Below are 112307 nucleotides of genomic sequence, written 5' to 3'. Positions count from 1 at the left end.
ATGTGGGGAATGTGCTGTCGAAGCTGGGCGCGCGGGACCGGACGCAGGCGGTGATCCGGGCTTACGAGTCGGGGTTCGTCAGGCCGAGCGGCTGATCGCGACGTCCCGGCCGATGCCGCGCAGCACTTCGACGCGGTCGCTGCCCGGGCGGCTGAGGACCCAGCTCGAACCGGGGACCGCTTTGGCGCGTTTCTTCAGCGGGGCGAGGAGGCGGGAAGCGTCCCGATAGGACGGGATCGAGCCGCTGCCGCACACCAGCGTGGCCAGGGAGACGGTGACCGGCAGGCCCTCGGCGGACCACTGCGTGTCCAGCAGAGCCGCGGCGACCGTGCCGATTTCGTCCACGTCGCACACGATCAGGAAGTCGTCGCCGCCGACGTGGCTCACGCGCATCCTCGGCAGCCGCCGGGCGAGGTCGGTGAGGGTTTCGCCCAGCGCGCGGATCAGGTCGTCGCCCGCGGCGAAACCGGCGTTGTCGTTGACCGACTTGAACGCGTCGACGTCCAGCCACGCCGCCACGAACTGCTCGCCGCTCGCGATCCGGCGTTCGACGTCGCGCGCCGCCGCTTCGCTGCCCGGCAACCGGGTGAGCGGGCTGAGCGTGACCGCCTCCTCGACCTTCGCCTCGGCGACCCCGCGCACGACCTCGGTCACCAGAACCACGCCGAGACAGCGGCCGGTCGAGTCGACCACCACGACGTCGTCGCCGGTGCGGCCCCAGTCGGCGTCGGTGACCAGTTCGAGGAATTCCAGCGCGCTCGCGCCCGCCTCGATCAGGTGCGGTTTGTCCGCCAGCCGCGCCGCGGGCCGCTTCGCGTGCAGGGCGTGGCCGTACGGGCCGGTGATGGTCACGAGGAACCGCGTGCGGTCGACCGACCACTGTGGACGGTTGTCCGCGTCGACGCCGACCACGCCGCTCGGCGCGTCGGCGGCGGCGAGCACCTCGCGGACGTCGTCGCAGGTCGCGTCGACCGGCAAGGTCGTGGCCGGGCGCAGGAAATCGCCGACGCGCGGGGCTTGCGGCGGCGCGGGCGTGCGCCGGTCCTCCGGGAGGACCGCGCCGGAGGCGGACGCGGACCGGTGCGCGGCGGGCGGCGCGAGCAGGTTGCCCTGCGCGATCCGGACGCCGAGGGCCTGCGCCGCGTCGAGCTGCGACTCGGTCTCGATCCCGGTCGCGACCAGCCGGATGTTCGTGCGCGTCGTGTAGTGCAGCAGTGCCTCGACGATCGCCGTCGACGCCGGGTCGCCGGGCAGGCCGCGCAGCACGCTGCGGTCGATTTTCACCAGGTCCACCGGCGACTGCGCGAGCAGCGCCAGCGGCAGGTCGCCGCGGCCGAGCCCGTCGAGCGCGAGCCGGAAGCCCTGTTCGGTGAGCGCGCGCATGCCGTCGAGCAGGCGGCCGGTGGGCAGGTGCGTGAACGGCGGCCCGACCTCCAGCACGACGTCGCGGGTGCGGCGGCCGGCCGCGCCGAGTTCGGCGATCAGCTCGGCGAAGGACTCCAGCGGCGACGCGAGCGTGCGCGCGGAGACGTTGAGGTGCAGCGGGAGCGCGCTGGGCCGCTCGGCTTCCTGGCGCACCGCGGCGGCGGCCAGCCCCAGGTCGACCTCGGTGAGCCGGCCCGCGCGCCGGGCCTCGGCGAGCAGTTCGTGCGCCGTGCCCCGGCCTGGCCGGGCCAGTGCTTCGTACGCGACGACTCCGCCGGTGTGCAAGCTGTACATCGGCTGGAAGGCGAATCGGACCGCACGCAGCGTCGTCACGGACGCGATACTGGCACCGTCGAAGGCGGCTGCGAAACCGTTGTCAGCTGATGTTCACCAGCGCGGCACTTTGGCCACCGGATCGGAGTAACAAAACGCTTTTCCCGTTCCCTCGATCGGGCACGGGAAAATTCCCGGCGCTCCCTCAGCCCAGCAGCCTCCGGCGGAGACCACCGGGCGCGGCGCGGAACAGGTTTGCCATGGTCGCGGCAGTGCCGGGCAGGTCGGCGCGGCCCGAGGTGAACGCTCGCTGCGCCGGGACCGGAAGAGCGAAGAACAGGTCGAAAAATTGCGCCGACTGAGCGGGTGACATTCCGCACAATGCACGGAGTCCGTGGCGGCGCAAGGCATGCACGGCACGGGCTTCGGGCGGCCACAATGCCTTCCGGGCCGCACTGGCGGCGGCCGGCGGACCCGCGTCGAACGAGTCCGCGAGAGCGTCCGCGACGCGAGGGGCGAGTTGCAGTGCGGTCGCGAGGCTGTAGCCGGTCGCCGGGTGCACGAGCGCGCCCGCGACCCCGAACGGCACCGCCTGTCCGCGCTTCGGCAGCGGCACGTCGAGCACGATCCGCACGCGTTCGACCCGGCCCGCGGGACGGATGCCCGCCGCTTTGAGCCGCGCGTGCAGCCGCTGGGCGAGTTCGGCCACCGGGAGCCCGGGCTTGCGGGCCAGGGAAGTCTCCTCGACCAGTACGGAGCCGTCGCCGAGCGGCAGCAGGTAGCGGAAGCTGCCGGTGCCGTCGCGCCAGTCCATGAACACCGCGGTGTCGGCCGGGGCCAGCCGTTCGGCCTGGTCCGCGGGAAGCACGAGCCCGTACGCGGTCTGCTCGGCGCGTGGGGCGCGCAGCTTGGGCGCGCCGGACGCGTCGACGAACACCGCCGCGGCCAGCCGTCGACCGTCGGCGAGCAGGACCGTCGAACCGTGCGGACCGTGTTCCGCGCCGGTCACCTTGCCTGGGACGACCTGGACCTTCGGTTCGGTGAGCCACTCGCGCAGCCCGGCGTTGTCGAGCACCCGATACGCCCGGTCGATGCGGTGCTCGCGGGTCCCGTAGGCCAGCGTCGTCGCCGGAGCCGCGGCGATCGCCTTGTCCGGCAGATCCGGCACTTCGTCCGCCCACAGTCCGTAAGTATTCGGCCACTTTCGGTGCGGATCCGGGTCGAGCACGGCCGTTTCCAGCCCTCGCCGGGCGCACGCGGCCGCCAGCGCCCGTCCGGCCGGGCCGCCGCCCGCCACCAGCACGTCGGTCATCCCGCAATCCTGCCGGACGGCCGGATACGGTGGGACACATGGACGAGACCGATCGCAGGGCAGCGCGCCGGGACCCGGCGAACGGGGCGGGCGGGTTCACCGACCTGGCGACCAGCCCGTTCCGCGTCGACCGCGACCGGATCACCGCGTCGCCGTTCTTCGCGCGGCTCGGCGGGGTCACCCAGGTGGTCAGCGCGGGTGGCGCCGGGCTGCTGCACAACCGGCTGACGCACAGCCTGAAGGTCGCGCAGGTCGCGCGCGGGATCGCGGAGCGGATCACCGGGTCGAGCGAGTCGGCCGAACTGGCCGCGAAACTCGGCGGCTGCGACCCGGACGCGTGCGAGGCCGCCGCGCTGGCGCACGACCTCGGGCATCCGCCGTTCGGGCATCTCGGCGAGCAGACCCTCGACCGGATCGCGCGGCACCGGTTCGGCCTCGCCGACGGGTTCGAGGGCAACGCGCAGTCGTTCCGGATCATCACGACGACGGACGTGCGCGGCCCGTCCTCGATCGGCCTGGACCTGACGACCGCGGTCCGTGCCGCGGTCCTGAAGTACCCGTGGGCCCGCCTGCACTACCCGCAGCCGCATCCGACCGAAATGCCGTTGCCTCCGCGAGGCGCCGCCGAACCCGAGGACGCTCCCGGCACCGGGGCGAGCAAGTTTTCCGCCTATGTCACGGAATTGGACGACTTCGCGCAGGCTCGGGCGCCGTTCGCCGGGCGGATCGAGCAGTGGCAGCAGACGGTGGAAGCGTCCGTTATGGACACTGCCGACGACATCGCGTACGCGATCCACGACCTGCAGGACTTCCACCGCATCGGCGTCCTGCAGCACGCGCCCGTCGCCGCCGAACTGGGGGAGTGGCTGGCGCACGCCGTCGAACTGGCCTCTTTGGACGACGCCCGGCTGACCGCGGAAATCCGCCGCCCAGGCCGTTCGCTGGAGCGGATGCGCCGCCGGATGCACCTGAAGGACAGCTGGATCGTGGACGACGACGCGTTCGCCGCGGCCGTCGCGCGCGTCCAGCGAGAACTGGTCGACGGCCTGCTCGCCGACGGTTTCGACGGTTCGACCGAAGCCGAGCAAGCGACCGCCGCGTTCTCGGCGAACTGGATGGCGCGGCTGGTGGACGGGGTTTTCGTGCTGCCGTCGCCGCCGATCCGGTCCGGCCACGTCTCGCTGCGGCCCGCGCAGTGGCACGAGGTGCAGGTCCTGAAGTTCGTCCACCGGCGGTTCGTGTTGCTGCGCCCCGATCTCGCCCTGCACCAGCGCGGTCAGGCCAGTCTGGTCACGACGTTGGTCGACGCGCTGGACGCGTGGCTCCTGGACCGCGACGAGGCCTCCCGCCTGCCGCGGCGGTTGCACGACCTGATGGAACTGGCGCGCAGCGAGTACTCGGACCTCGCCCGGACCGCGCCGGAGCTGCTGGTGGGCGCGACGGGCGAACGGATCGAGGGCGCGGACGCGGTGCGCGGGCTGGCCCGGGGCCGGGCGGTGGTGGACTTCGTGGCTTCGCTGACGGACAAACAGGCGGTGACCCTGCTGGAGGCGTTGTCCGGACGGTCGAGCCAGCCTTGGTCGGATTCCTTTGTGCTGTAAATAGGTTGCGCTCCCGGTGGTCCGCTGAGCACGGTAGGCGGATGTCGTTGACGATCCGGGAAGCCGGCGCCGGCGATTGGCCGGGGATCTGGCCGATCGTCCGGGACGTGGTGACCGAGCAGCAGACGTTCCCTTACGACCCGGCCATGACCGAATCCGAAGCCCGGCGGCAGTGGCTGGTCCCGGCCCCGGCGCGGGTGGTGGTCGCGGCCGACGGAGACCGGGTGCTGGGCACGGCGAACATGTACGCCAACCGGCCGGGTCCGGGCAGTCATGTCGCTTCGGGGAGCCTGATGGTGTCCCGTTCCGCACGCGGTTCGGGCGTCGGGCGGGCTTTGGCGGTGGACTTGATCGCCTGGGCGCGGCGGTCGGGGTTCGCGGCGATTCAGTTCAACGCGGTGGTCGAGACCAATGTGCACGCGATCCGGTTGTACGAGAGCCTGGGGTTCGTGACGCTGGGGGTCGCGCCGGGGGCGTTTCGGCATCCGATCGAGGGCCGGGTGGGGTTGCGCATCATGTGGCTGGAGCTGTGACTCGGTTCGGGAAGGCGCTCGGCTGCCAGGGCAGGCGATCGGCACGTATTGGCTCGGCCGCTTCGCACTGAGGCCGGCGCTGACTCGCGCAAGAGCGGAGGCAGGCTCCGCCGAACGGCCTACGACGTCCGGCGGGCTGCGGATATTGCCTGACCAACGTCACCCCAACGGCCGTTTTTCCCGGACAGAAGTGAGACTTAGCTGGATCCAGCCGGTGATCACCGGCGTTGGGCAGCGTGAGTCGGGGCACGCGGTGCGGGATCGGAGGCGCACGTGCGTCGTACTCGTTCACCCAGAGCCTCGGCCAGAAGACGGACGGGCGTGGTCGCCGCGGCGGTGCTTGCCGCCGGGCTGGCGGCCCCGCCCCTCGCGGATGCGCAGGAGTCCACTGTGGACTCAACGGCGAACAGGCAGATCGCCGCTTTGCAAGCGGTGAAAGCGGGACAGACCGCGGAAGAGTCCAAAATAGACAGCAAGCTGCTCGTCCAGGAGAAAATGCGCACGCGGAGCCTGAGTGCGGCCGCGTTGCCGGGAATCGCCAAAGTCGCCGACAAGGCGCTGGTGGACATCCGCGTCAAGAAGGTCAGCGACGGGCTCGTCAACGACTTGCGCGCGGCCGGGGCCGAGGTGCGGGCGGTGTCGAGTGCGGTGGCGAGCATTCGGGCCGAGGTGCCGTTGGCGGCGCTGCCGGAGATCGCGAAGCGCGGCGACGTGAAGCACGTCGAGACCGCGGACCAGGCGATGACTGCGCGGCAGCGGGAAAACAAAGACGGCACGGAAACGAAACAGCACAAGGCCGACCGCATTGATCGGCAGCTCAAGGAAGCGCTCGCAACCAAAACTCAGGTGGTCAGCGCGGGCGACCGGGCGCACAACGCGGACACCGCGCGCCAGCAGTTCGGCGTGACCGGCACCGGCGTGAAGGCGTGTGCGTTGTCCGACGGGGTCGATTCCCTGGAGGTTTCCCGCACCAAGGGCGAGCTTCCGGCGGTCGATGTCCTGACCGGGCAAGCGGGCAGCGGCGACGAGGGCACCGCGATGCTCGAGATCATCCACGACCTCGCCCCGAACGCGAAGCTCGGTTTCGCGACGGCCTTCACCTCGGACGCGAGTTTCGCCGACAACATCCGCAAGCTCCGGTTCGAAGCGCATTGCGACGTCATCGTCGACGACGTCATTTACTTCAAGGAATCCCCGTTCCAGGACTGGATCATCGCGCAAGCGGTGAACGACGTGACGGCCGACGGCGCGCTCTACTTTTCCTCCGCGGGCAACGAAGGCAACGTCGCGGACGGAACCGCGGCGCACTGGGAAGGCGATTTCGTCGATTCGGGCGTTCCGATCGGCAAATTCGCCGGCACCGCGCACAACTTCGCCGGTGCGGCCGGAAGACAGATCTTCGAGCCGGTCTCGGACGCGTCGTCGGCCAACATCCCGGTGACGCTGCACTGGTCGGACCCGATCGGCGCGGCCGCCGACGACTACGACCTCTACCTCCTCGACGCGCGCGGCAACGTCGTGAGCTTCAGCCAGGACGTCCAGAACGGCACCCAGGACCCGTACGAGCAGCTGGCCACCCCGTTCTTCGGCGGCACCGGGCTGCGGCTCGCCGTGGTGAAGTTCTCCGGGGCCAGCCGGTATCTCTCGCTGACCGCGTTCGGCAGCCGGTTCCGCGACTCCGCCGACGGGCTCAAGGCGTACTCCACGCCCGGCGCGGTGGTGGGCCACGCCGCGGCGCGCAAGGCGTTCGCGGTCGCCGCGGCGCCGGCCGAGGCTGCGTTCGGGCGGCCGCTCGAACCGGGCGACCCGGCGAACCCGGCCGGACCGTATCCGGCGGCGTATTCGGCTGCCAGCAAGGCGGAACGGTTCAGCTCGGACGGTCCGCGACGCGTGTTCTACGAGGCCAACGGCACGCCGATCACGCCGGGCGACGTGTCGTCGACCGGGGGAGAGGTCCGGCAGAAGCCGGAAATCACCGCGGCCGACGGCGTGCACACTTCGGTGAGCGGGTTCGACCCGTTCTTCGGCACCTCGGCTGCCGCACCGCACGCGGCCGCGATCGCGAGCCTCGTGCTGTCCGGCAACCCCGGACTGTCCTCTTCGGACATTCGCGAGGCATTCCTGAAGACCGCCGTGGACATCGAAGCGCCGGGCACGGACAACCTCACCGGTGCCGGCGTGTTGTTGGCGGACAAGGTTCTGGCCTACACCGGAGCCAGCCCGCAGCCGTACGCGGAAGCGGGGCAGCCGACGGTCCGCGGAGCCAACGGCGGCAGCACGCTCAACCCCGGCGACACCGCGACGGTCACGCTGCCGGTGAAAAACAACGGCGACGGCACTGCGGTGTCTACGAGCGTCGTGCTCACCTCGCCGACCCAGGGCGTCACGATCGAGCCGCGGGCGAAGTCGTACGGCACGATCAGTCCCGGGCAGACCGGAATCAACGACTTCACCGTCACGGTTCCGGCCAGCCAGCAGCTCGGCTCGCCGGTGGTGCTCACCGCGAAGGTGACTTTCGCGGGCTCGTACTCGCCGCGCACCAGCTCGTTCTCGCTGCCGGTCGGCACGCCGTCGCCGGTCTCGCAGGCGTTCGCCTACGCCGGTCCGGCGGTCGCGATCCCGGACAACTCGCCGCTCGGCGCGTCGGTTCCGCTCGTGGTGAGCGGCGTCGGTCCCGCGGCGAAGGTGTCGCTCTCGATTGACGGCACCGCCTGCACCACGGCGGAGAAGGCGACCACGGTCGGCATCGACCACACCTACGTCAACGACCTGGTCGGCACGCTGACCTCGCCGTCCGGCGCGACGGCGACGCTGTTCCAGCGGGGCGGCGGCAGCGGCAACAACCTGTGCCAGGTCGTGTTCGACGATTCCGCGACCAAGCTGTTCAGCTCGGCCGGATCCGCGGACGCGCCGTTCACCGGCGCCTACCGGCCGGTCACGCGGCAGAGCCAGCCGGGCGTCTCGGCGGACGGCACGTGGACGTTGAAGGTCGTCGACACCACCGGCGGCGACACCGGTTCGATCCGCAGCGTTTCGCTGCATGTCAACGGGTACGTGGCTGCCGGGCGTCCGGCGGACGTGCACAAGACGGTGACCGCGGGGCCGGTGCGGCCTCAGCTCGCCTGAGGGATACGGGGCCGTCGCAGCGCGCGGCGGCCCCGCATCGTTGTCCTGTTTGGACTGTTGTGCACTCGAGGCGAACGCCCCGGGCCGGCCGCAGCGACCCCCGCCGCGGAGCTGGCGGTGCGCGATCCGGCAGCGGGACCCGAGTGAATCCGGACACGGCCGGGAAAACCGTTCGACGCCGACCCGTACACTGGATACGTGGTCAACAGGGCATTGGTGCGGATCCAGAGAGAGTAGCCGCCCGCCCCGCATCGCACGCGGTGCCGGGGCGCTCCAGCACGTCCATCTGACCGCCCCCGTCTCCGGGAGTTCTCTTGATCACGGCCACTGGCCTTGAGCTGCGCGCCGGTTCGCGCATCCTGCTCAACGGCGCCACCCTCCGCATCCAGTCCGGCGACCGCATCGGCCTCGTCGGCCGCAACGGCGCGGGCAAGACCACCTCGCTGAAAGTCCTCGCGGGCGAGGGCGAGCCGCACGCCGGCGACGTCCGCCGCAGCGGCGAACTCGGCTATCTGCCGCAGGACCCGCGCGAGGGCGACCTGTCGGTCACCGCGAAGGACCGCGTGCTGTCCGCGCGCGGCCTCGACACCCTGCTGCGCGACATGGAAAAGGCGCAGACCGCGATGTCCGAGCTGGTCGACGACAAGCAGCGGGACAAGGCGATCAACCGCTACGCGCGGCTCGAGGAGCGGTTCTCCTCGCTCGGCGGGTACGCCGCGGAGAGCGAGGCGGCGCGGATCTGCTCGAACCTCGGCCTCGCCGACCGCATCCTCTCCCAGACGCTCAGCACGCTGTCCGGCGGCCAGCGCCGCCGCGTCGAGCTGGCCCGGATCCTGTTCGCCGCCGCCGAGGCGGGAGCCGGCGGCAAATCCGAGACGATCCTGCTGCTGGACGAGCCGACCAACCACCTCGACGCCGATTCGATCAACTGGCTGCGCGGCTTCCTCAAGCAGCACGACGGCGGGCTCGTGGTGATCAGCCACGACGTCGAACTGCTCGGCGACGTCGTGAACAAGGTGTGGTTCCTCGACGCCACGCGCGGCGAGATCGACATCTACAACATGAGCTGGCAGCGCTACCTCGACGCGCGCGCCACCGACGAGAAGCGCCGCCGCCGCGAGCGCGCGAACGCCGAGAAGAAGGCGTCCGCGCTGCAGGCGCAGGCCGCGAAGCTCGGCGCGAAGGCGACCAAGGCCGTCGCGGCCAAGAACATGGCCCGGCGCGCGGAGCAGATGCTGTCCTCGCTCGACGAGACGCGCCAGGCGGACAAGGTCGCCCGGATCAAGTTCCCGGACCCGGCCCCGTGCGGGCGCACGCCGCTGACCGCCGACGGATTGTCCAAGTCGTACGGTTCGCTCGAGATCTTCACCGGCGTCGATCTGGCCATCGACCGCGGCTCGAAGGTCGTGGTGCTCGGATTGAACGGAGCCGGAAAGACGACATTGCTCCGGCTGCTCGGCGGAATGGAAACCCCGGACACCGGATCCGTCGAACCGGGTCACGGATTGCGGTTGGGCTATTACGCACAGGAACACGAAACGCTCGACCACGAAGCGTCGGTGTGGGAAAACATCCGCCATCTCGCGCCGGACACCGGCGCGCAGGAGCTGCGGAACCTGCTCGGCTCGTTCCTCTTCACCGGCGAACAGCTCGACCAGCCCGCCGGAACGCTGTCCGGCGGCGAGAAGACCCGGCTCGCGCTCGCTGGACTCGTGTCCAGCCAAGCCAATGTGCTGCTGCTGGACGAGCCGACGAACAACCTGGACCCGGCCAGCCGCGCCCAGGTTCTCGACGCGCTGCGCAGCTTCGCCGGCGCGGTCGTGCTGGTGACGCACGACCCGGGCGCGGTCGAGGCGCTCGAACCCGAACGCGTGATCCTGCTTCCGGACGGAACCGAGGACCACTGGTCGGCGGATTATCTCGAGCTTGTCCAGCTTGCCTGACCGAGTGCGTCCGTTCGGGTGCTTACCGTGTCGGCGAAAGCACTGGAATGGCCCAATGTGATCGCGGTTTCGATCGTTTTACGGCTGTCGTCTGGCAATCCGGCGCGTAGTGTTCGATCATTGCCCCGGCAGGGGCCGCGAATGGCCCGGAACAACCACTCGGCGGGAAGGCGATCGACGTGGCTGATCTCAAGAAAGGCGCGCGGATCACCGGCAACACGCGCGACAAGCTGGCCGCTGACCTGAAGAAGAAATACGAGAAGGGCTCGAGCATCCGGGCGCTGGCGGAATCCACCGGACGGTCCTACGGGTTCGTCCACCGGGTTCTGTCGGAGTCCGGGGTCCAGCTGCGGGGGCGCGGCGGGGCCACGCGGGTCAAGAAGAAGTAGCGTCAGCGCGGCCGCTGCGCGGGGGGCGCACGGTCGGTCCGGAGGCCCGGAAGGTCAGCGCGGCTCCGAGGAGTACCAGCGGGTACACGAGGTAGCCGTACCGGGTGGCCGGGGTAAGCAGGATCAACGCGCCGAGTCCGACGGCGGTTCGCGTCAGTGCAGCGGATCCCGTCGCGGGGGGCCGGCGCGCCAGCCAGAGCAGCATCGCCGCCGCCGCGACGCCCACCAGCACCAGGGAAACCACGGTGCCTGCCGGTCCGGTCTGGGCGATCAGGTGCCCGGGAAGCGGGCTCGCCGCGGGGGAGCGGACCGCGCCCATGCCGAGCGGGAAGCGGATCACGTGCTCGGTGAACGCCGCCGGGTTCGCCAGGTACACCGGCAGATGCAGCGCGATCGTCGCCGCGGCCAGCGCGGCCGCGAAGCGACCTGTTGCCGCCCAAGGATTTTCGCCGCGAGCGCGCCGGTAAACGAATACCGCGAGCACCGCGGCCGCCGGCGCGACGATGAGTTTCGCGCTGATCACCAGCGCCAGCACGAACCCGGTCCATCCGGGACGCCCGGTCGCGGCGAGCGCGAACGTCAGCACGAGCAGGCCCACGATCGCGAGGTCCGGACCGGCCACCGCCCAGGTCAGCGCGGTGAGCGGGCACGCGATCGCGAGCTGTGCGGCGAAAACCGGAATGCGAGGCCGGTTCAGCAACCGCCAGGACGCGTACGCGCAGAGCACCGCGGCGAGCGCGAACATCCAGCGCGCGTCGGTCAGTGCATTGAGGACCGGAGTGCCGCCGAACACCGCGCGCGGCAGCCCGAAAACGGTCATCACCGGGCCGTACGGCGTGTAGTCGTTCACCTCCGGTGCGCGGCCGAGCGCGGCGAAGTCGACGTACGGGGTTCCGTTCCGCAGCAAGAGATCCGCGCTGCGTTCGATCACCCACACCTCGGGCTGCGCGGCCCAGGAGAACGGGGTGATCAGCCAGTCCGTTCCGGTCAGCCGGCGGATTACCAGCATCAGCAACGGCGCGCACATCGCGAGCACGACAACCGCGCCGATACCGATCCAGCGCGACCCGAATTTGCCGTTAGTTTGCATTCCGCGGCGCGCGGAAATCGTCAGCCAGGCGCTGTGCGCGGCCGCCAATCCGTATCCGGCGACCGCGAAATCGCCCCAGATCCGGTAGCCGTAGAACTCCGAAGCGAGCGCGGTGCCGAGCGCGAAGGCGAAGCAGCCGAGATAAAAGACGAGATCCCACGCGGCGACCCGCACCGGATGGGCCGCCTCGCCGCGCGCAGGGGCCATCAGCAGTTGCACCCGCGTTTCCTCCCCGGTTCGCCGACCCCGAAACGCCAGGCTACCGAGGCGGGCCGCGCCGCCCGTGCCCCGGCCCGGTCGCGGCGCCCCCGGGGAGAATCGGCCCCGGTTCCCGGGGTCGGGAAGAATGCCGCTCGCCCCGGTGTTGTGCTGGGCATCTCCGGAAAAAAGTTCAACTAAACTAGAGGTTTTTCACGAGCTGGGGGACACTCCAATGGACAACACCTGGGCGCTGCTGAGCTCCGCGATGCGGGCGGGCGACGCGCCGAAAGCGCTGACCAGGGGCACCGTCCGCCGGGTCGCGCGGTTCGCCCGGCCGCACTGGAAGCGGCTGCTGGCCTTCCTGGTGCTCACCGTGGTCTCGGCGGTGCTGGCGGTGACGACGCCGGTGCTCGCGGGCAAGGTGGTCGACGCGATCGTCGGCGGGCACGAGCTGGACGTGGTGATCTGGCTGTCGGTGGTGATCGCGGCGCTGGCGATCCTCGACGCCGGGTTCGGCCTCGCCGAACGCTGGCAGTCGGCGCGGATCGGCGAGGGCATCATCTACGACCTGCGCGTGGCGGTGTTCGAGCACGTGCAGAAGCTGCCCATCGCGTTCTTCACCCGCACCCGCACCGGTGCGCTGGTCAGCAGGCTCAACAACGACGTGATCGGCGCGCAGCGCACGTTCACCGCGACTTTGTCCGGTTTGGTCACCAACGTGATCCAGCTGGCGCTGTCGCTGGTGGTGATGATGTCGCTCTCCTGGCAGGTGACGCTCGTCGCGCTGGTCCTGCTGCCGATTTTCGTCCTGCCCGCCCGGCGGCTCGGCCGCCGCATGGCCGGGCTGCAGCGCGAGGCCGCGCAGCTCAACGCCGGGATGACCACGCAGATGACCGAACGCTTCTCCGCGCCGGGGGCCACGCTGGTGAAGCTCTTCGGCAGGCCGCGCCAGGAGGTCGCCGACTTCGGCCTCCGCGCCGGGCGGGTGCGCGACATCGGCGTGCGCACCGCGATGCTGACGCGCTGGTTCATGACCAGCCTGACGCTCGTGTCCGCGCTGGCGCAGGCGCTGGTCTACGGCCTCGGCGGCTACCTGGCGCTCACCGGGAAGCTCGAACCGGGCACTGTGGTGGCGCTGGCGCTGCTGCTGACCCGGCTGTACACGCCGCTGACCGCGCTCGCGAACGTGCGCGTGGACGTGATGACCGCACTGGTGTCGTTCGAGCGGGTCTTCGAGGTGCTCGACCTGGAGCCGATGATCAAGGAGCCGGCCGAGCCGAAGAAGCTGCCCGAGGGCGGGGTTTCGGTCGAGTTCTCGGACGTGAGGTTCGGGTACCCGGCGGCGGACAAGTTCTCGCTCGCCTCGCTGGAGGACGTGGCCACTTTGGACACCCGGGGCGGCGACGAGGTGCTGCACGGCATCAGCTTCCGCGCGGAAGCCGGGCACATGGTCGCGCTGGTCGGTTCGTCCGGGGCGGGCAAGTCGACGATCGCTTCGCTGCTGCCGCGGCTGTACGACGCGGACGCCGGTTCGGTCCGGCTGTCCGATGTGGACGTCAAGGACCTGAGTTTCGCCTCGCTGCGCGAAACCGTCGGCGTGGTGACCCAGGACGGGCACCTGTTCCACGACACGATCCGGGCCAACCTGAGCTACGCGCGTCCGGGCGTCACGGACGACGAGATCTGGGCCGCGCTGGAGAAGGCCCGGCTGGGCGATCTGGTGCACTCGCTGCCGGATGGACTGGACACGACCGTCGGCGAGCGCGGCTACCGGCTCTCCGGCGGTGAACGGCAGCGGCTCACCATCGCCCGGTTGCTGCTGGCGCAGCCGAAGGTCGTGGTGCTGGACGAGGCGACCGCCCACCTGGATTCGGAATCCGAGGCCGCGGTGGGCGAAGCGCTCACCGGCGCGCTGGAAGGCCGGACGTCGCTGGTGATCGCGCACCGGCTGTCGACCGTGCGGGCGGCGGATCTGATCCTCGTGGTGGAAAACGGGAACATCGTGGAACGCGGCACGCACGAGGAGCTGCTGGCGCTCGAGGGGCGGTACGCGGAGCTGTACCACACGCAGTTCTCGGAGGAGCCTGCGGCGGCGTAGGGGGCTCGTGAGTGTTGATCACGGTTCTAACCGTGATCAACACTCACGACGTCCTCAGCGCAGGGCAGGCACCCGAGGCTCGTACTTGGCCAGCAGCGCCGCGTTCGCCGCGTCGCCACCCTCCACATTGGAGCTGCGCCACAGCGGAACGTCGAGCCCCTCGGCGGTTCCCCGGTCGTAAACCTCGGCCAGAATCAGATTCCACAGGAACGCATTGACCACAGTGGACAGCGGCCCGGTGCGCGGCGCGGACGCCGGATAGCTGGCGTCGCCGGGAATCACCAGCGAATCCAGCACCACAGTGCCTTCTTCGACGAGCGTCGTGGCGGACCGCCGCGGCGCCGCGGCCACGCAAGCCCGCGAGGTCACGGCAATCACCGCGGCACCCCGCCGGCGCGCGCCGGCGGCCAGTTCGACCGGGTACGGATTCACGCCAGAGGTGGAAAACACGACCAGCACGTCGTCCGGTCCCGGCGCGCGTTCGGCCAGCACCTCCTCGGCGAGGCCGGAGCGGCGCTCGGTGCGCGTGCTCTTCTGCGCGCCGTGCAGCGGCAGCAGTTCCGGGTGGTACAGCGGATACACGCAGGCGAGCCCGCCCGCGCGGTAGAACGTCTCGGCGACCGCCGCGAGCGAATGCCCGGCGCCGGCGGTGAAGACCAGCGCGTCGGCCCGGATCACCCCCAGCAGCAGATCGGCGGCGGCGGACACCTGCGCGGCGTTGGCCTCCGCGGCCGCCGCAAGCTGGTCCGAAGTGCTCTTCACGAGATCCGTGGCGCTCACCACACCTGCCCTTCCTCGCGGGTCCGGGCACCGAATCTATCGGGTGGACACGCTTCGTGGTGGATTACCGTGGAGTTGATCGGAATGGGGGTGCCGGTGAACGGGAAACGGCAAGGCGGCCAGGCGGATCCGGCCGTGCGGGTGTGGCGGGCCCCCGGGCAGACCCGCGCGGTGGCGCTCGTGTTGCACGGCGGGGCCGAACGCAGCACGGCGGTCGTCCAGCCGTGGCGGCTGGCGTATCAGCGGATGGTGCCGCTGGCCCGCTCGCTGCACCGCGCCGGACGGCGGCACGGTCTCGAAGTCCAGCTGATGCGCAACCGGCTGTACGGCTGGAACGGGCGGATGGAAAGCCCGGTGCCGGACGCGCGCTGGGCCCTGGAACGAATTCGCGCCGACCATCCCGGGCTGCCGGTGGTCCTCGTCGGCCACTCGATGGGCGGCCGGGTCGCGCTGCGCGTCGCCGACGATCCGGCGGTGACCGGCGTGTGCGCGCTGGCCCCGTGGACGCCCCGTGGCGAGCCGGTGGACGCCGTGGCGGGCCGCGCGGTGCTGATCGCGCACGGCACTCGCGACCGGATGACCTCGCCCGCCGAGTCCTACGCGTTCGCCGCGCGCGCCCGCGAGGTCACCGACCTGGTGGCGCGGTTCGAGATCGCCGGGGAAGGCCATTCGATGCTGCGCCGTCCCGCGGTCTGGACCCGGCTGATGTGTGCTTTCACACTGGACCGGATCGGAGTGGGCGAGACGGACGAGACTCTTCGGCAGGCCTGGTCCCGCCCTTCCGGCGACCGGCTGCGCATCCCGGGGTAACCGGAGGACGCGGCCCGGTCGCGAAGGCACCCGGGACGAAGCGGGAATATCATGGGGAAGGGCTCGCAAGCCCGTTCGGAGGGAGTGTCTTGTCCACGTCACGAGTCGATCCGGCAGCGGTCTCAGCGGCCTCGCAGCCGGTGCCCGACGAATCCCGATGGCCCGGCCTCGCCACGCCGCCGCATTCGCCGCTGCGGGCTCGCGCGGCCGAGGCACTGTTCCGGCACGCGGTGAAGTCGCTGGCCGTGCGGGTCACGTTCCCGGACGGCACGGTGCTCGGCGCGGGCGGCCCAGACGCGCCGGAAATGCGCATCCACCGGCCGGCGGCGTTCTTCCACCGGCTCGGAGCCGACGCGAAGATCGGCTTCGGCGAGGCGTACCTGGTCGGCGACTGGACCGCGGAAGACCTGGCCGGCGTGCTGACGCCGTTCGCCGAGCGGCTGGCCACGCTCGTGCCGCCGTTCCTGCAGCGGTTCCGCCGGTTCGCCGAGCGGATGCAGCCGTCCGAGGAAGAGAACACGATCGAGGGCGCGCGGTCGAACATCCACCGGCACTACGACCTGTCGAACGACCTGTTCAGCGCGTTCCTGGACGAGTCGATGATGTACTCCTCGGCGCTGTTCGGACCGGGGGACACGCTCACCCAGGCGCAGCACCGAAAGCTCGACAGCGTGCTCGACTACGCGGGCGTGCGCGAAGGCAGCGAGGTGCTGGAAATCGGTACCGGATGGGGTGAACTGTCCATCCGGGCGGCCTCGCGCGGCGCGAAGGTCACGTCGCTGACCATCTCGCAGGAGCAGAAGGTGCTCGCCGACGCGCGGATCGCCGAGGCGGGCTTCTCCGACCGCGTCGACGTGCGGCTGTGCGACTACCGCGAGGCCACCGGCGAGTACGACTCGGTGGTCAGCGTGGAGATGATCGAGGCGGTCGGCGCGTCCTACTGGCCCACGTTCTTCTCCACGATCGGCAAGCGGCTGCGCCCGGGCGGGCGGTTCGGCCTGCAGGCGATCACCATGGACCACGACCGGATGCTGGCCTCGGCCAAGTCCTACACGTGGATCCACAAGTACGTCTTCCCCGGCGGCATCATCCCGTCGGTGCAGGCGATCGAGGACGGGATGCGCGAGAACACCCGGCTGAAGCTGGCCGGGATGCGCGAGTTCGGCCAGGACTACGCCCGCACCCTCAAGCTGTGGCGGGAGCGGTTCCAGCAGCGCTGGGACGACATCCGCGGCTTCGGGTTCGACGACGTGTTCCGCCGGATGTGGGAGTTCTACCTGGCCTACTCCGAGGCCGGGTTCCGGTCCGGGCATCTGAAGGTCCACCAGTTCGGGTTCGCCGACCCGCGCTGAGCCCGGCTCTCCCCGCCGGGACAACCCGCGTAGGGTCCCGCACGTCCACCGCAGGAGGACCGCGCGGGACCGCGCGGCCGCACACCGGATCGGGGAGACAGGCCCATGACGTACGGAGGCGACGACGGCAGGCGGCGGATGCCGCCCCGGCCACCGCAGCCCCCCGCACGCCCGCGCCAGCAGCAGCGGGCGCAGATGCTGCCGCTGCCGGGGAGAGGGCAGAGCCCGTATGACGCCCGCACCCGGCCGATGGGCGCCCGCGGCGAGGCCCCGGCCCCGCCGCCCGCGCCGCCGCGGCAGGACCCGCCGGAATACGGCGGCAGGCAGCCGCGCCCGCGCCGTCGCCGCCGGTGGAGCGTCGGCAAGGTCCTGATGACGCTGCTGATCGTGTTCGTGCTGTTCGTCGGCGCGATCTGGGCGTACCTGGAGTTCAGCATCAACCGGGTGGACGCGATCGGCGACTACTCCGGGCGCCCGGCCGCGGCGTCGGGCACGAACTGGCTGATCGTCGGGTCGGACAGCCGCCAGGGCCTGACCGCGGAGGACGAGGAGCGGCTGGCCACCGGCGACACCGGCGAAGCGGGCGGGCAGCGCACCGACACGATCATGATCGCGCACCTCCCGGACAATTCGACGAAGCCGACGCTGCTCAGCCTTCCGCGCGACTCGCAGGTGAAGATCCCCGGCCACGGCACGAGCAAAATCAACGCCGCGTTCGCGCTCGGCGGGCCGAAACTGCTGGTCCAGACGGTCGAACAGGCCACCGGCCTGCGCATGGACCACTACGCGGAGATCGGCTTCGGCGGCTTCGCGAAGATCGTCGACGCGATCGGCGGGGTCGACATGTGCATCGACAAGGACATGAACGACACGATGACCGGCATCGAGATCAAGGCGGGCTGCCAGCAGCTCGACGGCCGGCAGGCGCTCGGGTTCGTCCGGATGCGGCACAGCGACGCGACGCCGCGCTCGGACCTCGACCGGGTGGCGAACCAGCGCAAGTTCATCGGCGCGCTGGTGAGCCAGGTGGCGAGCCCCGGGACCCTGCTGAACCCGTTCGACTTCTTCCCGCTGCTGGGCTCCGCGCCGGACGCGCTGACCATGGACACCGGCGACCACGTGCACAACCTGGCCGGCCTGGCGATCGCGATGCGCGGAATCTCGTCCGACGGGGTCACGACCACGACGGTGCCGCTCACCGACGCTTCGGCGCAGCACTGGGACAAGAAGAAGTCGGGCCAGCTGTTCGACGCGCTGAAGAACGACACCGAGGTGCCTCCGGACGTCGTGGTGAACTGAGGTTTCTGTCGAGGGACGGCGGCGGCTCGCGGAAATTCGGGAGCCTGCCGCCGTTTCTGCTGTCAAGATGGCGCGCATGGAAACTCTCACCGACGGCGTGATCACCCTCGTCCGCTGGCGCCCGGAACACCGGGACGCACAGGTGGCGGCTGTGGTGGGATCCCTGGACCACCTGGCCGCCTGGATGCCCTGGGCGATCGACGGTTACGACCAGGCCAAGGGAGAGGAGTTCCTGGCGCGCGCGGTTTCGCAGTGGGAGAGCGGCGAGGAATACAACTACGCGATCTTCTCGCCGGACGGCGAACTGGCGGGCAGCTGCGGCCTGATGCTGCGCGGGGACGGCTGGGAGATCGGGTACTGGCTCGCTCAGAGCCAAACGGGCAAGGGGTATGTGACGCGGGCTAGCGCGTTGCTGGTGGAGCTGGCTTGGAAGCTGGACGCTCCGCATGTGGTGATCAAGCACGATTCGGAGAATGTGCGCAGCGGCGCGGTCCCGGCTCGGCTGGGGTTTTCGAAGGTGGGGGAGGAGAAGGCGGAAGGGGTGATTCCGTCGGCTTGCAGCGGGGTGAATGTGGTGTGGCGGCTCGACCGGCCCGCGTGAGGCTGATGGTGTCGGCGGGTTTGCGCGCCCCAATGGGGCATTGGGTGCGTCAGATGCGCCCAATGCAAAGCATCTTTTGGTTACCTACTTGTGACCTGCGACTTCACGAGCCAGGACCGGTTGACGCGGGAGCCATGCCTGCCGCCCGCCCAGGCCCGGCGTCCCGAACAGCCACACGTTCGGCCAGAGCATCCGACTCGGGGCCGCATCGGACCAGGTTGAGAGCTAAGGATCTACCGCAAAGTCGCGGTTGGCACGCTGGAAGCGGTGTTCGCGCCCGTGCAGAGGCTCTCAGGGCTTGGGCTCAGACGAGGGAGCACTTTGGGGCCATGCGCAAGGAGAGTCGACCCCGAGGTTCAGTCGCCCGTCCGGCGTCGCTTGCATTCCCATCAGGTAGCCATCACGTCGAGCATTGACAAATAGATCTTTTGGCCGATCGTCTGTTTCAAGGTTCCAGCCGTTACTGGTCCACCAACGCGCGAGCGCATCGAAATAGGCGTTATTCCGCGCATGATCGAGTCCTTCGACCCAAAAGCTTACGCTCGCATGAACTTGCCCAGTTGGCCGGTCGCTGGCGTCAGTGCAAGGAAGCTGCGGAACGTAATCATCCGCCAGCTTGTACCCAGCAGGAAAGACGGCCGCAGCGGCGGCATGAACCGAGTTCAGCGCGACCTCTCGCGCCTGATCGAAAGAAAGTGGTGATTCCACCTTGTCACCGTTTCCGCAGGAAGTAAGAGAGAACACAAGGCAGGCCATGAGCGCCATGACTGCTCGCTGATGTCGCGAACCGAATTTACGCGACCGGAGGGAGTAAATCATGGATGCCTTCCCGCGATAATGCTGCCCATCGACTTTAGTGATTCTGACCGAGGAAGCCAGTAGTCGCTGTGGGAGGTGGCCGGGTTTCCGGGGTCGGAGTCGAATCGTTGTCCACCGAACCATCCGGTGGTGGGGTCGGGGCCGAGGGGGTCGACGCCGTCGGCGATGGGGTTGTCGAAGTTGGTGAAGACGGGGACGGGTCCCGGCCGCCGTACCCGGGCGGCGATTCGCTCTCGGTCGCGTTGGCCGGGCCGGTCACCGCGCAGTGTCTTTCGGGATGTCCTTCGCGATGACGGTCATCGACCACCTGGCCCCGTCCGGCTCGTGCGACTGGACTTTGGCGTTCGCGCCCGCCCTCGCCGCTGTCGCCACCAGGCCGATCATGGTGTCGCCGCGGTGGCGGGCGCGCGCCGAGGCGATTCTGGCCCGCAACGCGGAGTCGGCGAGCCGGACGAGCCCGGGACGGCGGACCACCACCCATTCCTCGCCGGATCCTTGCTCCCCCTGCTTGGTCATCTCCGGTCTCCTTCGCGCTCGAACCTCACGACCTCTACATCGCTCGCGCCGGCGTCGCCGGGTCGCCGTCCGAGGGATTTTTCGAGACCGATTTCGCGGGAAGGAGTGCCGGTCAGGCGTCCGCGCGCTCCCGAAGCACCTTCAACGCCCGATCCGCGTGCGCCGTGAAGTTCAGCTCGCTCTTGATCACGTCCAGCACCCGCCGGTCCTTCCCGATCACGAATGTCTGCCGTTTCGTGTGCAGGGGCAGGATTTTGCGCCACACGCCGAACTGTTTCGCCACCGTACCGTCCACATCGGACAGCAGTGGGTAGTCGAACCCGTGCTTGGCGGAGAACTCGCGCTGCTTGCCGACGGAGTCCGGGCTGATGCCGACGCGCTGGGCGCCTGCCTCGGCGAATTCCGCGGCCAGGTCCCGGAAGTGGCAGCTTTCCGCGGTGCAGCCGGACGTCATCGCGGCGGGGTAGAAGAACAGCACGACCGGGCCGTCGGCGAGGAGGGCCGACAGGGTGCGTTCGACGCCTTGGTCGTCGGGGAGGGTGAAGTCGGGGGCGAGGTCGCCGGGCTGCATCGCGGAGGGGTCCTTCCAGAAAGGTCGTCGTGCCCGGGGAGTTCGGAGCCGGGCGGGCGAGCGGATGGGTCAGCTGGCGTGCCGGGCGATCATCTCGTCCACCTCGTCGCCCGTAGCGGACTCCGTCACGAACGAACCCCTCGCCGCCAGCACGCCCTGCTCTCGCAGCCGGGCCGCGTGCGCAGCGTCGCGTACGCCTTCCGCGCCGATCCGCAGGCCCAGTTCCTTCGCTCGGTTGACCAGTTGCGCCAGGTGCCGCACGTCGGTTTCGGCCGGGTCCGGGCCCGCCAGTGCGTCGACTACCGGGCCGCTCAGGATGACGTGTTTGATCGGGAGCTGGTGGCGCGGGATGAGTTCCAGGTCGGACGATCCGGAAATGGTCAGCACGAGTTGCGCGCCGAGGTCGGCGAGCACCGTGAACGAGTCCAGGACCTCGCCCTCGTCGTCGAACATCGACGTGCGGTCGGTGCACAGCCGCAGGGCTCGGGCGGGCAGGCGGTGGCGGTCGAGCTGGTTCTTGACCATCAGCACCAGGTCCGGGTCGATGGCCAGCCGCTTCGGGAGCCGGATGCAGACGTCCGGTGCGGCCGGGCCGTAGCGCTCGCGCCAGCGCGCGGTCGCGCCGAGCGATTCCTGCAGCAGCCATTTGCCCAGCGGCACGGTCATGCCGGTGGTCTGCGCGAGCGGGTAGAACTCCTCGGGGCCGAGTTCGCCGCGTTCCGGGTGGCTCCAGAGCAGCCCGGCGTTCACCGCGGCGATCTCGTCCGGCTTCGCGAGCTTGACCGTCGGCTGGTAGATCAGCGAGAACTCGCCGTTCTCGAGCGCACCGGCGATCACCGCGCCGAGCTGGTAGCGGTTGCGGTCCCGCTCGTCGCGCTGCGGGTCGAACAGCATCCACTGCGCCTTGCCCGCCTCCTTGGCGCGGTGCAGCGCCAGTTCGGCCGCGCGCAGCAGGTCGCCGTGGCTGCCTTCGTTCGCCGGGCGCACGACGATCCCGATGCTCGCGCTGACGCCGATGCCGTGCCCGTCGACGTACACCGGTTCGCTGAGTTCCTCCAGCACCCGGTCGGCCAGCTCGACCGTCTCTTGCGCGGTCAGGTCCGGGCCGCGCAGCAGCACCGCGAAGCCGTCGCCGGACAGCCGGGCGACGTAGCCCTCGTGCCGGTCGGCGAACACCGACTTCAGCTTCCGCGAGATCGCCTTCAGCACCAGGTCGCCCATGCCGGCGCCGAGTCCGTCGTTGATCACCTTGAAGCCGTCGATGTCCAGGTACAGCAAGGCGATCTCGTCCGAACCGCCCGAGCCGAGCGCGAGTTCCAGCTGGGCGTTGAACGCGGCGCTGTTGGGCAGTCCGGTGAGCGGATCGTGCAGGTTCTGGTGCCGCAGCCGCTCGCCGAGCAGGTGCAGGTCGTCGTCATCGGCGGCCATGAAGACCGGGAAGTACGTGCCGGGCCGGTCGCTGGGCAGCGCCGCGAGCGTGACGTTCGTGGTGAGCTCGCCGTCGCGGCTGTGGCCGAGCTGCACGCTCTGGACGGTCCGGCGGGCGTCGGCGGTCAGCGGCAGCCCGTCGAGCGCGGCGCGCAGCCGTTCGGCGTCCTGCGGACCGGCCGCCAGGTCCGCGATGTGCTTGTCCCGCAGCGCGGCCGGCGACGTGCCGAGCAGCCGGGCCAGCGCGGCGTTCGCCTCGACGACGAGGCCGGCGGAATCGGTGAGCGCGATGCCGAGCGGCGCGGAGGAGAACAGCGCGGTGAACCGCCGGGTCGCGCCGGCGTCCTCGGGGCGCGCGGCGACCTCGCCGGCGAAGTCGAGCAGCAGCCGCTCCACCTCGGCGGGAGGGAGCGTTACTCCGTTGGTGTCGGTCAGCGCCGCCGCGTACTTGCGCGCGACGTCGACCAACCCTGGCATGGCACCAGGCTCCGGCACACTCCACCTCTTCATACGCGGACAAAGACCAGCTCAGACCCGGTGTGGAGGATCCGAAGACCCACACTGGGTACGAGTTGGCCGCAAGTGATGCCACGGCATCACGGACCAAACAGGGTGTCTACCGGCTGAACGAGTGATGGGCACTACACAACTGGTGACATCAAGTCACCTTGAGTACACGAAGGTGGCCTGTACTGCGGTTTTGTCTCCAGCTGTCGACCATTCCGTCCCGCTCGGCGGCCGTCAACGATAGGCCAACCGGGCCGGGAGGCCGTCGGCGGGCACCGGAAGCGAGACGTAGTCCCACTTGGCGACGTAGTCCTCGGGCACCGACCAGCGGTGCGCCCGCAGCAGTTCGTGCATGAGCGCCTTCACCTCCAGGCCGCCGAACTGCAGCCCGATGCACTTGTGCGCGCCGCCGCCGAACGGCATCCACGCGAACCGGTGCGATTTGTCCTCGCGGCGGTCCGGGCCGAACCGCTCGGGGTCGAAGCGCAGCGGATCGGTCCAGTGCTCGGGGGAGTAGTGGTTCAGCGTCGGCGAGACCGCGACCATCGTGCCTTCCGGCAGGTAGTGGCCGAGGACGGAAGTGTCCTTTGTGGTCTTGCGGGCCAGTGACGGCACCGGCGCGCGCAGCCGCAGTGCCTCCTTCATCACGAGGTCCAGCGTTTCGAGGCTTTCCAGCGCTTCGAGGTCGGGCAGGTCGTCGCCGAGGCGCAGTGATTCTTCCCGGGCGCGGTCTTGCCATTCCGGGTGTTTCGCGAGGTAGTAGGCCATCGCGCTGGCGGTGATGGTGGTCGTGTCGTGCGCGGCCATCATCAGGAAGATCATGTGGTTGACGATGTCGGCGTCGCTGAACCGGTCGCCGTCCTCGGAAACCGCGTGGCAGAGCGCGGAGAACAGGTCGTCGCCGTCCGCGTCGCGCTTGGCCGCCAGGTTCTCGCCGAAATAGCGCTCCAACGTCCGCCTGCCGCGTAAACCCGCGGCCCAGCGACCGCCAGGCACCGGATAGCGCACCACGGCGGTACCGGCACGCACAGCGGCCACGAACGCGCGGTTGATCCGCTCCGCGTCGTCGGCCGAGCGCATGCCCATGAAAACCTGCGTCGCGACGTCCAGCGTCAGCTGTTTGAATGCCCAGTACAGCTGTGGGCGGCCGGCCGGCAGCGCGGCGACGCCTTCGCGCAGTGCCGGGCCCATCTGGGCGACGTAGCCGCGGAGCCGGTCGCGGGTGAACGCCTCCTGCATGATCCGGCGGTGCAGGTGGTGCTCGCCGAAATCGAGCAGCATGAGGCCGCGTTCGAAGAAGCGCTCGATGAAGAACTTCCAGCCTTCCTGAGAGAAGGCCTTGTCCTTGTTCACGAGGGCCGTCTGGGTGGCTTCGGGGCCCGACAGGGTCACGATGCGCTGGCCGAAGACGCCCATCCAGGAGACCGGGCCGAACTGGGCGAAGCGGCGGAGGCTGAAGTCCAGGCCGAATCGCATGCCGTCCAGGGTGTGGCCGATCAGCGGGGGACCGTCGTCGCCTAGGACTGGTTTGAGAGTGCTACCGGGTGGGGGAGCGGCGAGTTCGCGGATCGGCCAGCGGGCGCCGAGCCAGCGTTCGTCGAGCTTGCGGGGCAACGGGATCGCGGTTAGCGGCGGGATTCGGGTGCGGAGGTTTTCCGAGAGCCGGGTGATGTTGTCGCTCCCGGCGTGCGCGACTTTGCCGAGCGCGCTGCCTGCCGTTGGGGTTCCCGGTTTTCCGGTCACGTCCGTCATGGTGACCACCTCCCGGCCAGGGTATCGGTCGGGTCCACGGTCCCTTGTTATTGACGGGATGACAATACTTCGGGGGACTGCCGTTCGGGTGATTCTGGGGGTGTCGGGCGGCTGGGCGAGTCGCCCGGCACTGGTGGGGTTGGGGAGGATCGGTTCGCGGGTTGCGCGGACCGGGTGTGCTGCAGCGCTGGCTCGGCCTCGCCGTAGCGGTCCCCATCACGCCGACGATCGCCTGAACGAACCGCCGCCGGTAGCGCGCGGACTGCACATAAAGCAAGGATTAAATGAGGGCAGTGCATATCATTGCCAAGGCGAGCGTGATCACAACGGCCTCCTGCTACCTTTACGAAATATCTTCACGTGCGATTGATGCTGCCTGCCAAGATCCGCCAAATGGCGGTTCAAGGCAGCGGACCCGCCTCGTTTACTGGAGCACGGGACTTCGGATCATGCGGTCATTCCATGAGGCTGCCGAAGTCTGATTAAAAAAATTCCGGGGAGGGAATTTGAAAAAGCAATCCAAGCTGGGAGCGGTCATTGCCGCCCTTGGCGCATCGCTGGCGTTGTCGGCAATCGCCGTACCGGCGGCTCACGCGGAGGACGTCGCTGCTGGAGTTGCGGCGCAAGGCCGGCAACCTTCGACCTTGCTGCTCCTGTCCGAGGCGCAGTACCGGGCAAGATTCGGCAAACCACCCGCTGTGGACGCTCCGAAAAAAGAGCTTCCCCTGGGTGCCAGCCTGCCCGATCCGCCGCAGCCGTGGTACAAGATCGATTGGGCGCATCGGGATCTGAGCGGGAGGGATCTCCCGACCCGGCACGGCAACACGGCGTTTGGTTACGTGCATTACGCAGTCTCGCACAACATCCGTACGGAACGCGCCATCAAAGCCGCGTACGAAAACAACTTTCCGGACCCGGACAAGTCGAACGGCACCCACTTGGAATATCTGGCCTTCCTCGTGGACGCCCAGGGTGACATTTTCGTCATTGTTCGAGTGATCAACGAACAAGCTCCCCGCACGTCAGACGGCCAGTACACTACGCCGGATGGGAGACCGATCGGAACGATCACCGCATTCTGCGAAGGCGTCAACGTCTGCCCCGACGTCGTCAACTGAGCAAGCCAACGTGGCTGCTGCGTCGCCGGGTGGCTCTGGGGCAGCTCAGGGCCACCCGGCTCGGCACGTCCTCGACGGAGCGTACCGACAGATCCTCGACCGGGCGGTGCAGCTGACCGCGCCGCTCCAGTTCAAGCGCAGCCCGTCAGTCATCGGGATCGTCCGCTCGTCCGCCGACAGATTCCTCGCCGTTCTCTCGGTGCCATTGTCAGCACAAAGCCGTTCGACGCTGTCGGTCCGGTTTCAGCTCACGGGCAACGACGGATCGCCGATATCGTCAACGGATTTCGTAGTCGGATTGGACAACGCGCTCGCCGCCCTGGCGAACGACCCGTCCATTACTGATTTCGAAGCCCGGGGCGTCGGCTCCCCGGACGATCCGGCCAGCACATCGCTGTTCCTGAGCCTGGCAAGCTTAAACATCGACCCGGCCGCGAGCGTGCACGATGTTCAGAAGTTCCGGCAAGTCTTCCCGATTTTCCTGTCAGGATTCATGAAGACCGGCAACGGAAAACTACGTGCCTACCTGACGTACTACGAATCCGGCGACACTATCGCCGTCGACCTTCCTCTCGCCGAGGACGACGCAGCGTCCGTCAGCACCGCGAGCGCCTCGATTCTCGGCGAGGTCGCGGCACTCTTGCGGTCGGGCATACCCGAACACGTCGCCGACCATGAAGTGGAGGCAGACCCCTACTGCAACCGCGCCTTCGACCTTTTCGCGTGGTTCCTCGGGGAAGCCGGGTAACGCGATTACGGAGATCGCGGCGCACGACCCGTTATCCTGGCGCGTCGACTACGCAAAGGAAGGCGGCACTACCGTGGCGCAGGGCGAGGCTCTGGGGCGTACTTGGCGCGCTCTGGACCTGGAGAAACCACGGTTTCGTGAGCCAAATGGGGAAAGTGTGTCAGTTTCAGGGTTTGGGCAAGATGCCTTGGCAGCCACCCTCAGACCGCAGGGAGGCTTCGTATCGGGGTGGGGCTAGCTGTACGGGGCGGGCCAAGTTGTTCCCTGGGTAGATGAAATTCGGCCACGCCTTGGCAGGCGCGGCCGAATTTCAGCAGGGTCCTCGGTGTGGGATCAGTCCCAGTCCAGGGCACCGCCGGACTGGTATTCGATGACCCGGGTTTCGAAGAAGTTCTTTTCCTTCTTCAGGTCCATTGCTTCCGACATCCAGGGGAACGGGTTTTCGTTCTCGCCGTAGATCGGGGGCAGGCCGATCTGTTGCGCGCGGCGGTCGGTGATGAAGTGCATGTACTGCTCGCACAGGTCAGCCGACAGGCCGAGCATGCCGCGCGGCATGGTGTCGCGGGCGTAGGCGACTTCCAGTTCGCACGCTTCCTGCAGCATTCCGCGGACCTCGGCCTGGAATTCTTCGGTCCACAGATGCGGGTTCTCGATCTTGATCTGGTTGATGCAGTCGATGCCGAAGTTCAGGTGGATCGATTCGTCGCGCAGAATGTACTGGTACTGCTCGGCGATGCCGACCATCTTGTTCCGCCGGCCCAGCGACAGGATCTGCGCGAAACCGGTGTAGAACCACATGCCTTCGAAGATCACGTAGAATGCAACGAGGTCGCGCAGGAACGCCTGGTCGGCCTCCGGCGTGCCGGTTTCGAAGTCCGGGTTTTCCAGGTTCTGCGTGTACTTCAGCGCCCACGCGTCCTTGTCCGAAATGGACGGCACCTCGCGGTACATGTTGAACAGCTCGCCCTCGACCAGGCCGAGGCTTTCGCAGATGTACTGGAAGGTGTGCGTGTGCACGGCCTCCTCGAAGGCCTGGCGCAGCAGGTACTGGCGGCACTCCGGGTTGGTGATCTGCCGGTACACCGCGAGCACGATGTTGTTGGCCACCAACGACTCCGCCGTGGCGAAGAAGCCGAGGTTGCGCTTCAGCATCTGGCGCTCGTCCTCGGTCAGGCCGTCCGGCGACTTCCACAGCGCGATGTCGGCCTGCATCGCGACCTCGGTCGGCATCCAGTGGTTGTTGCACGCCGCGAGGTACTTGTCCCAGGCCCACTTGTACTTCATCGGGAGCAGCTGGTTGACGTCGGCGCGCGCGTTGATCATGCGCTTGTCGTCGACGTTGATCCGGGCCGCGCCGACCTCGATTTCGCCGAGGCCGGTCGCGTCCGTCGTTTCCACGTTCGTCATTCAGGTCACCTTGGGAGTCGGGGGGTCGTGAGTGGCGATCCCGGTAAGAACCGTGATCGCCACTCACGAGGCACTACTGGCAGGCTTCGCAGTCGGGGTCGTCGATCCGGCAGGCCGCGCCCTCGGTGGCGACGAAGTCGACGTCGGTCTTCGGCATCTCCTTCGGCTCCGCCGGGACGGCCGCGGCGGGCGACGGCGACGGCGCGGGGGCGGCGGCCGGGACCGCAGCGGACGGCGACGGGGCCGGAGAAGGCGCGGCGGCCGGGACCGCAGCGGAGGGCGACGGCGAGGGCGACGGCGCCGGGGAAGGCGCGGCCGCCGGGGAAGCGGCGGACGGAGCAGCCGGAGCCGGGGTGGCGGAGACGGCGTTCAGCTTGCCGTCGGTGCCGCGCAGGGTGCTCTTCTCCACGTGCGTCGCGGACTGCGCCCGCAGGTAGTACGTGGTCTTGAGACCCTTGTGCCAGGCGTAGCGGTACAGCTCGTCGAGCTTGCGCCCGCTCGGAGCCGCGATGTACAGGTTCAGCGACTGCGCCTGGTCGATCCACTTCTGCCGCACCGAACCGGCGTCCACGATCCACTTCGACTCGATCTCGAAGGCGGTCGCGTACAGCGCCTTGAGGTCGTCCGGCACCCGGTCGATCTGGCCGAGGCTGCCGTCGAAGTACTTCAGGTCGCTGACCATCACCTCGTCCCACAGGCCGCGCGCCTTGAGGCTCTTGACCAGGTGCGGGTTCACGACGGTGAAGTCGCCGGACATGTTCGACTTGACGTACAGGTTCTGGAACAGCGGCTCGATCGACTGGCCGACGCCGGAGATGTTGGAGATCGTCGCGGTCGGCGCGATCGCCATCACGTTCGAGTTGCGCATGCCGACGGTCTTGACGCGCTCGCGCAGCGGGGCCCAGTCCAGCGTCGTCGAGGTGTCGACGTCGAGGCCGTCGCCCTGGCGGGCGTCGATGAGCAGCTGCATCGAGTCGATCGGCAGGATTCCCTTGCTCCACAGGGAACCCTCGAACGTCTGGTACTGCCCGCGCTCCTCGGCGAGGTCGGTCGAGGCCGAGATCGCGTAGTAGGAGAGGTGCTCCATCGAGACGTCGGCGAACTTCACCGCTTCTTCCGACGCGAACGGCACGCCCAGCTCGAACAGCGCGTCCTGGAAGCCCATGATGCCGAGGCCGACCGGACGGTGGCGCAGGTTGGAACGGCGCGCCTCCGGGATCGTGTAGAAGTTGATGTCGATCACGTTGTCGAGCATGCGGACCGCGGTGCGCACGGTCTTCTCGAGCCGCTTGGTGTCCAGCCCGGAAGGGGTGACGTGCTTGAGCAGGTTCACCGAGCCCAGGTTGCAGACCGCGACCTCTTCGGTGTTCGTGTTCAGCGTGATCTCGGTGCACAGGTTGGACGAGTGCACGACGCCGACGTGCTGCTGCGGCGAACGCAGGTTGCACGGGTCCTTGAAGGTGATCCACGGGTGGCCGGTCTCGAACAGCATGGTCAGCATCCGCCGCCACAGTTCGACCGCGCGGACCTTGCGGAACACCTTGATCTCGCCGCGCGCGGCGGCCGCCTCGTACTCGCGGTAGCGCTGCGCGAACGCGTTGCCGTAGAGGTCGTGCAGGTCCGGCGTCTCGTTCGGCGAGAACAGCGTCCACTCGGCGTTCGCCTCGACGCGGCGCAGGAACTCGTCCGGGACCCAGTTGGCGGTGTTCATGTCGTGCGTGCGCCGCCGGTCGTCGCCGGTGTTCTTGCGCAGGTCGAGGAATTCCTCGATGTCGACGTGCCAGGTCTCCAGGTACGCGCAGGCCGCGCCCTTGCGCTTGCCGCCCTGGTTGACCGCGACCGCGGTGTCGTTGGCGATCTTCAGGAACGGCACGACGCCCTGGGACTGGCCGTTGGTGCCCTTGATGTGCGCGCCGAGGCCGCGGACCGGGGTCCAGTCGTTGCCGAGGCCGCCGGAGTACTTGGCCAGCAGCGCGTTGTTCTTGTACGCCTGGAAGATCGAGTCCAGGTCGTCGTCCACCGTGGTCAGGAAGCAGGACGACAGCTGGGCGCGGTTGGTGCCGCTGTTGAACAGCGTCGGGGTGGACGCCATGAAGTGGAACGTCGAGAGCAGTTCGTAGAACTCGATCGCGCGGGCTTCGCGGTCGTCCTCGCGGATCGCCAGGCCCATCGCCACGCGCATGAAGAACGCCTGCGGCAGCTCGAACCGCACGCCGTTGTGGTGCTGGAAGTACCGGTCGTACAGGGTCTGCAGGCCGAGGAAGCCGAAGTCGAGGTCGCGCTCGGGGCGGATCGCGGCGGTGATCTTGTCCAGGTCGAAGCGCAGCAGCTCGCCGTCGACCAGTTCCAGTTCGACCGCGCGGCGCAGGTAGGCGCGGAAGTATGCCGGGTATTCGGTCGCCATCTCGTCCTGGCTGGCCTGGCGCGGCTTCCGCGCGAGGTAGCTCAGCGCCTCGCCGCGCAGCTTGTCCAGCAGCAGCCGGGCGGACACGAACGAGTAGTTCGGCTCCTGCTCGACGAGCACGCGCGCGGCCATGATCTGCGCGAGCGCCAGTTCGTCGGCGGTGATGCCGTCGTAGAGGTTGCGCTTGGCCTCGGCCAGCACCGGCTCGGCGGACACGTCCTCGAGCCCGGCGACGGCCTCGCCGACGACGTGCGAAACGCGCGCCCAGTCGAGCGGGCGCAGCGTGCCGTCGGCGCCCTTGACGTTCAGCGAGACCTCGGCCGACGCCGGCGCGGCGGCCTCGCGGGCCTTCGTGCGCTCTTCGCGGTACAGCACGTAGGCGCGGGCGACCTTGTGGTGCTCGCCGCGCATCAGGGCGAGTTCGACCTGGTCCTGGATCTGCTCGATGTGCAGCGCGGTCTCCGGGCCGGTGTGGCGCAGCAGAGCCGCCTCGACCTGCTCGGTCAGCTCCGCGACCACGTGGTGCACGCGGGAGGACGCGGCGGCGTCGCCGCCCTCGACCGCGAGGAAGGCCTTGGTCAGCGCCACCGAGATCTTGCCCGCGTCGAAGGGCGAGACGCTTCCGTCCCGCCGGATGACGCGGACCGCGCTCGGGGCCCCCTCCGCCGCCGACGGCGGCCGCTGACCGGTTTCCACTGACATGCGTGTCTCCAACAGTTCCTCGAAATGGGCGCGTTGCAGCGGCACACGGCCGTCAAGGCCATGCGCTGCGGTTTCGGCGAAACAGCCCGGCCGCCCTCTTCAAGCGGTCTCCCCGTCGCTGGGGGCTGCCGGTTCCCAGAGACTACATGTTGGGGTGAAGGCCCGCACGGGACCCAAGGTATGGCGTGTCGGACTCACTCTGGCGGGTTACCCGATCACCGAGGGCAAGATCCGAAACGGAGCTTCGCAGCGGTCAGTGCCGCACTGGCCACGGGCCGTTTCCCGGCCAGGAAGCCGAGTGGCCCGGCGGGGTTGACCGACCAGTCGGCGGCCGCCGCGCGGGGCTTCGAACGCCACTCGACCGGGGTGCGCAGCGGGCGGCCGTCGCGGTCCTGAGCGATCTCGAAGCGTACCGGGAGCGGGATCGGGAGCCCGAGGCGCGGGGTGAAGGCGGCGGTGGCGATCCAGTCGTCGGAGGTCGCCGCGGTGAAGGTGCGCCCGCCGGTGAAAGTGAAGGCCGCGAGTTCCTTCGGGATGCCCCAGAGTTCGCGCCCGCCCGCGCGCGAGATCTCGCTGTCGACCCAGATGCCGGTGATCGACGCGGCGAGCCCGCGGCCGCGCACGGCGACGCAGGACAACAGCTCGTGGTAGCTCAGCTGGCCGGACGGCAGGTAGTCGAGCCAGGCGGTGAAGACGGCGGCTTGGCCGCCGAGGAGCAGGGGTTCGGCGCCGGCGGGCAACGCGGGCAGTTCGGCGGCGGGGACCCGCCACATCGAGAGGCACGCGTCGGCGGCGAGGTGCCACGGTTCGGGCGGGTAGTCGGTCATTCGTCGATCCAGGGCAGGTAGGGCGGCAGATCGCGGTCCACGCGCAACGGGAACTCGGGCGGTCGTTTCTGGAAGAAGGAAGCGATGCCTTCGACGGCGTCGGGGTTCGAGCCCAGCTGGGAGATCAGCTTCGAGTCCACCTGGTGGACGTCGAAGGGCGACGGGGCCGAGGCCATCCGGTAGAGCAGCTGCCGGGTCACGGCTACCGCGACCGGGGCGGTGGTTTCGGCGATCTCCCTCGCTTTGGCTTGCGCTTGCGCGAGGACGTCGTCGGGGTCGTGGATCTGGTGGACGAGGCCGGATCGGAGCGCTTCGTCGGGGCCGAAGAGTCGCCCGCTGACCATCCAGTCGACGGCCGCGCCCATCCCGACGAGCCGGGGGAGGAACCACGCGGACGCGCCTTCGGGGTAGATCCCGCGGCGGGTGAAGACGAAGCCGAACTTGGAATCGGTCGAGGCGAACCGGTAGTCGCAGGACAGCGTGATGGTGATGCCCGCGCCGACGGACGCCCCGCGCAACGCGGCGACGACCGGCTTGTTCATGGTGAAGATCCGCTTCGACACCCGGCCGGCGGGTTCCTGCCAGTCGTCCGGCGGGCGGTCGCCGAAGTCGAAGCCGCCGGAGGAGAGATCGGCCCCGACGGAGAAGTCCTTGCCGGTCGTTCCGAGCACGACCGCGCGGACGTCCTCGTCGCGGTCGGCCCGGTCGAGGGCGTCGGCGAGTTCGTCGGCCATCCGGATCGTGTAGCCGTTGCGGGCTTCGGGCCGGTCGAGCCGGACGGTCGCGACCTTGGCGGCGACCTCGTAGGCGATCTCCGCGTAGGAGTCCATGGGAGGACGGTAGGACCTTGTTTTCACGGCGTCAATAACGCTTGGGCGGAGCTGGCCTGGGCATGCTCGGAGCATGCTGAAAGTGGGCACGGTGGTGCTGGGAGTCGAGGACATGGAGCGCGCGGTCGCGTTCTGGAGCGAGGCGCTGGGGTACGTGCGACGGGACGACGCGACGGAGTTCGTGGTGCTGCGGCCCGCTGCCGGGGACGGGCCGAGGGTGGCGTTCCAGCGGAGTTCGGTGCCGGTGCAGGAGGTGCCGCGGGTGCATCTGGACCTGTACGCGGGGGACGCCGAGGACCAGGCGGCGGAGGTCGAGCGGCTGGTCGGGCTGGGGGCGCGGCGGGTGGACTGGCCGCTCTATCCGGAGGATCCGGACTTCGTGGTGCTGGCCGATCCGGAAGGCAACCGGTTCTGCGTGATCGACACCTCGCGCTGACCTGCCGTCGGGGAGGGGCTCCGGCTCCCTCCCCGACCGGCCGGGCCGAAAACAATCAGGCGCGCTTGATTTTTCTCTCGCCAGGGGCCACGCTGAGTCCCGCACGAGGTGGTGCGGCGGACGCAGGGAGGCGCAGGAATGGCTGATCTCGCGGGGATCCTCCGGGATCTCGCGGCCGAATCGCAGGCGGTCGACGACCTGGTCGCCGGGTTGCCCGCCGAGGACTGGGCGCGGCCGACGCCGGCGCCGGGGTGGAGCATCGCGCATCAGGTCGCGCATCTGGCGTGGACCGACGGCAAATCGCTGATCTCCGCGAGCCGGCCGGAGGACTGGCAGTCCGAGGTCGAAAACCTGTTGAGCATCGGCGAAAACTACGTCGACCAGGGCGCCGAAGACGGGGCTCAGCTGCCCCCGGCCGAGCTGCTGGCGCAGTGGCGCGCCGGACGGGCCGCGTTGGCCGAGGCGCTCGCCGCGGTGCCGGACGGCCAGAAGCTGCCGTGGTACGGCCCGCCGATGAGCGCGGCGTCGATGGCGACCGCGCGGATGATGGAGACCTGGGCGCACGGCCAGGACATCGCCGACGCGCTCGGCGTCACGCGCGAGCCCGCCGAACGGCTGTGGCACATCGCCCGGTTCGGCACGCGGACGCGCGATTTCGCGTACAAACTGCATTCGCTCGCGCCGCCGGCCGAGGAATTCCGGGTCGAGCTGACCGCGCCCGACGGCAGTACCTGGGCGTTCGGGCCGGAGGACGCGGAGCAGCGGCTGACCGGCAGCGCGCTCGACTTCTGCCTGGTCGTGACGCAGCGGCGGCATCCGGCGGACACTGACCTGGTCGCGACGGGCGCGGACGTCGAGGAATGGCTCGGCATCGCGCAGGCGTTCGCCGGGCCGCCCGGGGCGGGGCGCGAGCCGGGGCAGTTCGCGTGAGCGCGCCGTTGCGCGTCGGGAACGCGTCCGGGTTCTACGGCGACCGGTTCTCCGCCGTGCGGGAAATGCTGACCGGCGGCCCGCTCGACGTCCTCACCGGCGACTATCTCGCCGAGCTGACCATGCTCATCCTCGGCCGCGACCGGATGAAGGACCCGGCGCGCGGCTACGCCAAGACGTTCCTCCGGCAGATGGAGGAGAATCTCGGGCTGGCGAAGGACAAGGGCGTCCGGATCGTCGCGAACGCGGGCGGGCTCAACCCGGCCGGGCTGGCCGGCGCGTTGCGCGAACTGGCCGCGAAGCTCGGTCTCGAGGTTCGCGTCGCGCACGTCGAAGGCGACGACCTGATCGCGCGCGCGGACGAGTTCGGCTTCGAGAAACCGTTGACTGCCAACGCTTATCTCGGCGCGTGGGGCATCGCGGAATGTCTGAAGGCCGGTGCGGACGTGGTGGTGACCGGGCGGGTCACGGACGCGTCGGTGATCGTCGGACCGGCGGCGGCGCACTTCGGCTGGGCTCGCGACGACTACGACGCGCTCGCCGGAGCGGTCGCGGCGGGCCACGTGATCGAATGTGGCGCGCAGGCGACCGGCGGGAACTACTCGTTCTTCCGGGAACAGCCGATCGGCGTGCCGGGCTTCCCGATCGCGGAGATCCACGCGGATGGCTCCAGCGTGATCACGAAGCATCCGGACACCGGTGGCGTGGTGAATGTCGGCACCGTTACCGCGCAGCTGCTGTATGAGATCACCGGTGCGCGGTATGCGAATCCTGATGTGACGGCGCGGTTCGACACGTTGTCGTTGTCGGACGACGGACCGGACCGGGTGCGGATCAGCGGGGTGCGCGGGGAAGCGCCGCCGCCGACGTTGAAGGTGTGCCTCAACCGGCTCGGCGGCTTCCGGAACGAGACGACGTTCGTCCTGACTGGACTGGACATCGAGGAAAAAGCCGCTCTGGTACGGGAACAGCTGGAAGGCGCGTTGGCGAAGCGTCCGCCAGCCGAGGTCCGGTGGACGCTCGCGCGCACCGATCACCCGGACGCCGACACCGAGGAACGCGCCAGCGCGCTGCTGCACGTCGCGGTGAAAGACAATGATCCGAAGATCGCCGGCCGAGCGTTCAGCGGAGCGGCGATCGAGCTGGCGCTCGCGAGCTATCCGGGATTCCACGTGACCGCGCCGCCTTCGGACGCGTCGCCGTTCGGGGTCTACTCGGCGGCCTTTGTGGACGCTGCCGCGGTTCCGCATGTCGCGGTGCTGCCGGACGGGTCCAGGGTGGACATCGCACCCGCCGCTGCGACGCTTGAGTTGTCCGAAGTGGACGAACCGGTGCTGCCGGAACCGTTGCAGCCGGGCAAGGTGCGGCGCGTACCGCTGGGTTTGGTGGCCGGTGCGCGCAGCGGCGACAAGGGCGGCAACGCGAATCTCGGCGTATGGGTGCGGTCCGAGGAAGCCTGGCGCTGGCTCGTGCACCGGCTGACCGTCGGGGAATTCCGCCGGCTGCTCCCGGAAACCGAAGGACTGCCGGTCACCCGGCATCTGCTGCCGAACCTGTGGGCGATGAACTTCGTGGTCGAGGGCATTCTCGGCGACGGCGTCGCTTCGCAGGCCAGGTTCGATCCCCAGGCGAAAGCGCTCGGCGAATGGCTGCGGGCGCGCGAACTCGACGTCCCGGAGGCTCTGCTGTGACCGTGGATCCGTTCCGCACGCCGGAACGCATCGAACTGCGCGCGACGGTGCGCCGGTTCGTGGAGAAGGACGTGCTGCCGCACCTGGACGAGTGGGAGCGAGCCGGGGAACTGCCGCGCGACCTGCATCGCAAGGCGGGACAGCTCGGTCTGCTCGGGGTCGCGTTCCCCGAATCCGCGGGCGGCGGCGACGGCAATTATCTCGACGCGCTCGTGGTCGCCGAGGAAATGCACTACGCGGGCGGTTCCGGCGGGCTGTTCGCTTCGTTGTTCACCTGCGGGATTTCGGTGCCGCACATCGTCGAGGCCGGCGATCCGGTGCAGATCGAACGCTGGGTGCGGCCGACTCTCGAAGGCGAGAAGATCGGTTCGCTCGCGGTCACCGAGCCGGACGGCGGCTCCGACGTCGCCGGAATCCGCACCACGGCGGTGCGCGAAGGCGACGAGTATGTGATCAACGGGGCCAAGACGTTCATCACCTCCGGGTGTCGCGCGGATTTCGTGACCACAGTGGTCCGAACCGGCGAGGCTGGCGCGCACGGCCTGTCGCTGATCGTGGTCGAGCGCGGGACGCCTGGGTTCACGGTGTCGCGCAAGCTGGAGAAGATGGGCTGGGCGGCTTCGGACACCGCGGAGTTGTCCTATGTAGACGTCCGGGTGCCGGCGGAGAACTTGGTCGGCGCGGAGAACAGCGGGTTCGCGCAAGTGGCGACGCAGTTCGTCACCGAACGGCTTTCGCTGGCGGTGCAAGCGTATGCGCACGCGCAACGGGCACTGGATTTGACGCTGGACTGGTGCCGGATGCGCGAGACGTTCGGGCGTCCGCTGATCTCGCGGCAGCTGGTGCAGCACAAGTTGACCGAGATGGCCTGCAAGATCGACGTCGCCCGGACGTACGCGCGGCAGGTCGCGCTCCGGCACGTCTCCGGCGAGGAAGTGATCGCCGAGGCGTGCTTCGCGAAAAACACCGCGGTGCAGACCGCCGAATGGGTTGTGAACGAGGCGGTGCAGCTGCACGGCGGGCTCGGCTACATGCGCGAGTCCGAAGTGGAACGGCACTACCGCGACGTCCGCATCCTCGGCATCGGCGGCGGCACCACCGAAATCCTGACCGGACTGGCCGCGAAGCGATTGGGATACACCGCATGACCACAATTAGGTCCACAGTGGACACCCGGGCCGCCGAGTTCGCCGCGAACCGCGAGGCGATGCTGGAGAAGCTCGCGGAGATCGACGCCGAACACGCCAAAGCGGTGGCAGGCGGCGGTGAAAAGTACGTCGAACGCCACCGCAAGCGCGGGAAACTGCTGGCGCGTGAGCGGATCGAACTCCTGCTGGACGAGGATTCGCCGTTCCTGGAGCTGTCGCCGCTGGCCGCGTGGGGCTCGGACTACAAGGTGGGCGCGAGCGTGATCACCGGGATCGGCGTCGTCGAGGGCGTCGAATGCCTGATCTCGGCCAGCGACCCGACCGTCAAGGGCGGCGCGAGCAACCCGTGGACGACGAAGAAGTCGTTCCGGGCGGCGGACATCGCGGCGCAGAACCGGCTGCCGGTGATCAATCTGGTCGAATCCGGCGGCGCGGATCTTCCGACGCAGAAGGAAATCTTCATTCCCGGCGGCCGGGTATTCCGGGATCTGACCAGGTCGTCGGCGGCGAAAATCCCGACCGTGGCGCTGGTCTTCGGCAACTCGACCGCGGGCGGCGCGTATCTGCCGGGCATGTCCGATTACGTGGTGATGGTGAAGGAACGCGCGAAGGTGTTCCTCGGCGGGCCGCCGCTGGTCAAGATGGCGACCGGCGAGGAATCCGACGACGAATCCCTCGGCGGCGCGGAAATGCACGCGCGCACGTCCGGGCTCGCCGACTACCTCGCGGTCGACGAGGAGGACGCGATCCGGCTCGGCCGCGGCATCATCAAGCGGCTCAACTGGACCAAACAGGGCCCGGCGCCCAAACCGGACTACTCCGAGCCCCTGTTCGACGCCGAAGACCTGCTCGGCATCGTGCCGACCGACCTGAAGATCCCGTTCGACCCGCGCGAGGTGATCGCGCGCGTCGTGGACGGGTCGGACTTCGACGAGTTCAAGCCGCTGTACGGGCCGAGCCTGGTCACCGGCTGGGCGAGCATTCACGGTTACCCGGTGGGGATCCTGGCCAACGCCCAAGGCGTGCTCTTCGGCGAGGAATCGCAGAAGGCCGCGCAGTTCATCCAGCTGGCCAACCAGATCGACACGCCGCTGGTGTTCCTGCACAACACGACCGGCTACATGGTCGGCAAGGAATACGAGCAGAGCGGCATCATCAAGCACGGCGCGCTGATGATCAACGCGGTGTCGAACTCGAAGGTGCCGCACCTGTCCGTCCTCATGGGAGCGTCCTACGGGGCCGGACACTATGGAATGTGCGGCCGGGCCTACGATCCGCGGTTCCTGTTCGCTTGGCCGAGCGCGAAGTCCGCGGTGATGGGGCCCGCGCAGCTGGCCGGCGTGCTGTCCATTGTGGCCCGCGCCGCGGCGGCGAGCCGGGGCCAGGAGTACAGCGAGGAGAACGACGCCGCGATGCGCGCCATGGTGGAGAACCAGATCGAGGCGGAATCGATGCCGATGTTCCTCTCCGGCATGCTTTACGACGACGGCATCATCGACCCGCGCGACACCCGCACGGTGCTCGGGCTGAGCCTGTCGGCGATCCACAACGGACCAGTGAAGGGCGTCGAAGGCGGCTTCGGCGTCTTCCGGATGTGAGGGCCATGATCCAGAATCTGCTGGTCGCCAACCGGGGCGAAATCGCCCGCCGTGTGTTCCGCAGCTGCCGGGACGCCGGAATCGGCACGGTCGCGGTGTTTTCCGACGCGGACGCTGACGCCCCGCACGCGCGGGAAGCCGATGTCGCCGTCCGGTTGCCGGGCAACGCGCCGGGCGAGACGTATCTGCGCAGCGAGTTGATCGTCAAGGCCGCGGCGGACGCCGGGGCCGACGCGATCCACCCCGGATACGGCTTCCTGTCCGAAAACGCCGGGTTCGCCCGCGCGGTGCTCGACGCCGGGCTGACCTGGGTCGGTCCGCCTCCGGCGGCGATCGAGACCATGGGCTCCAAAGTGGAGTCCAAACGGCTGATGGCCGCCGCCGGGGTTCCGGTGCTGTCCGAATTGGACCCGTCGTCGGTGACCTCGGATGATCTTCCGTTGCTGGTCAAGGCTTCCGCTGGCGGCGGCGGGCGCGGCATGCGCGTGGTCCGGTCGTTGGACGAGCTGGCCGAAGCCGTCGAGAGCGCTCGGGCGGAAGCGGGATCGGCGTTCGGCGACCCGACGGTGTTCTGCGAGCGGTACCTCGAAACCGGACGGCACATCGAGGTCCAGGTGCTCGCCGACGCGCACGGCACGGTGTGGGCGGTGGGGGAGCGGGAGTGCTCCATCCAGCGCCGGCACCAGAAGGTGGTCGAGGAAGCGCCATCGCCCTTTGTGGACGATGCGATGCGGGTCGAGCTGTTCGACGCGGCGCGCAAGGCGGCGCAGGCGATCGACTACGTCGGCGCGGGAACCGTCGAATTCCTGGCCGGGCCGGACGGCCGGTTCTATTTCCTGGAGATGAACACGCGGCTGCAGGTCGAGCATCCGGTGACGGAGAACGTCACCGGGCTGGATCTGGTGGCATTGCAGCTTTCGGTGGCCGAGGGCGCGCGGTTGCCCGCCGAACCGCCTGCCGCGCGGGGACATTCGATCGAAGTCCGGCTGTACGCGGAAGACCCGTCGGCCGGATGGCAGCCGCAGAGCGGGACGCTGCACGCCTTCGAAGTGTCCGGAGTGGACCGGGAATTCGGGCACGGGCCCGGCCTGCGCCTGGACTCCGGAGTGGAATCCGGCTCGGTGATCGGGGTGCATTACGACCCGATGCTGGCGAAGGTCATCACCTGGGCGCCCACCCGGGCGGAAGCCGCGCGTCGGCTCGCCAGTGCCTTGGCCGGCGCGAAGATCCACGGTGTGGTGACCAACCGCGACCTGCTGGTCCGGATCCTGCGTCACGAGGCTTTCCTTGCCGGGGAAACAGACACCGCGTTCTTCGACCGGCACGGGCTGGACACTTTGGCCGCTCCACTGGCCACTGTGGACACCGAACGCTGGTCTGCCTTGGCCGCGGCACTGGCTGATGCCGCGGCAAACCGGGCCAATGCCACCACCCTGGGACGGCTGCCCAGCGGGTGGCGCAACGTCCGCTCCGCCGGTCAGCGCAAGGTATTCGCCAAGGGGGACAACCGTTACGAGGTCGTCTACTCGCTTACTCGCGACGGCTTGCGTGCCGAGGGCTACGACGACGTCACCTTGGTCTCCGCTGCGCCAAATCAGGTGGTCCTCGACATCGCCGGAGTGCGCCGGACTTTCGCGGTCGCCCGGTACGACTCCGTGTCCTATGTGGACTCACCACTGGGTTCGGTGGCGCTGACCGCCGAGCCGCGGTTCGCCGATCCCGATTCGGCACTGGCCGCGGGGTCGCTGCTCGCGCCGATGCCAGGCACGGTCGTGCGGCTCGCGGTGTCCGAAGGGGACAGTGTGCGGGCGGGCGATCCGTTGCTGTGGCTGGAAGCGATGAAGATGGAACACCGGATCTCGGCCCCGGCGGACGGCGTGGTCGCCGAACTGCCGGTCGAGGTCGGGCAACAGGTCGAGGTAGGCGCGGTGCTGGCTGTGGTGGGAGAGACCGAATGAACGCGATGAACTTCGTCGAGCCCGAGGAGCGGGTGGCGCTGCGGAAGGCCGCGGCCGACCTGGCGGGCAAATACGGGCACGAGTATTACGCGAAGAAAGCCCGCGCGGGCGAGAAGACCGAGGAGCTGTGGAACGAAGCCGGACGGCTCGGCTACCTCGGTGTGAACCTGCCGGAGGAATACGGCGGCGGGGGAGCGGGGATCGCGGATCTCGCCGCGGTGCTGGAAGAATTCGCGGCCGCGGGTTCGCCGCTGCTGCTGATGGTGGTGTCGCCGGCGATCGTCGGGACGGTGCTGTCGCGCTTCGGCACGCCGGACCAGAAGAAGCAGTGGCTGCCCGGAATGGCGGACGGCAGCAAGAAAATCGTCTTCGCGATCACCGAACCGGACGCCGGTTCCAACTCGCATCGCATCACGACGACCGCCCGCCGCGACGCGGGCGACTGGGTGCTGTCCGGGCGCAAGGTGTTCATCTCGGGCGTCGACGAGGCGGACGCGGTGCTCGTCGTCGGGCGCACCGAGGACGCGAAGACCGGCCGGTTGAAGCCGGCGCTGTTCGTGGTGCCGACGGACACGCCCGGGTTCGAGTTCACGAAGATCGACATGGACATCGTCGCGCCGGAAAACCAGTTCTCCCTGTTCCTGGACGACGTGCGGCTGCCCGCGGAAGCCTTGGTGGGCGAGGAGGACGCGGCGATCGCGCAGCTGTTCGCGGGCCTGAACCCGGAACGGATCATGGGCGCGGCGTTCTCGCTGGGCACCGCCCGGTACGCGCTGGACAAGGCGGTCGGCTACGCCGGCGAACGGCAGGTGTGGGGCGCGCCGATCGGGTCGCACCAGGGACTCGCGCATCCGCTCGCGCAGGTGAAAATCGAGCTTGAGCTGGCGAAACTGATGACGCAGAAGGCAGCGTCGCTGTACGACGCGGGCGACGATTTCGCCTCGGGAGAGTCCGCGAACATGGCGAAGTACGCGGCGGCCGAGGTCGCGATCCGCGCGGTGGACCAGGCAGTGCAGACCCACGGCGGAAACGGCTTGGCGACCGAGTACGGCCTGGGAAGCCTGGTAACGGCGGTGCGACTGGGCCGGATCGCGCCGGTGAGCCGGGAGATGGTGCTGAATTTCGTGGGGCAGCACAGCCTTGGGCTGCCGAAATCGTACTGAGCAGTGGTGAAGTCATGAGGAGCGTCGGGGATCGGGCACCTGGCCGCGGGCCGCGGCCGGGGTCCGTGAGGGAATCAGAGTCCCCCAGGGGTCCCCTCGCGGACTTTCGCGGGAGCGGGATGGCTCGGGCAGGTGTCGCCTGATGCTCCGCGAACCGCAGCAAGAACGCAGTCGCACCACGCGGCGGCGGTTGATCGAGGCCGCGATGGACTGTATTGGCGAGCGGGGGTGGCACGGGGTGACCGTCGCGGTCATCGCGGAGCGGGCCGGGGTTTCGCGGGGAGCCGCGCAGCACCACTTTCCGACCCGGGAGGCGCTGGTCGCCGCGGCTGTCGAGTTGCTGGGCGAGGCTCAGCTGGACGAACTGCGCACGCGCGCGGCCGGGTCGCCGGGCGGGGCGTCGCGGATCGAGTGGGTCGTCGAGATGTTGCTGACGCTCTACACCGGGCCGATGTTCCGCGCGGCGCTGCAGCTGTGGGCGGTCGCGTCGACGGACGACCAGCTGCGCGAGGTGCTCGTGCCGCTGGAGGCGCGAGTCGGCCGGGAGGCGCACCGGGTCGCGGTCGAACTGCTCGGAGTCGACGAAACGCGGCCGGGAGTGCGGGAGCTGGTCCAGGCCACTCTCGACCTCGGGCGCGGGCTCGGCCTCGCCAACCTGCTCACCGACGACACGCGCCGCCGCGAGCAGATCGTGCGGGAGTGGGCGCGGACGCTCGAATCTCGCCTGGCGGGAACCCAACAGGTCTAGGCATCGTCACATTCCCGAACCGCTACAGTGTGGCTGTTAACACATTCGGCCCAATGGGCGATAACGTTGAGTAAGTAGCTCACGAGGAAGAAGGCGATCCCGGTGTCCGGTGCAGAAGGGGTGACCGTCGAGCTGACCCATCGCGCGATGGCCATGCTCAAGGCGGTCGCGCAACAGCGCGCGGAGATGTCGACCAGCTGCGAACCCGACTTGTTCGTCGACGGTTTCGCTTGCTGCGACCAGATGACCGCACACGCACTCGCCAAGGGCGGCTACGTCCGCCCGGGCACGGGAGTCACCTCGTCCGGCCGGGTGCCCGCCGAACTGACCGAGGCCGGGGCAGCCGCACTGTCGGTGGCCGCCGCTGCCTGATCTTCACTCGTTTGGCCGCGTCCGTGCGCGGTGTGTGACGAATGGCGGGACGGGGACCTTCCGGGCGGGAAGGTCCCCGTCGCCGCGTCTCGGGGCCGCGAGGTGGTTCAGTCCACGCGGCCGCTGCTTCGCTGAGGCTTCGGTTCGCGCAGCCGAACCGCTGCCGCGCCCGTTTGGATGACCTGGACCGCCGTTGACTCGGCCCAATCGCTGCCAGCTCAGGCTGGGGCGGTGGTGCAGTGGGCGGCTCGGCGCGGATGAGCCGGACCGCTGCCGACTCCGCCGAGGTCGCCAAGCTGCCGGGTCAGCCGTTGTACCCGGCCACCACCTTCGTGAACGCGTAGTTCTCCTGGTCGATCCCGCTGCACCCGCCGCAATCCCGGTTCGTCGCCCAGAACGTCACGCGGCCCAGGTGGTGCTCCGCCGCCCAGTCGCGGATCGCGGTGAAGTCCGCGACCGAGACGACTTCGCCTGCCCGGTCGGTCTTGCCGTTCATCGACGACAGGCCTGCCCGGTGGTAGGCGGTGGCGTCGTCCCAGCCGAACGTCGACTTCAGTTCGCTGACCAGGCCGTCGACCGCGGATTTCGTCATCGCGACCATGTCGCCGCCGTCGGAGAAGTCGAACGGCATCAGCGACCAGACGTCGACGTCCGCGCCCAGTGCCTTCGCCTGCGAGATCAGCCGCTTGCCCCAGTCGTTCGGGCCCTGCGGCGTGGTTCCCATGGTGATCACGACGCGCACGCCAGGGTTCTTCTCCTTGACGAGCTTGACCGCGCCGAGGATCCGGTCCTGCACCGCCTCGTTCTCGAACTCGTCGGTGTTTTCGATGTCGAGGTCGATCGCCTTGAGGTCGTAGGCGTCGATCACCTGCTGGTACGCGCCCGCCAGTTCCTCCGGCGACCCGCAGTTCGGGCCCAGCTTGTTGCCTGACCAGCCGCCGAAGGACGGGATCACGTCGCCGCCCGCGGAGCGGATCTTCTGGATCATCGCGGCGTCGGCGCCGTCGAGCGGGCGGTTGCCGTCCCACGCGGGAGCGCAGCCGCCGCCGGAGAGCATGAACGCGAGGGTGAACGCGCTGACGCCGGTCGCGTCCATCGCGGCGGACGGATCGCTCTGGCCGCCCCATTGGTACAGGTACGGGGCCGCGAGAACGGGGTCCGCGGCGGCCGAGGCGGTGCCGGTCGCGGTGGACAGCGCGGCGCCCGCGGCGAGCGCCAGTACGCCGATCCGTCCGGCGAGCTTCCGGCGGGAACTGGTGCGGCGCAAGGATTTCATGGGTCCTCCAACGGGGGAAACGCGCACCCGGCGGCACGCGTCATCGGAGCACCTGGCGAAGCCGGACGTGGCGGCGGCGCCCCGCAGGCACTCGGGGGAGTGTGTGCGCAGTCACAATGGACTAGACCATTGAGAAGTGTCAAGACGGGGACGGGGGTGGAAAAAACCTCACCGAGGGCGCCGAGGTCGCCGGGAGGTTCCGGGGTGTCGGTGAGCGGGACGATCGGGAAGCCGGGCGGGGACGGAAGGGCACCCGAAACCGCTCGGCAAGCGCGGTCGCGGCGTTGTGCCACGCTGGAGGAGAAGCGAGAGCGAACGGGGAGCGGCATGACCGAACCGGTCCGGATCAGCGGGGCCGACGTCGCCCCGGAGCAGCAGGCCGTCCGGTATGAGCTGGCGATTCTGTCCTTCCGGCTGCTCGACGGGCCGAAAGCGGGCGAAGGCGTGCTGCCGTGGGTCGAGGGGCACGGCGAGCTGCTCGGGTGCTGGCAGACGGAGAACGGTCCGCTCGGCAGGCTGGTCGTGCTGCGCGGATTCGAGAATCAGCGAGCGCTGGACGAGGAACGGCTGCGCGCCCGGCACAGCCGCAAGCCGTTCGGCGGCGACTGGCTGACCGATCTGTCCCTGCGGAGTTTCGCGCCGTTCCCGTTCGTCCCGCCGGTGCGGCCGGGGAAGTACGGCTCGGTGTACGAAATCCGCGACTACCACCTGCGGCCGGGCGGGCTGACCGCGACGATCGACGGCTGGCGCGAAGCGTTGCCCGCGCGGCATCTGGTCGATCCGCTGACCGTGGTGATGTACGCGCTCGACGGCCCGGACCGGATCGTCCAGATCTGGCCGTTCGCGAGCCTCGACGAACGGCTCGCGATCCGCCGCGACCTCTACGCGAAGGGGAGGTGGCCGCCGCCGGGCGCGCCGGAGGAGATCCTCGACGCGGACTCGATCATCGCGTTGCCGACGGAGTTCTCGCCGCTGGCGTGAGTCAGGCCGGCTCGCCGATGTCCTCGAACCACAGCGCGGGCTCCCGTTCGATGAACTCCGTCATCAGGGCGACGCACGCCGGGTCGTCGAGAAGATCGACGCGAACGCCGTGTTCGGCCAGCCAGCCGTGGCCGCCGGTGAACGTGCGCGATTCGCCGATCACCACGTGCGGGATGCCGAATTGCCGGACCAGGCCGCTGCAATACCAGCACGGCGACAGTGTGGTGACCATGATCGTGTCGCGGTAGTGCGGGCGGCGGCCGGCGGCGCGGAACGCGGCGGTTTCGGCGTGCAGGGACGGGTCGCCGTCCTGGACGCGGCGGTTGTGGCCGCGGCCGAGGAGCTTGCCGTCGCGGTCGAACAGGGCCGCGCCGATCGGCACGCCGCCCTCGGCTTTTCCGGCTTCCGCCTCTTCGCGGGCGACAGCGAGCAGGTCGTCGAGCATGAGTCACTTTCGCACGGCGCGGGAACGCGCTGCCGATCGAGGACCGAAGCTGTCCGCGAAGCGTGGCAGAGTGCTCGGCATGTACGGAACCTCCGAACGCCTGTTGCGCCTGCTCTCGCTGCTGCAGGCGCGCCGCGATTGGCCTGGTCCGGACCTCGCGGGCCGGTTGGGCGTCGATGTCCGCACGATCCGCCGCGACGTCGAACGGCTGCGGCAGCTCGGCTATCCGGTGCACGCGACGCCGGGGGTCGCGGGCGGGTACCGGCTGGGCTCCGGTGCGGCACTGCCGCCGTTGCTGCTGGACGACGACGAGGCGGTCGCGGTGGCGGTCGGGCTGCGGACCGCGGCGAACGGCACCGTGTCGGGCATCGAGGAGACGTCCGTGCGGGCGTTGGCGAAGCTCGAACAGGTGCTGCCCGCCCGGCTGCGGCACCGGGTCCGGGCGATGGACTCGGCGCTGGTCCGGATGCCGGGGCGCGGCCCGGCGATCGACGCGGAACTGCTGACCGTGGTCGCGGCGGCCTGCCGGGACCACGAACGGCTGCGGTTCACCTACGGCGCCCACGCGGGCGAAGTGACCGAACGCGACGTCGAGCCGCTGCGGCTCGTGCACACCGGCTGGCGCTGGTATCTCGTCGCGTGGGACCTCGGCCGCGGCGACTGGCGCACCTTCCGGCTGGACCGCATCGACGGTCTCCCGGTGCCCAGTTTCCGTTTCACGCCAAGGGAACCGCCGGCCGAGGACCTCGCCGCCTACGTGTCCAGCCGGATCGCGACCGCGCCGTATCCGCACGTGGTGACGCTGCGGGTGTCGGCTCCGGCGGAGGTGCTGGCGACGCGGGTTTCGCCGACTGCCGCGGTGGTCGAGCCGATCGACGACGAGACCTGCCGGCTGCGCACCGGTGCGAAAACCTTCGACTACCTTCCGTTTTACCTCGCGCAGTGGGAATTCGACTTCGTGGTGGAGGACGCGCCGCCGGAATTGCTGGAACGCCTCGGACAGATCGCGGCTCGCTTCGCGCGGGCGGCGTCAGCCCGGAACTCCGGCGGCGGCTGACCACGCTTCGGGAAACCGGCTCGTGTGATCGTTGCCGCGGGCGAGACGCACGCCCCTGCGCGGCAAACTGGCGTTTCTAGCCCGCGCCAAGCATGCGCAGGACCAGTTCGCCGTACTCCTTGCCGAGTTCGGCAGGCGTCTGCCGGGTCCGTTCGCTGTACCAGCGCGCGACGTCGACGCCCAGCGACAGCACCGCCCGCGCCGCGATCCCGACGTCGCCGACGGTGAACGCGCCCGACTCGACTCCTTCCGAGATCACCTCGCGCACGCGCTGCTCGATCTTCCGGCGAAGCTGCGCGACGACCTGGTATTCCTTCTCCGGCAACGCGTTCAGCTCGTACTGCACGACCCGCGCCACCGTGTGCCGCCGCGCGTGCCAGGCGACGAAATCCTCGACCAGCAGCCGCATCCGCTCCACCGGGCCCGTCACGCGCCCGAGGACGTCCTCGACGAGGGCGAGCGTCTGTTCGTGGCCGTTGCGGCTGATCGCGAAAAGCAGCGCGGCTTTCGAGGGAAAATGCACGTACAGCGCGGCCGGGCTCATCCCCGCCGCGCTGGCGATGTCCCGCGTGGTGGTGGCGTGGTAGCCGCGCTCGGCGAACGACTCCACCCCGGCGAGCATCAGCCGGCGCGCGGTCTCGGGCTGCACATCGGGCCACAGGTCGGCCGAGAGCGTGGTCATCGGGCGATCCTCCTCCAGTCCCGCGCCGGCCGGCGAGTCCGCCCGTCGTCTGCTGAGTGTAAGCGCTCGCTCAGTGCCGCCGCTGGCGAGAGAGATTAGCCGCCGCGACGGTGGGTAACCAGGAGGTGTGACTGTTTCCCCCATCGCCGTCCTCGACATCGACGGGACGCTCATCGATTCCAACTACCACCACGCTCTCGCCTGGTACCGGGCGCTGCGGTCGGTGGACGCGGTGTACCCCGTCTGGCGGCTGCACCGGCTGATCGGGATGGGCGGGGACCAGCTCGTCGCCGCGGTCGGAGGGGAGGAGCTGGAGCGCCGGGCGGGCGAGCGGGCCCGGGAGCGGCAGGGCAAGGAGGTCGACGCGCTGCTCGAGGAGATGGCTCCGTTGCCGGGCGCGCGCGATCTGCTCGTGGCGATCAAGGAGCGCGGCCACCGGCTGGTGCTGGCCAGTTCGGCTCAGCAGCGGCACGCGGAGGTCTTCCTCGACAAGCTCGATGCCCGCGACCTCGCCGACGAGTGGACTACCAGCGCCGACGTCGACGCCTCCAAACCGGCCCCGGACCTGCTCCAGGCGGCGCTGAAGAAGCTGGGCGCCCCGTCCGACGCGCCGGCCGTGATGGTCGGCGACTCGGTGTGGGATGTCGAGGCGGCGAAAAGGGCCGGGATGCCCGCGATCGTGGTCCGCTCCGGGGGATTCGGCGACGACGAACTCCGGGAGGCTGGCGCCGTCGCGCTTTACGACACGCCGGGGGATCTCGCGAAGGCTCTGGACGAGACCCCGCTTGCCTGAGCGAAGGGGGCCAAGCGCTTGCCCCGGACCGGCTTTCAGCTGCGCGAACGAAGCTGGCGTTCGCGCGGGTTCGTTTTCGCCGCATCCGGTTTCCGCGTGGCACAGTGAGGGATGGCCCACACGCGCGGGGGCCGGTTGGACATTCGGGCCGACACAGCGAAAGCTGGGGGCTTCTGACCTGGATTCTGCCGCCGTGCGGGGACTGCCGAAGGCTCGCCCGGCGGTCTCTGCGCCTGCCGGATCCGGGCGTGCGTCCAGGAAAGGCCCATGACACCAGACATCACCCCGCGGGAATCCGGGGCGCTGCGCGACCTCGGCGGCGCTGAACTCGGGCACCTCGGCCTCGAGGACCTGCTGGACGCCAGCCTGAAGCAGGTGTGCGACATCCTTGCGGTCGACACCGCCACGGTGCTGCGGCACCAGCCGGGCAGCAACCAGCTTTCCGCGGTCGCCGCGGTCGGGCTGGAGGAAGAGGTCTACCAGGGCGTCCGGGTCCCGGTCGGGTCCGGGTTCGCCGGGCGGGTCGCCGCGCTGCGCGAACCGGTCGTGATCGACCACGTCGACCGCGGCACGGTCGTGAATCCGCTGCTCTGGGAACGCGGGCTGCACACCATGCTCGGCGTGCCGATGCTGGCCGGATCGAGCCTCGTGGGGGTCTTGCACGTCGGCTGTGTCCAGCCCCGGCAGTTCTCCGCCGCCGAGGTCGAGACGTTGCGGCGGCTGGCCGGTCAGCTCGCGGTCGCGGTGCAGGTCGAGATCTTCCGCGAAGACCGGACGGCGGCGATGGCGCTGCAGCGCAGCCTGCTGCCGGGCCGGCTGCCGGAAGTTCCGGGGCTCGAGTTCGCCGCCCGGTACGTGCCGGGCGCGTCGAGCGGCCTCGGCGGCGACTGGTACGACCTGTTCCGGTTGCCCGGCGGCCGGCTCGGGATCGTGATGGGGGACGTGGCCGGGCACGGGCTGGACGCCGCGGTGATCATGGGCCGGCTCCGCAGTGCGCTGCGCGCCTACGCTCTCGACTGCGAGGACCCGGCGGAAGTCCTCGCGAAGCTCGACCGCAAAGCCGTCCACTTCGAACACGGCGTGATGGCGACGGTCGCCTACGCCGTCCTCGACGAAAACCAGCGCCGCCTGACGATTTCCCTGGCCGGCCACCTGCCTCCGGTGCTCGTCTCGTCCGGACAGCCCGCGGAACTGCTGCAGGCGCCGGCGGACCCGCCCGTCGGCTTGGGGCTGACCTCGGCCGCGCGACGCGTCACCACGGTGGACCTGGCGCCGGACTCGGTGCTGGCGTTCTGCACCGACGGTCTCGTGGAACGGCGGGACCAGCTCGTCGACACCGGCCTCGCCCGGCTGGCCGGCTTGCTGCGCGTCGAGGACCCGGATCAGCTGTGCAGCCGGATCATGAGCGCGCTCATCGGCAACCGGCCCGCGGCGGACGACATCGCGTTGCTGGTGATCAAGCGGGTTATTGCCGACCGATAGCCGAGGACGGATTCACGCGGCGGGGCGCTCGAGGGCGAGGCCGACGCCGAACGCCGCCAGGATCGCGCCGCCGGCCCGGAGGATCGCGCGGGTCGCCCGTGCGTTGCGCAGCAGCTTCGCGGCGGAGCTGAAGACCAGGGCGTAGCCGGTCAGGGACAGGAAGCCGATCACCGCGAACGCCGACCCGAGCACCAGGGTGTCGGCGGGGTGCGCGCCCTGGTGGAGGAACTGGGGGATGACGCTGGTGAAGACGATGACGGTCTTGGGGTTGGACAGGTCGCTGAGGAGCCCCTCCCGGAACGCGCGCCACCCGCCGCGCGGCCGGCCAGTGCTCAACGCCGCGACGTCGGGTCCGGCCGCCGCGCGGGTCACCAGGAGTTTGGCGCCGAGGAAGATCAGGTAGGCGGCGCCGAGGTAGCGGACCACGTCGAACGCCACCTGCGAAGACACCAGCAGCGCGGTCAGGCCGGCGACCGACGCGCCCGCCCACACCAGGTCGGCGGCGAGCACTCCGAGCGCGGTCAGCAGAGCCGGCCCGCGACCGCGGGCGACCGCGCTCTTGAGGACGAGCATGACCGCGGGGCCGGGGATGAGGACCAGGAGCACGGACAGGGCCGAGAAAGCCACAATCGACGACATGGGCTCATTATCCCCGGCTGGCGGTGGGGGGAGGCGCGGTTCGGCGGCGGGAGGGTCGCTGGGATGGCTCCGTTGGCGGGGGCTTTGCCGCCTCTTCCGGCGGTGGGGAAGCTGAGGTCCTTGCTGGCCGGTTCGGCTGCTTGGGCCCGGGATGTGCGGCCTTGGGCTGGGCTTGTGCGGCCGCCGGACTCTTGCGGTGGCTCTCGTCGGAGGCCTGTTCGTCTGAGTGGGGTCGCTGGGGATGGGCTTGGGTGTGGAACTGGGGGTGCGCTTTCGGGCTGGGCTTGCGTGGCCGTTGGACTTTCGTGGGGTGGTGAGTCTGTTCGTCTGAGCGGGTCGCTGGCGACGGGCTTGGGTGTGGAACTCGGGCTGGGTTTGCGCCGTCGCTGGACTCTCGTCGGGCGGCCCGTCCCTATGGGTGGGGTTGCTGCGGATCGGCTTGCGTGCGCGCCCGCTCAGGCGGGGGTTTGTGCTCTCGTGGGGCGGCGAGCCTGTCCGTCTGAGCGGGGTTGCTGCGGACGTGCTTGCGTGCATGGCCCCGGGGGCGTGCCTGCCTCGGACCGGGTTTGCGGTGCCGTTGGGTTTCGGGGCGGCGGGCCTGTCCCTCGGAGCGGGGTCGCTGCCGAACGGCCCGCCCTCGAACCCGGAGCCGCCTCGGGCTTGGATCGCCGTTGCGCTCTCGTGGCGCCGAACCCGCCCATCTGAGCGGCATCACCGCGGCACTTGCCCGGAAGTCCGCTCCGGAATGGACGACCGGAGCAGCCGCGGCGACAGGTTTCGGACAAAACACCGGTCGCCGCTGGACCGGTTCCGCGCGGGCTCCCCACACTCGGCCGACAGTGGGTTTCTTTCCCCCGGCCTTCGAGGAGTTCCGATGCGTCGAAGAATCACCCTCAGCCTCACCGGTGCGGCCGTTCTCGCGGCGAGTTTCGCCGCCGTGGCCGCGCCTGCCGCCCAGGCGTCTCCTGGGCTGATCGCTGCCCTGCAACGGGATTTGGGCCTCAGCGCCGGGCAAGCGCAGGTCCGGCTCGGGCAGGAACTTGCCGCGGCCCGGCGGCTGCCCGTCGCTCGGCAGGCGGCTGGCGCGGCGTTCGGCGGGGCCTGGTTCGACCCGGCTCGCGGCAAGCTGGTCGTCGGCGTGACCGACCCGGCCGTGGCCGATGCGGTGCGCCTGGCCGGGGCGGAAACCGTTCCGGCGCGCGTCACCGCTGCGGCGCTGGACGCGGCGAAGACGGCCATCGACACCGCGGCGAAAGCGAAGCGAGCCCCGTCTTCGATCAGTGGCTGGCACGCGGATCCTCGTACCGGCAGCGTGGTCGTCACGCTTCAGCCCGGCGCGCACGGTCCGGACGTCGACGCTTTCCTTGCCCGAGCCCGCGAAGCAGGTCCGGTGACCACAACGACTGGCGCCCGGCCGCAGACGTTCTCGGCGGGCACCGTCGGCGGGGATCCCTATTATATCAACGGAAACACCCGCTGCTCCATCGGATTTTCGGTGCACGGCGGGTTCGTCAGCGCCGGGCACTGCGGCAGCAAGGGAAGCTCCGTCGTCGGCTGGGACAACTCGGCGATGGGCACGTTCGCCGGATCTTCCTTCCCTGGCAACGATTATTCCTACATCACCATCGGCAACGGCTGGTGGACCGCCCCGGTCGTGCTCGGCTGGGGCACGGTCAGCGACGTGCTCGTCCGCGGTTCGGCGGTCGCGCCGGCCGGCTCGTCGATCTGCCGTTCCGGCTCGACCTCGCACTGGCACTGCGGCACCGTGCTCGGGCTGAACGAGACGATCAACTACGCCCAAGGCGCGGTTTACCAGGCGACGCACACCAACGCGTGCGCGGAACCCGGCGATTCCGGCGGCTCCTTCGTCACCGGCGACCAAGCACAGGGCGTCACCTCGGGCGGTTTCGGCAACTGCGGTTCCGGCGGCGAGACCTGGTTCCAGCCGGTGAACGAGATCCTGCAGACCTACGGCCTGTCGCTCGTCACCGCCTGATCCCTCGGACCGCGGTGCAGAGGCCGGCACCGCGGTCCGGCCGGGTCAGCTGCCGGTGGTCGCGAGTTCTTCCGTCGCCGGGGCCGGGGGAGCGGCGGAGGTGCGGGGCCGGTTGCCCAGCACGGCATACGCGGCTCCGACGAGTAGCCCGCCGCCGACGAGGTTTCCCAGTCCGACGAACAGCAGGTTGCGGGCGAACGCGCCGATCGTCGCGCCGGGCACGCCGTCGAGCAGGCCGAGCGAGAAGGTCGTCATGTTGGCGACCACGTGCTCGAATCCGGAGCTGACGAACGCCAGCAGGCACCAGAAGATCAGCGCCAGCTTCGCGCCGTCCAACTTCGTGCGCGCGGCCATCCACACCGCCAGGCAGACCAGGAAGTTGCACAGCACGCCGCGGAAGAACAGCGCGCTCGCGGATTCCGCGGTCTTCGCCTTGACCAGGCTCGCGAGCAGAGCCGCGCCGGGGCCGGGGTGTCCGGCGGCGGCACCGATGGAGAGCACCCCGCCTTCGTGCACGAGCCAGGCGAAGACGAGCGAACCGAGCAGGTTGCCCACGAACGACACCACGATCACCGCCGCTGCCGCGCCGACGCCGCGCCGCCGGACGAAAACGCCCTGCACCATGGTCATCATGTTCCCCGTGGACAGTTCCGCGCCGGCGAACACCACCGCGGTCAGCGCGATCCCGAACACCAGGCCCTGCACCGTCTTCGTCCACGGCGAACTCGCCGCGTTGAGGGGGCCGGTCGCGGACAGCAGCAGCACGACCGCCACGCCGATGAACGCGCCGGCGAGCATCGAGCTCACCAGGTAGCGGCCGGGGCGGCGCAGGTCCTCGATCTTTCCGTCGGCGACGTCGGCCTGCAGGTCGAGGGCTTCGGGTACGGGAATCGGCATCGGGCGAGCCTTCCGGGCAGGGGGCAGGTACCCCGGCATTCGATCCCGCGGACTCTGCGCCCCGGTAGCGCCGTGATCAGCATCTGGTGTCCGAGTGCGCACAGCCCGCGGCGGCTGTGGTGAATTGCCCCGTCCGGCGCTCAACGGGACATAGCAGGCATTCGTTCAGCCTCCCGACGGCCCGCGCGAGATGCGGGCCGCGACGATTCCGCCCGCGATCAGCAGCACCGCGGCCGCGGCCACCCAGACCCACGGCGGTACGTCGTTCTCGCCGGCCGCCGATGCCGCGGAGGTGGACGGCGGCGGCGCGGGCGACGTCGTAGCAGCCGCGACGCCTTGGCCGGGCTTGGTCAGCGTGAAGGAGTAGGAGCCGGACACCGGATGCCCGTCGGCGGACACGATCCGATAGTCCACAGTGTACTTTCCGGCCGGGCCGAGCGGTTTCACCGGCGCGGAGACCGCGGCTCCGTCGACTTTCGGCGCGGCGGACTCCCAATGCGTCTTTCCGTCCGGGCCGAGCACCGCCAATTCGGTGAATCCGCTGTCCAGGGGTTCGTTGAAGGTGAGCACTATTGCCGCGGGCCCGGTCTCGATCGCGGAATCCTTCGCCGGAACGCTCGATTCCAGAAAGCTGTGCGCCTCGGCCGCGGGCTGCGGGAAAAGGGTCGCGGCGAGGCTGAAAACAATTGCGGCGAGCAGGCGGATTCCACGTCCGATTCGGGGCGGCCGCGGGCGGCGGGCGGGGGAAGTGCTGGAGAGCGATCGCATGAACCCTGCTTCCAGAAGGGAATGAGTGTCGGACCGGGATGGTCTCGACAACTCGTTGTCGGCAGTGCGTCGGACGCGCAACGGCTGCGTTAAATAGTTCTCACCGCCGGGCTCGAGTGCGAGTTCACCGATTGCCCCCGGTTGTTCGGAGAGCAATTTTACGTTGCCGTCATGGCCGCGTCGGCTCTGGAAACGCGCGGTCTGGTGTGGTGCTCACTCGTCGTGCTCCATCCGCCCATCGGGAGGAAATGATTGTGGTGGCTTCAGCCGGGCGTGGACTTCGCCGGGATCACGTCGTCGCGGCCAGTCTGGCGGGCGCGGTGGTGATCGTGGTCGGGTACGCCTCGGGAATCGGGTTGAAAACGACCGTCGCGGGCGGCCCGGCGTCTTCCGAACCGGCCCCGGCGCAGGCCGCGCCCGCGCCGCAGCAGGCTCTGCCCAACGGGGACCTGCCCCCGGCGGGCGCGGTGCAGCCGATGCCGCCCGTGCCGGACGGCGGTCTCCCGCCCGCCGGTCCGCCGCCGCCCGCGGCCGAGACGCCGATGCCGATGCCGGATTCGCCGACCGCGGACCTGCCGATGCCGACCGGGGAAATCCCGCAGCCGTCCGGAAATCCGACTCCGCCCGGCCCGGCCGAAACCCCGCCGTCGAGTCCGCCGTCGAGTCCGCCGCCGAGTCCGCCGCCGACCGAGGCTCCGGCTTGCCGGCCCGGCGCGGTCCAGCCGGTGCTGGACACGGTGAGCGGATTGCCGCTCGTCGGCGGCCTCGCGTCCGGGGCCGGGCTGACCGGTCCGGACGGGATCCTCGCCGCCCTCCTCGGTTCCTGTCCGGCGCCGGCGAGCCCGGTCCCGGGAGTCCCGGCTCCGTCGAGCGGGGGCTGAACCGGTGGATCTCGGCTCCGCGAAATTCTGGTACGTCGCCGCCCGGTGCGCGGACTACGCCGGGCTCGCCCTGTTCGTCGGCGGCCTGTTCTTCCTCGCGCTGCTGTGGCCGGCCGGGGCGGATTCCCGTCGCGCCCGCGGCGTGCTCGGGACCGGCTGGGCGCTCGGGTTCGCCGGGACGGCGGCCGGGCTTGGGCTGCAGGGCGCGTGGGTGGCGCAGCGGTCCCCGGCGGACCTGTTCGACCCGGCCCTGCTCGGCCAGGTGCTCGACAGCCAGTTCGGCCGGATCTGGTTCGCCAAGGCGCTGCTGTGGGTGCTCGGCGGAGTGGTCCTCGCCGACGTGCTGCAGCGCGGCGAACGGGCCGCGCGGTCGGCGGGATGGCGGGTCGGCGCGGGCGTGGTCGCCGCGGGCCTGCTGCGCACGACCGGCCTGACCGGGCATTCCGCGGAGAGCGCGCGTCCACTGCTGAGCCAGCTGGCGGATTTCGGGCACCTGGCGGGCGTCTGCGCGTGGGTCGGCGGGCTGGCGATGCTGCTGTTCGGCGTGCTGTCCCGGCGCGATCCCGGCGAACTCGCCTCCGTCGTCCCGCGTTATTCGAAGCTCGCCCTGGTTTCGGTCCTGGTCGTGATCGGCGCGGGCGTGCTGCTCGCCGCCGGGACGCTCGGCGACCCGGGGCGGCTGTTCACCTCCGGCTACGGCCGGATCCTGCTGACGAAACTCGCGGCGCTCGCGGTGGTCCTGCTCTTCGCCCAGGCGAGCAAAAGCTGGGTCGCGCGGCGGCTCGACTTCGCCGTGGTGCTGCGCGGCGACGCCGGCGCGGTCCGTCCTTTCGTCTATTCCGTCGCCGCGGAAGCCACGCTCGTCGTCGTGGTGCTGTTCGCGGCGAGCCTCCTCGTCACCGCCAGTCCCGGCCGGTGAACGCTCCACCCTGGAAAGGAATCTCCTTGATGGACAACCCGGAACCCACCCCCGCCGCTCCCGGAACGCGGCCGGACGCCCCGCCCGCGGCGGGTCGCCGGCGCCGGTGGCCGATCGCGGTCGCGGTCGTCGCGCTGGCGTTCGCCCTGGTCAGCCTGACGACGTTGCGCACGGGGCAGCAGCCGGCTCCGGCCGCCGCGCCGAGCACGGCCCAGGTCGATCTCGCCGCGCTGGCGAAGCAGAGCCCGCTCGCCGTTCCGCTGTACCAAGGACTCGCGCAGCAGCAGGGCGGTGCGGCGGCGGCTCCCGCCGCGGCCGGCTCGGCCAAATCGGTCGACATGCGCGGATACAAGTTCTCGCCGGCCAGCCTGACGATCGCCGCGGGCGACACGGTGACGTGGACCAACCACGACACCGCGCCGCACAACGTCGTCGTCACCGACGGGCCGGAGAAGTTCACCTCGCCGACTCTGCAGACCGGCGGCACCTTCTCCCACACCTTCGCCAAGGCGGGCACTTACTCCTACTACTGCTCGATCCACCCCGACATGAAGGCGACCGTGACCGTGCAGGGCGCGGCACCGCCGTCTTCGCCGACCGCGCCGCCGTCGTCGTCCTCGACCCCGACCGCGCCGTCCAGCCCGACGCATTCGATGCCGATGCCCACCGACGCTCCGCCGGGAACCTGCGTGCCCAAGGCGGTTCTGCAGCCGATTCTCGACCACGTCAAGGCCGCGCACCTGGAGGAGTCGCCGGGGCAGCAGGTGACTGATCTGCTGAATCTGGACCAGTACATCAAGACGCACACCGTGTGGCTGGAAAGCGTGCTCAAGCCGGTGCTCGACGGTTCAGCCGACAAGGTCGTCATCGACACGCTCGCGCCGATCATCGCGCACATCAAATCCGCGCATCTCGAGGAGTCGCCCGGGCAGCAGGTCACCGATCTGCTGAATCTGGACCAGTACATCAAAACGCACACCGTCTGGCTGGAGAACGTCCTGACGCCGCTGCTGAACCAGGCGTCCTGCTGACCGCCGGTCCGGGGCGGGCGCCGTGCTCGCCCCGGACCACCCTCGACCCCGGAGGCTTTCGTGCCCACTGACACCCGGTTCCTGCCCGCAGCGGGCAGCCTCGACGCGGAGCCCGGCGTCCACCGGCTCCGGCCCGACCGGCGCGTGCTGGAGCTGACGCTGCGGCTGCTCGGAATTCCCTTGCTGCGCGGCCGATTGACGGTACGCCGAGCCGAATTCGTGCCCGGCTCTCTCACCGCCGAAATCGACGGCGGCTCGTTCCGGACCCGCGTGCCTTTGCTGTCCGCGATGGTCACCCGGGAACTGGGCACGGTGTGGTTCACCGGAGAGGAGAGCGCCGAACAGCCGTCGGCCGAATTCGCCGGACGGCTGGACTTCGGCGATTCGACCCGCGATCTCGTCCTCGGCGGCGAACTTCGCGCAGCCGGGGAAGGGCGCGTCATCCTTTGGCTACGCGGGACGTTGCCGCCGCCTCGCCGTCCTCTTCGGACAGTCAGCCGGATCGTGCGGCTTCTCGCGCGACGGCCGATCCACCTCGAATTCGCCGGGGAGTTCGTGCGGTGAAACGGTTTTTCGCTCTCTTGGCCGTCGCGGTCCTGTGCACGCTCGCCGCGCCCGTTACGCCACCTGCAGCCGCGGCTTCGCAGACGGTGATGATGCAGGATTACGCTTATGCGCCCGCGTCGCTCACCGTGCGCGTCGGCGACACCGTCACCTGGATCCAGCACGACACCGCGCCGCACGACGTGGTCACCACGAGCGCGCCGGTCGCGTTCCGCAGCCCGCAGCTTTCGCAGGGGCAGAGCTGGAATTACACGTTCCGGACTCCAGGTACCTATTCCTATTACTGCTCCGTGCATCCGGACATGCGGGCACAAGTCATCGTCCAACCCGCGCCCGCCGCGCCGCCGCCACCGCCGGTAACGCGTTCGTCCGCTGCCGCACCTGTGTCCCGGCCCGCGGCCGCTCCGAGCCGTACGGCCGCGGTGGCGCCGCCGGTGGCCTCCGCGCCGCCGTCATCGTCGTCCACAGTGGCCAGTCCGGTCGCGCCGAGCCAGCCGGCGGTCGCGGCACCGCCGGTCGCCCAGGCGAGCACGACCACCAGCCTTGACCCGAAACTGCTGGTCGCCGGCTTGGTGACGGCGGTCGCCATTGGCTGCCTGCTGCTGTTGACCTCCCGGAAAGCTTGAGGCACCGGTGGGGCGGGCTGGGGAAATGCGGACTTTCGTGGGTTCCGGAATACCCGCTCGGGAGATCATCCTGGAACCGTGACTCGGCCTTCCGCGGGCTCGTTCGCGGTCACGCTGGACACCGCGATCGAGGAATCCGGGCTGTCGCTCGACCGGCTCCAGCATCACCTCGCCGCGCGCGGGGTGCGGCTTTCGCGCTCGGCGCTGTCCTACTGGCGGCGCGGCCGGTCGCAACCGGAACGCGAGACGTCGATCGCCGCCGTCGCGCAGCTGGAGGCGGTGCTGAGCCTCGAACCCGGGACGCTGACGTCGCGCCTCGGCCCCAAAGCACCGCGCGGGCGGTGGCTCGGCGAACCCGCCTGCCGGATCGAACGCCGCCGGTTGTGGCCGCAGCTGCGCGCGTTCTCGGCCGAGCTGAAACCGCCGCCGGACGGGCAGCTGTCGTTCTGGTCGATCCACGACCACATCGTGCTCGACGAGAACGGCAGCGAGCGCGCGCTGCAGGTCCGGATGGTCGCCGAGGCCGCCGTCGACGGCGTGGACCGGCTGATGACCTACTACCAGGCCGACTCGTTCCTGACCGCCGACCCGGTCTACCGCTACGTGCGCGCGGCGCGGGCCGCCCGGGTCTGCGTCGACCGGGAAACCGGCATGTTCGCGGGCGAACTGCGGCTGGAACACGCCCTGGAGCTGGGCGAGGTGACGGTCGTGGAGTACGAGGTCCGGTTCCCGCCCGGCCCGCCGATCGACCACTACCACCGCCGGTTCACCCGTCCCGTCGCGGAATACGTCTGCCAGGTGAGCTTCGGCCCGCGGGTGCCGAGCCGGGTCCGGTCCTTCGAACAGCGCGGCCTCGGCGGTCCCGAACATCCGGGCAGGCCGCTGTCCGCCGGCGCCGCGCACACGACGACCTTGGCGCTGCGCGACGTCCGTCCCGGCATCTACGGCACCGGATGGCACTGGGGAGAAGCGACGGCAGCGCCAATTCTGTGAACACCCCGCGTCCGACCAGGGAAGACGAGCCGCGACGGACCAGTCGTCCACAAAGGTCTGGTCGGGACTTCATCGGCGACTTACCGTCACTGCGCACTCACTCCCCGAACAGGAAGGCCCTCCCCATGCGCCGACCCTCCCGCACCGTTCTCGCCCTCGCCGCCGCGGCCGCCTTCGCCGTCACCGGAACCGGCACCGCGCACGCGACCACCGCCCAGCCGACCTCGATGGCCGCGCACTACGGAACCGTCCCGGCCTCGTCGGCGGCGGGCACCATCGGCGACATCTACCCCTCGAAGTGGCGGGACGTCCCGCAGGACTCCGTTGTGGACGACTGGAACATGTACAACCGCGAGTGCGTCTCGTGGGCGGCCTTCAACATCGCCCGCCACGGCGAAAGCGCGAACAACTACGGCGACGCGAAGTACTGGGACGACAACGCCCGCAACCACGGCTACCGCGTCGACAACACCCCGACGGAGGGCTCGATCGCCCAGACCGACAACGGCACGTACGGGCACGTCGCGATCGTCGACAGTGTGCACAACGGGACCGTGACCGTCGAGGACTACAACTGGACCGGCGACGGGCACTATCTCGTCCACGACGTCAGCGCCTCGTCGTTCCGCTACATCCACTTCTACCACTGATCCCGGAGCCTGACATGTGTTCGTTCAGCCGGAGATCTCTCCTGGCGGCGGCGATCACGGCGGCGGTCGCCAGCGCGCTGGCACCGGAAGCGGCCGCGGCGGCTCCGTCCGGCACCGCGCGCGACTACGAAAAGAACGGGCCGCACCAGCCTGCGAAGGCCGCCGGCGACGGCGCGCACACCCTCTATCACCCCGCGGACCTCGCCTCCAGCGCCGTCCGGCATCCGGTGCTGATCTGGGGCAACGGAACCGGGGCCACCGTCGACCAGTACGAAGCCCTGTTCACCCATCTCGCCGGCTGGGGTTACGTCGTCGCCGCGGCGAACACCGGGCAATCCGGCTCCGGTGAGGAGATGCTCGACGGGGCGAGGTACCTGATCGCCGAAAACGCCCGCCAGGGCAGCGTTTTCCACGGCCGGATCGACACCGGGCAGATCGCCGCCGCAGGCCACTCCCAGGGCGGCGGCGGAGCCCTCGCGGCCGGTGCCGACCCGCTGGTCAAAACGACAATCCCGATCATGCCGGGCCCGCAGGGCACGGTGAGCGCGTTGCACGGCCCGGCGTTCTTCGTGTCCGGACAGGCGGACGTGATCGTCCCGGCGCCGTATGTCCGCGCGCGGTTCGCCGCGTGCGACCAGGTGCCGGCCGTTTACGGACAGCTGCGCGGGGCCACGCATTTCCTGCAAGGCGACACGCGGTACCGGCTGATCGGCGCGATCACTGCTTGGCTGCAGTACCACCTGGCTGGTGACCAGGCGGCGAAGAGCGTGTTCTACGGTCCTCGCCCCGATCTGGGGCAGGACACCGCGGCTTGGTCGGACTTCGCGCGCAACAGCCGAGCCGAGGAGGTGCGGGCGGTGCTGAGCGGTTAAGCGGAGGTCGCGAGATCGTGGCTCGGTTCGGAAGCGGTGCCGTCGAGCGCGGCACCGCTTCCGCGGGCTTCAGCCCAGTTCTTGGGCGAGCCCGACCACGATGTTCTCCGGCCCCCGGACGTAACAAAGCAGATAGACGTCCTCGAACCGCACCACCTCGTCCACCAGTTCGGCACCCTGGGCGCGCAGCCGGGAGAGGGTGTCTTCGAGGTCGTCGACCGCGAACATCATCCGGCGGAGGCCGAGCGTGTTCGCCGGGGCGTTCCACGGTTGAGGGGCGAGCGCCTTCGGCTGGTGGAATTTCGCCAGTTCGACGCGGCCGGGGCCGTCGGGGACGCGCAGCATGGCGACGTCCTGCCGGATGTCCTTCAGGCCGACCACCCGTTCCGCGCCGGGCCAGTCGAGCGGGCCCTTGCCTTCCAGCTCCAGCCCCAGTTCCACGAAGAACGCGATGACCGCGTCGAGATCCTCGACGACGATGAGGACGTTGTCCATCCGCTTGACCGCCATCGGGCCACCCTAACCGCGGCCGTCCCCGTGCACTGCGGTTTCAGAAGCCTTAGCGGTGCTATTCTTAGCGCAAAGTTATTCACGGGGGTGCCGGATGCCGAAGCGTACCGAGCCGGACGAGGTCGACGAGATGCTCGCGCAGTGGCGCGCCGAGGTGCCGGAGGTCGACACCTCGCCGCTCGCGGTGTTCGGGCGGCTGCACCGGTCGTTCGACCGGTACCAGCGGCAGCTGACGCGCGTGTTCGCCCGGCACGGGATCACGGTGGCGGACTTCGGGATCCTGGCCGCGCTCCGCCGGGGCGGCGCCCCTTACCGGCGCACGGCGGGCGACCTCGCCGACACGAACCTGCTCACCACCGGCGGCATCACTCAACGCGTCGACAAGCTGGTCCAGGCCGGTCTCGTCCGCCGCGAACGCGACGAGGACGACCGGCGGGTCGTGTTCATCGGCCTCACCGAGGAAGGCCTCGCGGCGACGGACAAAGTGGTGCACGAGCATTTCCCCAACGAAAACCGCATGCTGGCCGGGTTGACCGCGGCGGAACGGGCGCAGCTCGCGAAATTGCTGGGGCGCTTGGAGAGGTCGTTGGACCAGGCCGAATTCGGCGACTGACCTTCGGTCAATCCTCCTCGTTCCGCGGGGGAGCATTCTTCGGGCGGCGGGGATAGCACGCGAGAATGAGGCGTTCCACGTCATCGGTGGGAATATTCCACTCGCGACGGGCGTGCAGCGCGAGGCGGAAGACCGCCAGCCGCACCAGGTTGAGGAGTGCGAGCGCCGCGAGCACGGTCCAGGCGTAGGCGGGCATCACGATTCCCTGGGCTCGTCGGCCGGAAAAGCTGTCATGGGCTCACGGGACGGCGGCCGGACCCGGACGTGACGCGGTTTCGGAGAATTAATTTCCCGGAACCGCGTCATGATCCCGGTTCCGGCAGGTCCTCCGGGCATCCCGACCTCAGGAGGTTTGCGTGCCTGCCGACCGGAGTGACGCCGAATTGATCGCCGCCGTGCGCGCGGGAGAGATCGGCGCGTACGGCAGTCTCTACGAGCGGCATCGCGCGGCGGCCCGCAACCTGGCTCGTCAGCTCGCCAAGTCGGAGAGCGAGGCCGATGATTTCGTCGCCGAGGCGTTCGCGAAGCTGCTCGACTCCCTGCGCGCGGGCAAGGGGCCCGACTCGGCTTTCCGTCCGTATCTGCTGACGACGCTGCGGCACGTCGCCTACGACGTGACCCGGGGGCATCGCGGCGTCCACCTCGCCGAAGACTTGGCCGAACCGATCGGCAAGGACGCACCGGCGCTGGCGGTGCCGTTCACCGACACCGCGGTCGCCGGGCTGGACCGGATGCTGGCAGCGAAGGCGTTCGCGCGGCTGCCCGAACGCTGGCAGGCCGTGCTCTGGCACACCGAGGTCGAGCAACGGAGCCCTGCCGAGGTCGCGCCGCTGCTCGGCTTGAGCCCGAACGGCGTCTCGGCGCTCGCCTACCGCGCCCGCGAGGGGCTCCGGCAGGCATTTCTGCAGGTACATTTGTCGGAGAACCAGGCTGGCGCCTGTCTGGAAACTGCCGAACGGCTCGGTGCGTGGACTCGAGCTGGGCTGTCCAAGCGGGAGCGGGCCCAGGTCGAGAACCACCTCGACAAATGCGAGCGGTGCCGCCTGCTCGCCGCCGAACTCGCAGACGTCAACGGCGCGCTCCGTGCGATCGTCGCCTCGACGGTCCTGGGCGTCTCGGCGTTCGGCTCCCTCGCGACCGTCGGTGCCGCGAAGGCCGGTGCCACCGCGGGCGCCGCCGCCCGGGCCGCCGCTCCAGGCCGTCGTCGGGTCTGGGCCGTCGTGTCCGGTGCTGCTCTCGTCGTGGCGGTCATCGTCGCCCTCATCGCAGGCGGTGCGCGACAACGCCGGGAAGGCGCGCCGCTCCGCCCGCACGCCACAGTCTGTATCGTCAGCATGACGAAGGGCATCACCTACTGCGAGTAGCCCAGGGGATCGGCTCCTCCGCCAGACCCAGATACAGGCTCTTCTGCCGCTGGTAACTGCGGATCGCGGTGCGGCCCTTGTCGGTGCCGAGGCCGCTTTCCTTGGTGCCGCTGAACGGCGTCGAGATGCTGAACTGCTTGTACGTGTTGATCCACACCGTCCCGGCCTCGATGCGGCGCGCCAGGCGGAGCGCGCGGCGGTAGTCGGCGGTCCAGATGCCGCATGCCAGGCCGTAGACGGTCGCGTTCGCTTGGGCGACCAGATCTTCCTCGTCGTCGTACGGCAGCAGGACGCCGACCGGGCCGAAGATTTCCTCCTGGCAGGTTTTCGCGTCCGGCGCGAGGCCGTCCAGCAGGGTCGGCAGGTAGTACGCGCCGCGCGCCAAGCGTTCCTCGGCAGGGATTTGCCCGCCGCAGCGGACGACCGCGCCTTCCTCGCGGGCGCGGTCGACCATCGCGGCCACCTTGTCGCGGTGTGCGAGCGTGGCCAGCGGCCCGACCTGGGTGGCCGGATCGGTGCCCGGGCCGAGGCGCAGGGCGGAAGCGGCGGCGATCAGGCGGGAAGCCCATGCGTCGTACTGCTTGCGCGGCAAGAAAATCCTCGATCCGGCGATGCAGCTCTGACCGGTCGACGAGAAGATTCCGTACAGGATTCCGGCGACAGTCTCCTCGACGTCCGCGTCTTCGCAGACGATCGTCGGGGATTTGCCGCCCAGTTCCATGGTGACCGGGATGATCCGGTCCGCGGCGATCCGGCCCAGCACGCGTCCGGTGGCGGTGCCGCCGGTGAAGGCGAGCTTGCCCACCAGCGGGTGGCGGGCGATGGCGTCGCCGACGATCGAACCCGGGCCGGGCAGAACAGAAAGCAGTGCGGGCGGGACGCCGGCGTCGTGTGCGAGCCGGGCCAGTGCCAGCGAAACCAGGGGAGTGGCTTCGGCCGGTTTGAGCAGGACGGCGTTCCCGGCGGCCAGCGCGGGGGCGATTTTCTGGGCGTCGCTGGCGATCGGCGAGTTCCACGGCGTGATCGCGCCGACGACGCCGATCGGTTCGTGCACGCTCATCGTCAGGTGCGCGCCGCGGCTCGGCGGGAGTTCGCCTTCGAGGGTTTCGAGTGCGGCTGCGTAGTAACGGAAGGTGCCGGCTGCGCTCGCGACCAGCGCCCGGGTTTCGCCGAGGGCCTTACCGGTGTTGCGGGTTTGCAGCAGGGCGAGTTGCTCGGCGTGGTCCTCGATCGCGTCGGCGACGCGGGTCAGCAGGCGGGCGCGCTGGTGCGGCAGCAGGTCCCGCCACACGGGGTCCGCGGCGGCCGCGGCGCCGGCCTGGGCGGCGGCGTCGACCTGGGCGGAGTCGGCGGCGTGGATCGAGGCGACCGGCGAGCCGTCGGCGGGATCCACGCACGTGGCCGCGGGACCGCCGCCGCGCTGCCAGTCGCCGCCGACCGGGATTTCGTCGGGCGGGACGGGGAAGGGCTGCATGGCGACGTCCTTTCGGCGCGGGCGAGCTGGGTGCGACCGAGGAAACCTTAGACCTAAGGTTTCGTCAAGGCCCGGTCCGCCGCGAGAACGCCGGCGAAGAATTTTAGGCCTGAGGGGTTGTGCGGATCACAGGCCGCGGGGTACAACCCTTATCAGTAAGTCTCTTAGACCTAAGGCATTCGGCGGCGAGCCCGCCGAGGACCACCGGAGGAGTTGCCCCGCGATGACCACCACCGAAAGCAAGCACCAGCACCTCGAGGAGCTCATCGACTCGTGCATCGCGGCCCGCGAGACGCGGTACGAGGACTGGGACACCCTCGGCTTCCAGGCCGCCGCGAAGGGCGACGAGTTCCGCCGCGCGCAGATCCGCTACATCGGCTCCGGCGCGACCGGCAACCACGAGGGCGACTCGCGCCAGCTGCCCTCGGAGCACTTCACCTTCTCCAACATGCGGCTTCCGGTCGGCGCGATCGGCCCGGAGCACACCCACCACGACGTGGAAGAGGCGTTCTTCGTCCTCGAGGGCACGCTGGAGGTGACCGTGCACGACGTCGAGGACGGCACCAAGACCGCCACCCGCGTGCTCGGCTACCGCGACCTGATCCGCGTGCCCGCCGGGGTGCCGCGCAGCCTGCGCAACGCCGGCGACACCGACGCGCTGTTCTGCGTCATCATCGGCGCGCAGAAGCCGCAGCTGCCGACCTACCCGCCCACCTCGCCGATGCACGGCGTCACCCGCTGAGAAGAGACCGCGATGCCGACGATGCTGCGGGTGCACCGGACGACGTGGCTGGCCGAGAAGGTCACGCAGGTGGAACTGCGCGATCCGGACGGAAAGCCGCTGCCCGGCTGGGAGCCGGGAGCGCACCTTTCCCTGCACCTGCCGAACGGGCTGGTGCGCGAGTACTCCCTCTGCGGCGACCCGGCCGACCGGTACAGCTGGACGGTCGCGGTGCTGCGGGAGGAATCCTCGCGCGGCGGCAGCGCGTGGGTGCACGAGCGGCTCACGGCGGGGAGCTTGATTCCCGTCGAGGGCCCGCGCAACACCTTCGAACTGCACGACGCTCCGGAGCACCTGCTCGTCGCCGGCGGCATCGGCGTGACCCCGATCCTCGCGATGGCCCGGAAACTCGCCTGCGGCTCCGCGCCGTGGTCCATGCTCTACTGTGGACGGTCGCGCGGCGGGATGGCTTTCCTGGACGAGCTTTCCGGCCTCGCCGGGGACCGGCTGGAAGTGCACGCCGACGACGAGCACGGCGGTCCGCCCGAGCTGGCCGCGAGGCTGGCCGGGCTCGCGCCGGGAACGGTCGTGCACTGCTGCGGTCCCGAACCGCTCATCCGTGCGGTCGAAGCGGCTTTGCCGGAAACGGCGACCCTGCGCGTCGAACGCTTCCGGGCCCCCGAAGCCCCGGCGGCCCAGCCGGGCACGGGATTCGACGTCGTGTGCGCCGGTTCCGAGACCCGGGTCTCGGTGGCCGCCGATGAGTCCATTGTGGACGCACTCGGCCGCGCCGGGATCGCCGTGCCGACCTCGTGCCGCGAGGGCGTGTGCGGAACCTGTGAAACGAAGGTGCTCTCCGGCGAACCGGACCACCGCGATTTCGTGCTCGACGACGACGAGAAGGCGACCTCTCAGACCATGATGCTCTGCGTGTCGCGGTGCCGGTCCGCCGAACTCGTGCTCGATTTGTAGAAGAACCGATCCTGAGGAGCCGGCCATGGCCGGACACACCCACCGGCAGCTCGCCGTGCTGCGCGCCGCCGCCGCGGGGCACGTGGAAATGACGTGCAGCCGCGAACCGCACCTTTACGTCGACGGCCTCGCCTGCTGCGACCCGACGCTCGGGCACCAGCTGGCCGGGCTGCTCGCCCCCGAACCGGCCGCCCCGCGCGGACCGGGGCTGCGGGTGCCCGCGGTGCTCACCGCCGCCGGGCAAGCCGCGCTCGCTGCTTAACGGCTCGTGAGTGGCAATCCCGGTTAGAACCGGCATTGCCACTCACGAGGCCCGACCACCACGAACCGAAGGGAACGCCCGATGCCGCTGCAGCTGCGGCCGGTGCAGAGCCGCACCGCCCCGCCAACGAGCTACGAGAACGCGCTGGCCGACGAGCTGGAAGCCGTCTACGGCCGGGGCGTGCACGACCTGCCCGGCGTGGTCTCCGCGCTCAACGCGGGCGGCCTGCGCCCGGCCGACGGCTCCGACTGGACCGAAGAGACCTTCACCGCCGAACTAGCGCGGCTGGCCGGGGAGGCGTGATGGCGACCAAAACCGCCGAAGAGCTGCTGGCGCTGGGGTTGCGCGACCGCTGGTACCCGCTGTGCCCGTCCAGCGCGGTGAACCGCGGCGAGCTGACCCGCATCGAACGGGCCGGGGAGCAACTGCTGCTCTGGCGCGACTCCGCCGGGGTCGTGCACGTTCAGGAAGACCGCTGTCCGCACCGCGGCGCGCGGCTTTCGCTCGGCGTGCACATGGGCGACCGGGTCGCCTGCAACTACCACGGCGTGCAGGTGGACGGCGACGGCGTCGTCGTGTCAGTGCCCGGCAGCCCGGGGTGCGCGCTGGAAGGCCGTCGCGCGCTGCGGACGTTCCCGGCGGAGGAGCACGCCGGTGCCGTGTTCGCCTGGTTCGGCTTGGACGAGGCCGCCGAGCCGAAGCAGTTGCAGGTGCCGGACCCAATCGCGGGCGGCGAATGGGACAACTTTCTCTGCTACGTCGAATGGGACGCGCCCTACGGCTACTCCCTGGACAACCTGCTCGACCCGATGCACGGCGCGTTCCTGCACCGCAACAGCCACACCATGTTCGGCGGCAAGCGCGAAGCCGTCTTCCAGATCCGCGCGATCGACGACGGGTTCGTCTTCGAGAAGACCGACCAGCGCGGCGTGAACTTCGACTGGGTGCAGCTCACCGACGCCGGCGCGCAGTGGGTCACGCTCGACATCCCGTACCCGGACACCGCCGGTCCGGGCGGCGCGTTCACCATCGTGGCGGCGCTGTGCGCGATCAACGAAACCCAGCACGCGGCCTTCTTCTGGCGCTGCCGCAAGGTTTCCGGTTGGGAACGCGACAGCTGGCGCGTGCTCTACCGCAACCGGCTCGAGGCCCGGCACTGGGCGGTGCTGGAACAGGACCGCGAGATGGCCGAGGCGATGCCGCTCGACGCGTGGGACCGGGAAAACCTGTACCAGCACGACATCGCGCTCGTCCGGATGCGCCGGCTGCTGCGGTCGGAAGCCCGCCGCCAGGCCGCCGCGCTCGCCGCTCCCGCCGCCGCGCCGGCTCCGGCCGCGCCCGTGCCCGCCCCCACCCGCTGAAGCCCCAGGAGGCCTCATGTCCGCCGAACCCATCGCGCGGCTCCGCGCCCTGCGCGCGGTGACGCTGCGTTCGACGCAGTGCGCCGATTCCGGCGAGTTCTACCGCGAAGTCTGGGGGCTGCAGCAGGTCGAAGCCGACCGCGGCGCCGTGTGGCTGCGCGGTTCCGGCGACGAGCACCACGTGCTCCAGCTCGAACAGGCCGACCAGAACGCGCTCGGCAAGATCGCGTTCGCCGTCGCGACCCCGCGCGAGGTCGACGCGGCCGCCGCCCGGCTGGCCGCGCACGGCGTTCCGCTCGTCACCGAACCCGGCAAGCTCGACCAGGTCGGCGGCGGGTACGGCCTGCGTTTCGCCGACCCGGAAGGCCGTCTGGTGGAACTGTCCGCCGAGGTCGACGCGGTCGTCCCGGGCGATCCGGACGGCCGCGCCGCGGTGCCGCGGAAACTGGCGCACGTCGTGCTCAACACGGTCGACATCGACGCGGCCTGCGAGTTCTACACCCGGGTGCTGGGCATGCGGATCTCCGACTGGTCCGAACACCAGATGGCGTTCCTGCGCTGCAACGCCGACCACCACGTGATCGCGTTCAACCAGGCCGAATTCGCGTCGGTGAACCACATCGCGTACGAGATGAACTCGATCGACCACTTCATGCGCGGCATCGGACGGCTCAAGCACAACGGCGTCACGCCGCTGTGGGGCCCCGGCCGGCACGGCCCGGGCAGCAACACGTTCAGCTACTTCGCCGACCCGGCCGGGCTCGTCTGCGAGTACACCTCCGAGGTCGCGCAGGTCGAGGAGGACGCGTGGCTGTGCCGGGTGTGGCGGCGCACGCCGGAGCTGTCCGACTTGTGGGGCACCGCGGGCCCGCCGTCGAAGGACGTCCGCTCGCACATGCGCGGCGTGCCGGATCCCGGCTACTCGGCGTGGTGGCAGTCGTGAAGGTAGGAGTGCTGGGCGCGGGGTCGATCGGTTCCGTCGTCGCGGAAGCGCTGCGCGACGGGCGGCTGCCGGGCGCGGAGCTGGCCGGGGTCGTCGATCCGGCGCTTTCCCCGGCGGGACTGCCGATGTGCGCGTTGCCGGAGCTGCTGTCCGCTTCGGACCTGGTGGTCGAGGCGGCCGGGCAGCGGGCGCTGGCGGACGCCGGTCCGCAGGTGCTGTCGGCGGGGTGCGATCTGCTGGTGGTTTCGGTCGGCGCGCTGGCGGCGGACGGGCTGCTGGACAAGCTGCTCGCGGCCGGACCGGGCGCGGTCCATTTGTCGACCGGCGCGATCGGCGGGCTGGACCTGCTGCGCTCGGCGGCGCTGCTCGGGCAGTTCGAGCGGGTGGTCATCGAGACGACGAAGAAGGCGTCTTCGCTGGTGCAGCCGTGGATGACTCCTGCCGAAGCAGAGGAATTGCGACAAGCGACTGAGCCGGTCGAGCTGCGGCGCGGGCCCGCGCGGGAGATCACCGCGGCGTTCCCGAAGTCGGCGAACGTGGCCGCGTCGGTGGCGTTGGCGGTGCGGGATTGGGACGTCGTGGAGGCGGCGGTGATCGCCGATCCGGCCGCGCCGTTGACTTCGCACGTGATCACCGCGGCCGGTCCGGCGGGGGAGTACCGGTTCGAGATCCGGAATCAGCCGTCGCCGCAGACGCCGACGTCGAGCCAGGTCGTGCCGTACGCGGTGCTTTCCGCACTGGAAGCGTTGGCGGCACCGAGGGCGGTGTTCCGGTGATCTCCACAGTGGACGGTGTGCGGGTGCGGATCGCCGGGGACGGCAGTCCGGTGTTGTTGCTGCACGGCATCGGCGGTTCGAGTGCGTCGTTCGACGCGCAGCTGGCTGGGCTGGCGCCGAAACACCGCGTGCTCGCCTGGGACGCACCCGGTTACGGCGGTTCGGCCGATCCGGAGAAGCCGCTGGGGATGGCCGGATACGCGGCGCTCGTCGGCCGTCTGCTGACCTCGTTGGACGCAGCGCCCGCGCATCTCGTGGGCGTGTCGTGGGGCGGCGTGATCGCGACGCGGGTCGCGCTCGACTACCCGGAGGTCGTGCGGTCGCTGGTGCTGGCGGATTCGACTCGCGGTTCCGGTATCGACTCCGAGCGCGCCGCGGTGATGCGGGCCCGGCCGAGCGAGCTGAACCGGGTGGGTGCGGCCGAGTTCGCTCGCCGTCGCGCGCCTCGGCTGCTCGCCCCCGGCGCGGATCCTGCGGTGGCGCAACGGGTTGAGGCCATCATGGCGGGCGTCCGGCTGCCCGGGTACACGTCCGCCGCGGAATCGATGGCCGAGACGGATCACGGTCCGCGGTTGTCGCGGATTTCCGTCCCCACGCTCGTTCTTGTCGGCGAGCACGACCAGGTGACCGGCGTCGGCGAGGCCCGGCGGCTCGCCGCGTCGATTCCGGGCGCGCGGCTGGAAGTGCTGCCCGGCGGGCACGCGGCGAATCAGGAGTCGCCGCGCCGGTTTTCCGCCGAGGTGCTGGACTTTCTGTCCGAAGTGGACTCGGTGGTGGCGCGATGAAGGACCGGCTGTATGTGGTCACCGGCGCGGGTCGCGGTCTCGGCTGGGCGATCGCCCGCGAGATCGGCAGGCAAGGCGGTCGCGTCGTGGTCGCCGAACGGTCTCCGGACCGCGCGGCGGACGGCGTCGCCCGGTTGCGCGCGGAAGGCGTTGCGGCATATCGGATCGACACCGATGTAGCGGATCCGGAATCTGTCGCGGCCCTGGCGGACGCGGTCGCGAAGCTCGGCCCGTTGCACGGCTTGGTGAACAACGCGGCCATGGCGGACGGTGTGGGCGGCAAGCATTTCGCGGAGCTGGACGTCGAAGCGTGGGACACGTTGATGACCGTCAACGCACGCGGCCCCTGGCTCGTCTCCCGCGCGCTGTATCCGCAGCTCGCGCAGACCGGCGGACGCATCGTGAATCTCGCGTCGGACGCCGCGCTCTACGGCTCGCCGCGGCTGGTCCAGTACGTGGCGTCCAAGGGCGCGGTGATCGCGATGACCCGGGCGATGGCGCGCGACGGCGGCCCGGACGGCGTGACCGTCAACGCGGTCGCGCCCGGACTGACCGAGGTCGAGGCCACCGCGGGCATTCCGCGGGAACGGCATGAGCTGTACGCGCTGAACCGCGCGCTGACCCGGCCGCAGCAGCCGGAGGACGTCGTCGGTTCGGTGGCGTTCCTGCTCTCCGACGCGGCCTCCTACATCACCGGCCAGACCCTCGTGGTCGACGGCGGATTCGTCTGCAGCTGAAGGGAAAACCCGTGGATTTGGGATTGAAGGGCGCGGCGGTGCTCGTGACCGGGGCCAGCTCCGGCGTCGGGCTCGCGACCGCGGCCGCGCTGCTGGCCGAAGGCGCGCACGTCGCCGCCTGCGCCCGCGACGGCGTCCGGCTGGAGAAGGCCCTCGCCGATCTGCCCCGCGCCGAAGGAGCCCGGCTGTACACCGCGTCCTGCGACGTGCTCGACCAGCAGCAGGTGGAAACGTTCGTCGCCGACGCCGCCCGCGAGCTGGGCGGACTGACCGGGGTCGTCAACAACGCGGGCCGCTCGCTGATGGCGCGGCTCGCCGAGACCACCGACGACCAGTGGCGCGACGAACTGCACCTCAAGATCTTTTCGGTGCTGCACGTCGTCCGGGCCGCCCTGCCGTGGTTGCGCGCGGCTTCGAATCCGGCTGTGGTGAACGTGAACGCGATCCTCGCCCGCCAGCCCGAACCCCGGTTGGCAGCCACTTCGGCGGCGAGGGCAGCGTTGCTCAATCTCTCCACGACGTTGGCGACCGAATTGGCCGAGGACGGCGTGCGAGTCAACTCGGTCTGCCTCGGCCTGGTCGACACCGGACAGTGGCGGCGCCGGTACGAGGCTTCCGGCAGCGAGTTGTCCTTTGTGGACTGGTCGGCGGAGCTGGCCGCCGACCGAGGAATCCCGTTAGGACGGCTCGGCACCGCGGAAGAGGTCGCTTTCCCCATCGTCACGCTGCTTTCGCCGCGTGCCTCCTACGTGACCGGCGCGACGATCGACGTCGGCGGCGGCATTGCCCGTTACGTCTAGAAGGGACGGACCCATGAATCACGGTCACGGAGGCGAGCTGCTCGTTCGCCTGCTGTCCGAAGCCGGAGTGGACACCGCCTTCGGCGTGGTGAGTGTGCACAACCTACCGCTGGTGGAAGCGGTTTCGCAGCACCTGCGGTTCGTGCCGGTGCGGCACGAGGCCGCCGCGGTGAACGCCGCCGACGGGTTCGCGCGGGCCAGCGGCGGCCTCGGCGTCGCGATCACCAGCACCGGCACCGGCGCGGGCAACGCGGCCGGCGCGCTGGTCGAGGCCCTCACAGCGGGCAGCCGCGTGCTGCACGTGACCGGGCAGATCGACTCCGAATTCCTCGGCAGCGGCCGCGGCGTCATCCACGAGACGCGGGACCAGATCGGCATGCTGACCGCGATTTCCCAGCACGCGGCCACGATCACGTCGGTGGAGACCGCCGAGGAAACGTTGCGCGTGGCGATCCGGCACGCGCTGTCGGTGCCGAGCGGTCCGGCAAGCGTCGAATGGCCGATCGATCTGCAGTACTCGCGGCACGAGTTCCGTCCCGGCTCGCTGGAACCGACGCCGATCCCGCCGCCCGACCCCGCGATGCTCGCGCAAGCCGCCGAATTGCTTGCTGCCGCACGCCGTCCGGTGTTCTGGCTCGGCGGGGGAGCGACCGGCGCCCGCGACGAGGTGCGCGCCCTCGCGGAACGGCTCGGCGCGGCGGTGTTCACCAGCAACTCCGGCCGGGGCACGGTGCCGGAGAACCACGAACTGGTCGTCGGGAACTTCGCCGCCCACGAGTCGGCGGCCCAGCTGCTTGCCGACGCCGACCTGCTCGTCTCGGTCGGCACGCACTTCCGCTCCAACGAAACCAAGCACTACCACCTGAAACTGCCCGAACGGCACCTGCAGATCGACGTTGACGCCGACGCGCTGGGCCGCGTCTACCCGGCCACTGTCGGAGTGCAAGGCGACGCCGCAACCGTCCTCGCCAGTCTGTCCACTGTGGAATCCAGCACCGAAGCTGGCTGGCGCGACCGCGTGGTCGAGACCCGGAAAGCGGTGCGGGACAAGCTGAACGAGGCGATCGGCCCGTACGCGGAGATCTGCGCCGCGCTGCGCGACGGTCTCCCGGTCGAATCCGTGATCGCCCGCGACGTCACCATCCCGTCCAGCCAGTGGGGAAACCGGCTGCTGGACATCCACGACCCGCGCACCAACGTGTTCCCGGTCGGCGGCGGCATCGGCCAGGGCCTGGCCACCGGCATCGGGGCCGCGCTCGCGACACCGGACGCGCCCACCGTGGTCATGGTCGGCGACGGCGGTCTCGCCGTGCACCTGGGCGAACTGTGCACGCTGGCGCAGGAACGGCCGTGGCTCGCGCTGGTCGTGTTCAACGACGGCGGCTACGGCGTGCTGCGCAACATGCAAGACCACCACCGCGGGCAGCGCGCCGGCGTCGATCTGTACACACCGGACTTCGCGCGCATGGCGCAGTCGCTGGACCTGCCGCACGCGCTGGTGTCGAAGCCGGGTCAGTTCGCCGACGCGCTGGCGAAGGCGGTGGCCCAGCAGGGGCCGTTCGTGATCGAGGTGGACGTGACCGCCCTGCCCGCGACGCCGCGGCCGTTCGTGCCGCCGGTGCCGGTTCCGGAGAGCTGAGGGAGACCAGACGTGGGAGGCACCATCGAAGCTGCCGAAGTCCACTATCACGGGCACGGACCCGCGAACCGCCGCCGCCGGGTGGTGCGGACGTCCGCGCCGCTGCTGGTGCGGCATCCGCCCGGCCGCGTGCGCGGCGCGGTGCTCGTGCTGCACGGCGCCGCCGGACTCGACGAACCCGTCGAAAGCTGCTGCCGCACGCTCGCGAGCTGCGGATACGTCACCGTCGCGCCGCTGTTCTACTACGAGACCGGCGGCCACACTTTCGGTCCGGACAAAGCGGACGCCGCCTTCGCCGCACTCGCGCTGTCCGATCTCGAAGCCGACCTCGCCGGCGCGCTCGACTACCTCGGCGCCCGGCTGGGAATCCCGCGGCACCGCGTGGCCGCCGCCGGTTTCGGTTCCGCCGCCCACTTGACCGAACTGGCCGGTGCGGACCTCGCCGCCGCTCTCGGACCCGAGCCGCCACCGTGGCCTGTTTCGCCCGGATTCGACCCGCATGCGCCCGATCGGCTCGTGCTGCCCTCCGGACCGTCCGCTGTGGACGATCTGGTCCGGTTCCTGGACGCCGCCTGGAATCCGTGCGGGGAACCCTGAGCGAAGCGGAGTCCCCGCACGGACACCAGCTGCCCACAGCGCAGCCGCGAGTTCCCGGCATCGCGCCCGAAACCCCTTACGATCGACTGCACGCTCCGGCTCCGAGGAGGGCCCATGAGTATCGCCGCCACCCCCGAGGTGACCCAGCGGGACATCGCCGCCCGGCTGGAACGGCTCCCGATGTCGCGCTGGCAGGTCTCGATCCGCCTGATCATCGGCATCGTCACGTTCTTCGAGGCGTTCGACCAGCTGCTGATCGCCTACACGCTGCCGGTCATCGGCCGCGAATGGCACCTGACGACCGCCTCCAGCACCGCGACCCTGACCGTCGGCTCGATCGGCATGCTGCTCGGCGCGCTGGCGTCCGGCTGGGCCGCCGACCGGATCGGCCGCGTCAAGGTGATCACGCTGTGCGTCGCGATCACCGCGTTGTGCAGCCTCGCGATGACGCTGTGCACCGCGTTGCTGCCGTTCCTGATTCTCCGGTTCGTCCAAGGCCTCGCCATCGGCGGTGAAGTGCCGACCGCGGCCGCGTACATCGCGGAGATCAGCCGGGCTCGCCGTCGCGGCCGGTTCGTGCTGATGTACGAGATCGTCTTCCCGGCCGGGCTCGCGGTCGGCGCGCTGGTCGCGGCCTGGGTCATCCCGCACTGGGGCTGGCGGCCGCTGTTCGCGCTGGCCGCCGTTCCCGGTCTCGCCGCGGTGCTGCTGCAGCTGCGGATCCCGGAATCGCCGCGCTGGCTCGCCGCGAACGGGCACACCGAGAAGGCCGAGGCGACGATGGCACTGATCGAGCGCCGGGTCGAGGAATCCCTCGGCCGCCCGCTGCCGCCGCCTGCCGCGGCCACCGCGGCGCCGGCGGCCGGGCCCGCGAAGCGCGGTTCGCTGCGAGACCTGTTCGCCGGCCGCTACCGGCGGCGCACGCTGATGGTGTGGACGATCTGGTTCGTCGGCTACCTCGCCAACTACGGCATCACCTCGTGGCTGCCGACGCTGTACAAGGGCTCGTTCCACCTCTCGATCGGCCAGGCGCTCTGGTACAGCACCGCCACGTCGGTCGCCGGTCTCGTCGGCTGCCTGATCGCCGCGCTGGTCGTAGACAAACTCGGCCGCCGCGTCGTGCTGGCCGCCGGGCTGGGCGGGACGACGGCGATGCTGGTGGTGCTGGGCGCGCTCGGCGCCGGAACCCCGCTGCAGCTGCTGGTGTGGTCGTCGCTCGCGGCGATGTTCAACTTCGCGGTGAACGTCTGCCTGTACCTGTACACGCCGGAGCTGTACCCGACCCGCAGCCGCGCGCTGGGCGTCAGCCTCGGTGGCGTGCTGAACCGTTTCGGCCTGATCCTCGGCCCGATCCTGGTCGGCGCGCTGTACGCCGGCGGCAGCGGTCTCGCGTCGGTGTTCCTGGTGCTCGGCGGGATCTGCTTCGTCGGCGCGCTGGTCGCCGGGTTCTTCGCCGAGGAGACGAAGGGCCGCACGCTGGAAGAGGTTTCGCCGTGACGGACGCGCTGCGCGTGGTCCTGCTCGGCACGGCGGCCGGGCCGTACCCGGCGCCGGGCCGGCAGGGCTGCGCGAACGCGGTGGTGGTCGGCGGCCGCGTCTACCTGGTTGACGCGGGCTACGGGACGCTCGGCAAGTACGTCTCCGCCGGGCTGTCCCTGCGCGATCTCGCCGCCGTGTTCGTGACCCATCTGCATTCCGACCACGTCGCCGAGCTGTTCACGCTCTTCCTGCTCGGCTGGGGCCCGGCCAACCAGGGCGTCGTCGATCCGGTGCCGGTCTACGGACCCGGCCCGGACCCGACCGACCCCGGTCCGCCCGCCGCCGGAACCGAGGGGCTGATCGCGGGCAATCTCGCCGCGTTCGGCCAGGACGTCGCGGTGCGCCAGCGGACCAGCGACCGGCCGCGGCTGGCCGGCCTGATCCGCGCCGCCGACGTCTCGGTAGCGGGGGAAACCGTGGTGCACGAGGACGATCGGGTGCGCGTGACGGCTCGGGCCGTTCCGCATCCGCCGCTGCGTCTGGCGCTGGGCTACCGATTCGAGACCGAGCACGGCGTGGTCGCCTTCTCCGGCGACACCGCCCGCAGCGACGCGGTCGGCGAACTGGCCGCCGGCGCCGATTTGCTGGTCCACGAAGCGATGGAGCCCGATTTCTACCGCAGCATCGGCTATTCGCCGCGACTGCTGGACTTCCTCGCCGCCTCGCACACCTCGCCGGCGGACGTCGGCCGGGTCGCCGCGGCGGCCGGGGCCCGGCGGGTCGCGCTGTCGCACCTCGGCCCGGCCGACCCCGCCCGCCTCGACGACGAGGGCTGGCTGCGGCGGGTTCGTCCGCACTACTCCGGCCCGGTCGTCGTGGGCCACGATCTGCTCGATCTCACTGTCTAGAAGGAGCTTTCGCTGTGCCGGAAATCGCCATCGTCGGCGGCGGGATCGGCGGTCTCGCCGCCGCGGTCGCCCTGCGGAAGGCCGGATTCTCCCCGGTCGTGCACGAACAGGCGGCCGGATTCGGCCGCGTCGGCGCGGACATCAACCTGACCCCCAACGCCGTCCGCGCGCTCGACGGACTCGGCGTCGGCGGCGAACTGCGCGAAACCGCCGCGCGGCCGAAGTACCGGATCAGCCGCACCTGGGACACCGGCGAGGAAACCTCGCGGCTGCCGATGGGCGACGAGGCCGAACGCCGGTACGGTTCGCCGCAGCTCACGATGCACCGCGCCGATCTGCTGGCCGCCTTGGAACGCGCGCTGCCCGACGGCGTCGTCCACTTGGGACACAAGCTGACCGGACTGTCCACAACAGACTCGGTTTCGCTGGACTTCGGCGGCGCCAGTGCTTCCGCGGACGTCGTGATCGGCGCCGACGGCATCCACTCCGCCGTCCGCACCGCGTTGTTCGGCGCGGAACATCCGGAGTTCACCGGCGTGGTCGCCTATCGCGCGGTGCTGCCCGCGGGTTCGGTGGACGTGCCGAACCTGGACTGCTTCACCAAGTGGTGGGGTCCGGACCCGGACACGCAGTTGGTGACTTTCCCGCTCAATCGCGGGGCCGACGTGTTTGTCTTCGCCACGACCCGGCAAAGCCAGTGGCGGCACGAATCCTGGACCACTCCAGGCGATGTCGACGAACTGCGCGAGGCTTATCGCGGCTTCCACCCCGAGGCCCGCGCCTTGCTGGAGGCGTGCGATTCGGTGCTGCAGTCCGCGCTGTACGTCCGTGACCCGCTGCCGAACTGGTCGTCCGGCCCGGTGACGCTGCTGGGCGACGCGTGCCACCCGATGATGCCGTTCATGGCGCAGGGCGCGGGAATGGCCATTGAGGACAGTGTGGTGCTGGCGCGGGCGCTGGCGGCGTATCCGAACGCCGAGGTCGCGCTGAAGGCATACCAGGCGGCCCGGCTCGACCGCACGCGCGAGGTGCAGCTGGCTTCGCGAGGCAACAGCTGGCTCAAGCAGAGCGGGACGAGTTCGGCCGCCGCGGACGCGATTTACGGCTACGACGCCTGGCGCACTCCGGTGTGACCCAGGTCATACTCTTTGGTTCGGGTGGCGTGTCTGAGCGGGCCGGTTCCGTTCGACGCGTAGGTAAACCAGGCACTATCCCGAACCAGGAGCTGAACCATGCGCACCATCGTCGCCACCGCGTTCGTGTCCCTCGACGGCGTCGTCGAAGCCCCCGGCGGCGAGCCCGGCTACCGGAACGCCGGCTGGACGTTCAAGGACATCGAGTTCGACCCCGCCGCCTACGCGCTCAAGGGCGCCGAGCAGGAGGAAGCGACCGCGCTGCTGCTCGGCCGCGTCAGCTACGAGGCGTTCTCGCCGGTGTGGCCGGACATGGCCGAGTTCCCGCACTACAAGGTGATGCCGAAGTACGTCGTGTCGACCACCTTGCGCGAGGAAGACCTCGTGTCGAACTGGGGCGAAACGACCATTCTTCGCTCGCTTGACGACGTCGCCGCGCTGAAGGAAACCGAGGGCGGCCCGATCATCGTCAACGGCAGCGCGACGCTGGTCCGCGACCTCACCGACGCGGGCCTGGTCGACCGGCTGAACCTGCTGGTCTTCCCGGTCCTGCTGGGCGCGGGGAAGCGGCTGTTCAGCGAAACCGACAAGGAGAAGCAGCCGCTGAAGCTGATCGAAAGCGAAAGCTACTCGAACGGGATCCAGAAGCAGATCTTCGAATTCGTCCGCTGAACGGCTGACCTGGGCGCGGGCAAGCCGGGCATACTCGAGCCCATGGCCCGTCGTTACCACCACGGCGATCTGCGGCAGGCGGTGCTGACCGAGGCCGTCGCGGTGCTCGGCGAATCCGGCCCGGGCGCGGTCAACCTGCGCGATCTGGCCCGCCGGGTCGGGGTCTCGCACGCCGCCCCGGCGCACCATTTCGGCGATCGCGCCGGCCTGCTCACCGCGGTGGCCGCGCAGGGCTTCGACCTGCTCGCGGACGCGCTCGAGGAGCTGTCGCCGTCGGCGGACCTGCTCGAGGCCGGAGTCGCCTACGCCTCGTTCGCGGTCGAGCACCGGGCCCATTTCGAGGTGATGTTCCGCGAGGACCTGCTCCGCGCCGACGACCCGGACCTGCGGGCCGCGCGGGAACGCAGCAGCCAGGCGCTGGACTGGGCCGTCGCCGGGTTCCGCGACGGCGGCGTCGATCCGGTGGCCGCGGGCGCGGCGGCCTGGTCGCTCGTGCACGGGTTCGCGACGCTGTGGCTGCAGCGGGCGCTTCCCGCCGGCCTTGGCGACGACGTCCGGGCGGCCGTCCGCGCGGTGGCGGGCCTGCTCGTCCGGGACGCGCACCCGCCTCCGCCGTCCGGGTGACCGGCGGAACCGCGGCCTCGCCGGGACCGTCTCATCGCCGACTTTCCCGGACCGGGTGCCTGCGGTCCGGACGGCTGACATACTGGTGCGCGCGTCCGCTGAGGACGCCCGCTGGGAGGTGGACTGGGGTGAGTTCGCACCGGGTTTCAGACTGGGCAGACGTCCGTGCCCTGCACAGAAAACAGGCCAAGGAGACGCACCGGTCCGGGCGGCCGGAGACGGCGGATTCCGTGCGCGGCCCGTCGGGGGCGGGCAACGCCGAGATCGTCGCGGACACCGGCGTCATCGAGCTGGACCCGGCCGAGATCGCCGCGGCCGACGCGGAGCTGGAAAGGCGCCAGCAGGAGCTGACCGCCTGCCTCGAACAGGCCAAGCAGCTCACGCATCCGCTCAAGGACGGCACCAGCCCGGTCGCCGCGCACCTGCGGAAGGCGTTCGGCGTCCGCGGCTCCGCCGACGGAGGCGTGCAGGCGATCCTGCGGCAGTACCTCGACGAGCTGTCGGCCTTGCGCGAGGCCATCCGCCGGGCGAGCGCGGGCCACGTCCAGCAGGAAAGCGACGCCAAGGATTCGCTCGACGCGGTGGGCCGCCGGGCGGACGACGGGGGAGGGACGCCGGCATGAGCCGGACACCGGGCTACGAACGGCTGCCGTACGAGAAGCACCGCAAACACCGGCTGTGGAGCGAGGACCACCCGCCCACCGCCGCGCAGCGCCGGGTCCTGCGGCGCACCAAGCTCGCCCAGCGGGCGAACCTGAAGGACGCGTCGTTCGGCAAGATCAACTGGAACGCCTGGGCGCACACCACGCTCTACGACATGATCATGACCGCGGACCCGGTCGAAATGGGCGCGTCCGCGCACCAGTGGGGCAAGCTCGCCTACGACGTCGACTCGGCGACCGCCGCGGTGCACAAAACGGTGCAGAAGCTGCTGCTGTCCTGGCGCGGCGGCGCGGCCGGGCAGGCGGCGCAGTCGGCGTCGAAGCTGACGTCGTGGGGCACCGGCGCGAGCGAGACGATGCGCGCGGTCGGCGACAAGCTCGACCACTACACGAGCGCGGTCGAAACGGCGAAGCACAAGATGCCGGAACCGGTGTTCTACGCGGCGGAAAACCAGTTCCGCGACGGCTACGACCTCAACGCGGCCAGCGGTCCCAGCGGCGCGGTGATGGTCGATCAGCTCCTCGACGACCACCTGCCGGCCAAACGCGCGGCGTCGCGGGCCAAGGCCGAGGCCGTCCGCGTGATGGAGAGCTACGAGACCTCGAGCAAGGGCGTGCACGACAAACTGCCGCACTTCACCGCCGCGCCGAAGACGACGAACATCGATTCCGCGGGCGGCGACGGACGCGGCAGCCGCGGCGAGCGGCATTCGGGCGGTTCCGACGGAACGGGCAGCGACGCGACCACCGCGTCGTCGGTCGTGCCGGGCAGCGCCGGGCAGTTCGCGGACGGGTCGTTCGGGGGCGGGCCGTTCGGCGGGACGTCCGGAATGCCGGGTTCCGCCGGTGCGTTCGGGAGCGGGTCCGGCGGTGCGCTGGGCGGCACGGGTTCCGGCAGCGGCGGTGCGCTGCCCGGTTCGCTGTCCGGCGGGATGCCCGGCGGGGCGACCGGGCCCGGCGCCGCCGCGGCCGGGGCAGCCGGTGCGGCGGGCGCGCGCGGCGGGAGCCCGATGTCCGGCGGGTTCTTCCCGCCGATGGCGGGCCAGCGCGGCGAAGGCTCCGAAGACCACCAGAACCGTTACACCAAGGGCAGTTCCTTCGACTTCCTCGAGGACCTGCCGGACGCGTACCCGCCCGTGCTGGGCGAGTGAGGCGGGATGGCCAGACATCTCCCCGAGGTCGACGGGGTAGCGCTCTCGCACCTGGAATTCGACCTGCTGTGGGCGGATTTCGACCTCGGCCCCCTGCCGTATCCGCTCGACGTGCCCTCGCACGGTTCCACGATGGACGAACGCGACGAGCTGGGCGCGCAGGTCGCGGAAAGCCTCGCCGCGGCCGGGCTGCTCGACGCCGAGGACGAACCGCACCCGCGGCTCGGCCAGGTGTTCGCGGTGCTGGCCGATCCGGTGTTTTCGGTCGACCTGCTGGTGTTCCGCGATCCGCCGCTGCGCGCGCTGGCCGCGGCCGGGCGGAAACTGGGCGTGCTGGCCGTTCTCGACGCGGGCGAACTCGCGCTGCGGCCGTGCCTGCCCGACGACGTCCCGCAGCTCGCGGCGAGCGTCATCGGTCCGGCCGAACCCGGGCCGGGCAACGCGGTGCGGCTGCCGCGCGAGGCGTTTTCCGAGGCGATGCAAGCGTTCGCGGACCACGGGCACGCCGCGTTCGAGCGGGTGCTCGGCCGGGCCGGTCTCTCCGGCCGCGATCTGCGCGCGATCTCGACGCTCGTCGCCACGCCGCGGGTCGCGTACGGCCAGTTCGCGGTCAACGGTCCGGGCGGCCGTTCGCCGGTAGTCGCTTGGTACGACACGGAAGCCGGGCGGTACGGCGCGGTCGTGCGGGAGTCGGCGGGCACGAAGTGGGTCACCGTCGCGCCCGCCGACCACGCGTGGCTCGCCGACCGGATGCGGGAACTCGGGCGCGGGGTGTCGTCCGATCGGGGGACTAGGGAACCAGAACGCGAAGGGTTCCGTCTCACTTAGGGCAGCGGCGAAGCGCCCTGCTGAAGGGGGCAGGAGATGAGCAAGTTGTCGGCCGGGGAAATCGCCGAGCACGCGTACCGGGCCGGGTTCCGCGGGCACGCGCTGACCACCGCGGTCGCGGTGGCACTGGCGGAATCGGGCGGGAACACCCGTGCGCACAACGGGACGCCGCCGGACAATTCGTACGGGCTGTGGCAGGTCAACATGCTCGGCTCGCTCGGGCCCGCCCGCCGCCGCGAGTTCCGTCTGCACTCCAACGACGAACTGTTCGACGCGGACGAGAACGCCAAGGCGGCTTGGGCGATTTCGGGGCACGGCAAGAGCTTCCAGCCGTGGTCCACCTACACCAACGGCGCGTACAAGAGCCATCTCGCCGCCGCGCGCAAGGCCGCCGAGGACGTCGCCCGCCACCACGGCAAGGGCGGGCACCACCCGCACAAACCGCATCACGGCAGGGGCGGCAAGGACGGCGGGTTCAAGGCCGATCTCGAGCAGTTCCTCGCCTACGAGCGCACCACCGAGCACGTCGCGAACGAACTGGTGGCGGTCGGCCGGAAGACGGTGCACCGGGTCGCCGGGATCGCCAAGGACAGCTTCGGAAAGGTCGGCCAGGAAACCGGGTTCTCCGACGCGCTGGGGGATTTCAGCCGTTCGCTGGAATCGCAGGTGCGGGCCACCGGGGCGCACGCGCGCACGCTGAGCGCCTCGGTTTTCCGGGCCCGGCAGGCCTACGCGGGAGCCGATGCCGACGCCGGCGCGGCGATCCGCGAACACGACATCAAGGGCATTCTGGGCTGAGGGGGAATCCGTGCTGGACACCGCAGGGGTCGCGACGCTGTTCGCGGACGAGATGAAAACGCACCACGGCAAGCTCCAGGGCAAGGCCGCGGATTCGCAGGCCGCGCAGCAGGCGCTGCAGCAGGCCGCGCGCGAGATCACCGCGCAGTACGAGGCGCAGCGCAAAGCCGCGCACGCGCTGCTGAACACCTGGCACAGCAAGGCGAATCCGGCTTTCGAGCACGACACCGACAAGTTCGGCCGCGACCTCAAGGTCACCGCGCAGGCGAGCACGCACGGGGCCAAAGTGGTCAGCGAGGTCACCGACGCGCTCGCCGGGCGGCACCAGGCCACCGGAAAGCTGATCGACGAGTTCGTCGCGAAGGCGCGCAAGATCATCGACGCCGGGTATGTCCTGGCGCGCAACGGAAGCCCGGCCGCGCTGCTGATGGCGATCGGCGACGTGGCCGACCTGGCGGGCAAGTACCTGAAGGAATCCGGCGGGCACTTGAAGAACGCCCGCGCGGAGATGGAGGAAGCGGCCCGGAAGCTGCGCGCGCTGCAGAAGGATTTGAACCACGACGGCGTCGCCGATCCGGGCGGAGCGCACCGCGCCAAGCCTGACGACCATCGCAAGCACGAGCAGCATAAAAAGCACGAAGCGCACAAAAAGCACGTGCAGCACCACGGGGGCACGCACGCGAGCCACAGCAAGAAGGTCGACAAGATCCTCGACCACGCGCGGCACAACCTCGGCTACCACGAGGGCCCGAACAACCGGAACAAGTGGGGCCCGACCGGACAGCCGTGGTGCGCGTACTTCGCGACGTCGATGTGGCGTTCGGCGGGGGTCGACATCCCGAAGTACGGCTTCACCGGCGACGTCTACAAGTGGGGCCAGCGCCACCACCTCGCCTACGACCGCGCCGCCCTCGCGCACAACGCCCGCCCGGGCGACACCATCCTCTTCGGCGACGGTCCGTCGTGGGGGCACAGCCACCACATCGGGATCATCGAAAAGGTGGAGGGCAACAAGATCACCACGATCGAGGGCAACGCGAACGACCAGGTAGAGCGCCTCACGTACACGCTGCCGCGAGACCTGCACAAGTTCTACGGCGGAGTACACCCGAAGTGACCATCACCGGCACGGCGCGCCACGCCGGGGTGACAGTGGAGGTCGCCCCCGGCGGAGCCTTGCGCACCCTGGAACTGACCGCGAACGCCCTCCGAGGCGGCGGCCCGCGACTGGCGGACACCATCGTGCACGCGGTACGCGAGGCAACCGCCGAGGCGAACGAACGGGCCCGCCGAACCCTGGAAGCCGAACTGGGCGATCTCGGCGGCGCCGAGTTGAACCGCCTCGGCCTTGGTTCGGAGAAGGAGCTGGCCGAGCGGGCCGAGGACACCACACCGGACACGTGGAGGGTGTGATGACTGAGGCGCACCGGGGGAACGCGGCTGACCATCCCGGGGGCGGGCGCGTGAATCTGGCTTCCGAGGGCGGCGGGGTTTCGGGAGAGTCGTTCGGGCGGTCTGGCGTTGTCGGTGGCGATGAGCGCGGGGTGGCTGTTCCGCTCGGCGGGCGCGTGATTCCGGCTGTCGGGACCGGTGGGGTTTCGGGGGAGCGGTTTGAGCGGTCTGGCGTTCTTGGTGGGGCGAGCGTGAGGTGGCTGGTCGGCGTGTGGATGCGGTTTTCGTGAGTGGTGAGGGTTCGACGGGGCCGTCCGAGAGGGCCGACGTTCCCGGTGGGGGCGAGCGTGGAGCGGCTAGTCGGTTCGAGGACGGGCGCGCGGACGCGGTTTTCGAGGTCGGTGGGGTTTCGCGAGAGTCGTTCGAGCGGGCTGGCGTTCTCGGTCGCGATGAGCGTGGGGTGGCTGGTCGGTTCGTGGATGCGGTTTTCGTGAGTGGTGAGGGTTCGACGGGGCCGTCCGAGCGGGCTGGCGTTCTCGGCGGGGATGAGCGCGGAGCGGCTGATCGGTTCGAGGGCGGGCGCGTGGATCTGCCTTACGAGGTCGGCGGGGTTTCGGGGGAGCTGTCCGAGCTGGCCGACGTTGCCGACGGCGCGCGTGCAGTCCCGGCTTTCGAGGCCGGCGAGGTTCCGGCCGAGCCGCCTGGCCAGGCCGACGATCCCGGCGCGGACGAGCGAGGGATCGACGAGCTGATCGAGATCGCCGAGGAAATCCCGGAGCAGCTCGGGCTGTCCGAGGGCCTCGCCGCCATCCGCGCCACTGCCAGGGGCGAGGGTCTGAGCGTCACGGTGGATGTGCACGGCATGCTCGTCCACTTGGACATCGGCGAATCCGCCCTCGAACTGGGCCCGGCCGCGCTGGCCGCGGAGATTTCGCGTCTCAGCGCCGAGGCGGGCGCGCAGGCGTTGCAGCAGGGCATGCGGGCTGTCCGCGCCGGATGTGTCCCCGCGGTCGCGGCGGCTGTCGAGGATGTATTGGCGCTGGACGACGTTCCGGAGCCAGCCCCGGCACCCCGCCCGGAGGTCACGCGCGAGCCGGAACCGACGCCGGTCTCGCGGCGGCGGGCTCCGGTGGACGACCATGACGAGGAAGGGTTCGTGCTCAAGCCGGTGAGGGACTGACGCTCGCCCGACCAGGGGGCTGTCGGATTTGGGCGGTGTTTCGGAAACGGAGTCGTTCGCTGCCTCAAAGCCCCGCCAGGATCTCGCGCGGGGAGCCTGCTTGAGTGCTCGGCATCCCGAGCCGGGACCGTCTAGGGCGACGTGCGCGACCACCTCCCGTCCGAACGGCGGCACCAGCTCGTCGGCGGTGACGTCGCGTCCGAACGGCTGCGCCAGCTCGTCGGCGGTGACGTCTTCCGCGGCGCCGACGCAGTGGCGGAATTCGGACCTGGCGGTGCGACGGCCGGTGCGGTGGCCAGATGTTCCTTGACGCTGGTCGGCCCCGGGAAGCCAGCCGGACGAGGCACGATGCCGACCGCGGTGGTGGTGGGGAGTCCAGTGGCGCGCCGGGCGGGGTGGATCTGGGCGATGTTCAGGAGCCGTCCACTGCTCCTAGGAAGCAACGGGGTGCGTCCCCGAGCGCACGTCCGCGCCCGATGCCATCCTGGGAGGCATGACCCACTACGCATTGACCCAGTCCGTGGCCATCGCGGCCGACCTCGAGGCCAAGGGGTTCCTCGGCACGGTCGGCAAAATCGCCGCCGCCACCGTCATTTTCTTCATCGCGATCGGCCTGATCGTCGGGCTCGTCCTCGGGTATTTCATCGGCCGTTCGGTCGGACGGCGCCAGGGCAGCGGCGGCTGACCGGGTTAACCCGGCTGTGCGAAACGGGGACAGAACCCGCGCGGGTTCGGTGCGGAGGTTCACCCGCCAAAGACCCAGCGACGCGGGTCAGGAACCGTTGCGCCACACGCGCTGGATCGAGAGGGTGTCTCCGATGGTGACGGTCGGGTCGCCGGTGACCAGCACGAGATCCGCGCGCAAACCCGGCTTGATCCGGCCGCGGTCAGTCAGTCCGAAGCGTTGCGCCGGGACGGAGGTCGCTGCCCGCAGGGCTTCCGTCGGGGTGAAGCCCGCCGTCGTCAGAAGGCGAAGTTCGTCGTGCAGGCTGGCGCCATGGGCCATTCCCGGAGCGCCGAGGTGCGCCGCGTCCGTGCCCGCCAGGAGGTCGACTCCGGCTTTCTTCAGCGCGGACAGCGTTTCCAGCGCGTACTCGAAGTGCTCGCGGGGGCTGGTCGCCATCGCGCCGGACAGGTTTTCGCGCCATTCCGGCGACAGCTTGGGATAGACCCGCCGGTCGTCCGCGAGCCGGCGACCGGCGGGCTCGCCCGTGATCGACGCGATCACCGTCAACGTGGGAATGACGAAAGCGTTAGCCGCAGCGATCTTTTCGATCAGTTCTGCAGTGGGCGGCCGGTCGAAGAAAAGGTGAGTGAGACCGTCCACTCCGGCGTCGACGACCTGCCCGGCGGTCTCGGCGGTCATCGCGTGCGCTAGCACCATCTTCCCGCGCCGGTGGCTTTCGCGAACCGTCGCCGCGACCAGTTCCGGTGCGAGCCGGGGCAGGGTGTCGCTTCCGAACAGCCGCCCGTCCTCCACCAGGACCTTGAGGTAGTCGGCCCCCTCGGCAATCCTGGCCTCGACAAAGGCCGCCACTTCCTGCGGACGGGTGGCAGTCGGCCACGGCGGGTCGCCTTCGTTCTTCCTCAGCTGGTGCGGATGCCCGCCCTCGGGAGTGAGCCCGATGGACGGCGACTGCACGTCGGCGAGGTCGTTCGAGGCGGCGGCCTTGCGGCGCAACGGAATCATCTGCTGCGGCATCGAGAGCATGTCGAATTCGGTGGTGACCCCGAACGCCAACGCCTGGCCGAGCGACTCCTCGTCAGTGTGCGTGTGCGCGTCGATCAGCCCGGGCAGCAGGGTCGCGCCGGAGCCGTCGACGAGGTCGGCGTTCGCGGGGCGCTCGCCGCCGACGTTCGCGATTTTCCCGTCGGCTACCTCGACGTCCACGGTTCCGAGCGAGTTCTCGCCGTCGAAAACGCGGGCGCCGGTGATGACGAAGTGGTTCACGGAGGGCTCCTGGCAGGTGCTGCGGTGGCGATTCCGGAACCGTAAGCGGCGTGATCGCGGGTGCCAAGAAGGCACTTTCCGGCTAGCTGGTGAGGCTCAGGTGACCAGGCGAGTTCTCCGGAGCGGGGCCGCTCAGCCAAGCCGTCGAGCGGCCCGACAGAGCCCGGCTCACCCGTTCAACCTCGGCAAACGCCTCTTGCCCGGCTGCCATGCGTGATGTATACATCTTGTCCATGAGCAGTGTACGACAGGCTGGGCGGGCCGGGTCCGCGCAGGACGTCACCTATCGGTTCCTCAAACAGCGGATCGCCGAGCTGCCCCGCGACGGCGGGACGTTCCTCACCGAATCGGAGGTCGCCGAGGCGGCGGGGACGTCGCGCACGCCGGTGCGGGAGGCTCTGCTGCGGCTCGAGGCCGAGGGCTTCCTCGAGATCGTGCCGAAGAAGGGCGCGTTCGTGCCGCCGATCTCCGACGCCGAGGTGCGGGCGGTGATGGAGGCACGCGAGCTGGTCGAGGACTGGTGCGTCCGCAAGCTCGCCGAGCGCGTCGACGAAGCGTTTCTCTCCGAACTGGACGACACCCTCGCGAAGCAGCGCGAAGTGGTGGACGAGCCGGTGCGGTTCATCGAGTTCGACCGCGCGTTCCATCGGGCGATCGTGCGGCGGGCGGGCAACCCGGTGCTGGCCGAGTTCTACGAATCGTTGCGGGAGCGGCAGGTCCGGATGGGGTTGCGCGCGGTCGCGGGCAGCGAGACCCGGGCGGGAACGGTGCTGGCGGAGCACGCGGCGATCGTCGAAGCGTTGCGCGGCGGCGAGCCCGCCGCGGCCGGGGACGCGCTGGCCAAGCACCTGTCCAGCACGATGACGGCGCTGCGAGTCGGGGAACCGCTGTGAAGGTCGCGCTGGTGCAGCTGGCCAGCCCGCCGGACGAGACGGCTGCGGACCGCCGCGTGCGGGCCGGGCAGCTGGTGGAGTCGGCGCGCGGGGCCGATCTCGTGGTGCTGCCGGAGTTGTGGGCGGCCGGGTATTTCTCGTTCGACGCGTATCCGGCGGAAGCGGAATCGCTCGACGGGCCGACGGTCGCGGCGGGCCGGGAGTGGGCGCGCAGCCTTGGTGCGTATGTGCACCTGGGCAGCCTGGTCGAGCGGGACGCGGCCGGGCGGTTGTTCAATACCGCGGTGCTGCTCGCGCCGGACGGCTCGATCGCGCATACCTATCGCAAGGTGCACGTCTTCGGCTATGCCTCGCGAGAGGCGGAATTGCTGACACCGGGCGAAACGCTCAGCGTCGCGGAAACGGACCTGGGTCCGATCGGGGCCACGACCTGTTACGACCTCAGGTTTCCCGAATTGTGGCGCGGGCTGGTGGATCGCGGCGCGAAGACGGTCGTCGTTCCGGCCGCGTGGCCGGCCGCGCGGCGCGAGCACTGGCGGATGTTCACCTCGTGCCGGGCGGTGGAAGAGCAGGTTCTGGTGCTCGCGGTGAACTCGGCCGGCACGCAACACGGCGGCGTCGAGCTGGCCGGGACCAGCCGGATCGTGGATCCGTGGGGCACCGTGCTGGCTGAAGCGGGAACCGGCGAGGAAGTGCTGCGCTGCGAAATAGACCAATCCATTGTGGACACGGTACGGGCGGAGTTCCCGGTGCTGGCCGACCGGCGGTGGCCGGTGTCCACAGCAGACTTCACGGGAGCGGGAGTATGAGCACGATTGCCCTGCACGTCGCGGGAACCGGGGAGGAACTCGCGTTCGCCCCGGCGCGGCTGGTGGTGGCCGGGTACACCGGAAGCGACGAGGCCGCGGTCGAGGAGCACATCGCCGAACTCGAGGCGATTGGCGTGCCGCGGCCGGAATCGGTGCCCGCGTTCTACCACCTGGACCCGGAATTGCTGACGACGGAGCCGGTGGTGGGGGTGAGCGCGCCGGGGACGTCCGGGGAGGTCGAGCCGGTGCTGATCCGGCACCAGGGGCGGTATTTCCTCGGGGTCGGGTCCGATCACACCGACCGCGATCTCGAACGGGACGGCGTGGCACTGTCCAAAGCGGCCTGTCCGAAACCGCTCGGGGAAGTGGTCGCCGAGATCGGGACCGAACTGTCCATTCCGGACTGGGAGCACGTCGTCGCGGATTCCAGTGTGGACGGATGTCCGTATCAGAAGGGCGAGCTGTCCGCGTTGCGGCATCCGGCGGACCTGCTCGACCGGCTCGGGCCGGTCGAGGGCGATTTCGCGCTGTACTGCGGCACGCTGCCGCTGCTCGGCGGGGAGTTCGCTTACGGCGCGTACTGGCGAGTCCACTTGGAACTGCCCGGCGGCCCGACCCTGACCCACGCGTACGAAACGAAACAGAGGAGCGAGTGATGCGCAGCGGAGCCGACTATCTGGCCGCACTGAAAGGCCCCCGGCGGATCTACCTCGACGGCGCGCCGGTCGAGGACGTCGCCCACCACCCGGCGTTCGCGCCGATCGCGAAGACCATCGCGGAACTGTTCGACCTCGCGGCCGACCCGGAGTCCGGCATCTCGGTCACCGACCCGGTTACCGGGTCCACGGTGAACCGCCTGTTCACGCCGCCGCGCAGCCGGGAAGACCTGAAGGCGTACCGCGAAGCGGCGACCACCTGGGCGAGGCACACGCACGGCTGGGTCGGCCGCAGCCCGGACCACGTGGGTGCGTTCGTCGCCGCGTTCTCCGCGCATCCGGAGGCGTTTTCCCAAGGGGAGCGCGACTTTTCCGCCAACATCGCCGCGTATCACAAGCGCGTGCTGGAGGAGAACCTGTATGTCTCCTACGCGATCATTCCGCCGCAGGTGTCGCGGGCGACCACCGCGCACGCGTGGGAAGGCGACCTGATCCAGGCGGGCGTCGCGGAGGAGCGGGAGGACGGGATTGTGATCCGCGGGGCGCAGATGCTCGCCACCGGCGGCGCGGTGGCCGACGAGATCTTCGTGTCCTGCATCAAGCCGCTCGGACCGGAGGACGCGGATTTCGCGCTTGGCTTCGCGGTTCCCGTTGACGCAGAAGGACTTAAGCTTTACTGCCGCCGTCCGTACGCCCCGGCTGCCACAAGTGAATACGACTACCCGCTCACCTCGCGCTATGACGAAACCGACGCGCTGGTGGTCTTCGACGACGTCTTCATTCCGTGGGACCGGGTGTTCGTTTACCGCGACGTCGCGGGATTGCGGCGGCAATTCTTCGACACCGGCGCGCACGTGTTCGGCAACTGGCAGGCGCAGATCCGGTTCATGGTGAAGACGCAGTTCATCGCCGGGCTCGCGCGCAAGGTCGCCGCGGTGAACGGGGTCGACAAGTTCCCCGGCGTGGTCGAGAAGCTCGGCGAGCTGGCGAGTCTGGCGTCCATTGTGGAGTCCGCGGTGCTGGCGGCGGAATACACCGCGGAACCGGACGACAACGGCATGTGGCGGCCCGGTTCCCGTGCGGTGTACGGCGCGATGGGGCTGCAGGCCGAGCTGTACCCGCGGCTGCTGGCGATCCTGCGCGACCTGGTCGGCGGCGGGGTGCTGCAGGTCCCGTCGAGCGTCGCGGACCTGACCAGCCCGGAGACCCGGGCCGATATCGACAAGTACATTTACAGCCCGTCCGCGCCCGCCGAGGAGCGGGTGAAGCTGTTCAAGCTCGCCTGGGACGTCGTCGGCAGCGAATTCGCCGGACGCCACCACCAATACGAGATGTTCTACGCCGGCGCGCCGTTCGTGGTGAAGGGCTACGCCTTCCGCAATTACGGCTTCGACGCCGCGCTCGGCGACATCGACGCCTTCCTCTCCAGCTACGACCTCGACGGAGCGATCACCCGATGAACAAACCGGAACACGAATTCTTCCCGGTGACCGAAGTCCCGTTCACGGTGTGCCCGGGCGACGACCCGAAGATCACCGAACGGATTCTCGCCAAGGACCCGGAAACCGGCGTGGCGACGCGGATCCTCCGTTACGAGCCGGGCGCCGATTCGACGCCGATGGGCGTGCAGAAGCACGATTTCTGGGAGGAGGTCTACATTCTCGAGGGCTCGTTCACCGACCTCACGCTCGGCCGGACGTTCACCGCGGGGATGTACGCCTGCCGTCCGCCGGGCATGCCGCACGGCCCGTGGCGGACCGACGAGGGGGTCGTCACGTTCGAGGTCCGCTACCCCGCCTGAACCGCTCGTGAGCGGCTAAGCCGGCGCTTGCCACGCACGACCCCCTTCGCAAGGAGAACCCCCATGATCACTTCCTCGGCCGAGGTCGACCCGATGACGATGCGCCGCACGATGGGGCGTTTCGCCACCGGTGTCGCGGTGGTCACCACCCGGGCGGCGGGGGTGCCGCACGGGATGACCGTCAACTCGCTGACCTCGGTTTCGCTCGAGCCGCCGCTGCTGCTGGTGTGCCTGACGACCGGTGCGCGCAGCACCGACGCGGTCGTCGACGCGGGCCGGTTCGCGGTCAACATCCTGTCCGCGCGGCAGGAACAGCTCGCGCTCCGCTTCGCCCGCCGCGGCGAGGACCACTTCGCCGGGCTGGAGGTGACCGAGGGCAGGCATCAGGTGCCGGTGATCCCGGACGCCTTCGCGCACCTCGAATGCGATGTCGAACGGCACCTCGTCGCCGGCGACCACGTGGTCGTGTTCGGGCACGTGCGCAGCGTGTGCGAGCGCGACGGCGAACCGCTGGCGTTCCACGGGGGACGGTTCGCCGACATCGCCGACCGGGCCAACGAGCCCGTGCACTGGTTCTTCTGAGGCAGTCCCCAGGGGGGAACCCGCCTCGGTGGCTGCGCCAACAGCCACCGAGGCTTCCGGCACCAGCACTTCATCCGCGTCACGGACCCTCCGACTCCAGGAGCCGAAATGGCTGATACCTCTCGCGAACGTAACAGAAAACGCCCGCACACGCGGCTAGGGGTGGTGGCGGTGTCGAGCCTCGCCGGCACCGCCGTCGAATGGTACGACTTCTTTCTGTACGGCACCGCGTCCACTTTGGTCTTCAACAAACTGTACTTCCCGTCGCACGACCCGTTGGTCGGCACGGTTCTCGCTTTCGCCACCTACGCCGTCGGCTTCCTCGCCCGGCCGCTCGGCGCGGTAGTGCTCGGCCACCTCGGCGACCGCAAGGGACGGCGGTCGACGCTGATCGCCAGCCTGCTGTTGATGGGTGCTTCGACGTTCTTGATCGCATTGCTGCCCACTTACGAGGCGGTCGGCGTGCTCGCGCCGCTGCTCCTGGTCGTGTGCCGTCTGGTGCAAGGGTTTGCGCTCGGCGGCGAATGGGGCGGGGCGGTGCTGCTGGTGTCCGAACACGGCGGCAGTGCGCGCCGGGCGTTCTGGTCTTCGTGGCCGAATGTCGGGCCACCGCTGGGAAATCTGCTCGCCGCCGGAGTGCTGGCGGTGCTAGGCGCGGTGCTGCCGTCGGCGCAGTTCCTCTCCTGGGGCTGGCGGATCGCGTTCGGGTTGTCCGCGGTATTGGTGTTGATCGGCTTGTGGCTGCGGCTTTATGTCGCGGAAACCCCGTTGTTCAAAGACGCGCCGAAGCCCAAGGGACTGCCCGCCGGGTGGTGGTCCGCAAACATTGGCGCAGTGTGCTGCTCGCCGCGGCGACGCGATTCGGCGAGAACGCCGGGTTCTATCTGTTTTCATTGTTCGTGATCACCTACGTCACGACTGTGCTCAAAATGGACAGTTCGGTCGGGTTGACGGCAGTGCTGGTCGGCCAGGCGTGCGCGGTGGTCACGATCCCGCTGTTCGCCCTGCTGGCCGACAGGATCGGACGGCGCCCGATTTACGTGGTCGCTTCGGTGGCGACGATCGTCTGGGCCTTCGTGTTCTTCGCGCTGGTCGACACGCGGAGCCCGGGATTGATCATGGTCGCGGTGGCAGGCGGATTGCTGATCTTCGCCGCGTACAGTTCGGTGATCGGGGCGTTCTTCGCGGAGTTGTTCCCGACCGAGGTGCGGTATTCCGGGGTTTCGCTGGCGTACAACCTGGCGTCGGTACTGGCGGGTTCGCTCGCGCCGATCATCGCGATCGGGCTGTACGCGAAATTCGGCACCGGGTATGCGATCGGGGCGTACCTGGCCGTGATGGGTTTGATTTCGCTGGTGGCATCGCTGATCGCGAAGGAGACGAAGTCGGTCGATCTTGGTTCGGTGGCCGGGAAAGGAGAGGAGGAAGTTCGTGCATCCGTTGAATGAGTATCTGACTGCTTACGGTCGGGCGGAGGAGGATCTTCTCGACGGAGAGCGCGAGCAGATCGCGGCCGCCGACGCGGACTACGAGACGGACAAGCACTGGGCGTTCGAGATCAAGCCAGAGGAATGCGCGCTGATCGTGGTGGACCTCCAAGAGGACTTCGTCCGCCCCGACGGGCCGATGCGGGTGCCGGAGGCCTACCGGCAACTCCCGCGGGTGCGGGCGCTGATCGAGGCGTGCCGGGAAGCCGGGGTGCCGGTGCTCTACACCGAGCACACGATCGCGCCGGATGTCGCGCACGACTTCTCTTCCTTCTGGCCGCCGATCGCGAACGGCGCGATCGCGGAGGGAACTCCCGGAGCCAAGCTGTACCACGGGCTGAAGCCGCGCGACGACGAGCGCATCATTTCCGCGAAACACACCTACGATTCCTTCGCGGGCACGGATCTCGACTATGCGTTGCGGTGCCAGGGAGTCCGGACGTTGATCGTGTGCGGCACCCTAACCAACTTCTGCTGCGAATCGACCGCTCGCACCGGATATTTCCTGGGCTACCATATCGTTTTCGGCTCGGACGTCAACGCGACCGACAACGCCGAAGCACACCGTGCCACTCTCCGCACCATTCGGCGTGGCTTCGGTCGCGTAATGGACCACCAGGCGATCATCACCGCCTTGCGCGAAGGCGACGCCCTTTACCGCGAAGCAAAACTCAAGACAGGGCCTTGATCTCCAGCAACTGATTCACCTGCGCATTGAGCGCCGCCGCCTGGCTGAGGTTGATTTCCCGGAATGTGACCGTGTCCCGGCCGGGCCGGAGCTGGCCGACCTTCCACAGCGAGGCCGACGCGACGGTGGCGATCACCGCGAACCCGCCGGAGGTATTGCTGTCCGGGCCGAGCACGGTGAGCACGTCGCCGTAGGCCAGGATGCCGCCCGGCGGGTAGCTGGAGTCCAGGAGGTTAACCCTGAGGGACACTGATTCCCGCGGGGTTCCCCTCACGGACGATCGGCGAACCGGTAGCCGGACCCGTGGGCGGTCAGGCGGCCGCCGGTGGGCGGGGTGAAGTGCGTGCCCAGCAGGAGGGTGCCCGAATCGGCCAGCTCGGCGAGGAGGCGGCGGCGGGTCTTCTCGGATTTCGCCGGGTCGATGTCCACCGACGCGCCGATCCACGGATGCGCGAACTGCACCGGATGGTGCACCGCGTCCCCGGTGATCAGTGCGGTCTCGCCGGAGCTGGCGAGTTCGACCGAGACGTGCCCCGGGGTGTGGCCGGGCGTCGGCCGCAAGCGCACGCCGGACACGATTTCGACTCCCTCCTCGGGGACGTCGACCAGGTCCAGCAATCCCGCGCGCTCCACCGGCAGCACCGAGTCGTCGAACATCTGCCGGCGCGCCGCGTCCATGTCGTAGCCCGCCCAGAACTCCCGTTCGGCGCGGGCGGTGACGTACCGGGCGGAGGCGAACGTCGGCACCCACTCGCCGTCCTGCTCGCGGGTGTTCCAGCCGACGTGGTCGGCGTGCAGGTGGGTGAGCAGCACCAGGTCCACCTCGTCCGGTGCGAATCCGGCGGAGGCCAGCGCGTCGAGGTAACCGGTGTCGAGGTCGTGCCACGCCGGGTTGGCGCGCGTCTTCCCGTTGCCGATCCCGGTGTCGACGAGGATCTTCGTCCCGTCCTTTTCGAACGCGAAACTGTGGCTGTGCAAGCGGATCGCGCCGTCGTCGGCGAAGTCCGGCCGCAGCCAGTCCTCGCCCGAGACGACCTCGGCGGTCGCCCCGGGGAGCAGCCACGGTCCGGTCGCGGCGGGGAATTCGATCTCGTCGATCCGGTGCACAGTGATCTCGCCGACGGTCCAGGACATGGGGAGTGCCTCCTTAACGCAACATGTTTGCGTTAAGCGACGGTAGCGGCTATCGTCGGTTAACGCAAATACTTAGCTTTTAGGAGCCCTCGTGTCCGAACTGACCCCTGGCGAGGCGGCCCGTCTCGCCGCCCGAGCCGGATTGCCGCTGGCCGCCGTCCGGCATACCGACGTGGCCGCCGTCGCCAACCACATCCACTCCGTGGTGACCGTCCTGCGCGACCTGGATTTCGGCGACACCCCGCCGGCTTCCACGTACCGAGCGGAGGAGGTCCGGCATGTCGCTGGCTGATCTCACCCTCGCCGAAGCGTCCGCCGCGATCCGGGACCGGCGCGTGTCGCCGGTCGAGCTGGTCGAGGAGGTCCTCGCGCGCATCGCCGAGGTCGAACCCCGGCTGCACGCGTACGTCACGGTGGACGCCGACCGCGCCCGGGCCGAAGCCGCGGCGCTGGGCGAGATCCGCGGGCCGCTGCACGGCATTCCGATGGGCTTGAAGGACCTGATCGACGTCGCCGGAACCGCGACCACCGCCAGCTCCCAGGTCCGCGCCGGACATCGCGCCGAGCGGGACAGCACCGTCGCCGCCCAGCTCAAGGCCGCCGGAGCGGTCCTTCTCGGCAAGACTCACACGCACGAATTCGCCTACGGCCTCACGACTCCGCAGACCCACAACGCCCGCAACCCGTCGCGCGTCGCCGGAGGATCCAGCGGCGGTTCCGCCGTCGCCGTCGCCGCGGGAGCCGCGACGTTCGCCCTCGGCACCGACACCGGCGGCTCGATCCGGGTGCCCGCCGCGCTGAACGGAGTCGTCGGCCTGAAACCGACCTACGGCCTCATCCCGCGCGACGGCGTGACGTCGCTGTCCTGGTCGCTGGACCACGTCGGCCCGATCACCCGCACCGTCGAGGACGCCGCACTCGTGCTGTCAGTCCTCATTGGACAGTCGGTCTCGGTCGGCGGCGAGCTGGCCGGGCTGCGGGTCGGAGTCCCGGGCAACTACTACTTCGACCGCGTCGACCCGGCGGTGGAAACCGCGGTCCGCGAGGCCATCGGGCATCTCGAGGAGCTGGGCGCCGAGCTGGTCGACGTCGAAATCCCGATGACCCGGTACCTCCAGGCAACGCAGTGGGGCCTGATGGTTCCGGAAGCCACGGCTTATCACGAGCGCAGCTTGCGTACCGTGCCGGACCAGTACGCCGCCGACGTCCGGATCCTGCTCGAAGCTGGCGAGCTGATGACTGCGGGGGACTACCTGCGCGCCCAACGCGCCCGCACCCTCATGCGGCAGGAATGGACGCGGCTGTTCGAGAGGGTCGACGTCCTCGCCGCGCCGACCGTCCCGATGACGGCTGTCCCGGCCGGACAGGAGACGGTCACCTGGTCCGATGGAAGCGTCGAAGCGGTTTCGGACGCGTACGTACGGCTTTCGGCTCCCGCGAACATCACCGGCGTACCAGCGTTGACGGTCCCGGTCGGCGACGATCCCGACGGATTGCCGATCGGCCTGCAGCTGCTCGCCCGGCCGCATGGCGAATCCGTGCTCCTGCGGACCGGACACGCCGTGGAACGGGCGCGCCTTACAGTGGCACGGTGAGCCAGAAGCGGATGGTGCGTCCGGGCGGGCGCAGTGCGCGAGTCCAGGAATCGGTGCACGCCGCGGTCCGCGACCTGATCGCCGAATCGGGCCGGGGCGCGCTGACCGTGCCCCAGGTCGCGGCGCGGGCGGGCGTCACGCCGTCGACGATCTACCGGCGGTGGGGCGACCTGCAGGAACTCCTGTCGGACGTCGCGGTCGAACGGCTGCGCCCGGAAGCCCCGCCGGAGGACCACGGTTCGCTGGCCGCGGACCTGACGGCGTGGACCGAGCTGTTCCTGGACGAAATGTCCTCGCCGGCGGGCCGGGCCTACATCCGCGACGCACTGCTCGGCGACCCGGACGGCAGCAACGCCGGCCAGTGCTCGGCGTACGCCGCCGACCAGGTCGAAGTCGTCCTGGCGAGAGCGATCGCCCGAGGCGAGGCGGCGCCGTCCGCGGAAACGGTGATGGACCGGGTGGTGGCTCCGATCATGTACCGGATCCTGTTCCGCCCGAACGGCCTGGACGCCGAGTACGCCCGCCGGTTGGCGGCTGAGGTGCTGGCTTAGAACCAGTGCACGCAGTGCGGCGCACGATCCGACCGGAACAACGCGTCCGCCACCCCGGCCGCCTCCCCGTGGTGCGCCCGGACATGCCCCGCCCGGACCAGCACGCTCGGCAATGTCCCGCCGAGATAAACCGAGCCCAGGTCGCTCACGTCGAGCGACAGGTCCGGCGCGAGGTCGGTCCGCACGCACTCCGCCTTCCCGTCCCGCACCGTCAGCCGGTAGCGGCCGTGTTCGTCCAGGAAGGGGTCCGTCACGTCGAGGACCAGCGAACCGTCCGCGAACCAGCCGCGGGTGGTCAGGGCGCGGGGGAGGTCGAGCAGCCGCACCCAGAGCCAGTCCGTGGTGCGGGGCTCGCCCGCGCGCAGGTCCGCGAGCTGCCAGCGCAGCGGGTTCCCCGGCGGGAGGTGTTTGAAGTCGATCGTCTTGACCAGGTCGTGCCCCAGCAGGTACTGGGTGAGCGAGGTGAAAGCCGCGTCGTCGGCCGCGATGACCTCGTCGACCGTCAGGACGCCGTCGGTGACCAGGTAGCTCGCGTATCCGTCCGCGGTGCCGTCGGCGTCCCGGTGCACGGCGAGGTACCGCGGTTCCGGGCTGGTCGGCGGATGGCCCGCGCCCAGCGTCCACCAGCGGTGCGGCCGCGACAAGGCGCCCGGCTGGGTGCGGCGGTAGCGGTCGTAGATCTCTTCCAGCAGGCCACCGCAGTCGACGCGGCGGAGCAGCTCGACCGAGCCCGTCGCGACCGGCGTACCTCCGCGCGGGGCACCGAAAGCGGAGCGGTGCCGTTCGACGGTCATCTGCTCGGTGGAGGTCGCCGGTCCGTAGCCGAACCGCCGGTAGATCACCGCTTCGGTGCAGAGCAGCACCGACAGGAACTCGCCGCGGGCGCGGACGTCGGCTAGGTGCTCCTGCATCAGCGCGCGGAGCACGCCCTGCCGCCGGTGCGTTGGCAGCACGCCGACGGCGGTCACGCCAGCGGCGGAGGCGAGCACATCCCCGGGCAGCGTGAGGTCGAAGGAGTACGCGCCGGTGGTGCCGACCGGTTTCCCGTCTGGAGCGTAGGCGATCAAGCTCCGGTCGCTCTCGAAAGCGCCCAGGATGCCGCTGCCCGGCGACTCGGGCCAGTAGCGGCCGAACGCGGCTTGGACGGTGCGGAAGAAGACGTCGTAATCGTTGTCGCGCCGGATTTCCATCGCAGAAGGCCCCCAGGAGCTGACGGTGTCTCCCCGTATCCCAGTCGTGCTCCCGGGGGCAGGCAAGCGATTTACGCCTGAAGCGCGCCCGGCTGCACCCGCGCCGGGAATCTCTGCAGCAAGTCGGCCGCCACGCTCACCGCGATCACCGCCGGTTCCTTGCCGGTCAGGCCCGGCAGGCCGATCGGCGTCGTGATCCGGGACAGCGCCGCCTCGTCATGGCCGAGATCGGTGAGCCGCTTCCGGAACCTCGACCACTTCCCGGCGGAACCGATCAGCCCGATCGACCCGCACGTGCCGCTGCGCAGCGCCGCGTCGCACAGGGCGATGTCCTCGGCGTGGTCGTGCGTCATGATCAGCACGTGCGTGCCCGCCGGCAGCTCGGACAGCACCGTCTCCGGCAGCAGCGGGACCTGGTGGACGTGCACGGTCGCCACCGCGTCATCGAGCACGGCCAGCCGTTGTGCGGTCAGCTGCGCCGGTCGGCTGTCGATCAGGTGCAGCGAAATCTCGTGCCGGGCGAGCACCCGCGCCAGCTCCAGGCCGACGTGGCCGACGCCGAAGACCGCCACCGACGGACGCACCGGAAGCGGCTCGAACAGCAGCGTCATCGTCCCTCCGCAGCATTGCACGCCGTGCTGGTAAGGAGCCTTGTCGGACAGCGAAAGCGTTTGCAGCACCGGCGCGGTCGCGTTGTCCCGCAGCAGTTCCCGGGCCCGCTCGATGGCGACCGCCTCGGCATTGCCGCCGCCGATCGTGCCGTGGGTTTCCGCCGAGCCGACCACCATTTTCGCGCCGCCCTCGCGCGGAGTGTGCCCGCGCGAGGACGTCACGGTGACGAGCACACCCGGCAGCCCCGCGTCCCGCAGGTGCTGTACCGCGCTGATCCAGTTCATGACTGGCCCACCAGATCCGGCACCTGGGCCTCGACCTCCGGAGCCGCGGTGACAGCGCGGTCGATCGCCCAGAACACGGCTTCCGGCGTCGCCGGGGACGCCAGATCGACGCTGTGCCCGGGCTCGCCGAACGCGGCGACCGCCTGCCGCAGCGCTTCCCGCACCGCGAAGGCCAGCATCAACGGCGGTTCGCCGACCGCCTTCGACCCGTAGACCGCGCCTTCTTCGGTGGCATCGGTCAGCAGCGTGACGTTGAAGACTTCCGGCATCTCCGAGAAACTCGGCAGCTTGTACGTGCTCGCCGCCTGGGTCGCGAGCCGCCCGCGGGTGGGCCGGTCGGACTCGTCCCAGCGCAGGTCCTCCAGGGTCAGCCAGCCCATGCCCTGCACGAATCCGCCCTCGATCTGGCCGATGTCGATCAGCGGGGACAGGCTGTCGCCGACGTCGTGCACGATGTCGACCCGCCGCGTCCGGTACGCGCCGGTGAAGTCGTCCACCTCGACCTCGGCCAGCGCCGCGCCGTAGGCGAAGTACTTGAACGGCGAGCCGCTCATCGTGGCGGAATCCCAGCTCAGGCCCTCGGTCCGGTAGTACCCGGCGGCGGACAGGTGCACCCGGTCGAAGTAGGCCGCGTGCACCAGCTCGTCCCAGCCGATTTCCTCGCCGGACGGGGTGCGCGCCGCGCCGCGGACGATCCGGACGTCGCTTTCCGGCACGCCGAGCTTGCCCGCCGCAACGGCGAGCAGCCGGTCGCGGATCTGCTCGCAGGCGTTCTTGACCGCGCCGCCGTTGAGGTCCGCTCCCGAACTCGCCGCGGTGGCCGAGGTGTTCGGCACCTTGTCCGTCCGGGTCGGGGCCAGCCGCACCTTCTCCGGCGGCACGCCCAGCGCGGTCGCGGCCACCTGCAGCATCTTCGTGTGCAGGCCTTGGCCCATTTCGGTGCCGCCGTGGTTGATCAGCACCGAGCCGTCCTTGTAGACGTGCACCAGCGCGCCTGCCTGGTTGAACGCGGTGAGGTTGAACGAAATCCCGAACTTCACCGGCGTGATCGCGAGCCCGCGCTTGGAATGCGCGTGTTTCGCGTTGTACGCGGCGATCTCGGCCTGCCGGCGCTCGGCCTCGCCCGAGTCCAGCAGCTGCTGCCAGATCCGGTGGATGCGTTCCGGGTGCCGCACCGGCATCCCGTACGGCGTTTCCTGGCCTTCGGAGTAGAAATTGCGCCGCCGCAGCTCGGCCGGGTCGATGCCGAGCAGCGGTGCGCAGCGGCCGAGGATGTCTTCGATCACCAGCATGCCCTGCGGCCCGCCGAATCCGCGGAACGCGGTCTGCGACGTCTTGTTCGTCTTCGCGATCCGCCCCATCGCGCGGACGTGCGGGATCCAGTACGCGTTGTCGACGTGGCACAGCGCGCGGGCGAGCACCGGTTCGGACAGGTCGAGGCTCCAGCCGCCGTCCGCGGTCAGCACGACGTCCAGCGCCTGCAGCTTGCCGTCGGCGTCGAAGCCGACGCTCCATTCGGCGTGGAAACCGTGTCGTTTGCCGGTCATCGTCAGGTCCTGGGTGCGGGTGAGCCGCAGCCGCACCGGACGTCCGGTGAGCGTCGCGCCGAGCGCGGCGACGGCGGCGTACCCGTGCGGCTGCCATTCCTTGCCGCCGAACCCGCCGCCCATCCGCAGGCTCTGCACGGTGACCTCGTGGCTGTGCTTGCCCAGCACGTGCGCCACGATGTCCTGCGTTTCCGACGGATGCTGCGTGCTGCTCTGCACGAAAACCTGCTCGGACTCGTCGACGTGGGCCAGCGCGCACTGGGTTTCGAGGTAGAAATGCTCCTGTCCGGCGAAGTCGAACTCGCCGCGGAAGACGTGCGCCGAACCGGCCATCCCCGAGTCGACGTCGCCGCGCGCCACCACTCGCGGCTCGCCCTGGAAACTGCCCGCGGCGATGGCTTCGCCGACGGTGACCAGCGACGGCAGCGGTTCGGTGTCCACCTCGACGGCCGCCGCGCCCAGCCGCGCCGCTTCCAGCGTCTCGCCGAGCACCCAGCACACCGCGTGGCCGTAGAACATCACCTCGGACGGGAACAGCGGTTCGTCGTGGTGCACGCCGGAATCGTTGACGCCAGGGACATCCGCCGCGGTGAGGACGCGGACCACGCCGGGCACGGCCTCGGCCTCTTCGGTGCGGATCGCGAGCACCTTCGCGTGGGCCTCGGGTACCTGTACGGGGTATGCGTGCAGCACGTCTTTGGTGCGGGCGACGAGGTCGTCGGTGTACAGCGCGGTGCCCCGGACGTGCGCCGCGGCGGCCTCGTGCGGCCGGGCGATCCCGATGGACGGGCTTTCCGGGCGGTCCGAAAGTGCGCTCATGCTCGTGCTCCCTCGAGAGAGTCGGCGTGCAGTTTCAGCAGGCTGCGGCCCAACGTCGCGGCGCGGTAGGCGGCGCTCGCGCGGTGGTCGTCCATCGGCGTGCCCTCGCCGCGCAGGATTTCCGCTGCGGCGCGGACGGTTTCCTCGTTCCAGGGCTGTCCGACGAGCGCCGCTTCGGTGTCTTCAGCGCGGATCGGGGTCGCGGCGACCCCGCCAAGGCCGATCTGCGCGGTGCGGACGAGACCGTCTTCGAGGTCGAGCGCGAACGCGACGGCGACGCTGGAAATATCGTCGAACCGCCGTTTGGCGACCTTGTGGAACGCGGTGGTTCCGGCCAGCGGCAACGGAATCCGCACCGAACGGATCAGCTCGTCGTCCCGCCGCACGCTCTGCCGGTACCCGGTGAAGTACTCCGCGAGCGGCACCTCGCGCTCTCCGTCCACTGAGGACAGGACGACGCTGGCGCCGAGCGCGAGGAGCACCGGTGCGGAGTCGCCGATCGGCGAACCGGTGCCGAGGTTTCCGCCGAGGGTCGCGGCGTTCCGGATCAACCGCGACGCGAATTGCGGGATCAGCTGGCTCAGCAACGGAATCCGGCCGTCGAGGCGGCGGTCCATTTCGGTGAGGCTCAGCCCGGCGCCGAGTTCGATCGTGTCCGCGCCGACGTTCAGCACCTGCAGTTCGGGGATGCGGTCGATGGCGACGACGCAGTCCGCCCGGACGCCGCGGATGTTCACCTCGACGCCCCAGTCCGTCGACCCGGCCACGAAAGTCGCGTTAGGACGGTCGTGGCGCAGCTGGAGCGCTTCGGCCCAGCTGGCCGGGCGAAGGTAGTCCCGTCCGTCGCGGTGCAGTTGTGTCGCAACGGGTTCCGGCGCGCGGCAGGTGCGCCGCTGGGCCAGCGGGTCGTCGGCTGGGGGAGTGCCGAGCGCGCGCGCGGCGTCGCGGATCGGCCGGTATCCGGTGCAGCGGCACAGGTTTCCGCTCAGCGCGTGGATGTCGAAGCCGTTCGGCGCGTGGTCGTCGCCGGTCGCGGCGCGGTCGCCGCGGTAGTACTCGGCCGCCATGCTGCAGACGAACCCGGGAGTGCAGTACCCGCACTGGGATCCGCCGCGCACGGCCATTTCGTGCTGCACCGGGTGCAGTTCTTCGGCGGATCCGAGACCCTCGGCCGTCCACACCTCCTGCCCGTCCAGCGAACCGACCGGGGCGAGGCAGGCGTTGATCGCGACCAGGTCGGTCGGGGATGCGACGCCGGGCCGCGCGACCAGGATCGCGCACGCGCCGCATTCGCCCTCGGCGCAGCCCTCCTTGCAGCTGGTCAGGCCCTGTCCGCGGAGCCAGTCCAGTGCCGTGGTGTGCACGGGGACGGCGCCGATCGCGGTGCGTTTCCCGTTGACGGTCACCTCGGGGTCGACCATCGGAGTTCCTCTCGTCTGTTCTCGGCTGGGGCCACGGCCGCCGACGCGCCGTCGGCGCAGGTCAGGGGGACCGTGGGAAAGAGCGGCACGGGACTGGGGGAGCCCGTGCGCGAGCGCGGCCGAGCGGGGAGACCGCTCAGTGCCGCGTTGGCCAGCCGTGCGCGACGCGCCCCTTGTTCCAGGCGGACTGGCGCGTGCGCTGGCGGAGGTCGGCGAGCTGGCCGGAAGTCAGCAGCATCGCGCACCTCCTCGAGAGCGAACGGAACGGGCGGTGCGGGCGCACTGCCGTTGCCGAAGCGTAACGCCGGGCACAGCCCGAGACAAGGGCCGGCGTCGCCCGAAAGGAGACCCAGGACACACTTCCAAATACCCCTAGGGGGTATAAAGTCCGTGGCGTCGAAAACGAGTGAAGGAGAGTTCGATGAACGGCAACGGCACCGCACTTTCGGCCGGCGGGGTCCAGCTCGGCGTCGTGCACGCCCCCGTCCGCGCGGGGGAGGACGGCGAGCTTGCGTTCACTGTCAGCACCGCCGACGGACAGCCGGTCACCAAATACGAGGAGGCGCACGGCAAGCAGTTGCACCTGATCGTGGTTCGCACGGACGGCGCGCACTTCCGGCACCGCCATCCGGTGCTCGACCCGGAGACCGGCGTCTGGTCGATCCCGTGGACCTGGGCAGCGGCGGGCGCCTACCGGGTCTTCGCCGACCTGACTCCGGCGGGCGGCGAGAGCGTGACGCTGTCGCGGACGGTCGAGGTCGCCGGCGACTACCAGCCGCAGGCCGCGGAACCTGTCGCGAAGGACGTGGTGGACGGCTACGAAGTGACCCTCGACGGCACGCTCGCGGCGGGCGCGGCGACGATGCTGACCGCCCGCGTGACCCGCGGCGGACAGCCGGTCACCGAGCTGGAGCCGTACCTGGGTTCGTTCGGCCACCTGGTCGCGCTGCGCCAGGGCGACCTCGCCTACCTGCACATCCACGCGCTCGGCGACGGGGAGCCCGGGGAAATCCGGTTCCACGCCGAGGCCCCGACGACCGGCCGCTACCTGCTGTACCTGGACTTCCAGGCCGAGGGCACGGTGCGCACCGCCGACTTCGTCCTCGACGCGGCCTGAGCAGCTTCATGCCGTGCTGCCGATCCCCTTGAAGAGAAAGAGAAAACGATGACCACCGCACAGGAAACCCGGCCGAACACGCTCCGCTGGTGGGCGCTCGGACTGATCGCACTGGCCCAGTTCATGGTGATCATGGACACCTCGATCATCGGCGTCGCCCTGCCGCGCATGCGCGACGCTCTCGGCTTCACGCCCAGCACGTTGTCCTGGGTCTTCAACGCCTATGTGATCGCCTTCGGCGGCCTGCTGCTGCTCGGCGGGCGGCTGTCGGATTTGTTCGGCGCCAGAAGGCTTTTCGCGACCGGATGGGCGATACTCCTGGCCGGTTCGGTGCTCGCCGGAGCCGCCGGGAACGTGCCGGTCGAACTCGCCGGCGGGATCGTGCAGGGCGCGGGAGCCGCGCTGATCGCCCCGTCCGCGCTGACGTTGCTGATGATGCTCTTCGGCAGCAGCCCGAAGGAACTCACGAAAGCCCTTGCGCTGTACGGCGCGGCGGCTCCGGCCGGCGGCACCGCCGGGGTGTTCCTCTGCGGGGTGATCACCGAATACCTGTCGTGGCCGTGGGTGTTCTACCTGAACGTGCCGATCGCGGTGCTCGCGCTGTTCGCCACTCGCGCCGTGCTGCCCGGGGGAGCGACCGGAACCCGTGGCACGGTTGATGTTTTCGGTGCGCTGACCGTCACGCTCGGCTTGGGCACGCTGGTGTACGGGATCGTGCGCGCTCCGGAAGCGGGATGGACGTCCACCTGGATCGCGCTCGCTGCCGGCCTCGTGCTGCTGGCCGGTTTCGTTGTCCGCCAAGCGAAAGCGCGCACCCCGCTGATGCGGCTGTCGGTCTTCCGCGCCCCGCGGCTCGGCGCGGCGAACCTGGCGCAGGTTTTCCTCGGCGCGGCCTGGATTCCGATGTGGTTCTTCCTGAACCTCTACCTGCAGCAGGTTCTCGGGTTCCGCGCCTTCCCGGCCGGCGCCGCGCTGCTGCCGATGACCGCGCTGATCATGCTGGGCATGATCGCCCTGGCCCCGCGGGTGATCGGCCGGTTCGGCCCGAAGCCGCCGATCGTGGCCGGATTGCTGGTGCTGGCGGCCGGCTTGGGCTGGCTCGCGCTGGTGCGCGCGGACGGCAGCTTCTGGGCGGACGTCCTGCCCGCGTCGCTGGTCGCGGCACTGGGGATGTCGCTGGCCTTCATCCCGTCGCTCGGCACGGCGATCTCCGCGGCCCGGCCGGAAGAAGGCGGGCTCGCGTCGGGAATCGTGAACACCGGCTACCAGGTGGGTTCGGCGCTCGGGCTGGCCGTGATGACCGCACTGGCGGCGGCTTCGGGCGCGGGCGCGCTCGGCGACCCAGCGGCGTTGACGAACGGCTACTCGGTCGCCTTCGTCGGCTCGGCGGTGATCGCCCTGGCGGGGGCTGGTCTCGCGGCTGTGACCTTCCGCCGCCGGTAAGTCCGTGAAGGGAACCCTGGGGGAATCTGATTCCCTCAGGGTTCCCCTCACGTCACGCCTTGGTCTCGGCGGGCTTCCAGATCCGCCCGTGCAGCGCCACGAACAGCAATACGAACGCGACCGTCAGCAGGATGTGCCCCAGCCCGGCGATCCCGGCGATCGCCGGGCCGGATTCCTTGCCCAGCACGGTGAGCGTGCCGTGCACGAGCATTCCGCCCACCGTGACGAGCATCCCGGCGTGGTAGATCCAGAAGAACGGTGCGAAGGAGCGGGTCGCCGACAGCGTGAACACCTTGTCCAGCACCAGGACGATCAGGAATACCAGCGTCCCGAGCGCGAGCAGGTGGGTGTGCACAATGGACAGCTGGGTGTCGCCGGTGAAATGCTCCGCTTTGGTCAGTTCGCGGTAGTAGAGCCCGCCGAGCAGGCCGAGGATCGTGTAGATCGCGGCGGCCCAGTAGATCTTCTTCGTCATCGGTTCTCCTCGGCGCCGGCCCGGGCCGGCTGGTGGATCCGTCCGTCGACGACCTCGTGCACCGAGTCGACCCCTTCGAGGTGGGAGCGGTCGTGGGTGACCAGCACGGTTGCCGTCGCCTGCTGGTGCGTGATCGTAGTGAGCAGATCGACGACCGCCGCGCCGCGGTCCTGGTCCAGCGCGCTCGTCGGCTCGTCGACCAGCAGCACGGCGGGCTCGTTCATCAGGGCGCGCGCGATGTTCACTCGCTGCTGCTGTCCGCCGGAAAGCCGCCCTGGCCGATGCGCCGCGCGATCAGTTAGCCCGACGGCGTCGAGCAGCTCCTTCGCTCGGTTTGTCGCCTCGCGACGCGGCGTTCCGTTCAGGTGCGCCATGACCTCCAGCTGTTCCACCGCGGTGAGCGACGCGAGCAGATTCGGTTGCTGGAACACGATCCCGATCTTGGTGCGCCGCAACTCCGCCAGCGCGGCCCGGTCCAGCTCGGCGGTGTCGACGCCGCCGACGACCACGCGTCCGTGATCGGGCCGGATGAGGGTCGCGGCGACGGCGAGCAGGCTCGATTTCCCGGATCCGGACGGTCCGACGACCGCGGCGACGTTTCCGGCGGGCACGTGCAGGTCGACCTGGTCGAGGGCGGTGAGGCGGGAATCGCCGTCGGGGTAGGTCAGGGTGATGCCGGACAGGTGCAGGCTCATCAGTGCGCTCCGGAGGTGAGGGCGGTCAGCGGGTCGACGGAGGTGATGCGGCGGACCGCGAGCGCGGCGCCGAGCGCGCCGAGGACCACCAGCATCGCAGCCGGGCCGAGCAAGGTGCCCGCGCTGAGCACGAACGGCACCGTTCCGGACGCGACCGCTCCGAGCGCGGCAGCGAGGCCGGTCCCGAGGGCAGTTCCGCCGATCAGCAGCACGACGGCTTGGCCGAGCGCGTCGCGCAGCAAGTACTTCGTGGTCGCGCCGAGCGCCTTCAGCACCGCGATGTCGCGGCTGCGCTGGATCGTCCACACGGTGAAGAACGCGCCGATCACCAGTGCGGAGATCACGAACAGAAAGCCGCGCATGAGCTGGAGCGAGCCGTTTTCCGCCGAGTAGGAGCCGATGGCGGACAACGCATCGTCCTTCGTGACGGTCCGGGTGCCGATCCGCGCATCTGCCGCGGCGATATCGGCGGACGGATCGGTGGTCACCGCGAGCACTGTCGCGTTTGGACCGGTGAAGTGAGTCCACACCACCGGGAGATGGCTGTAGGAGGCGTCTCCGTCGATGGCGGACACGGTGACTTTCTGGCCTTGCAGCGTGAGTTGGTCGCCTTCGCGGGCTTGCAACGCGTCTGCGGCGCTCGTGGACAAGACGACCGTGCCTGGCCTTGAGTTCCGGACTCCGAACGCCGCCAACGTCGCGGTGCGCTCGCCGACCGCCGCGCTGGCGGTGCTGATCGCGATCGGTTCCGCGCTGGTCACTCCGGGCACCCGGGCGTACTCCTCGGCCTGCGCGCGGGTCACTGTGGACTGTCCAAACGAGAGCGATCCGTCGCCGGGATCGGCGAAGACCAGGTGGTCGGCAGGCAACCCGGTGATCGCGGACGTGCTCTTCTCGGCCAGCCCGGAGGTGAGCCCGGACAGCAGCCCGACCAGCAACGTCATCAGCACGATGACGGTCCCCATCAACGCGAACCGCCCCTTGGCGAAGCGCAGATCCCGCCACGCGACGAACATGTGCGTCCCTTCCTTCTCGATGTGCGCTCCAGCGTGCTCCGGCCGAGGCGCGGAGACATCGCGCCGCGGACGGTCTCCCCGGAATCGATGGGCGCACTCGCCGCTCAACCTTTCGATTGATGCGGATTCCAGCCGGGACACGGACAATCGGCAGGGGAGGTAGCCGCTTTCGTGAATCCGCAGACCCTCGACCGGCCGTTGCGCGTGCTGCGCGTCTGCCTGCACCTTCTGCTGGCCGGGCTGCTGGTGCTCGCCGTCGCGCGCGCGTTCGCCGACGGACAGCCGCACGCGCCCGCGGTGCTGGCCGGGGCCCTGGTGATGGGCGGCGTTTACACGGTGGGCCCGCTGCTGCCGCGAATCGGCCGCCTCCCGGGTGCGACGGCGACCTGGCTGGCCGTGCTGGGCGTCGCGTGGCTCGTGCTGCTGTGGCTCACGCCGGACGGGGTGTGGCTGGCTTTCCCGCTGTACTTCCTGCAAATGCACCTGCTGCCGACCCGCTGGGGCCCGGCCGTCGTCGCGCTGACCACCGTTCTGGCGATCGCCGGGTTCACCCGCCACCAAGGCGCGTTCAGCATCGGCGTGCTCCTCGGCCCGACGCTCGGGGCGGCGGTCGCGATCGCCACCGTCCTCGGCTACCAGGTGCTCTACCGGGAAAGCGAACAACGGCGGCGGCTCATCGAGGAGTTGCGCGAGACCCGCAACGATCTGGCCGCGATGGAACACTCCGCCGGAGTCCTGGCCGAACGCGAGCGATTGGCGAGGGAAATCCACGACACCCTGGCGCAGGGCCTGTCGAGCATCCACCTGCTGCTGCGCGCCGCCGAACGCGCGCTGCCGGACCGTCCCGACGCCGCGGTCCCGCACGTCGCCCAGGCCCGGCAAGCCGCACAGGACAACCTCACCGAAGCCCGCCGCCTCGTCTACGCGCTGGCCCCAGTGGAACTGGAAGGCTCTTCCTTGCCGGCGGCGCTGGAACGCCTGTGCACGACCACGCAGCAGCGTTCCGGCCTGACTGTCCACTTTCACCTCAGCGGCGAACCGTTCGACGTGCCCACCGCGTACGAGGTCGCGTTGCTGCGGATCGCCCAGTCGGCGCTGGCCAACACCGTCCGGCACGCCGCGGCCGGCCGGGCCGAACTGACCTTGAGCTACATGGACACGAGCGTCACCCTGGACGCCGTGGACGACGGCATCGGCTTCGACCCGCGGGAAGTGCGCGGCGGCAGCGGCTTCGGCCTGCCCGCGATGCGCGCCCGCGCCCGCTCGCTCGGCGGTTCGTGGACGGTGGAATCGTCCCCCGGCAACGGCACCGCGCTGGCCGTGAGCTTCCCGGTGGACCCGCGATGATCCGCCTCCTGCTGGCCGACGACCACCCGGTCGTCCGCGCCGGACTGCGCGCGGTCCTGGAGACCGAACCGGATCTGGAGGTCGTCGCCGAAGCCTCGTCCGCGGAGGAGGCCGTGCGGCTGGCGAGCGGCGTGGACGTGGTGCTGATGGACCTCCAGTTCGGCTCCGGAATGCATGGCTCCGAAGCGACCGCGCACATCACCTCCGCCGCGGACGCGCCGAGAGTCCTGGTCCTGACGACGTACGACACCGACGGCGACATCCTGGCCGCGATCGAAGCGGGCGCGACCGGCTATCTGCTGAAGGACGCCCCGCCGGAGGACCTCGCCGCCGCGGTGCGCAACGCCGCCGCCGGGCAGACCGTGCTGGCCCCCGCGGTCGCCCACCGGCTGATGAACCGCATGCGCGCCCCGGCGGCCGCGTTGTCGCCGCGCGAGATCGAGGTGCTGGGGCTGGTCGCGGACGGACTGTCGAACCAGGAAATCAGCAAGCGGCTGTTTTTGAGCCAGGCGACGGTGAAATCGCATCTGGTGCACATTTACGCGAAATTGGGAGTGGACTCCCGGACCGCGGCGGTGGCGGCGGGCAAGGAGCGGGGGCTGATCCGCCGCTGACCGCTTCGCAATCGGGCGACGGACCTGGTCCGCCCGGCCCGGACCGGACGACAATGGCTGCCGGCGGAATCGAGGGAGGCGTCGTGAAAAAGCACTGGAAAGACGAACCGGACGAGCACGATTACCCGGCGGCGTTCGACTACCTCACCCTCATCGCGCCCGACGCGGTCGCGGCGGGTCTGGTCCGGGAGCTGAAAGAAGCGGAGCTGACCCGTCGCAAGGCGAAGGACATCCTGCGGGCGAGCAAGCTGAGGCTGCTGCCGGAGGACAACGCGCACGTCGAGAAGGACCTCGAGAAGGTCAAGGACGGCAAGGCGCTTTCGCCGGTGCTGCTCGTCCGCGGGCACGGCCACCCCGGCTTCGAGACGGCCGACGACCTGGTCGTCGCGGACGGTTACCACCGCGTGTGCGCTTCGTATCACCTCGACGAAAACACCGACATTCCGTGCAAACTGATTTGAGGTCCGGCCGGGTTCCGAATTGATTGCGAAGACCCGCCGCCCGTAACGCCCGCCCGCGGTTGTCGATCTTTGGTTGCGAGATCGACGACGCGAGGCGGAGCGAGTGGACGACCACGACATCGAAAGCCACCCGGACCTGATGGACCCGGATTGGCGGCGGCACGCCGAGAAGGAAGCCCGGACCGGCCTGCGCCGGGAGCGCCGCCGCGCGCGCAGGCTCAGGGCGGCGGTGCTCTCGGCGGCGGTGGTGGTCGTCGTGGCGGCGGCGGGGTTCTACGTGTGGAAGCGGGGGACGAGCCCGGAGGAGGTCGCCGGGGGCAGTCCGGCCGCGCCGGTGTCCACCACCACCGCGCCCGCTCCGAGCACCCTTCCCGACTACGGCCACGTCGACCTGGCCAAGCCGTTCCTCAACACCCCGGCGCAGAACTGGCCCGAGGGCATCGCCGGACTGACCGTCCCGGCCCCGGCGAAGGTCGGCTCGTTCTCCGCGAAGCAGGTCGGCGAGGCGCAGGAGCGGGTCAAGCACGCGGTCGAGGTCGCGCACTTCGACAAGGACGTCCTGGAAGGGCATCACCCGGACGGATACATCGGCCTTTTCGCCCCGGACGGCAGGGACCGGCTCCAGGCCGATCCGCAGGCTTACGTGGTCTACCTGCAGGACGGCTACCGTCTGCTGCCGGTGAAGCCGAGGATGACCGGGAAGATGACCGTGCGGCCGGGCGAGGCCGGGGAGCTGTACCTGCACGTCTCGTACGTGGTGGCCTACGCCTTCGATCCCGGCGGCCGGGTGGTCCAGGGACCGGGCGACCTGGAGCCGTTCGTGCGGACCGACGCCGACTACGTGCTGCGCAGCGGTTCGGCCTGGGCGCCGGGCAGCCGCGGCCTGTGGCTCGGCGAGACCAGCGGGTACTTCACCGAGGTCTCGTGCGTCGCGGCGAAGCAGCGCCTGCTCGCCCCCGCGTTCGCCGACCCGGACTTCGCCGGACCGTCGCTGTCGCAGGAACCGGGCCAGTTCGATCCGGAGAAACCCGCTCCGGTCAAGGGAAACTGCAGGGAGTGACCGGGTCCGGCTCCGCTCGGGGATTCTCGTGCGAGCCGTCCGGGCGCGGCCCGGTACCATCACTCCCGATGATCACGAACGCGTCTCGGCGGTCCGGGTCCGCAGCCGTCGCCCCGTGGCGGGTCGACGAGGTCGGCCGGAAGGTGCGGCTGCGCGCGGTCCGCCCCGGCGACCAGCGCACCCTCGCCGGATTCGACCGGGACTCGGTCCGGGCGCGGGACCCGCGGGTCGGCGGCTACCGGCACTGGGCGACGCACCGCGCGCACTCCTCCCCGGACGGTTTCCACTTCGCGATCGAGACCCTGCACAACCGGACGCTGGTCGGCTCCGTGTGGGTCGAAACGGACCCGTTCTCCGGCCGGTTCAGCTACGGCATCGGGATCGGCCCGCAGCACCGCCGCTGCGGGTACGCCGCCGACGCCGTCGCGCTGCTGCTGGCCTTCATGTTCGGGCGGTGCCGGTACCGGGCGTGCGAGGTGAGCGTGAACGGGAGCAATTTCGCTTCCCTGTCGCTGCACGGCGAGCTGGGGTTCCGGGAGGAGGGCCGGCTTCGCGACGCTGAGTTGTCGCGCGGGGAGGTCAAGTACCCGGTTCTGATGAGCATCACCGCGGAGCAGTTCGCGGAGCGTCACCTGGCGTTGGCGGCTCGCGGTTCGGGCCGGTCGTCGTCGCGCGGCCGGCATTGGCGGGTCCAGCGTCCCGGACGGCACCGTCGCGTCGCCTACTCCGCCGGCGGCTAGCTGTTGCGGGTCATGACGTTGGTGGCGCGGGCCAGGATTTGAGACGAGGGACGGGTCTTTCGGCGGCAGGATGAGAAGTGCGACCAACTCGTCCTCCGAACAGACAGACCCGTCCGTGCACCACCGTAATGCCCCGCTGGCTGTCGAGGGCCGCCGCCGGCTCGTCGCGCGTTGCCAGACCCGCCCGACCGCCCACGTCGCCGCCGAGATGGGCGTCTCCCGCCAATGCGCATCCAAGTGGGTCAACCGCTGGCGTCGTTATGGCGAGGCCGGCCTGCTCGACCGTCCCAGCGTCCCGCGCCGCCAGCCCACCGCCACCCCCGCCGAGGTGGTGGCCCGGATCGAGCAGCTGCGCCGGCAACGCAAGCACTCCGCCCGCCGGATCGCGACCGAGCCGGCCGCCGAGGGCATCACCATCTCGGTGCGGACCGTCGGCCGGCACCTGCTGCAGCTCGGCCTGAACCGGCGTCGGTTCCTCGACCCGACCGGCGACAGCAACCGTCAGCCACGCCGGATCATCGCTCGCTGGCCCGGGCACATGGTCCACCTCGACCTGAAGAAGACCGGTCGGACTCCCGACGGCGGCGGCTGGCGGATCCACGGCAAAGGCAGTACCCAGGACAAACGCGCCCGCCGCAGCAGAACCCGCGGTGGGCGGGCCCGCTGCATCTACCTGCACTCCGCCGTCAACGGCCACTCCCGCTTGGCCTACACCGAAGCCCTGCCCGACGAGAAAGCCCGCACCGCGATCGGGTTCGTCCACCGCGCTCGCGCGTTCTTCGCCGCGCACGGCATCACCCACATCCACCGCCTGGTCACCGACAACGGCGCCTGCTACCGCGCGAACGACTTCGCCACCGTCCTACGAGGGGCCCGGCAT

At 70.1% G+C, this 112307-nt stretch carries 113 protein-coding genes and 2 pseudogenes (2 of these 115 running past the window's edge); 83 read left to right on the top strand and 32 right to left on the bottom strand.

Features of this window, described 5'->3' with window-relative positions; all coding sequences use genetic code 11:
* Positions 1–95, top strand: the final stretch of a protein-coding gene (locus tag F9C11_RS35670; protein ID WP_409181765.1) for a response regulator. It extends 553 nt beyond the left edge of the window; only the last 95 of its 648 coding nucleotides appear in the window; its start codon lies beyond the left edge, outside the window; it ends in the stop codon at positions 93–95.
* Here the strand turns inward: F9C11_RS35670 and F9C11_RS35665 are convergent.
* A complete protein-coding gene (locus F9C11_RS35665; protein WP_409181764.1) occupies positions 79–1758 on the bottom strand; it encodes a GGDEF domain-containing protein in 1680 nt (559 codons plus the stop codon). The genes F9C11_RS35670 and F9C11_RS35665 overlap by 17 nt on opposite strands.
* A gap of 145 nt (positions 1759–1903) precedes the next feature.
* Entirely contained in the window at positions 1904–3010 is a 1107-nt protein-coding gene (locus F9C11_RS35660) for a lycopene cyclase family protein (protein ID WP_409181763.1), read from the bottom strand.
* Between the two features lie 38 nt (positions 3011–3048).
* Here F9C11_RS35660 and F9C11_RS35655 point away from each other — a divergent pair, with 38 nt between their 5' ends.
* The 6 genes and pseudogenes from F9C11_RS35655 to F9C11_RS35630 all read left to right on the top strand — a co-directional run bounded on the left by F9C11_RS35655 (position 3049) and on the right by F9C11_RS35630 (position 10602).
* Complete coding sequence (locus F9C11_RS35655) at positions 3049–4611, top strand: deoxyguanosinetriphosphate triphosphohydrolase family protein (RefSeq protein WP_409181762.1); 1563 nt, start codon at positions 3049–3051, stop codon at positions 4609–4611.
* Positions 4612–4652: 41 nt separating this feature from the next.
* The gene (locus tag F9C11_RS35650) at positions 4653–5144 is read left to right on the top strand and encodes a GNAT family N-acetyltransferase (RefSeq protein WP_409181761.1); all 492 of its coding nucleotides are present in this window, start codon (positions 4653–4655) and stop codon (positions 5142–5144) included.
* A 321-nt stretch (positions 5145–5465) separates the two neighbouring features.
* The gene (locus tag F9C11_RS35645) at positions 5466–8270 is read left to right on the top strand and encodes a S8 family serine peptidase (protein ID WP_409181760.1); all 2805 of its coding nucleotides are present in this window, start codon (positions 5466–5468) and stop codon (positions 8268–8270) included.
* 305 nt (positions 8271–8575) lie between these two features.
* Positions 8576–9163: pseudogene (locus tag F9C11_RS35640) on the top strand (ATP-binding cassette domain-containing protein); the annotation flags it as partial.
* 75 nt (positions 9164–9238) lie between these two features.
* A complete protein-coding gene (locus F9C11_RS35635) occupies positions 9239–10213 on the top strand; it encodes an ABC-F family ATP-binding cassette domain-containing protein (protein WP_409187042.1) in 975 nt (324 codons plus the stop codon).
* Between the two features lie 179 nt (positions 10214–10392).
* Entirely contained in the window at positions 10393–10602 is a 210-nt protein-coding gene (locus F9C11_RS35630) for a helix-turn-helix domain-containing protein (RefSeq protein WP_003071237.1), read from the top strand.
* Here F9C11_RS35630 and F9C11_RS35625 read toward each other — a convergent pair.
* Complete coding sequence (locus F9C11_RS35625) at positions 10589–11899, bottom strand: glycosyltransferase 87 family protein (RefSeq protein ID WP_409187041.1); 1311 nt, start codon at positions 11897–11899, stop codon at positions 10589–10591. The genes F9C11_RS35630 and F9C11_RS35625 overlap by 14 nt on opposite strands.
* 226 nt (positions 11900–12125) lie before the next feature.
* On the opposite strand from F9C11_RS35625, the gene F9C11_RS35620 reads away from it, so the two are divergent.
* The gene (locus tag F9C11_RS35620) at positions 12126–13991 is read left to right on the top strand and encodes an ABC transporter ATP-binding protein (RefSeq protein ID WP_409181759.1); all 1866 of its coding nucleotides are present in this window, start codon (positions 12126–12128) and stop codon (positions 13989–13991) included.
* Between the two features lie 54 nt (positions 13992–14045).
* Here the strand turns inward: F9C11_RS35620 and F9C11_RS35615 are convergent, their stop codons facing one another.
* Positions 14046–14774 (bottom strand): sugar isomerase domain-containing protein, encoded by a 729-nt coding sequence (locus F9C11_RS35615; protein ID WP_409181758.1) that lies wholly within the window; start codon positions 14772–14774, stop codon positions 14046–14048.
* Positions 14775–14855: 81 nt separating this feature from the next.
* Between F9C11_RS35615 and F9C11_RS35610 the strand changes: the two genes are divergently transcribed.
* The 4 genes from F9C11_RS35610 to F9C11_RS35595 all read left to right on the top strand — a co-directional run bounded on the left by F9C11_RS35610 (position 14856) and on the right by F9C11_RS35595 (position 18833).
* A complete protein-coding gene (locus F9C11_RS35610) occupies positions 14856–15581 on the top strand; it encodes an alpha/beta hydrolase (RefSeq protein ID WP_409187040.1) in 726 nt (241 codons plus the stop codon).
* A gap of 89 nt (positions 15582–15670) precedes the next feature.
* Entirely contained in the window at positions 15671–16933 is a 1263-nt protein-coding gene (locus F9C11_RS35605) for a class I SAM-dependent methyltransferase (RefSeq protein ID WP_409181757.1), read from the top strand.
* Positions 16934–17038: 105 nt separating this feature from the next.
* Complete coding sequence (locus F9C11_RS35600) at positions 17039–18232, top strand: LCP family protein (protein ID WP_409181756.1); 1194 nt, start codon at positions 17039–17041, stop codon at positions 18230–18232.
* A gap of 76 nt (positions 18233–18308) precedes the next feature.
* Positions 18309–18833 (top strand): GNAT family N-acetyltransferase, encoded by a 525-nt coding sequence (locus F9C11_RS35595; protein ID WP_409181755.1) that lies wholly within the window; start codon positions 18309–18311, stop codon positions 18831–18833.
* 291 nt (positions 18834–19124) lie between these two features.
* Here F9C11_RS35595 and F9C11_RS35590 read toward each other — a convergent pair whose 3' ends face one another.
* The 5 genes from F9C11_RS35590 to F9C11_RS35570 all read right to left on the bottom strand — a co-directional run bounded on the left by F9C11_RS35590 (position 19125) and on the right by F9C11_RS35570 (position 24426).
* Complete coding sequence (locus F9C11_RS35590) at positions 19125–19598, bottom strand: hypothetical protein (protein WP_409181754.1); 474 nt, start codon at positions 19596–19598, stop codon at positions 19125–19127.
* Between the two features lie 309 nt (positions 19599–19907).
* Positions 19908–20168, bottom strand: coding sequence for a hypothetical protein (locus F9C11_RS35585; protein ID WP_409181753.1), 261 nt, complete (start codon positions 20166–20168; stop codon positions 19908–19910).
* Positions 20169–20280: 112 nt separating this feature from the next.
* On the bottom strand, positions 20281–20739 hold the full coding sequence (locus tag F9C11_RS35580) for a peroxiredoxin (RefSeq protein WP_409181752.1): 459 nt from the start codon (positions 20737–20739) through the stop codon (positions 20281–20283).
* 69 nt (positions 20740–20808) lie between these two features.
* A complete protein-coding gene (locus tag F9C11_RS35575; RefSeq protein WP_409181751.1) occupies positions 20809–22644 on the bottom strand; it encodes a diguanylate cyclase domain-containing protein in 1836 nt (611 codons plus the stop codon).
* Between the two features lie 264 nt (positions 22645–22908).
* Positions 22909–24426, bottom strand: coding sequence for a cytochrome P450 (locus F9C11_RS35570; protein ID WP_409181750.1), 1518 nt, complete (start codon positions 24424–24426; stop codon positions 22909–22911).
* A 506-nt stretch (positions 24427–24932) separates the two neighbouring features.
* On the opposite strand from F9C11_RS35570, the gene F9C11_RS35565 reads away from it, so the two are divergent.
* Positions 24933–25544: a hypothetical protein gene (locus F9C11_RS35565; protein ID WP_409181749.1), complete on the top strand. Its 612-nt coding sequence runs from the start codon at positions 24933–24935 to the stop codon at positions 25542–25544.
* Positions 25545–25554: 10 nt separating this feature from the next.
* Positions 25555–26292 carry a hypothetical protein gene (locus tag F9C11_RS35560; protein WP_409181748.1) on the top strand — a complete coding sequence of 246 codons (738 nt, stop codon included), beginning with the start codon at positions 25555–25557 and terminating at the stop codon, positions 26290–26292.
* 333 nt (positions 26293–26625) lie between these two features.
* Here the strand turns inward: F9C11_RS35560 and F9C11_RS35555 are convergent, their stop codons facing one another.
* From F9C11_RS35555 to F9C11_RS35540, 4 genes are all read right to left on the bottom strand, one after another.
* Positions 26626–27699 carry a ribonucleotide-diphosphate reductase subunit beta gene (locus tag F9C11_RS35555; RefSeq protein WP_409181747.1) on the bottom strand — a complete coding sequence of 358 codons (1074 nt, stop codon included), beginning with the start codon at positions 27697–27699 and terminating at the stop codon, positions 26626–26628.
* A 73-nt stretch (positions 27700–27772) separates the two neighbouring features.
* Complete coding sequence (locus F9C11_RS35550) at positions 27773–30805, bottom strand: ribonucleoside-diphosphate reductase subunit alpha (protein WP_409181746.1); 3033 nt, start codon at positions 30803–30805, stop codon at positions 27773–27775.
* Positions 30806–31020: 215 nt separating this feature from the next.
* On the bottom strand, positions 31021–31632 hold the full coding sequence (locus F9C11_RS35545) for an acetoacetate decarboxylase family protein (protein WP_409181745.1): 612 nt from the start codon (positions 31630–31632) through the stop codon (positions 31021–31023).
* Positions 31629–32462 (bottom strand): enoyl-CoA hydratase-related protein, encoded by an 834-nt coding sequence (locus tag F9C11_RS35540; RefSeq protein WP_409181744.1) that lies wholly within the window; start codon positions 32460–32462, stop codon positions 31629–31631. Before F9C11_RS35540 ends, F9C11_RS35545 begins: the two co-directional genes overlap by 4 nt.
* Positions 32463–32535: 73 nt before the next feature.
* Here F9C11_RS35540 and F9C11_RS35535 point away from each other — a divergent pair, with 73 nt between their 5' ends.
* From F9C11_RS35535 to F9C11_RS35495, 9 genes are all read left to right on the top strand, one after another.
* Positions 32536–32898 carry a VOC family protein gene (locus F9C11_RS35535; RefSeq protein ID WP_409181743.1) on the top strand — a complete coding sequence of 121 codons (363 nt, stop codon included), beginning with the start codon at positions 32536–32538 and terminating at the stop codon, positions 32896–32898.
* A gap of 138 nt (positions 32899–33036) precedes the next feature.
* Entirely contained in the window at positions 33037–33828 is a 792-nt protein-coding gene (locus F9C11_RS35530; protein WP_409181742.1) for a TIGR03084 family metal-binding protein, read from the top strand.
* A complete protein-coding gene (locus F9C11_RS35525) occupies positions 33825–35519 on the top strand; it encodes an acyclic terpene utilization AtuA family protein (RefSeq protein WP_409181741.1) in 1695 nt (564 codons plus the stop codon). The genes F9C11_RS35530 and F9C11_RS35525 overlap by 4 nt, the downstream gene beginning before the upstream one ends.
* Positions 35516–36667 carry an acyl-CoA dehydrogenase family protein gene (locus tag F9C11_RS35520; protein ID WP_409181740.1) on the top strand — a complete coding sequence of 384 codons (1152 nt, stop codon included), beginning with the start codon at positions 35516–35518 and terminating at the stop codon, positions 36665–36667. The genes F9C11_RS35525 and F9C11_RS35520 overlap by 4 nt, the downstream gene beginning before the upstream one ends.
* Complete coding sequence (locus F9C11_RS35515; RefSeq protein ID WP_409181739.1) at positions 36664–38265, top strand: acyl-CoA carboxylase subunit beta; 1602 nt, start codon at positions 36664–36666, stop codon at positions 38263–38265. Before F9C11_RS35520 ends, F9C11_RS35515 begins: the two co-directional genes overlap by 4 nt.
* A 5-nt stretch (positions 38266–38270) precedes the next feature.
* Positions 38271–40223: an acetyl/propionyl/methylcrotonyl-CoA carboxylase subunit alpha gene (locus F9C11_RS35510; protein ID WP_409181738.1), complete on the top strand. Its 1953-nt coding sequence runs from the start codon at positions 38271–38273 to the stop codon at positions 40221–40223.
* Entirely contained in the window at positions 40220–41386 is a 1167-nt protein-coding gene (locus tag F9C11_RS35505) for an acyl-CoA dehydrogenase family protein (protein ID WP_409181737.1), read from the top strand. The genes F9C11_RS35510 and F9C11_RS35505 overlap by 4 nt, the downstream gene beginning before the upstream one ends.
* 142 nt (positions 41387–41528) lie before the next feature.
* Positions 41529–42134, top strand: a complete 606-nt coding sequence (locus tag F9C11_RS35500; protein ID WP_409181736.1) for a TetR/AcrR family transcriptional regulator — start codon at positions 41529–41531, stop codon at positions 42132–42134.
* Between the two features lie 102 nt (positions 42135–42236).
* A complete protein-coding gene (locus F9C11_RS35495) occupies positions 42237–42506 on the top strand; it encodes a hypothetical protein (RefSeq protein ID WP_409181735.1) in 270 nt (89 codons plus the stop codon).
* Positions 42507–42810: 304 nt separating this feature from the next.
* Here F9C11_RS35495 and F9C11_RS35490 read toward each other — a convergent pair whose 3' ends face one another.
* Entirely contained in the window at positions 42811–43782 is a 972-nt protein-coding gene (locus tag F9C11_RS35490; RefSeq protein ID WP_409181734.1) for a chitinase, read from the bottom strand.
* Between the two features lie 327 nt (positions 43783–44109).
* Here F9C11_RS35490 and F9C11_RS35485 point away from each other — a divergent pair, with 327 nt between their 5' ends.
* Positions 44110–44763 carry an NIPSNAP family protein gene (locus F9C11_RS35485; protein ID WP_409181733.1) on the top strand — a complete coding sequence of 218 codons (654 nt, stop codon included), beginning with the start codon at positions 44110–44112 and terminating at the stop codon, positions 44761–44763.
* A gap of 1 nt (position 44764) precedes the next feature.
* Here F9C11_RS35485 and F9C11_RS35480 read toward each other — a convergent pair whose 3' ends face one another.
* Complete coding sequence (locus F9C11_RS35480; RefSeq protein ID WP_409181732.1) at positions 44765–45208, bottom strand: nucleoside deaminase; 444 nt, start codon at positions 45206–45208, stop codon at positions 44765–44767.
* A gap of 79 nt (positions 45209–45287) precedes the next feature.
* On the opposite strand from F9C11_RS35480, the gene F9C11_RS35475 reads away from it, so the two are divergent.
* Positions 45288–46265, top strand: coding sequence for a helix-turn-helix transcriptional regulator (locus tag F9C11_RS35475; protein WP_409181731.1), 978 nt, complete (start codon positions 45288–45290; stop codon positions 46263–46265).
* Between the two features lie 76 nt (positions 46266–46341).
* Here F9C11_RS35475 and F9C11_RS35470 read toward each other — a convergent pair whose 3' ends face one another.
* A complete protein-coding gene (locus F9C11_RS35470; protein WP_409181730.1) occupies positions 46342–46947 on the bottom strand; it encodes a TetR/AcrR family transcriptional regulator in 606 nt (201 codons plus the stop codon).
* Positions 46948–47074: 127 nt separating this feature from the next.
* Here F9C11_RS35470 and F9C11_RS35465 point away from each other — a divergent pair, with 127 nt between their 5' ends.
* Entirely contained in the window at positions 47075–47740 is a 666-nt protein-coding gene (locus F9C11_RS35465) for an HAD family hydrolase (RefSeq protein WP_409181729.1), read from the top strand.
* 267 nt (positions 47741–48007) lie between these two features.
* On the top strand, positions 48008–49222 hold the full coding sequence (locus tag F9C11_RS35460) for a PP2C family protein-serine/threonine phosphatase (RefSeq protein WP_409181728.1): 1215 nt from the start codon (positions 48008–48010) through the stop codon (positions 49220–49222).
* A gap of 12 nt (positions 49223–49234) precedes the next feature.
* On the opposite strand, the gene F9C11_RS35455 is transcribed toward F9C11_RS35460, so the two are convergent.
* Complete coding sequence (locus tag F9C11_RS35455) at positions 49235–49861, bottom strand: LysE family translocator (RefSeq protein ID WP_409181727.1); 627 nt, start codon at positions 49859–49861, stop codon at positions 49235–49237.
* A gap of 874 nt (positions 49862–50735) precedes the next feature.
* Between F9C11_RS35455 and F9C11_RS35450 the strand changes: the two genes are divergently transcribed.
* Positions 50736–51857, top strand: a complete 1122-nt coding sequence (locus F9C11_RS35450) for a S1 family peptidase (protein ID WP_409181726.1) — start codon at positions 50736–50738, stop codon at positions 51855–51857.
* Between the two features lie 45 nt (positions 51858–51902).
* On the opposite strand, the gene F9C11_RS35445 is transcribed toward F9C11_RS35450, so the two are convergent.
* Positions 51903–52754, bottom strand: a complete 852-nt coding sequence (locus F9C11_RS35445; RefSeq protein ID WP_409181725.1) for a formate/nitrite transporter family protein — start codon at positions 52752–52754, stop codon at positions 51903–51905.
* A gap of 165 nt (positions 52755–52919) precedes the next feature.
* Positions 52920–53522 (bottom strand): copper resistance protein CopC, encoded by a 603-nt coding sequence (locus F9C11_RS35440; protein ID WP_409181724.1) that lies wholly within the window; start codon positions 53520–53522, stop codon positions 52920–52922.
* A 248-nt stretch (positions 53523–53770) separates the two neighbouring features.
* Here F9C11_RS35440 and F9C11_RS35435 point away from each other — a divergent pair, with 248 nt between their 5' ends.
* The 8 genes from F9C11_RS35435 (at position 53771) to F9C11_RS35400 (ending at position 60058) form a co-directional block, all read left to right on the top strand.
* Positions 53771–54403, top strand: coding sequence for a hypothetical protein (locus F9C11_RS35435; protein WP_409181723.1), 633 nt, complete (start codon positions 53771–53773; stop codon positions 54401–54403).
* 4 nt (positions 54404–54407) lie between these two features.
* Complete coding sequence (locus F9C11_RS35430; protein ID WP_409181722.1) at positions 54408–55322, top strand: copper resistance D family protein; 915 nt, start codon at positions 54408–54410, stop codon at positions 55320–55322.
* 29 nt (positions 55323–55351) lie between these two features.
* Positions 55352–56353: a plastocyanin/azurin family copper-binding protein gene (locus F9C11_RS35425; protein ID WP_409181721.1), complete on the top strand. Its 1002-nt coding sequence runs from the start codon at positions 55352–55354 to the stop codon at positions 56351–56353.
* Positions 56354–56413: 60 nt separating this feature from the next.
* Positions 56414–56917: a hypothetical protein gene (locus tag F9C11_RS35420; RefSeq protein WP_409181720.1), complete on the top strand. Its 504-nt coding sequence runs from the start codon at positions 56414–56416 to the stop codon at positions 56915–56917.
* Positions 56914–57543 carry a cupredoxin family copper-binding protein gene (locus F9C11_RS35415; protein WP_409181719.1) on the top strand — a complete coding sequence of 210 codons (630 nt, stop codon included), beginning with the start codon at positions 56914–56916 and terminating at the stop codon, positions 57541–57543. The genes F9C11_RS35420 and F9C11_RS35415 overlap by 4 nt, the downstream gene beginning before the upstream one ends.
* A 78-nt stretch (positions 57544–57621) precedes the next feature.
* A complete protein-coding gene (locus F9C11_RS35410; protein ID WP_409181718.1) occupies positions 57622–58536 on the top strand; it encodes an XRE family transcriptional regulator in 915 nt (304 codons plus the stop codon).
* 125 nt (positions 58537–58661) lie between these two features.
* Complete coding sequence (locus F9C11_RS35405; protein ID WP_409181717.1) at positions 58662–59186, top strand: CHAP domain-containing protein; 525 nt, start codon at positions 58662–58664, stop codon at positions 59184–59186.
* Positions 59187–59200: 14 nt separating this feature from the next.
* A complete protein-coding gene (locus F9C11_RS35400) occupies positions 59201–60058 on the top strand; it encodes an acetylxylan esterase (RefSeq protein WP_409181716.1) in 858 nt (285 codons plus the stop codon).
* Positions 60059–60127: 69 nt separating this feature from the next.
* Here the strand turns inward: F9C11_RS35400 and F9C11_RS35395 are convergent, their stop codons facing one another.
* Complete coding sequence (locus F9C11_RS35395; RefSeq protein ID WP_409181715.1) at positions 60128–60568, bottom strand: VOC family protein; 441 nt, start codon at positions 60566–60568, stop codon at positions 60128–60130.
* A 94-nt stretch (positions 60569–60662) separates the two neighbouring features.
* Here F9C11_RS35395 and F9C11_RS35390 point away from each other — a divergent pair, with 94 nt between their 5' ends.
* Complete coding sequence (locus tag F9C11_RS35390; protein ID WP_409181714.1) at positions 60663–61181, top strand: MarR family winged helix-turn-helix transcriptional regulator; 519 nt, start codon at positions 60663–60665, stop codon at positions 61179–61181.
* Positions 61182–61188: 7 nt separating this feature from the next.
* Here F9C11_RS35390 and F9C11_RS35385 read toward each other — a convergent pair whose 3' ends face one another.
* The gene (locus F9C11_RS35385; RefSeq protein ID WP_409181713.1) at positions 61189–61377 is read right to left on the bottom strand and encodes a hypothetical protein; all 189 of its coding nucleotides are present in this window, start codon (positions 61375–61377) and stop codon (positions 61189–61191) included.
* A gap of 160 nt (positions 61378–61537) precedes the next feature.
* Here F9C11_RS35385 and F9C11_RS35380 point away from each other — a divergent pair.
* A pseudogene (locus F9C11_RS35380) lies at positions 61538–62497 on the top strand (sigma-70 family RNA polymerase sigma factor); the annotation flags it as partial.
* A 31-nt stretch (positions 62498–62528) separates the two neighbouring features.
* Here F9C11_RS35380 and F9C11_RS35375 read toward each other — a convergent pair.
* Positions 62529–64019, bottom strand: coding sequence for an aldehyde dehydrogenase family protein (locus F9C11_RS35375; RefSeq protein WP_409181712.1), 1491 nt, complete (start codon positions 64017–64019; stop codon positions 62529–62531).
* Positions 64020–64242: 223 nt separating this feature from the next.
* Here F9C11_RS35375 and F9C11_RS35370 point away from each other — a divergent pair, with 223 nt between their 5' ends.
* The 25 genes from F9C11_RS35370 to F9C11_RS35250 all read left to right on the top strand — a co-directional run bounded on the left by F9C11_RS35370 (position 64243) and on the right by F9C11_RS35250 (position 85124).
* Positions 64243–64761, top strand: a complete 519-nt coding sequence (locus F9C11_RS35370) for a cupin domain-containing protein (protein WP_037360475.1) — start codon at positions 64243–64245, stop codon at positions 64759–64761.
* Positions 64762–64773: 12 nt separating this feature from the next.
* Positions 64774–65712: a PDR/VanB family oxidoreductase gene (locus F9C11_RS35365; RefSeq protein ID WP_409181711.1), complete on the top strand. Its 939-nt coding sequence runs from the start codon at positions 64774–64776 to the stop codon at positions 65710–65712.
* A 25-nt stretch (positions 65713–65737) separates the two neighbouring features.
* Positions 65738–65974, top strand: a complete 237-nt coding sequence (locus F9C11_RS35360; RefSeq protein ID WP_409181710.1) for a hypothetical protein — start codon at positions 65738–65740, stop codon at positions 65972–65974.
* Between the two features lie 81 nt (positions 65975–66055).
* Positions 66056–66277 carry a recombinase-like helix-turn-helix domain-containing protein gene (locus F9C11_RS35355; protein ID WP_037814792.1) on the top strand — a complete coding sequence of 74 codons (222 nt, stop codon included), beginning with the start codon at positions 66056–66058 and terminating at the stop codon, positions 66275–66277.
* Positions 66277–67335, top strand: coding sequence for a Rieske 2Fe-2S domain-containing protein (locus F9C11_RS35350; protein WP_409181709.1), 1059 nt, complete (start codon positions 66277–66279; stop codon positions 67333–67335). The genes F9C11_RS35355 and F9C11_RS35350 overlap by 1 nt, the downstream gene beginning before the upstream one ends.
* Positions 67336–67351: 16 nt before the next feature.
* Positions 67352–68278, top strand: a complete 927-nt coding sequence (locus F9C11_RS35345; RefSeq protein WP_409181708.1) for a VOC family protein — start codon at positions 67352–67354, stop codon at positions 68276–68278.
* Entirely contained in the window at positions 68275–69054 is a 780-nt protein-coding gene (locus F9C11_RS35340) for an aspartate dehydrogenase domain-containing protein (RefSeq protein WP_409181707.1), read from the top strand. The genes F9C11_RS35345 and F9C11_RS35340 overlap by 4 nt, the downstream gene beginning before the upstream one ends.
* Positions 69051–69839, top strand: a complete 789-nt coding sequence (locus F9C11_RS35335) for an alpha/beta fold hydrolase (protein WP_409181706.1) — start codon at positions 69051–69053, stop codon at positions 69837–69839. Before F9C11_RS35340 ends, F9C11_RS35335 begins: the two co-directional genes overlap by 4 nt.
* Positions 69836–70576: a 3-oxoacyl-ACP reductase family protein gene (locus F9C11_RS35330; protein ID WP_409181705.1), complete on the top strand. Its 741-nt coding sequence runs from the start codon at positions 69836–69838 to the stop codon at positions 70574–70576. Before F9C11_RS35335 ends, F9C11_RS35330 begins: the two co-directional genes overlap by 4 nt.
* Positions 70577–70587: 11 nt before the next feature.
* Positions 70588–71376 (top strand): SDR family oxidoreductase, encoded by a 789-nt coding sequence (locus F9C11_RS35325; protein WP_409181704.1) that lies wholly within the window; start codon positions 70588–70590, stop codon positions 71374–71376.
* Positions 71377–71389: 13 nt separating this feature from the next.
* Entirely contained in the window at positions 71390–73015 is a 1626-nt protein-coding gene (locus F9C11_RS35320) for a thiamine pyrophosphate-binding protein (protein ID WP_409181703.1), read from the top strand.
* A gap of 12 nt (positions 73016–73027) precedes the next feature.
* Positions 73028–73612, top strand: coding sequence for a dienelactone hydrolase family protein (locus tag F9C11_RS35315; RefSeq protein ID WP_409181702.1), 585 nt, complete (start codon positions 73028–73030; stop codon positions 73610–73612).
* 114 nt (positions 73613–73726) lie between these two features.
* On the top strand, positions 73727–75109 hold the full coding sequence (locus tag F9C11_RS35310; RefSeq protein ID WP_409181701.1) for an MFS transporter: 1383 nt from the start codon (positions 73727–73729) through the stop codon (positions 75107–75109).
* The gene (locus F9C11_RS35305) at positions 75106–75999 is read left to right on the top strand and encodes an MBL fold metallo-hydrolase (protein WP_409181700.1); all 894 of its coding nucleotides are present in this window, start codon (positions 75106–75108) and stop codon (positions 75997–75999) included. Before F9C11_RS35310 ends, F9C11_RS35305 begins: the two co-directional genes overlap by 4 nt.
* A gap of 14 nt (positions 76000–76013) precedes the next feature.
* Positions 76014–77132: an FAD-dependent monooxygenase gene (locus tag F9C11_RS35300; RefSeq protein WP_409181699.1), complete on the top strand. Its 1119-nt coding sequence runs from the start codon at positions 76014–76016 to the stop codon at positions 77130–77132.
* 99 nt (positions 77133–77231) lie between these two features.
* Positions 77232–77804 carry a dihydrofolate reductase family protein gene (locus F9C11_RS35295; RefSeq protein WP_409181698.1) on the top strand — a complete coding sequence of 191 codons (573 nt, stop codon included), beginning with the start codon at positions 77232–77234 and terminating at the stop codon, positions 77802–77804.
* 42 nt (positions 77805–77846) lie between these two features.
* Positions 77847–78428: a TetR/AcrR family transcriptional regulator gene (locus tag F9C11_RS35290; protein WP_409181697.1), complete on the top strand. Its 582-nt coding sequence runs from the start codon at positions 77847–77849 to the stop codon at positions 78426–78428.
* A gap of 128 nt (positions 78429–78556) precedes the next feature.
* A complete protein-coding gene (locus tag F9C11_RS35285) occupies positions 78557–79051 on the top strand; it encodes a hypothetical protein (RefSeq protein ID WP_409181696.1) in 495 nt (164 codons plus the stop codon).
* The gene (locus F9C11_RS35280) at positions 79048–80241 is read left to right on the top strand and encodes a PPE domain-containing protein (RefSeq protein WP_409181695.1); all 1194 of its coding nucleotides are present in this window, start codon (positions 79048–79050) and stop codon (positions 80239–80241) included. Before F9C11_RS35285 ends, F9C11_RS35280 begins: the two co-directional genes overlap by 4 nt.
* Positions 80242–80247: 6 nt before the next feature.
* Complete coding sequence (locus F9C11_RS35275) at positions 80248–81069, top strand: ESX secretion-associated protein EspG (RefSeq protein ID WP_409181694.1); 822 nt, start codon at positions 80248–80250, stop codon at positions 81067–81069.
* A gap of 36 nt (positions 81070–81105) precedes the next feature.
* Entirely contained in the window at positions 81106–81867 is a 762-nt protein-coding gene (locus F9C11_RS35270; protein ID WP_409181693.1) for a transglycosylase SLT domain-containing protein, read from the top strand.
* Between the two features lie 10 nt (positions 81868–81877).
* Positions 81878–82984 carry a CHAP domain-containing protein gene (locus F9C11_RS35265; RefSeq protein ID WP_409181692.1) on the top strand — a complete coding sequence of 369 codons (1107 nt, stop codon included), beginning with the start codon at positions 81878–81880 and terminating at the stop codon, positions 82982–82984.
* On the top strand, positions 82981–83280 hold the full coding sequence (locus F9C11_RS35260; RefSeq protein ID WP_409181691.1) for a YbaB/EbfC family nucleoid-associated protein: 300 nt from the start codon (positions 82981–82983) through the stop codon (positions 83278–83280). The genes F9C11_RS35265 and F9C11_RS35260 overlap by 4 nt, the downstream gene beginning before the upstream one ends.
* 562 nt (positions 83281–83842) lie before the next feature.
* Entirely contained in the window at positions 83843–84439 is a 597-nt protein-coding gene (locus F9C11_RS35255) for a hypothetical protein (RefSeq protein WP_409181690.1), read from the top strand.
* 493 nt (positions 84440–84932) lie between these two features.
* Positions 84933–85124: a hypothetical protein gene (locus F9C11_RS35250; RefSeq protein ID WP_409181689.1), complete on the top strand. Its 192-nt coding sequence runs from the start codon at positions 84933–84935 to the stop codon at positions 85122–85124.
* Positions 85125–85211: 87 nt separating this feature from the next.
* On the opposite strand, the gene F9C11_RS35245 is transcribed toward F9C11_RS35250, so the two are convergent.
* Positions 85212–86390, bottom strand: a complete 1179-nt coding sequence (locus F9C11_RS35245) for an amidohydrolase family protein (protein WP_409181688.1) — start codon at positions 86388–86390, stop codon at positions 85212–85214.
* A 233-nt stretch (positions 86391–86623) separates the two neighbouring features.
* Between F9C11_RS35245 and F9C11_RS35240 the strand changes: the two genes are divergently transcribed.
* The 9 genes from F9C11_RS35240 to F9C11_RS35200 all read left to right on the top strand — a co-directional run bounded on the left by F9C11_RS35240 (position 86624) and on the right by F9C11_RS35200 (position 93306).
* On the top strand, positions 86624–87283 hold the full coding sequence (locus F9C11_RS35240; protein WP_409181687.1) for a GntR family transcriptional regulator: 660 nt from the start codon (positions 86624–86626) through the stop codon (positions 87281–87283).
* Entirely contained in the window at positions 87280–88092 is an 813-nt protein-coding gene (locus F9C11_RS35235) for a carbon-nitrogen family hydrolase (protein ID WP_409181686.1), read from the top strand. The genes F9C11_RS35240 and F9C11_RS35235 overlap by 4 nt, the downstream gene beginning before the upstream one ends.
* On the top strand, positions 88089–88748 hold the full coding sequence (locus F9C11_RS35230) for a DUF2848 family protein (protein ID WP_409181685.1): 660 nt from the start codon (positions 88089–88091) through the stop codon (positions 88746–88748). The genes F9C11_RS35235 and F9C11_RS35230 overlap by 4 nt, the downstream gene beginning before the upstream one ends.
* A complete protein-coding gene (locus tag F9C11_RS35225) occupies positions 88748–90208 on the top strand; it encodes a 4-hydroxyphenylacetate 3-hydroxylase family protein (RefSeq protein ID WP_409181684.1) in 1461 nt (486 codons plus the stop codon). The genes F9C11_RS35230 and F9C11_RS35225 overlap by 1 nt, the downstream gene beginning before the upstream one ends.
* On the top strand, positions 90205–90549 hold the full coding sequence (locus tag F9C11_RS35220) for a cupin domain-containing protein (protein ID WP_037353225.1): 345 nt from the start codon (positions 90205–90207) through the stop codon (positions 90547–90549). Before F9C11_RS35225 ends, F9C11_RS35220 begins: the two co-directional genes overlap by 4 nt.
* Positions 90550–90612: 63 nt before the next feature.
* Positions 90613–91131 carry a flavin reductase family protein gene (locus tag F9C11_RS35215; protein ID WP_409181683.1) on the top strand — a complete coding sequence of 173 codons (519 nt, stop codon included), beginning with the start codon at positions 90613–90615 and terminating at the stop codon, positions 91129–91131.
* A 171-nt stretch (positions 91132–91302) separates the two neighbouring features.
* Positions 91303–92034, top strand: a complete 732-nt coding sequence (locus F9C11_RS35210; protein WP_409181682.1) for an MFS transporter — start codon at positions 91303–91305, stop codon at positions 92032–92034.
* Positions 92031–92579 (top strand): MFS transporter, encoded by a 549-nt coding sequence (locus tag F9C11_RS35205; RefSeq protein ID WP_409181681.1) that lies wholly within the window; start codon positions 92031–92033, stop codon positions 92577–92579. The genes F9C11_RS35210 and F9C11_RS35205 overlap by 4 nt, the downstream gene beginning before the upstream one ends.
* The gene (locus F9C11_RS35200; RefSeq protein ID WP_409181680.1) at positions 92563–93306 is read left to right on the top strand and encodes a cysteine hydrolase family protein; all 744 of its coding nucleotides are present in this window, start codon (positions 92563–92565) and stop codon (positions 93304–93306) included. Before F9C11_RS35205 ends, F9C11_RS35200 begins: the two co-directional genes overlap by 17 nt.
* On the opposite strand, the gene F9C11_RS35195 is transcribed toward F9C11_RS35200, so the two are convergent.
* Positions 93290–93556, bottom strand: a complete 267-nt coding sequence (locus F9C11_RS35195; protein ID WP_409181679.1) for a hypothetical protein — start codon at positions 93554–93556, stop codon at positions 93290–93292. The genes F9C11_RS35200 and F9C11_RS35195 overlap by 17 nt on opposite strands.
* A 20-nt stretch (positions 93557–93576) precedes the next feature.
* On the bottom strand, positions 93577–94440 hold the full coding sequence (locus F9C11_RS35190; RefSeq protein WP_409181678.1) for an MBL fold metallo-hydrolase: 864 nt from the start codon (positions 94438–94440) through the stop codon (positions 93577–93579).
* Between the two features lie 91 nt (positions 94441–94531).
* On the opposite strand from F9C11_RS35190, the gene F9C11_RS35185 reads away from it, so the two are divergent.
* The 3 genes from F9C11_RS35185 to F9C11_RS35175 are packed head-to-tail and all read left to right on the top strand — an operon-like array spanning position 94532 to position 96586.
* On the top strand, positions 94532–94732 hold the full coding sequence (locus F9C11_RS35185) for a hypothetical protein (protein WP_409181677.1): 201 nt from the start codon (positions 94532–94534) through the stop codon (positions 94730–94732).
* Entirely contained in the window at positions 94719–96035 is a 1317-nt protein-coding gene (locus tag F9C11_RS35180; protein ID WP_409181676.1) for an amidase, read from the top strand. The genes F9C11_RS35185 and F9C11_RS35180 overlap by 14 nt, the downstream gene beginning before the upstream one ends.
* The gene (locus tag F9C11_RS35175; RefSeq protein ID WP_409181675.1) at positions 96032–96586 is read left to right on the top strand and encodes a TetR/AcrR family transcriptional regulator; all 555 of its coding nucleotides are present in this window, start codon (positions 96032–96034) and stop codon (positions 96584–96586) included. Before F9C11_RS35180 ends, F9C11_RS35175 begins: the two co-directional genes overlap by 4 nt.
* Here the strand turns inward: F9C11_RS35175 and F9C11_RS35170 are convergent.
* The 4 genes from F9C11_RS35170 to F9C11_RS35155 form a co-directional block, all read right to left on the bottom strand.
* Positions 96583–97776 carry a GNAT family N-acetyltransferase gene (locus tag F9C11_RS35170; protein WP_409181674.1) on the bottom strand — a complete coding sequence of 398 codons (1194 nt, stop codon included), beginning with the start codon at positions 97774–97776 and terminating at the stop codon, positions 96583–96585. The genes F9C11_RS35175 and F9C11_RS35170 overlap by 4 nt on opposite strands.
* Positions 97777–97847: 71 nt before the next feature.
* Positions 97848–98672, bottom strand: a complete 825-nt coding sequence (xdhC, locus tag F9C11_RS35165; protein ID WP_409181673.1) for a xanthine dehydrogenase accessory protein XdhC — start codon at positions 98670–98672, stop codon at positions 97848–97850.
* A complete protein-coding gene (gene xdhB, locus F9C11_RS35160) occupies positions 98669–101038 on the bottom strand; it encodes a xanthine dehydrogenase molybdopterin binding subunit (RefSeq protein ID WP_409181672.1) in 2370 nt (789 codons plus the stop codon). Before xdhB ends, xdhC begins: the two co-directional genes overlap by 4 nt.
* The gene (locus tag F9C11_RS35155; RefSeq protein WP_409181671.1) at positions 101035–102459 is read right to left on the bottom strand and encodes a xanthine dehydrogenase small subunit; all 1425 of its coding nucleotides are present in this window, start codon (positions 102457–102459) and stop codon (positions 101035–101037) included. The genes xdhB and F9C11_RS35155 overlap by 4 nt, the downstream gene beginning before the upstream one ends.
* Positions 102460–102880: 421 nt before the next feature.
* Between F9C11_RS35155 and F9C11_RS35150 the strand changes: the two genes are divergently transcribed.
* The gene (locus F9C11_RS35150) at positions 102881–103576 is read left to right on the top strand and encodes a hypothetical protein (RefSeq protein WP_409181670.1); all 696 of its coding nucleotides are present in this window, start codon (positions 102881–102883) and stop codon (positions 103574–103576) included.
* Positions 103577–103624: 48 nt separating this feature from the next.
* Entirely contained in the window at positions 103625–105019 is a 1395-nt protein-coding gene (locus F9C11_RS35145; protein ID WP_409181669.1) for an MFS transporter, read from the top strand.
* A gap of 52 nt (positions 105020–105071) precedes the next feature.
* On the opposite strand, the gene F9C11_RS35140 is transcribed toward F9C11_RS35145, so the two are convergent.
* From F9C11_RS35140 to F9C11_RS35130, 3 genes are read right to left on the bottom strand one after another with little or no spacing between them, the layout of a single operon-like run.
* Positions 105072–105494, bottom strand: a complete 423-nt coding sequence (locus tag F9C11_RS35140) for a DUF2871 domain-containing protein (RefSeq protein WP_409181668.1) — start codon at positions 105492–105494, stop codon at positions 105072–105074.
* Positions 105491–106189, bottom strand: a complete 699-nt coding sequence (locus F9C11_RS35135; protein ID WP_409181667.1) for an ABC transporter ATP-binding protein — start codon at positions 106187–106189, stop codon at positions 105491–105493. The genes F9C11_RS35140 and F9C11_RS35135 overlap by 4 nt, the downstream gene beginning before the upstream one ends.
* Positions 106189–107205 (bottom strand): ABC transporter permease, encoded by a 1017-nt coding sequence (locus tag F9C11_RS35130; protein ID WP_409181666.1) that lies wholly within the window; start codon positions 107203–107205, stop codon positions 106189–106191. The genes F9C11_RS35135 and F9C11_RS35130 overlap by 1 nt, the downstream gene beginning before the upstream one ends.
* A 171-nt stretch (positions 107206–107376) precedes the next feature.
* Between F9C11_RS35130 and F9C11_RS35125 the strand changes: the two genes are divergently transcribed.
* The 6 genes from F9C11_RS35125 to F9C11_RS35100 form a co-directional block, all read left to right on the top strand.
* Positions 107377–108552, top strand: coding sequence for a sensor histidine kinase (locus tag F9C11_RS35125; RefSeq protein WP_409181665.1), 1176 nt, complete (start codon positions 107377–107379; stop codon positions 108550–108552).
* Entirely contained in the window at positions 108549–109166 is a 618-nt protein-coding gene (locus F9C11_RS35120) for a response regulator (protein WP_409181664.1), read from the top strand. Before F9C11_RS35125 ends, F9C11_RS35120 begins: the two co-directional genes overlap by 4 nt.
* A gap of 83 nt (positions 109167–109249) precedes the next feature.
* Positions 109250–109627: a hypothetical protein gene (locus F9C11_RS35115; protein WP_409181663.1), complete on the top strand. Its 378-nt coding sequence runs from the start codon at positions 109250–109252 to the stop codon at positions 109625–109627.
* 103 nt (positions 109628–109730) lie between these two features.
* Positions 109731–110687: a hypothetical protein gene (locus F9C11_RS35110; protein ID WP_409181662.1), complete on the top strand. Its 957-nt coding sequence runs from the start codon at positions 109731–109733 to the stop codon at positions 110685–110687.
* 143 nt (positions 110688–110830) lie between these two features.
* Positions 110831–111427 carry a GNAT family N-acetyltransferase gene (locus F9C11_RS35105; RefSeq protein ID WP_409187039.1) on the top strand — a complete coding sequence of 199 codons (597 nt, stop codon included), beginning with the start codon at positions 110831–110833 and terminating at the stop codon, positions 111425–111427.
* 115 nt (positions 111428–111542) lie between these two features.
* Positions 111543–112307, top strand: partial view of an IS481 family transposase gene (locus F9C11_RS35100; protein ID WP_409181661.1) — the 5' portion only. 237 nt of this gene lie beyond the right edge of the window; the window shows 765 of its 1002 coding nt (coding positions 1–765); it begins with the start codon at positions 111543–111545; the stop codon falls past the right edge of the window.

It is taken from the genome of Amycolatopsis sp. VS8301801F10 (genome assembly GCF_046195355.1).
Classification (GTDB): domain Bacteria; phylum Actinomycetota; class Actinomycetes; order Mycobacteriales; family Pseudonocardiaceae; genus Amycolatopsis.
Note: the sequence above shows the minus strand (reverse complement) of the source record. Positions and strands in the feature narration are given on the sequence as shown.

Bases quoted from the DNA above. Each gene is read 5' to 3' on its own strand.
- F9C11_RS35220 (WP_037353225.1), top strand. From the start codon at position 90,205: ATGAACAAACCGGAACACGAATTCTTCCCGGTGACCGAAGTCCCGTTC.
- F9C11_RS35350 (WP_409181709.1), top strand. From the start codon at position 66,277: ATGGCGACCAAAACCGCCGAAGAGCTGCTGGCGCTGGGGTTGCGCGAC.
- F9C11_RS35140 (WP_409181668.1), bottom strand. From the start codon at position 105,494: ATGACGAAGAAGATCTACTGGGCCGCCGCGATCTACACGATCCTCGGC.
- F9C11_RS35600 (WP_409181756.1), top strand. From the start codon at position 17,039: ATGACGTACGGAGGCGACGACGGCAGGCGGCGGATGCCGCCCCGGCCA.
- F9C11_RS35395 (WP_409181715.1), bottom strand. From the start codon at position 60,568: ATGGCGGTCAAGCGGATGGACAACGTCCTCATCGTCGTCGAGGATCTC.
- F9C11_RS35370 (WP_037360475.1), top strand. From the start codon at position 64,243: ATGACCACCACCGAAAGCAAGCACCAGCACCTCGAGGAGCTCATCGAC.
- F9C11_RS35530 (WP_409181742.1), top strand. From the start codon at position 33,037: ATGGCTGATCTCGCGGGGATCCTCCGGGATCTCGCGGCCGAATCGCAG.
- F9C11_RS35515 (WP_409181739.1), top strand. From the start codon at position 36,664: ATGACCACAATTAGGTCCACAGTGGACACCCGGGCCGCCGAGTTCGCC.
- F9C11_RS35405 (WP_409181717.1), top strand. From the start codon at position 58,662: ATGCGCCGACCCTCCCGCACCGTTCTCGCCCTCGCCGCCGCGGCCGCC.
- F9C11_RS35270 (WP_409181693.1), top strand. From the start codon at position 81,106: ATGAGCAAGTTGTCGGCCGGGGAAATCGCCGAGCACGCGTACCGGGCC.
- F9C11_RS35275 (WP_409181694.1), top strand. From the start codon at position 80,248: ATGGCCAGACATCTCCCCGAGGTCGACGGGGTAGCGCTCTCGCACCTG.
- F9C11_RS35435 (WP_409181723.1), top strand. From the start codon at position 53,771: ATGATTGTGGTGGCTTCAGCCGGGCGTGGACTTCGCCGGGATCACGTC.
- xdhC (WP_409181673.1), bottom strand. From the start codon at position 98,672: ATGAACTGGATCAGCGCGGTACAGCACCTGCGGGACGCGGGGCTGCCG.
- F9C11_RS35355 (WP_037814792.1), top strand. From the start codon at position 66,056: ATGCCGCTGCAGCTGCGGCCGGTGCAGAGCCGCACCGCCCCGCCAACG.
- F9C11_RS35310 (WP_409181701.1), top strand. From the start codon at position 73,727: ATGAGTATCGCCGCCACCCCCGAGGTGACCCAGCGGGACATCGCCGCC.
- F9C11_RS35485 (WP_409181733.1), top strand. From the start codon at position 44,110: ATGACCGAACCGGTCCGGATCAGCGGGGCCGACGTCGCCCCGGAGCAG.
- F9C11_RS35580 (WP_409181752.1), bottom strand. From the start codon at position 20,739: ATGCAGCCCGGCGACCTCGCCCCCGACTTCACCCTCCCCGACGACCAA.
- F9C11_RS35510 (WP_409181738.1), top strand. From the start codon at position 38,271: ATGATCCAGAATCTGCTGGTCGCCAACCGGGGCGAAATCGCCCGCCGT.
- F9C11_RS35500 (WP_409181736.1), top strand. From the start codon at position 41,529: ATGCTCCGCGAACCGCAGCAAGAACGCAGTCGCACCACGCGGCGGCGG.
- F9C11_RS35375 (WP_409181712.1), bottom strand. From the start codon at position 64,019: ATGCAGCCCTTCCCCGTCCCGCCCGACGAAATCCCGGTCGGCGGCGAC.
- F9C11_RS35215 (WP_409181683.1), top strand. From the start codon at position 90,613: ATGATCACTTCCTCGGCCGAGGTCGACCCGATGACGATGCGCCGCACG.
- F9C11_RS35575 (WP_409181751.1), bottom strand. From the start codon at position 22,644: ATGCCAGGGTTGGTCGACGTCGCGCGCAAGTACGCGGCGGCGCTGACC.
- F9C11_RS35390 (WP_409181714.1), top strand. From the start codon at position 60,663: ATGCCGAAGCGTACCGAGCCGGACGAGGTCGACGAGATGCTCGCGCAG.
- F9C11_RS35460 (WP_409181728.1), top strand. From the start codon at position 48,008: ATGACACCAGACATCACCCCGCGGGAATCCGGGGCGCTGCGCGACCTC.
- F9C11_RS35540 (WP_409181744.1), bottom strand. From the start codon at position 32,462: ATGGACTCCTACGCGGAGATCGCCTACGAGGTCGCCGCCAAGGTCGCG.
- F9C11_RS35620 (WP_409181759.1), top strand. From the start codon at position 12,126: ATGGACAACACCTGGGCGCTGCTGAGCTCCGCGATGCGGGCGGGCGAC.
- F9C11_RS35180 (WP_409181676.1), top strand. From the start codon at position 94,719: ATGTCGCTGGCTGATCTCACCCTCGCCGAAGCGTCCGCCGCGATCCGG.
- F9C11_RS35170 (WP_409181674.1), bottom strand. From the start codon at position 97,776: ATGGAAATCCGGCGCGACAACGATTACGACGTCTTCTTCCGCACCGTC.
- F9C11_RS35345 (WP_409181708.1), top strand. From the start codon at position 67,352: ATGTCCGCCGAACCCATCGCGCGGCTCCGCGCCCTGCGCGCGGTGACG.
- F9C11_RS35655 (WP_409181762.1), top strand. From the start codon at position 3,049: ATGGACGAGACCGATCGCAGGGCAGCGCGCCGGGACCCGGCGAACGGG.
- F9C11_RS35490 (WP_409181734.1), bottom strand. From the start codon at position 43,782: ATGAAATCCTTGCGCCGCACCAGTTCCCGCCGGAAGCTCGCCGGACGG.
- F9C11_RS35555 (WP_409181747.1), bottom strand. From the start codon at position 27,699: ATGACGAACGTGGAAACGACGGACGCGACCGGCCTCGGCGAAATCGAG.
- F9C11_RS35190 (WP_409181678.1), bottom strand. From the start codon at position 94,440: ATGTCCTGGACCGTCGGCGAGATCACTGTGCACCGGATCGACGAGATC.
- F9C11_RS35455 (WP_409181727.1), bottom strand. From the start codon at position 49,861: ATGTCGTCGATTGTGGCTTTCTCGGCCCTGTCCGTGCTCCTGGTCCTC.
- F9C11_RS35440 (WP_409181724.1), bottom strand. From the start codon at position 53,522: ATGCGATCGCTCTCCAGCACTTCCCCCGCCCGCCGCCCGCGGCCGCCC.
- F9C11_RS35425 (WP_409181721.1), top strand. From the start codon at position 55,352: ATGGACAACCCGGAACCCACCCCCGCCGCTCCCGGAACGCGGCCGGAC.
- F9C11_RS35480 (WP_409181732.1), bottom strand. From the start codon at position 45,208: ATGCTCGACGACCTGCTCGCTGTCGCCCGCGAAGAGGCGGAAGCCGGA.
- F9C11_RS35250 (WP_409181689.1), top strand. From the start codon at position 84,933: ATGACCCACTACGCATTGACCCAGTCCGTGGCCATCGCGGCCGACCTC.
- F9C11_RS35385 (WP_409181713.1), bottom strand. From the start codon at position 61,377: ATGCCCGCCTACGCCTGGACCGTGCTCGCGGCGCTCGCACTCCTCAAC.
- F9C11_RS35320 (WP_409181703.1), top strand. From the start codon at position 71,390: ATGAATCACGGTCACGGAGGCGAGCTGCTCGTTCGCCTGCTGTCCGAA.
- F9C11_RS35590 (WP_409181754.1), bottom strand. From the start codon at position 19,598: ATGGCGCTCATGGCCTGCCTTGTGTTCTCTCTTACTTCCTGCGGAAAC.
- F9C11_RS35230 (WP_409181685.1), top strand. From the start codon at position 88,089: ATGAGCACGATTGCCCTGCACGTCGCGGGAACCGGGGAGGAACTCGCG.
- F9C11_RS35330 (WP_409181705.1), top strand. From the start codon at position 69,836: ATGAAGGACCGGCTGTATGTGGTCACCGGCGCGGGTCGCGGTCTCGGC.
- F9C11_RS35295 (WP_409181698.1), top strand. From the start codon at position 77,232: ATGCGCACCATCGTCGCCACCGCGTTCGTGTCCCTCGACGGCGTCGTC.
- F9C11_RS35155 (WP_409181671.1), bottom strand. From the start codon at position 102,459: ATGGTCGACCCCGAGGTGACCGTCAACGGGAAACGCACCGCGATCGGC.
- F9C11_RS35550 (WP_409181746.1), bottom strand. From the start codon at position 30,805: ATGTCAGTGGAAACCGGTCAGCGGCCGCCGTCGGCGGCGGAGGGGGCC.
- F9C11_RS35240 (WP_409181687.1), top strand. From the start codon at position 86,624: ATGAGCAGTGTACGACAGGCTGGGCGGGCCGGGTCCGCGCAGGACGTC.
- F9C11_RS35280 (WP_409181695.1), top strand. From the start codon at position 79,048: ATGAGCCGGACACCGGGCTACGAACGGCTGCCGTACGAGAAGCACCGC.
- xdhB (WP_409181672.1), bottom strand. From the start codon at position 101,038: ATGAGCGCACTTTCGGACCGCCCGGAAAGCCCGTCCATCGGGATCGCC.
- F9C11_RS35445 (WP_409181725.1), bottom strand. From the start codon at position 52,754: ATGCCGATTCCCGTACCCGAAGCCCTCGACCTGCAGGCCGACGTCGCC.
- F9C11_RS35365 (WP_409181711.1), top strand. From the start codon at position 64,774: ATGCCGACGATGCTGCGGGTGCACCGGACGACGTGGCTGGCCGAGAAG.
- F9C11_RS35400 (WP_409181716.1), top strand. From the start codon at position 59,201: ATGTGTTCGTTCAGCCGGAGATCTCTCCTGGCGGCGGCGATCACGGCG.
- F9C11_RS35535 (WP_409181743.1), top strand. From the start codon at position 32,536: ATGCTGAAAGTGGGCACGGTGGTGCTGGGAGTCGAGGACATGGAGCGC.
- F9C11_RS35120 (WP_409181664.1), top strand. From the start codon at position 108,549: ATGATCCGCCTCCTGCTGGCCGACGACCACCCGGTCGTCCGCGCCGGA.
- F9C11_RS35585 (WP_409181753.1), bottom strand. From the start codon at position 20,168: ATGACCAAGCAGGGGGAGCAAGGATCCGGCGAGGAATGGGTGGTGGTC.
- F9C11_RS35595 (WP_409181755.1), top strand. From the start codon at position 18,309: ATGGAAACTCTCACCGACGGCGTGATCACCCTCGTCCGCTGGCGCCCG.
- F9C11_RS35660 (WP_409181763.1), bottom strand. From the start codon at position 3,010: ATGACCGACGTGCTGGTGGCGGGCGGCGGCCCGGCCGGACGGGCGCTG.
- F9C11_RS35610 (WP_409187040.1), top strand. From the start codon at position 14,856: ATGGGGGTGCCGGTGAACGGGAAACGGCAAGGCGGCCAGGCGGATCCG.
- F9C11_RS35475 (WP_409181731.1), top strand. From the start codon at position 45,288: ATGTACGGAACCTCCGAACGCCTGTTGCGCCTGCTCTCGCTGCTGCAG.
- F9C11_RS35135 (WP_409181667.1), bottom strand. From the start codon at position 106,189: ATGAGCCTGCACCTGTCCGGCATCACCCTGACCTACCCCGACGGCGAT.
- F9C11_RS35450 (WP_409181726.1), top strand. From the start codon at position 50,736: ATGCGTCGAAGAATCACCCTCAGCCTCACCGGTGCGGCCGTTCTCGCG.
- F9C11_RS35505 (WP_409181737.1), top strand. From the start codon at position 40,220: ATGAACGCGATGAACTTCGTCGAGCCCGAGGAGCGGGTGGCGCTGCGG.
- F9C11_RS35625 (WP_409187041.1), bottom strand. From the start codon at position 11,899: ATGGCCCCTGCGCGCGGCGAGGCGGCCCATCCGGTGCGGGTCGCCGCG.
- F9C11_RS35290 (WP_409181697.1), top strand. From the start codon at position 77,847: ATGGCCCGTCGTTACCACCACGGCGATCTGCGGCAGGCGGTGCTGACC.
- F9C11_RS35545 (WP_409181745.1), bottom strand. From the start codon at position 31,632: ATGACCGACTACCCGCCCGAACCGTGGCACCTCGCCGCCGACGCGTGC.
- F9C11_RS35470 (WP_409181730.1), bottom strand. From the start codon at position 46,947: ATGACCACGCTCTCGGCCGACCTGTGGCCCGATGTGCAGCCCGAGACC.
- F9C11_RS35570 (WP_409181750.1), bottom strand. From the start codon at position 24,426: ATGACGGACGTGACCGGAAAACCGGGAACCCCAACGGCAGGCAGCGCG.
- F9C11_RS35360 (WP_409181710.1), top strand. From the start codon at position 65,738: ATGGCCGGACACACCCACCGGCAGCTCGCCGTGCTGCGCGCCGCCGCC.
- F9C11_RS35130 (WP_409181666.1), bottom strand. From the start codon at position 107,205: ATGTTCGTCGCGTGGCGGGATCTGCGCTTCGCCAAGGGGCGGTTCGCG.
- F9C11_RS35650 (WP_409181761.1), top strand. From the start codon at position 4,653: ATGTCGTTGACGATCCGGGAAGCCGGCGCCGGCGATTGGCCGGGGATC.
- F9C11_RS35150 (WP_409181670.1), top strand. From the start codon at position 102,881: ATGAACGGCAACGGCACCGCACTTTCGGCCGGCGGGGTCCAGCTCGGC.
- F9C11_RS35145 (WP_409181669.1), top strand. From the start codon at position 103,625: ATGACCACCGCACAGGAAACCCGGCCGAACACGCTCCGCTGGTGGGCG.
- F9C11_RS35225 (WP_409181684.1), top strand. From the start codon at position 88,748: ATGCGCAGCGGAGCCGACTATCTGGCCGCACTGAAAGGCCCCCGGCGG.